Source organism: Phenylobacterium sp. (genome assembly GCF_036821595.1).
Lineage (GTDB): Bacteria > Pseudomonadota > Alphaproteobacteria > Caulobacterales > Caulobacteraceae > Phenylobacterium.
The window spans coordinates 54,097-137,834 of the sequence record NZ_DAISJG010000007.1; the positions used below are offsets into that span (position 1 = coordinate 54,097).

Consider the following 83,738-nt stretch of genomic DNA (forward strand, 5'->3'; position numbering starts at 1 on the left):
TGTGCAGCTCGCGGATGCGGGCGCGGACCTTCTCCCAGAGGTCGGCCCGGGTCTTGACGAGGAGCAACTCCTCGTCGTCGCGGCGGACCTCCCCCTCCCACAGATAGCGGCTGCGGATCGGCATGATCTGCACGCAGGCGGCCAGGCCTTCGGCCAGCAGGGCCTCGGCGATGGCGTCGGCCTCGGTCTCGGAGGCCGTGGTGGTCTGGACCATGATGGCCGCGGCCATCCGTCAGCTCCGGTAGTCGCCGTTGATCTCGACGTAGCGCTTGGTGAGGTCGCAGGTCCACATGGTGGACGAGGCGCGGCCCATGCCGACGTCGACCGTCACCTCCAGTTCCTGGCGCTTCATGTAGGCGCTCATCTTGTCCTCGTCGTACGAGGGCGAGATCAGGCCGTCCTGGGCCGCCCAGTAGGGACCGAACTTCACGCTGACGCTATCGCGGTCGATCGGCTCGTCGGCGCGGCCCACCGCCATGACGATGCGGCCCCAGTTGGCGTCCTCGCCGGCGAAGGCGGTCTTGACCAGGGGGCTCTCGCAGATGGTGCGGGCGATCTTGCGGGCCGAGGCGGCTGTCTCGGCGCCGGTCACCGTCACCTTGATGAACTTGTTGGCCCCCTCCCCGTCGCGGACCAGCTGGTGGGCGAGGTCCATGAGGACCTGCTCCAGCTTGTCGCGGAAGTCGGCCAGGCGCCGGTCGCCGGCGCGGCTGATCTTCGGCGCGCCGGACGCGCCTGTGGCGAACAGCAGCAGGGTGTCGTTGGTGGAACGGTCGCCGTCCACCGTCACCGCATTGAAGGTGGCGCGCGTGTAGAGGTTGACCAGGTTCTGCAGCGCCGTGGGCGTGATGGCCGCGTCGGTGACCACGAAGGCCAGCATGGTGGCCATGTCGGGCGCGATCATCCCGGAGCCCTTGCAGATACCGCCGATCCGCACGGTGACCCCGTCGATCTTGGCCTCGGCGTAGGCGCCCTTGGGGAAGGTGTCGGTGGTCATGATGGCGCGCGCGGCGCCGGCCCAGCCGTCCTCGGCCAGCCGGCCCTCCACCTCCGGCAGGCGGTGGGTGATCTTGCCGTCGTCCAGCAGCACGCCGATGACGCCGGTGGAGGCCACCATGACGTCGCGCTGGCGGCAGTCGAAGCGCTTGGCCACAGCCGAGCAGACCCGGCGCACGGCGTCGGCGCCCGGCCGGCCGGTGAAGGAGTTGGCGCAGCCGGCGTTGACGACCAGGGCGCGGACGCCCTCGCCCCGGGTGGCCTCGAGCTGGCGCTTGCACCAGTCGACGGGCGCGGAGCCGACGCCGTGGCGGGTGAAGACGCCTGCGCAGCTCGCCCCCTCCGGGAAGTGCATGACCAGCAGGTCCTCGCGGTCGTGCTTGTAGAAGCCGGCCCGGCCCGTGGCCATCTGGACACCGGCGATCGGCGGCATCTTCGGGAACGGCACGGCCAGCGGCGAGACCGGCATGGCGGCCTTGCCCGGGGCGGAAGGCGCGGCCGGCGGCGGCGCGGGCGTGGCGAACTGGCTGGCCTGGCGGTCGGCGCGCTTCAGGGCTGCGCTCTTCAGGGCGCTGCGCAGCGGGTCGAATGCGCGCTCCAGCGTCTGGCCCACCACCTCCACCGGCTTGGCGGGCGCCTTCTTCGGGCGGGAGGTCTTCTTCGCGGGCGTCTTGCTCACGGCTGGGCCCCCTTGGCTGGCGGAGTCTTGGTGGTGGGAGTCTTGGTGGTGGGCGTTGGGGTCGTCGGCGCCGGGGCGGCGGGCGCCGTCTTGGGCGCGTCCGCCGGGGGAACGGGCTTCGCCCCGTCGGCCTTCACGAGCATCTCGACCCTGGCGCGGCCCCGGAGCTTCTCCAGCAGATCGCGGATCTGGTCGTAGGTGAGGAAGCGGACGATCTGCGGGCGCGCGGCCTCGAGCGTGATCGGCTGCTCCAGGCGACGATCCTCGACCTTGACGATGGCGAAGCCGCCCTCGACGGCGAACGGCCCAACCACCTGGCCGGCCCGGGCGTCCTTGAGCGCGGCGTCATACGCCTCGGGCATGACGTCGGTGGTGAAATAGCCGAGGTCGCCGCCGTTGAAGCGGGTAGCTGCATCCGTGGAGCGCTCCATGGCAAGCGCCTCGAAGGAGGCGCCGGCGGCCAGCAGCTTCTTCACCTGCTCGGCCTCGGCGGGTGTTGCCACCACGATCTGCCGGGCCCGGATCTCCTCGGAGCGCTTCGCGAGCTTGAGCTGCTCCTGGTAGAGGCCGCGGATCGCGTTCTCGTTGACCGCGTCGGAGACCACGCTCTCCACCAGCATGTCGCCCAGGATGCGCTCGCGGGCGGCGGCCAGGCGGCGCTGGGCCACCGGGTCCTTGTCCAGCTTCCGCTCGAGCGCCTCGGAGGCCAGCAGCTTCTGGTCCACGACCTCGTCGAGCACGCGGCGGAACAGCTCGGAGGATGCGTCCAGCGGCTCGCCCTCGCCGATCAGGCCCTGGGCCACGGCCTCGCGCTTCACGTCCGAGGCCCACACGGTCTTGCCGTCGACGCGGGCTACGGCCTGGTCGCCCCGCTCGGGCGCCTGCTCGCCGCCGCCGTCCTTGCCGCAGGCGCTGAGCGACAGCGCCAGCGCGGCCATCAGGCCGGCGAGAAGGAGAGGACGGAAGGACCTGGCGGCCGCCATACGGATCACCCCGGACATGGGAGCGGGAACACGCGCGTCGGGCGCCGCCCGTCCCTAGCCATTTCCACTGCGGAGTGCAAAGGTTGCCCCGACTGGGCGGGGGCCCCGCGGGCCTTCCGCCGCCAGGGATTATTTCCGGAGGAATATTGAAAATGCGCGAAGCGGTGATCGTCTCCTACGCCCGTACCGGACTTGCGAAGTCCGGCCGAGGCGGTTTCAACATGACCCCGACCGTCTCCATCGCGGCCCACGCCGTGAAGCACGCGGTCGAGAAGGCGGGCATCGAGAGGGACTCGGTCGAGGACGTCTTCCTGGGCAACGTCGCTCATGGCGGCGGCAACCTGGGCCGCCAAGCCTCGCTGCTGGCGGGCCTGCCGATCACCACCTCGGGCGTCACCGTCAACCGCTTCTGCTCTTCGGGCCTGCAGACCATCGCCATGGCCGCCAACTACGTCCGCGAGGACGGGGCGAACGTGGTCGTCGCCGGCGGCGTGGAGTCGATCTCCATGCCAAACCTCGGCCAGTCGAAGGAGAACTTCGATCCCCGCCTGACGGAGATGTACCCCGCGATCTACATGCCGATGATCGACACCGCCGACATCGTGGCCGAGCGCTACAAGGTCAGCCGCGAGGCGCAGGACGAGTATTCGCTCGAGAGCCAGCGGCGCATGGCCGCCGCCCAGCAGGCCAACAAGTTTGCCGACGAGATCGTCCCGATGAAGACCAAGATGAAGACGGTCAACAAGGAGACGAAGGAGGAATCCGTCGTCGACTACACGGTGACGCGCGACGAGTGCAATCGGCCCGACACCACGCTCGAAGGCCTGCAGAAGCTGGAGCCGGTGCGCGGCCCGGGCAAGTACATCACCGCCGGCAACGCCTCCCAGCTCTCCGACGGCGCGGCGGCGGTCGTGGTCATGGAGCGCAAGGAGGCCGAGCGCCGGGGCCTGACGCCGATGGGCGTGTTCAAGGGTTGGGCGGTGGCCGGCTGCGAGCCGGACGAGATGGGCATCGGCCCGGTGTTCGCGATCCCGCGCCTCTTGGAGCGCCACGGCCTCAAGGTCGACGACATCGACCTGTGGGAGCTGAACGAGGCCTTCGCCTCGCAGTGCCTGTACAGCCGCGACAAGCTGGGCATCGACCCGGAGAAGTACAACGTCAACGGCGGCTCCATCGCCATCGGCCACCCGTTCGGCATGACCGGCGCGCGCCTGGCCGGCCACGTCCTGCAGGAAGGCAAGCGCCGCGGGTCGAAGAACGTCGTGGTTTCCATGTGCATCGGCGGCGGCATGGGCGCGGCCGGCCTGTTCGAGGTGTACTGAGCCTCTTTCCCTCCCCTCCATGGGGAGGGTGGACGGCGCGCGAGCGCCGGACGGGTGGGGAGGCGCGGATCCGGCTCCGACGCGGACGCCTGAACGCCGCTTCCCCACCCCGCTGGCCTTCGGCGAGCTGCCCCTCCCCACGGCGGGGGAGGGAAATGACAGCGACCCCATGTCCGGCGGGGGTTCCGTTGACACTCGGGGACCCGGTGCTTAAGTCTCGCGCGCCCTGAAAAGAGCGATTTTTCCCGGCAGGCGATGGGCCACGGCCGCCGCCGACGCCCCACCAACCGGACGCATCCCTTGAGCATCTTCCAACGGTTCTTCGGCTCCTCCAACGACCGCAAGGTCAAGGCGATGGCCGCGCGGGTCAGCAAGATCAACGTGCTGGAGCCGCAGATGCAGGCGCTCAGCGACGAGGCGCTGCGGGCTAAGACCGAGGAGTTCCGGCAGCGGCTGGCCCAGGGCGCCAGCCTCGACGACCTGATGGAGGAGGCCTTCGCCGTCGTCCGCGAGGCCTCCCGCCGGACCATCGGCCTGCGCCACTTCGACGTGCAGCTGGTGGGCGGCATGGTCCTGCACCACGGCGGCATCGCCGAGATGCGGACCGGCGAGGGCAAGACCCTGGTCGCCACGGCTCCGGTCTACCTGAACGCCCTGGCCGGCAAGGGCGTCCACGTCATCACCGTCAACGACTACCTGGCGCAGCGCGACTCCGAGTGGATGGGCCAGATCTACGGGTTCCTAGGCCTGTCGGTCGGCGTGATCGTCCACGGCCTCAGCCAGGGCCAGCGGCAGGCGGCCTACAACAGCGACATCACCTACGGCACGAACAACGAGTTCGGCTTCGACTACCTGCGCGACAACCTGGTCTACGACGCCAGCGAGATGGTCCAGCGCGGCCACAACTTCGCGATCGTCGACGAGGTGGACTCGATCCTGATCGACGAGGCGCGCACCCCGCTGATCATCTCCGGCCCGACCGAGGACCGCTCCGAGTTCTACAAGATCATCGACGCGCTCATCAAACAGCTCATCGAGGACCCGGAGACCTACGACTTCGACGAGAAGCAGCGCCAGGTCATCCTCACCGAGGAGGGCGCCGAGAAGATCGAGGAAATCCTGCAGGCCGCCGGCCACCTCGCCGAAGACACGACGGGGCTCTACGACGCCGCCAACGTCTCGGTGGTGCACCACGTGAACCAGGCGCTGCGCGCCAACGTCCTCTACACCCGCGACAAGGACTACATCGTCCGCGCCGGCGAGGTGATCCTGATCGACGAGTTCACGGGCCGGATGATGCACGGCCGCCGGCTGTCGGAGGGCCTGCACCAGGCCATCGAGGCCAAGGAAGGGGCGGTCATCCAGCCCGAGAACCAGACCCTGGCCTCGGTGACCATCCAGAACTACTTCCGCCTCTATTCGAAGCTGTCGGGCATGACCGGCACGGCGGCGACCGAGGCCCAGGAATTCGGCGACATCTACAAGATGGACGTCATGGAGATCCCCACCAACCGGCCGGTGGCGCGGATCGATGACGACGACGAGGTCTACCGGACCTTCGCCGAGAAGAACGAGGCGATCCTCAAGCAGATCGCCTACTGCTACGCCCACGGCCAGCCGATCCTCGTGGGCACCGTCTCGATCGAGAAGTCCGAGCAGCTTTCGGAGCTCCTGAAGAGCTACGCCTGGGAAGTCCCGGTGAAGAAGCTCCGGCGCGAATACTGGGGGCTGGCCGCCCGGGCTCGCCAAGTCGACGCCGACGCGGCCCAGAAGGCCAAGCAGGAGCTGCTGGCGCTGGGCGACGCGGCCTTCGAGACCACCGTCGCCAAGGGCAAGGGCATCCCGCACAACGTGCTGAACGCCCGCTACCACGAGCAGGAAGCCGGCATCGTCGCCGACGCCGGCGTGCCTGGCGCGGTGACCATCGCCACCAACATGGCCGGCCGCGGCACCGACATCCAGCTCGGCGGCAACGTCGACATGAAGCTCGCCAAGTGGCGGGACGAGCAGCGCGGCCTCGGCATCGAGGTGACGCCCGAGGAGGCCAAGGCCCGCAAGGCCGAGATCGAGGCCGAGATCAAGGACCTCAAGGAAGAGGCCCTGGCCGCGGGCGGCCTCTATGTGCTCGGCACCGAGCGCCACGAGAGCCGGCGGATCGACAACCAGCTGCGCGGCCGGACGGGCCGCCAGGGCGACCCGGGCCGCTCGAAGTTCTTCCTGTCCTGCGAGGACGACCTGCTGCGCATCTTCGCCGGCGAGCGCCTCGACGGGATCATGCGCACCTTCGGCGTCCAGGAAGGCGAGGCGATCACCCACAAGTGGCTGAACAGCGCCATCGCCACCGCCCAGAAGCGCGTCGAGCAGCGCAACTACGAAATCCGCAAGAACCTGCTGAAGTACGACGACGTCGTGAACGACCAGCGCAAGGCCGTGTTCGAGCAGCGCCAGGAGTTCATGGAGGCCGCCGACCTCTCGGAGATCATCGGCGAGTTCCGCCGCGACACCATCTCCGACTTCGTGGAGCGCCACCTGCCGCCCAAGGCCTTCGCCGAGCAGTGGGACGTGGACGGGCTCGACGAGCACGTGCGCAACTACCTCGGCCTCGAGCTGCCGATCCGCGACTGGGCGGCCGAGGAAGGCATCGCCAACGAGGAGATCGAGCAGCGCATCATCCAGGCCGCCGAGGCCCGGGTCGCGGAGCGCGAGGCCCAGGTGGGCGACCACATGCGCACGGTGGAGAAGAGCTTCCTGCTGCAGATGGTCGACCTGCAGTGGCGCGAGCACCTGATGCACCTGGACCACCTGCGCAACGTCATCGGCCTGCGCGGCTACGGCCAGCGCGACCCGCTGAACGAGTACAAGACCGAGGCCTTCTCGCTGTTCGAGAAGCTGCTGGTCGACCTGCGCCAGAACGTGACCCGCTGGCTGATGACGGTGGAGTTCCAGTTCGAGGAGCCGCCGCCGCCGCCCACCGGCCAGATGTTCGAGGTCCACCTCGACCCGCTGACCGGCGAGAACGCGGCCGAGATGGGCGCCCTGCCCGACGGCATCCCGGCCGACCAGCGCGCGGGCCTGCCCGTCAGCGCCCTGCCGGCCGGCTGGGAAGACACCGGCCGAAACTCGCCCTGCCCCTGCGGCTCGGGCAAGAAGTTCAAGCACTGCCACGGCGCGCTCGTCTGACGGGTTCCCGGCATGCAACCCGCTGAAGCATAGGTCGTTTAACCAGCTTCAGCGGGGGGAACCACGAGCATGCCAACCTATCGCGCCTACCAGATCGACGAGCGTCGCCGGATCCTGAGCGCCACCTGGGTCGAGGCGGCCAGCGACGAGCAGGCCAAGGCCAAGGCCGCCGAGGACCTCTGCGAGGAGGACATCCCCGCCGTGGAGCTCTGGCAGGCGACCCGCCTGGTGGACGAGATCACCTGCGAGGACGACGAGGACTGACGGCCGCCGGGGGCGCTACGCCGCCGCCATGGCCTGTGGGTCGCTCGCCCGCGCGGGGACCGGCAGGGCGTAGCCCGCCGCCCTCGCCCGCCCCTCGCCGCGTTCGATCTCCTTCATGAGGTCGCGGACGTAGATGGCGAAGTCGACCTGGATCGTGTGGCGGGCGGCCTTGTAGTAGGGGCCCAGGTGCAGGGCCTCGTCCTCGCGGATCACCCGCTCCATCTCCTCGGGCGGCGGCGGCCGGTAGCGGCCCACGAGGTAGGCGCCGGCGAGCTTGGCCTGCTGCTCGGCGAAGTTGACCAGGGTCGGCAGCGGCTGGGCCAGGCCCATGAAGAACAGGTTCGGCACGCCGGGCTTCATCATCCGCTTGAACAGTGGGAAGCGGTTCTCGGTGTCCGGATTGAGGGCCGGATCGGGGAGGAACGGGAAGCTGATGTTGTAGCCGGTGGCGTAGACGATGACATCCACCGCCTCGACGCTGCCGTCCCCGAAGCGGACGCGGTCGCCCATCAACTCGGCGATGTTCGGCTTGAACTTCACGTCGCCGCAGCCGGCGCGGGTGAGGAATTCGCCCGAGACCGACGGGTGCGCCTCCAGCGGCTCGTGGTCGGGCTTCGGCAGGCCGTAGTCCTCCATCCGGCCGATGGCGCGCTTGATCTTGGCGCGGGCGAGCGCCAGCCCCAGCTTGCGGGGCATCCAGACGGGCATGGAGGCTTTGTCGGCGACCTTCCCGTCCATGTACTTGGGCAGCACCCAGACCCCGCGACGGGCGGCCACCCAGAGGTTCCTGGCGATCGGCCGCTGGGACAGCTCCGAGGCGATGTCCATGGCCGAGTTGCCCATGCCGACCACCACGACGTTCTTGCCGCGCATGTCTACGGGATCGAAGGGATCGCGGTAGGCGTGGGCGTGGAAGTGGGGCCCGTCGAAATGGCCCGGATAGTCCGGGACACGGGCGTCCCAGTGGTGGCCGTTGCAGACGAACAGGACGTCGTAGAGCCGCGTCTCGCCGGTGGAGAGCGTCACCGCCCAGTGCCCGCCGGGCGTCCGTTCGGCGCGGTCCACGCGGGTATTGAAGGTGATCCTCGGGCGCAGGCCGAAGTGGTCCACGTAATCGCGGAAATACTGCAGCAGCTGGGAATGGTGCGGGAAGTCCGGCCAGTCGGCCGGCACGGGATAGTCCTCGAAGGCCAGGCGCCACTTCGAGGTGTCGATGTGCAGGCTCTCGTAGCAGGCCGACAGGCCGTTGGGATTGCGGTAGTACCAGTTGCCGCCGACATCGTCCGACATCTCGAAGCAGTCGAACGGGACGCCGAGGTCCTGCAGCCGCTTGGCCGTGGTGAAGCCGGAGCAACCCGCGCCGACGATGCAGGCCTTCGGCAGGGCGTCCGCCATGCTTGATCCTCCCCAGGAGTCCGTTTTTCCGGCGAGGCTGCGCCCGTGACGCGGCGTCAGCGCAATCTCACCGCCAGAGGATCGGGAAATCCGGCTTCGGCGGGGTGAACCAGCCGATCAGGCGCCGGAGCGCCGCCACGTCGCCCTGGATCCCCTCGGGGGGCGGCGCGCCCTGCGACATGGCCAGGAAGGCGGCGCGCGGCAGGCTCACCGCCAGCTTCGCGTCGGCGCCACGCGGATCGGCCTCCCAGGTCAGCACCTGGTTGCGGACCGAGATGCGGAAGCGCTCCCGGCGGTCCGGGAACGTCAGGTCGAGCAGGAGCTCCTGATCGCCGACCTTCGCCGGATCGAGGCGCACGGCCATCAGGTCGAGCAGCATGGGCGTCGGCGTGGAGCGGATCAGGTCGATCCCGGCGGCCGCGCCGCGGCTGGGCGCGATCCCCCGCCGCAGCTCCTGGGCGCCGGTCAGGTACATGTTCCGCCAGAGCGAGCTCTCGGCCGCCGCGCCCTGCTTCTCGTAGACCGAGGCGAGGACGTCCCGCGCCGGCTGGTCCTTCGGATCGGCCATGACGACGCGGGCGGCGAGCGTCGCGGCCCAGCGGTCGTCGCCCGCGGCGAAGGCCCTGCGGGCCTCGGCGAGCACGCGCTCCGCCCCGCCCATCAGCGCCACCGTGCGGACCGCCTCGTCGGCCGGATCCAAGGGCGCGAGGTTCACCGGATTGGCGTCGTACCAGCCCATGTAGCGCTGGTAGACCGCGCGCGAATTGAAGCTGACCGTGCCGTAGTAGCCGCGGTTGTACCACTCGTCGGCCAGCACGTCGGGCAGGGCGAGGCGGTTGGCGATCTCCGGCCCGGTCAGGCCCTCGTTCATGAGCCGCACGGTCTGGTCGTGGAGGAACTTGTAGGCGTCGCGGTGCCGGCCCATGAACCCGGCGATCTCCGCCTGCCCGAACCTTGGCCAGGCGTGGCTGGTCATCAGCACCTCGGACCGGTCGCCGTAGAGGCGGATCGACTGCGTGAGGTAGTCGGCCCAGGCCTTGGCGTCGCGGACCAGGGCGCCGCGCGGCGTCAGCACATTGTGCATCGTGGCGTTGGCGTTCTCCGCCAGGTCGAGCAGCTTCAGGTCCGGGAAGTAGAGGTTCATCTCCGCCGGCGCCTCGGCGCCGGGCGTGAGCTGGAACTGGATGCGCACGCCGTCGACGGTGAGCTCCTGGCCGGTGCGGACGATGTCGACCGTGGGCGGGACCAGGGTCTGGGTCCCGGCGGCGACCGCCTGGCCGATGCCGGCGCTCACCTGGCCCTCCGGCCCCTTCGGCAGAAGGGCGCCGAACTGGTAGACGGCGCGCCGGCTCATGGCCGCGCCGGCGATGACGTTCTCGCTGACCGCATGCTCCAGAAAGCCGGCGGGGGCGATCACCTGCACGCGGCCGGCGTCCACGTCGGCTTGCCTGACCATGCCGCGCGACCCGCCGAAGTGGTCCACATGGCTGTGGGTGTAGATCAGCGCCACCACCGGCCGGGCGCCCAGCGTCTCGTTGGCGAGGTCGAGCGCGGCCTTCGCGGTCTCGGCCGAGGTCAGCGGATCGATGACGATCCAGCCGGTCTTCCCGGCGACGAAGGTAGCGTTGGCGAGGTCGAAGCCGCGCACCTGCCAGACCCCGTCGACGACCTTGAACAGGCCATGCTTCGACAGGAGCTGGGCCTGGCGCCAGAGGCTCGGGTTCACGCTGGCCGGCGGGGGGGCCTTCAGGAAGTCGTAGGCCGAGAGGTCCCAGGCCACGCCGCCGTCGGCGCGCAGGATCCTCGGGTCGGCCCGCGTGCCGAGGAACCCGCGCTCGGCGAAGGCGAAGTCCTGGCGGTCCCGGAAGTCGGGCGCGGCCTGCGCCGCCCCGGCCAGCAGGCCGAACCCTACCGCGAGCGCGCTCAACGTCCGCATGCCACCCTCCCTGACAGTCGGACGCAGATGGCGCGCGGCGCGGCCGGTTGGCAACGGCGCCGCCAGGGAAACGGCTCCCCGAAATGGGGGCCTAGAAGCTTACCCAGTTGCCGTGGAAGCCGAAGGGCACGCGGCGCGGCATCCGGGCCGTCGCGATCGGGCCCCTGGCGATGTCCTGGGCCTCGAACACCAGGAGGTCCGATCGGTTCTCGGCCGCGCGCCAGACCACGGCGGTGACCCAGCCGTCGCCCTCGGCCGCGTCCGCCGAGCGGGGCGTGAACACCGGTTCCGAGGTCAGGTCGCCGGCGGGGAGATCGTAGACCTGCCGGGCGCCCGTGGCGAGGTCGAGGTGGGCGATGGAGCCCAGCTTGACCGTCTTGGCGTTGGTGGGGTCGGCGGCGTACCAGCCGTGGCGGTGGCGGAGCGTCTCCACGCGGGGATCGATGCGCGGGAACTCGCCGTCGAGGTCGTCCAGCGGCTGCTCGCGGATGGCGTCCGATGGGCCGGCGAGATCGAAGATCCAGCGCACCAGGCGGGCGGCGGACTTCTGGCCCGGCGAACCGTCGGCCCGGGGGAACAGCGGGGCGGCGTCGTAACGCATGACGTCCGCATAGAGGGTGTCGCCCTCCTCCCAGGCGTTCAGCGGGTGGAAGACGTAGCAGGCCTCGGTGTTGAACCAGCGGATCGAGCCGACGTCGCCGTCCCGGCGCATGACGCCCAGATGGCTGCCCTTCTCAGGCTCCCAGGCGAACGGCGGGCGCCCGCTCATCGCCCGCTCCAGGCTCGCGGTGAGCGGCAGGATCGGGAACAGGACGTGGTTCGCCGTGACCATGAAGTCGTGCACCATGCAGGCGAACGGCGCCTGGAAGTCGTCGCGGCGCACCACCTTGCCGGCCGCGTCGGTGACGCCGTAGCTCATGCCCGCCGAAAGCGGCATGTCGCCCACCCCGTAGGCGAACCAGACCATCTCGCCGGACTTGGGGTCGATCTTCGGGTGGGCCGTCACCCGGCCGCGGTAGTCGCGGACGTAGCCCCGGCTCTCCAGGGTGTCGCGGTCCATCTCGAAGGGCTGGTGGCCCTCCTCCAGCGCCATCAAGCGCCCCGCGTGCCAGACGATGTTGGTGTTGGCGACGCCGCCCTCGTTGCCCATGGCCAGGGGGTCGGTGGTCATTGGGTTGCCGAAGGTCCCGAAGAGCGAGCGGCCGTGCTCGTGCTCCAGCTCCCACTTGGGCGTGCGGGCGTAGCGGTTGCGGTAGCTGACCTTGCCGTCGGCCACATAGAAGCCGTGGACCATGCCGTCGCCGCCGAACCAGTGGTGGTTGGGGTCGCGGGGCTCGAACTGCGGATTGGGGCCGATCCGGAACAGGGCGCCGCGCAGTTCGCGCGGGATCTCGCCGGTCACCTCGAGGTCGAAATCGTCCTCGCTGCGCACCGGCGCGAAGTTGCCGACCAGGTACGGATTGATGCGGGCGTCACCATCCACGGCGCTTCCTCCTGCGCTTCTGAAACTTACGTTGTAAATTTATTTCGTAAGGGTTAGCCCTTGGCAAGCTGTATTTTGTCCGCGTTCCAGAGGCGCCATGCCCCGTATCCTGTCCGAAGCCGACGTCGCCGATTTCCGGGAGCGGCTTTGCGGGGCGGCCGAGCGGCTTTTCGCCGAGCGCGGACCCGACGCGGTGACCATGCGCCAGCTGGCGGCGGAGCTGGGCGTCTCGCCGATGACCCCCTACCGCTATTTCCAGGACAAGGACGACATCCTGGCCGCCGTGCGGACCAACGGCTTCGACCGGTTCGCCGAGACCCTGGAGCAGGCCCGCGAGCGGGCCAAGGGCGCACGGGCCAAGGGCGCGGCGGTGGGCGAGGCCTACGTCAGCTTCGCCTTCGAGCACCCGCACACCTACAAGCTGATGTTCGACCTGAACCAGCCGCACGAGCGCGACTACCCCGAACTGGTGCGCGCCGCCCGGCGGGCGCGCGAGACCATGACCGGCTGGGTCGAGGACCTGATCGCCGAGGGGGTGATGGCCGGCGATCCGGAGGAGATCGGCCTGATGTTCTGGTCGGCGGTGCACGGGCCGGTGGTGCTGGAGCTGGCCGGCAAGCTGCCGCCGGGGACGGCGAAGCGGCTGCAGCACACGCTCGCCACCACCCTGCGCAAGGGCCTGCGTCCGGAGACCTGAGGCGAGGCTTGACCGCCCCGGCGGCAGGCCGTCGAAGCTCCCTCCGAAACCGGGAGGGCCGCATGGCCGAGATGAAGCCGTTCAAGGTGCGCTGGGACGAGGCGCAGGTGCAGGCTGTGCTGGACCGGGTGCGCGACTATCCCTGGCCGCCGGCCCCAGAGGTCCCCGACGGCTGGGCCTACGGCTGCGACGGGGCCTATCTGAAGGCGCTCTGCGAGCACTGGAGCGAGCGCTACGACTGGCGTGCGGCCGAGGACGACCTCAACCGGTTCCCGCAGTTCACCGCGCGGGTGGAGGACTTCGACCTCCACTTCCTGCACGTGGCGGGCGAGGCGGAGGGCAAGCGGCCGCTGATCGTCACCCACGGCTGGCCTGGATCGCACTACGAGTTCTGGCAGGCGATCGAGCCCCTGGCCTTCCCCTCGCGCTTCGGCGGGGATCCCGCGGACGCATTCGACCTGGTGATCCCCTCCCTGCCCGGCTTCGGCTTCTCCTCGAAGCCCACGCGACCGGTCGGACAGCGGACGACGGCGCGGCTGTTCAACGCCCTGATGACCGAGGTGCTGGGCTATTCGAGCTACCTCGCCCAGGGCGGCGACTGGGGCGCCATGGTCACCTCGTGGCTCGGCCGCGACCACGGCGCGAGCGCCCGGGCCATCCACCTGAACATGCTGGGCTTCCGGCCGCACGGCGGGCCGCAGACGCCGGAGGAGGTCGCCTGGGCCCAACGTCAGGCCGGGATGATGGACGTGATGGGCGCCTACTTCCGGCTGCAGGTGTCCAAGCCGCAGTCGATCGCCTGGATGGGGGCGGGCAATCCGGTGGGCCAGGCGGCCTGGATCGCCGAGCGCTTCCACGACTGGTCCGACCTGCGGGAGAAGGCGATGGATGAGGCCTATCCGATGGACCGGCTGCTCACCAACATCATGCTCTATGTGATGACCGACAGCTTCACGACCGGCGCCTGGTACTACCGCGGCCTGGTGGAGGAAGGCGGGCTGGCCTTCGAGCCGGGCGAGCGGTGCGAGACGCCGACGGCCTTCGCCAACTTCCCGGGCGAGCCGCTCTACGCCGCTCCGCCGCGCTCGTTCGCCGAGCGGGCGTACAATGTGACGCGCTGGACCGACATGCCGCGCGGCGGCCACTTCGCCGCCATGGAGGAGCCGGAGCTGTTCGTCGGCGAGGTCAGGGCTTGGGGCCGGGAGGTCTGACCGCTAAAGGGCGCTCATGACCGCGCGCTACGACTTCGCGTCCGACAACACCGCTCCCGCCGCCCCGGAAGCCATCGAGGCCCTGGCGGCGGCGAACACGGGGTTCACCTCCGGCTACGGGACCGACCCGGTGAGCGCGCGGGCGGCGGACCTGGTGCGGGAGATGCTGGACGCCGACGCGGAGGTTCGGTTCGTGGCCTCGGGCACGGCGGCCAACGCCATCGCGCTCTCCACGCTGTGCCGGCCGTTCGAGGCGGTCCTGGCCCACGAGCACGCCCACGTCTGCACCGACGAGACCGGCGCGCCCGGCTTCTTCGGCCACGGCCTGGGGCTGGTGGGTCTGCCGGGCTCCTCCGGCCGCATCGATCCCGAGGCGCTGGAAGGGCCGCTGAACGCGCCCGACGTCTCGTACCGGCAACCGGTGGCGGCGCTGTCGCTGACCAACGCCACGGAGTACGGGGCGGTCTATTCCGCCGAGGCGCTGAAGGCCCTAATCGCGCCGGTGAAAGCCCGCGGCTACGGCGTGCACCTGGACGGGGCGCGGCTCGCCAACGCCGCGGCGGCCGGCTTCGACCTCACCCGGATCGCGGGCCTGGGCGTGGACATCCTGGTGATCGGCGGAACCAAGGCCGGCATGCCGCCGACCGAGGCGGTGGCGATCTTCGACCGCGGGCTGGCGCGGCGGTTCGACGCGCGCCTGAAGCAGGCGGGCCAGCTGCCGTCGAAGGGGCGGTTCTACGCCGCGCCGTTCATCGGCATGCTGGGGTCCGGGGCCTTCGTGCGCCACGCGGCCCACGCCAACGCCATGGCCCGGCGGCTGGCGGACCTCATGCCCTTTCCGCTGCGCCACCCCGTGGAGGCCAACGCGGTGTTCGTGGACATGGACGACGAGCGGCTGTCGCGGCTGCACGCCTCGGGCTGGTTCGCATACCGGTTCATCGACGGTTCGGTGCGATTCATGTGTTCGTGGGCGACCACCCCGGAAGCGGTCGATTCGCTGGCCGAAACGCTCCAAGGGCTGGCTTAGCCCGGCGACCGACGGTTTTCGGAAAAAGGGTCAAGTTTGCCTGTACTTGGCGTCATGTGTGGCGCCTATGGCGCACCTTTCCGGAAATATGAAACACCGGTAACCCACCACGTCACATTGTGGCGGCTTTTCGTTGCTCGCGTGTCGGGTGCGTGACAGCTTGCGCGCTCGCCGCCGGGGCGCGCACGGAGCGTTGAACTTGCCTGTTCGTGGCAGGGACGCCGAGGGCCGGCCGGCGGCCGAGCGACGTCGGGGGGAGCCCGGCTCGCCAACCATCCCTCTCAGGCCCGGGGGCCGCAGAATGAAAGTTGTGATGAGAAACATGCTTCGAACCGCCTTGCTCGGTTCCGCAGCGGCGGCCAGCCTTCTGGCCGCGCCGACCTTCGCCCAAGCCCAGGCGTCCGACGTGGCGGTCGACGAAATCGTCGTCACCGGCTCGCGTATCCGCCGTCCGGAACTGACCTCGGTGCAGCCGCTGCAGGTCATCACCACCCAGTCGATGGAAGAGCGCGGCTTCACCAACGTCGCCGACGCCCTGAACGACATGCCGTCCTCCGGCATCCCGGTCAGCCCGATCGGCGACCAGGGCTCCTTCGGCGTCGGCCGGAACTTCCTGAACATCTTCAACCTCGGCACCAACCGGACCCTGACCCTGGTCAACGGCCGCCGCTTCGTGGGCGGCAACCCGGCCTCGATCTTCACCGGCGCCGCCGCCGGCGGCCAGGTCGACCTGAACGTCATCCCGACCGGCCTCGTCGAGCGCATCGAGACCATCCAGGCCGGCGGCTCGGCCGTCTACGGCTCGGACGCCATCGCCGGCGTCGTCAACGTGATCACCCGCAGCGACTTCGAAGGCCTGGAAATCGACGGCCAGTACGGCATCTCGGACGAGAACGACGCCGAGGAATGGCGCGCCCGGATCACCGCCGGCAAGCGCTTCCTCGACGACCGCCTCAGCCTGTCGGGCAGCTACGAGTACAACGAGACCTCGACCCTGGGCTTCGTGGACCGGCAACGGACCGCCGAGCAGCTGACCTTCGCCTCGAACCCGGCCAACACCGGCGGCGCGGACAACATCCCGGGCTCGATCATCATCTACAATCGCCGCATCCCCGAGGTGACCCTGGGCGGCCTGCCCTTCCGGCCGAACGCGTCGGGCTCGGGCATCGCCGGCATCGGCGAGAACCAGATCCTCACCATCGTCGGCCCGAACGGCACCCGCGTCCCGGCCCAGTTCGGCCCCGGCGGCGTGCTGATCCCCTACAACTTCGGCACGCTCTACCAGGCGTCGGTCGCCTCCGGCGGCGACGGCATGAACCTGGCCGAGCTGTCGTCCCTGCAGTCGCCGGTGGAACGCCACGTGGCGACCGCCTTCGGCCGCTACGACGTCACCGACAACATCCGGGTGAACGCCGAGTTCTTCTACTCGAAGTTCAACGCGGTCGAGCCGTACAACCAGCCGATCTACAACGCCCCGCTGTTCGGCGGGAACTCCGCTGCCCTGCGGATGTCGACGGCCAACCCGTTCCTGCCGGCCGCCACCCGCGCGGCGATCCTGGCCCAGCCGGTCGCCACCACCGCCGACCCGGCGAACCCGGGCGAGCGCCTGTTCTTCCTGTCGCGGGCCTCGGTCGACATCGGCAACAACCAGACCTCCGCCGAGGGCGAGACCTTCCGCGGCGTGCTGGCGGTCGACGGCGACCTGAACTTCCTGGACCGCAACTTCAACTGGGGCCTGTCCTACACCCACGGCCAGGCGGACGGTTCCTTCCAGAGCCCGAACGTCATCCAGACGCGCTTCCTCGAAGCGATCGACGTGACGCGTGACGCCAGCGGCGCCGCCATCTGCCGCGACGCCACGGCCCGCGCGAACGGCTGCGCCCCGCTGAACATGTTCGGCTTCGGCTCCCCGAGCCAGGCCGCGCTCGACTACATCGGCGTGCAGTTCGAGTCCGAGTACAAGATCCTGCAGACGGTCTACGAAGGTAACTTCGGCGGCGACCTGTTCCAGCTTCCGGCCGGGATGTGGAGCTTCGCGGCGGGCTTCGAGGCCCGCTACGAGAAGTCAGACTTCAACCCGAACGAGCCGCAGGAACTCGGTGTCGGCCGCTCGGCCGCCATCACCGCCCTGACCGGCAAGTTCGACACCAAGGAGCTCTACGCCGAGACCCTGGTGCCGGTGTTCGGGGGTGACTTCACCTTCCCGGGCCTGCACCGCCTCGAGCTGGAAGGCGCCTACCGGAAGGTCGACCACAGCCAGGCCGGCAAGGACAAGGCGTGGAGCTACGGCGCCCGCTGGTACCCGATCTCCGACCTGATGATCCGCGGCCAGAAGAGCCGGTCGTTCCGGGCCCCGGCGATCACCGAGCTGTTCCTGCCGACGGCGACCAGCTTCATGACCGCCACGGACCCCTGCGACTTCCGCAACATCAACAGCGGTCCGAACCCGGCCACCCGGCGCGCGAACTGCCAGGCGGCGTTCCAGGCCCTCGGCCTGCCGGCCAACTTCAACCTCACCTCGAACGTCCAGGCGGCGACGGTGCAGGGCTCGCAGTCCGGCAACCCGGAACTCGAGAACGAGATCGGCAAGCAGTGGACCGTGGGCTTCGTCTACCAGCCCTCGTTCATCCCCGGCCTGGCGATCAACCTCGACTGGGTGAACATCGAGCTCAACGACGCGATCTCGAACTTCAACCTGACCTCGATCCTGCAGGTCTGCTACGACTCGCCGAACCCGCCGGCTGACGCCTGCGGCCGCTTCGAGCGGGGCAACTCCACCACCGATCCGACCCGCGGCCAGGGCCAGATCATCACCCGCGGCGAGCCGATCGGCACCGGCGCGACCTCCGACGGTCCGCGCACCGGCTACATCAACGCCGGCTACACCAACTTCGAAGGCTTCACCGCCGGGATCGACTATCGCGTCGATCTGGCCGACTGGCTCGGCGGCGCCTTCGGCGGCTGGATGGGCGGTGACCCGGGCTCCCTGGAGTGGAACTTCGACCTCTTCCACGTGGAGCGTCAGGAGACCTCGGTCACCGGCCTGGGCTTCGACCTGAACCGCGACCACGGCGAGATCGGCAACGCCAAGTGGCGCTACAAGCTCGAGACCAACTACGATCGCGGTCCGCTGTCCGTAAACTGGACGGTGAACTGGATCGACGAGTCGCGGTTCAACAACGACTTCACGTTCGAGACCCGCTACCCGCTGAAGGTCGACAGCTACTTCCTGCACGACCTGGGGATCACCTACGACCTCGCCGACATGGCCGAGGGCTGGGGCGTCGGCCTGGATAACCTCCGCGCCCGCCTCGTGGTCCGCAACGTGTTCGACGAGGAGCCGCCGCTGGCCGCCACCAACTCGGCGAACGCCTACGGCACCTACGACTTCATCGGCCGCTACTACGTCGTGGGCCTCACCGCCCGCTTCTAAGACGCGGACCGCCCGGGCCTTCGGGTCCGGGCGGAACCCCGAGAAGAGCAGAAAAGAGAAGAGCCGCCGGGGCGACCCGGCGGCTCTTTTTCGTTGCGGCGATGCGCGCCGGGCTAGGCCGGCTGCAGCGTCCTGGCCGCCAGCATACCGGCGAGCCGGCCCTGGATGATCTCCTCGGCCTCGCTGACGATCCGGTGGATCAGTTCGGCGCAGGTCGGGATGTCGTGGATCAGGCCCTGCACCTGACCGGCCGACCAGATGCCGTAGTCGGGATCGCCGGCCTCGTAGACCACCTTGCCGCGGGCGCCGGCCACCAGGTCCTTCACGTCCTCGAACTTCGCCCCGCCGCGGCGCTCGATGGCGACCACCTCGTCGCTGACGGCGTTCTTCGCGACGCGGGCGGTGTTGTGCATGGTCCGGAAGATCAGGTTGGTCTGCCGCTCGTCGTTGGCGACGATCTGCTCCTTCACCTTCTGGTGGATCGGGCTCTCGACCGTGGCCATGAAGCGGGTGCCCATGTTGATCCCCTCGGCGCCGAGCGCCAGCGCGGCGACGAGGCCGCGCGCGTCGCCGAAGCCGCCCGAGGCGATCATCGGGATCTTCACCTTGTCGGCGGCAGCCGGGATCAGGATCAGGCCGCCGACGTCGTCCTCACCCGGATGTCCGGCGCATTCCAGCCCGTCGATGGAGATGGCGTCGACGCCCATGCGCTCGGCCGACAGGGCGTGGCGGACCGCGGTGCACTTGTGGATCACCTTGATCCCGTGCTCCTTGAAGTGGTCGACATGCTCCTGCGGCTTGTAGCCGGCCGTCTCGACGATCTTCACCCCGCCGTCGATGATCGCCTGCCGGTACTCCGCGTAGGGCGGCGGCGTGATCGCCGGCAGGATGGTCAGGTTCACCCCGAACGGCTTGTCGGTGAGTTTGCGGCAGCGGTCGATCTCGCGCCGCAGGTCGTCGGGGGTCGGCTGGGTGAGGGCCGTGATGAAGCCCAGGCCGCCGGCGTTGGCCACGGCCGCCACCAGCTCGGCGCGGCCGACCCACTGCATGCCGCCCTGGACGATGGGATGCTCGACCCCGAAGGTTTCCGTGAACCGCGTCTTCAGCGCCATGCGGCGTTCCTCCAAACAGCTGTTTGGACGAACTCAACAGCCAGACGCTACGTCAGGCAACCCCGCGCTTACTGAACGCCCGAACGGCCGATGGCGTAGAACCGCTCGGCGCGGCGCTTGCGGAGCTCGTCGGGCGAGAGGCCATCCATGGCCTTCAGCTCCTCGTCGAGGGCGTCGCCCACGGCCTGCATGGCGGCTTCGGGATCGGAATGGGCGCCGCCGGTGGGCTCGGGGATGATCCGGTCGACGATCTTCATGGCCAGCAGATCCTCGGCGGTGATCTTCATCGCCTTGGCCGCGTCGGCCGCGGTGCGCCCCCCGCGCCAGAGGATCGAGTTGGCCCCCTCCGGCGAGATCACCGAGTAGATGGCGTGCTCGAGGATCAGGACCCGGCTCGTGGCGGCGATGGCGATCGCGCCGCCGGACATCCCCTCCCCGGTGATCACGGTGACGTTCGGCGTGCCCAGCGACAGGCACTTCTCGGTGGAGCGGGCGATCGCCTCGGCCACGCCGCGCTCCTCGCTGGAGACGCCCGGATAGGCGCCGGCGGAGTCCACCAGGGTGACGACGGGCAGGCCGAAGCGCTCGGCCAGCTCCATCAGGCGGATCGCCTTGCGGTAGCCGTCGGGGCGGCCCATGCCGAAGTTGTGCTTCACCCGGGTGACGGTGTCGCGGCCCTTCTCGTGGCCCATGATCACCACCGGCCGTCCGCGGAAGCGGCCGAGCCCGCCCACGATGGCCTGGTCGTCGGCGAACCCGCGGTCGCCGCGCAGTTCCTGGAAGTCCTCGATCAGGGCGGCGACATAGTCGGTGAAGTGCGGGCGGTCCGGATGGCGCGCCACCTGGGTCTTCTGCCAGGCGTCGAGGTTGGCGTAGGCCTCGCGGCGCAGCTCCTGGGCGCGGGCGCGCAGGGCCTCGATCTCAGCGTCGAAGGCGCCGGGCCCGGCGCTCTCGGACAGCTTCGACAGCTCCTCGATCTTGGCTTCGAGGTCGGCGATCGGGCGCTCGAACTCGAGGTAATGGGCGACCATTCGAGGGGGCGGCTCCCTGCCGGACCAAAGAGGCGGCGGAAATTAGGCGGGTTCACCCGCGGCCACAAGTACGGCCTCGCCTGAGGCGGATCCCGGCGGACGCCGCACGGGAACCTGGGCCATTGTCGCGCCTTCCAGCAGCTATGAAGACATGGCTCCGGGACAATGGACTGACGATCGCGCTCAGCCTGCTTTTCCTCGGCAGCCTGGCAGGCCACATGGTTACGGGCTTCTTCCACGAGAACGAGGAGCGGCTTCAGCACGGCCTCGTCCTGATCTCCTTCTTCGAGTTCCTGAAGGGCGGGACCTTCCTGTCCACCCTGTTCGAGAACTGGGAGAGCGAGTTCCTGCAGATGTGGACCTACGTCACGCTGACGGCCTACCTGTTCCAGCGCGGCTCCCCCGAGAGCAAGGATCCCGACGCGCCGGCGCCGCAGGACCGCGATCCCAAGCTCGATGAGAGGAACCCGGACGCGCCGGGACCCGTGCGGGCCGGCCGGATCGCGCGCACCCTTTACGCCCACTCCCTGGGCCTGACCCTCCTGGGGCTGTTCCTGGCCTCCTTCGCGCTGCACTGGGTGAACAGCTTCCGCCAGGCCTCGGAAGAGGCGATCGAGCACGCGCAGGCGCCGCCCGAGCTCGCGCCCTACCTGGGCGACGCGGGGTTCTGGTTCGAGTCCTTCCAGAACTGGCAGAGCGAGTTCCTGTCCACGGCGGTGCTGGTGGTCCTGGCCATCTTCCTGCGCGAGCGGGGCTCGCCGGAAAGCAAGCCGGTCGCAGCCCCCCACGGCAAGACGGGCACGGACTAGTTCACGAAGCCGTCAGCGGCCCGGCGCCCCCGGGTGCAACTTCCTGTCGCCGGATGTCGTTTGTTAGCCCGAGGTCGCCAGGCCCATGTCTTCACGGGGGGCTGGAGGCGTACCCGGCGCGCCTTTGACTGATGCGCGGACCCCTGCCCTGACACAGCACCGCGCTCGAGGAGAAGAACGGAGCATGAGACGCATGAACGCCCCCCTGAAGATCGGGATGGCCTCGGCTCTGGTGCTGGCCACGGCTTCGCCCGTCGCCGCCCAGTACTATCGGCCCACCCCCGAATACCAGCGCGCCCAGTCTCAGTACGAGGCGCAACGCTACCAGTACGAGAACAGCCGCGAGGCCTATCGCGAGGCGCGCCAGGACTACAACCAGGCCCGCCGCGACTATGAGCGCCGCCTGGCGTCGTGGGAGCGCGAGCGCGCCCGTTACGACGCCCGTTACGGCTACGGCGCCTACGCCCGCATGTACGCCCGCCCCGTCTGGGACGAGGCCTACTGGGCCAACAACCGCTACGGTTCGTCCGGCTACTACGCCCCCTCGGCGGGCTACTACGGCTCGAACGCCAGCGCGACCACCGTCCAGTGCAACAACAACAACTCGACTGTGACCGCCGGCGTGATCGGCGCCCTGGCCGGCGCGGTGCTGGGCTCCAACGTGGCGGCCCGCAACGCGCGCACCGAGGGCGCGGTGCTCGGCGCCCTGGTGGGCGGCGGGGTCGGCGCGGCCGTGGGCCGGGCCAACGACAAGTACAAGTGCGACAGCCGTGGTCCGTACTTCACCTACAACGAGACCATCCCCTACCGCGAGGCCTCGGGCTATCGCTCGCCGCAGTACAGCACCTACACCCGCCAGCGCTGCCGCCTGGCGCCGGCCCCGGTCGACACGAGCGGCCGGGACTACCGCTACGTCCGGGTCTGCCCGGACGGCGACGGCCGCTACCGGATCACCGGCTAGACCCGCCGCTTGGATCCACTCTGGAAGCCGCCCCTCGGGGCGGCTTCTTTTTTCGGCCTCAGCCCTTCTTCGCCAGGGGGTGCCTGGTCGCCACCACCTCGGCTAGGCGGTCGCCGGCCACGTGGGTGTAGATCTGGGTCGTGGCGATGTCGGCGTGGCCGAGCAGAGTCTGCACCACGCGCAGGTCCGCGCCGCCCTCCAGCAGGTGGGTAGCGAAGGCGTGGCGCAGGACGTGCGGGCTGACCCGCGCCGGGTCGATGCCGGCGTCCGCCGCCGCCTCGTCCAGCAGCTGGGCGAACCGCCGGGGCGTCAGGCGGCCGCCCTTGCCGCGCGAGGGGAAGAGCCAGGGGTTGGCCTTGTCCTTCGGCGGCAGGAAGCTAGGGCGGACCTCCAGATAGGCCTTCACCGCGGCGCGGGCGGTCTCGTTGAGCGGCGCGAGGCGCTCCTTGCCGCCCTTGCCCTTGACGATCAGGTAGGCCGGGTCGCGGGCGAGCGCCGCGAGCGTCAGGCCGGTGAGCTCGGAGATCCGCAGGCCCGAGGCGTAGGCCAGTTCGACCATGCAGCCGAGCCTGAGGCCCTGGCCGCCGTCGCGGGCGGAGGCGGCGGCGATCAGCCGGTCCATCTCCTCCCGGCTCAGCACCTTGGGCAGGCTGCGGCCCTTCTTGGGCGCCTCCACACGGCGGGAGGGATCGTCCGCCCGCCAGGCCTCACCCAGGACGAAACGGTAGAACTGGCGCACCGCGGCGCGGCGGCGCGCGGCGGTGGCGGGCGAGAGACCCCGCGCGCCGATCGCCGCGAAATAGGCCTCCACGTCCTCCGCCGAGGCCGAGGCCAGGTCGCGCCCGCGCCCCGCCAGGAACCCCGCCGCGTCGGCCAGGTCGCGCGCGTAGGCGGACAGGGTGTTCTTCGCCGCGGCTCGCTCCACCGCCATCATCTCCAGGAAGGCCTCGGCCCAGGCGGCCCCCTGGTTCATTTCAGCGCCGCCAGCCCCTCGAGGACGAAGGCCCGGGCGTCGGCTTCGAGGCCCGCCTCGGCCAGGGCGCGGGCGATCCGCGCCCGGTCGGCGGCGCCCGGGCCGCCCGCGCCGGCGTCGGCGGCCGTCCAGAGCGCCAGGAGGGCGGTCTCGCCGGCCAGCTGGCGGCGGGCGGCGTCGTGAAGGGCAAGGCTGCGGCCGGCGGGCGCCTTGCCCTCGGCCAGGGTGAAGGCGGCGAGGCGGGTGCGGTCGGCGGGGCTGAGCTGGGGCTTCAGCGCGGCGACCAGCAGGGCCTGGGACTGCAGGCGCGCGCGGGACTTGGCGTCGGCCTCGCCCGCCGCGGCGACCAGGGCGGTGACGCCGCCGTCCGGGACCGGCTGGCCCGCCGCGATCACGGCGGCCAGCTCCGCGACACCGCCGCCGAGGGCCTCGAGGTCCCAGGCGGGTGCGGCGGGCGCGCCGCCGGCCTGGGCCGCCGCCACCGCCGGCGAGGCCGTGGCCCTGGTCAGGTCGAGTCCGAGGCTGCGGGAGAGGGCGTAGTCGAGCCCATTGCGCAGGGAAGCGGCGCCAGGCGCGCCCGCGCCCAGCCGGGCGGCCATCAGCCGGCCGTAGGCGGCGTCGCGCGCCTGCGCCTGGGCCAGGTCGAAGGTGAGCTGGGCCTGGGCCGTCTGGCCCGCCGCCGCCTGGCAGAAGGCCCGCAGGCGCAGCCAGTAGGTCTCGTCGCGACCGGTGGCGAGGCCGTCGGCCAGGGCGCAGGCGCGGGCGTCGTCGCCAGCCAGCAGCGCGCTCTCGGCCGCGGCCCGGGCGAGCTCGGGGTTGCGCTCCAGTCCCGCGGCGCGCTGCAGGATGGCGGAAGCCGCCTCCACGTCGCCCAGCGCCAGGAGCGCCTGGACGCGGAGGCCGAGCAGGGCCGGGTCGGCCGCTCCGTCGGGACCCGGCGCGCCGGTCGCCAGCACCCGGCGGGCGAGCTGGACGGCGGCGGGCGACAGGGGCTTGGCCGCGACGAGCGGCAGGACCGCGCGGAGGGTCTCCGTCGAGGTTCCCCGCCAGAGCGTAGGCGCCAGCCCGGTGTCCCGGCCGGCCACGGAGAAGGCGTCGGGGGCCGCGAGCGGCGCCACCTCCACCGGCTGGGCGTGGCTGGGCGCGGCGGCGAGGAGGCCGGCGCAGAGCGCCAACGCCAGGGGAATCCGGACCATGGCGCAGAGCATACTGAACCGCCGGAGTTGGCGCGAGGCCGTGCGGTCGTGTAAGCGTGGCGTCCTCCATGGACCGCTTCGACCCGCTGCGCCGCCGCACCATCGCCCTCGTCGGCCTGATGGGCGTGGGAAAATCGAGTGTCGGGCGCCGTCTCGCCAACGCCCTGGACCTGCCGTTCCGCGACACCGACGCCGAGGTCGAGGCCGCCGCCGGCCGGTCGATCTCCGACATCTTCGCCGAGCTGGGCGAGGCCGCCTTCCGCGAGGGCGAGCGGCGGGTGATCGCCCGTCTCCTGGAGCAGCCGCCCATGGTGCTGGCCACCGGCGGGGGCGCGTTCATGAACCCGGACACCCGGGCGCTGATCAAGTCGAAGGCGGTCTCGGTCTGGCTCAAGGCCGACCTGGACGTGCTGGCCCGCCGGGTCGGACGCAAGGACACCCGTCCGCTGCTGGCCGGCAAGGACCCGCTGGATGTGCTGAAGGCCCAGGCGGAGGTCCGCTACCCCGCCTACGCCGAGGCCGACGTCACGGTCGAGACCGGCGACACCGCCCACCACATCACCGTCGATCAGGTGATCCGCGCGCTCAGCGCCTATCTGGAGACCCAGGCCCGATGACCCGGACCGTCGCCGTCGGCCTGGGCGACCGCGCCTACGAGATCGTCATCGGACCCGGCCTGCTGGACGAGGCCGGGCAGCGGATCCTGCCGTTCCTGAAGAATCGCCGCGTGGCGGTCGTCAGCGACGAAAGCGTATGGGGCCTGCACGGGGCGCGGCTCTCCGCGGTTCTCGACCGCTCGGGCATCGACGTCTCGCCTGTGATCGTGCCGCCGGGCGAGCAGACCAAGAGCTTCGAGGGCCTGGCGGACGTCACCGACCGGTTGCTGGCTCTGGAGCTGGACCGTTCGGACCTCGTGGTCGCCTTCGGCGGCGGCGTGGTGGGCGACCTCGCGGGCTTCGCGGCGGCCGTCTACAAACGCGGCATCGACTTCGTGCAGATCCCCACCACCCTGCTGGCCCAGGTGGACTCCTCGGTGGGCGGCAAGACCGCCATCGACACGCCGCGCGGCAAGAACCTGGTGGGGGCCTTCCACCAGCCCAGGCTCGTGCTGGCCGACCTTGATGTGCTCGCCACCCTCCCCGACCGCGAGATGCGGGCCGGCTACGCCGAGGTGATCAAGTACGGCTTCCTCGGCGACTTCGGCTTCTTCGAATGGCTCGAGGCGAACGGCCGCCAGGTCCTGGCGCGCGAGCCGCAGGCCCTGCTGCACGCGGTCGCCCGCTCCGTCGAGATGAAGGCCGAGATCGTCGCCGAGGACGAGACCGAGCGTGGCCGCCGCGCCCTCCTGAACCTCGGCCACACCTTCGGCCACGCGCTGGAATCGGAAACCGGCTACGGCGAGGCCCTGCTGCACGGCGAGGCGGTGGCGGCGGGCATGGCGCTGGCCTTCCGCTTCTCCGCCGCCCAGGGGCTCTGCGACGCCCAGGAAGCCACCCGCGCCCAGGCCGCCATCGCCGCGGCCGGCCTGCCCACCCGGCTGGCCGACATCCAGGGCTATCCGTTCGCCGCCGAGCGGCTGGTGCGCCACATGGCCCAGGACAAGAAGGCCGAGAGCGGCCGGCTGACCTTCATCCTCGCCCGCGGCATCGGCGACGCCCTGGTGGCCAAGGACGTTGACGCCTACGCCGTGCGCGACTTCCTGCTGGCCGAGGGGGCGCAGTCGTGAACGCCGTCGTCGCCAAGCTGATGGCGCTCGCGCCGACCCTGATCCTGCTCCTGTCCGCGTCCGGCCTGATCTCGGCCGCCGAGACCTCGATGACCGCCGCCTCGCGGGCGCGGATGCACCAGCTCGAGCGCGACGGGGACCGGGCGGCGCGCCGGGTCAACCGGCTGATCGCCAACCAGGAAAAGATGATCGGGGCGATCCTGATCTCCAACAATGTCATCAACATCTTCGCCTCGGCCCTGACGACGGCGGTGCTGACCTCGGTCTTCCCGCCGGGCTCGGTGATGGGCCCGCTGGTGGCCACGGTGGTGATGACCGTGCTGGTCGTGGTGTTCGCCGAGATCCTGCCCAAGACCATCGCCATCGCCCGCGCCGACGACGTCGCCCGCTGGCTGTCGGTCCCGACATTCTGGATCGTGCGCCTGTTCGGCCCGCTGGCCGACGGCGCCCAGTGGATCGTGCGCCAGACGCTCAGGCCGTTCGGAATCCGGCTGGACATGGGAATCGACGTGCTGGCGGCGCACGAGGAGATCCGCGGCGCCGTGGAGTACCACCACTCCGAGGGCCTCGTGGAGACCGGCGACCGCTGGATGCTGGGCGGGGTGCTGGACCTGGGCGAGATGGACGTCGGCGAGGTGATGGTCCACCGCAAGGCGATCTCGATGATCGACGCCGACCTGCCCCCGCGGGAAATCCTGGCGGCGGCCCTGGAGGCGGCCCACACGCGCCTGCCGCTCTACCGCGACGAGCCCGAGAACATCGTCGGCGTGCTGCACGCCAAGGACCTGCTGCAGGCGATCGCCGAGGCGGACGGCAAGATCGACGCCCTCGACGTCAAGGCGATCATGCGCCCGGCCTGGTTCATCCCGGAGACCACCTCGCTCAAGGACCAGCTCGCCGCCTTCCTGAAGCGGCAGAGCCACTTCGCCCTGGTGGTGGACGAATACGGGACGCTCGAGGGGCTCATCACGCTCGAGGACATCCTCGAGGAGATCGTCGGCGAGATCGAGGACGAGCATGACGTGGTGGTGCCGGGCGTGCGCCCGGGGCCCGATGGCTCGGTGATCGTCGACGGTTCGGTGACCATCCGCGACCTGAACCGGGCGATGAACTGGAACCTGCCCGACGAGGAGGCGGTGACCGTCGCCGGCCTGCTGATCCACGAGGCCCAGCGAATCCCGGACGTGGGCCAGGTGTTCGCCTTCCACCGTCACGAATTCCGGGTGGTGGAGCGCAAGGGAAACCAGATCACCGTGCTGCAGGTCTCCGCGCCCGAGGTCCTGGCGGACTAATTCGGCTCTCGTGCGTTGAGGACAGGCGGGCCTTGCGGCGCCGCTTGTCGGCGGCTGGATCGGGACGGAAAGTCAGCGTGCGTTCACCTACGACGGCGTCTAAGGATGGACCGAACCCGGTGCTTGAGCGGACTGAATCGGGCAGGCTGAGCGGCGAGGTCGAGCTTGACGACCGGTCCGGACGCCTGCTTTGCCGCTTCGGACCGCCGATGTACGCGTTGGAGCCTACGGAATGACGGATACTGCGAAGCTGGACGGCCTGCGCGTCCTGGTGGTCGAGGACGAGATGATGGTCTCGATGCTCATCGAGGACATGCTCGGCGACCTCGGATGCACGGTCGTGGGCCCGGCCTCGCGGCTCGACGAGGCCATCGAACTGGCCAAGGCGGCTGAGCTCGACTGCGCGGTGCTCGACGTGAACCTGGGCGGCCAGCCGATCTTCCCGCTGGCGGACCTGCTGCGCGAACGGGGCGCCCCGTTCGCCTTCGCCACTGGCTACGGCGACGCCGGCCTGCGCGACATCGACAAGGGCTCGCCCGTCCTGCAGAAGCCCTTCCGCGAGGGCGACCTGGCCCGCGTGCTGGGCGAGCTCCGGGCCGCGGTCGGCTGACGTTCCCGGCTAGAGATAGCCGAAGGCGCGGCCGGCGCCGTCGATCACGACGATGCTGACCGATCCCACCAGGGCGGCCAGCGACAGCAAGAGTTTCATTTTCCCGTCTCCTCGATAGGTCCAAGCTTCACAGCAAGGACGCGGGAGATGGGCTGTGTCCGACGTCACAGTAGTGGCGGATTCCGCATAACAGACCTGCGGAAATGGAAAGGGTGGCTCAGCGGCCCTGCGCGACCAGCCCGGCCAGCAGCTTGTCCGGCGTGATCGGGTAGTCGTGGACCCGCACGCCGCAAGCGTTATGGATGGCGTTGGCCACCGCCGCGCCCGCCCCCGAAATGCCGAGCTCGCCGACCCCCTTGATGCCCATGGGGTTGGCCTTGTCGTCCACCTCGTCGAGCATGATGGCGTCCAACTCGCCGATGTCGGCCTGCACGGGCACGAGGTACTGGGCGAGGTCCTGGTTGATCAGGGAGCCGTAGCGCGGGTCGACGGCGTTGCCCTCGGTGAGCGCCGCCCCGACGCCCCAGATCATGCCGCCGGTGAGCTGGCTGCGGGCCGTCTTCCAGTTCAGGATCCGGCCGGCGGCGAACACCCCCAGCATCCGCCGCACCCGGGTTTCGCCGGTGACGGTGTCGACGCCCACCTCGCAGAAGTGGGCGCCGTAGGTGTGCTGGCTCCAGTTTCGGGCGTCGGCGGCGGGGCGGATCTCGCCCTCGGCGGTGAGGCCCTGCGGCGCCGCACGGGCGATCAGGGTGGCGATCCGCTCCGAGCGGTTGCCGAGGGCGACGACGCCGTCCTCGAAGGTGACCTCCTCGGCCGGGCCGCCGTTGAGGGGGGAGCCGGGGTCGACGGCTGCCAGCTCGGCGATCGCCTTGCGCAGGTTCATGCCGGCGTGGAGCGCCGCGGAGCCGGCCGTGGCCGCGCCAAACTGGCCGCCGGAGCCGGGCGCCGGCGGCAGCTCGGAATCGCCGATCTCCACACGGACGTCCTTCAACGGCACGCCGAGCGTCTCCGCGGCGATCTGGGCCAGCACCGTGTAGGTGCCGGTGCCGATGTCGGTCATGCCCTGGCGCACCGTGATCACGCCCTCGGCGTCCACCGAGAAGCTGCACTTGGCGGGTAGCAGGAAGTTGCCGCGGATCGCCGCGGCCATGCCCATGCCCACCAGCCAGCGGCCGTCGCGCACCCGGCCGGGCGTCGGAATCCGACGGTCCCAGCCGAACATCTGGGCGCCCTCCTTCAGGCAGCGGACAAGCTGGCGGATGGAAAAGGGCTTGCCGGTCTCGGGGTCCACCTCCGGCTCATTCAGGATCCGCAGCGCCACGGGATCGAGACCGAGCTGCTCGGCGAGCTCGTCCATGGCCACTTCCAGGCTCAGCATGCCGACCGCCTCGCCGGGGGCGCGCATCGGGCCGGCGGGCGGCAGGTCGAGGTGGACGAGCCGGTGTCCGGTCAGCCGGTTCGGCGCGGCGTAGAGGCTGCGGGCGAAGTTGGACGCGTGCTCGGTGAAGTGGCCGTGGCGGTCGCAGTGGGTCACGGTCATCAGCGACATGGCGGTCAGCCGGCCCTCGGGCGTGGCGCCGAGGCGCACGCGCTGGACGGTGGCCGGACGGTGCACGGTGCCGTGCATCATGTGCTGTCGGCTGAAGGCGACCTTCACCGGCTTGCCGAGGGCGCGGGCTCCCAGCGCCGCGAGCGTCAGCTCGTCGTAGGTCTGGCCCTTACCCCCGAAGCCGCCGCCGATGTAGCGGGTCATCAGGCGGACGTCGTCGCGGCCGATCTTCAGGGTCTCGGCGAGGCCGTGCTGGGCGGGCTTCACCATCTGGACGGAGGTGTGCACGACGCACTTCTCCCCCTCCCACCAGGCGGTGGTGGCGCAGGGCTCCATCTGGCAGTGGTTCTGCAGCGGCGTTGTCCAGGTGGCGTCCAGCTTCACCGGGGCGGCGTCGAAGGCGGCCTCGAAGTCGCCGACCCGGACGTCCTCCTCGCCCGGCGGGTCGCCGGCCGCGTCGAGGTTGGCGTGGAAGTCCACCGCGGCCGGTTCCTCGTCATAGGTCAGGCGCACCAGGGCCGCGGCGGCGGTGGCGTTCTCCAGGGTGTCGGCCAGCACGAAGGCCACGGGCTGGCCGTAGTAGGCGACGCGGTCGTCCTCCAGCGCCGGCCGCGCGGGCGACGTCGAACGGGGATGGACGCGGGTCCCGCGCGCCCCCTGCTCCGGCGCGTTCCGGTGGGTCCAGACCAGGTGGACGCCCGGCGAGGCCTCGGCCTCGGCGACGTCGACGGCGGTGATCCGACCGCGGGCGATCGTGGCCGGGACCATCACGCCGTAGGCCGGCGGGGCGGGCGGCTCCACCTCGTAGGCGTAGGGCGCCGTGCCGGTGACCTTCAGAGGCCCCTCGTAGCGGTCCACCGCCTTGCCGATCAGGCCCGAGCGGTTCTCGGAGACGGGATTGGGCAGGGCCCAGTCGGCGACCGAACTCATCTGGCCTTCCCCCTCGCCTCGTCGATGGCGGCCGCGCCAAGGCGGGCCGTCAGCGTGACCTTGAAGCCGTTGCGGCCGTTGTCGCTGGCCTGCGCCAACTCCGCGGAGATCGCCTCCTCGGCCGTGGCGCCGCCGGACAGGGCGGCTTCGGCGTCGGCGGCGCGCCAGGGCTTGTGGGCGACCATGCCCAGCGCCACCCGACCGCCGGCCACCGCGACGCTGGCCAGGCCGCCGGCGTAGGAGGCGCGGTCGCGGGCCTTGCGGTAGACCTGCCCGCCCTCCGGCGGCGGCGGGAGGACCACGGCGGTGATCAGCTCGCCGGGCACCAGGTGGGTCTCGATGTGCGGGGTCTCGCCGGGGAGGCGATGCAGCTCGTCGACGATGAACCGCCGGGCGTCTCCGGCCGGCGACAGCGTCTCCACCCGCGCATCGAGGGCGACCATCGCCACGGCCATGTCCGAAGGGTGGGTGGCGATGCAGGCGTGGCTGGCGCCGAGAATCGCTGAGTTGCGGTTCAGGCCCTCCAGGGCGCCGCAGCCGGAGCCGGGCTCGCGTTTGTTGCAGGGCTTGGCGGTGTCGTAGAAGTAGGCGCAGCGGGTGCGCTGCAGGAGGTTGCCGCCGACGCTGGCCTTGTTGCGGAGCTGCGGCGATCCGCCGGCCACGATCGCCTCGGCGAGCACCGGATAGCGGGCGCGGACCCGGGCGTCGGCCGCCACCTGGCTGTTGGTGGCCATGCCGCCGATGCGCAGGCCCCCGTCGGCCGTGTCCTCGATCCGGGCGAGTTCGCCGATCCGGCCCACGTCGACCAGGTGCGCCGGCCGCTCGATCTCCAGCTTCATCAGGTCCAGGAGGTTGGTGCCGCCGGCGATGAAGCGGGCGTTCGGCGTCTCGGCCGCGGCCTTCACAGCCGCCAGCGGATCGGCTGCCCGCTCGTACGTGAAGGGCCTCAAGCGAGCTCCTCCGCGGCGCTGCGGATCGCCTCGACGATCTGCGGATAGGCCGAGCAGCGGCAGATGTTGCCGCTCATCCGCTCGCGGATCTCGTCACCGGTCAGCGAGGGCCTAGCGGCGACGTCGGCCGTGGCCTGGCTGGGCCAGCCGGCCTCGACCTCGGAGAGCATGCCCAGCGCCGAGCAGATCTGGCCGGGCGTGCAGTAGCCGCACTGGAAGGCATCCTCCTCCAGGAAGGCCTTCTGCAGCGGATGCAGCCGGTCGGGCGCGCCGATCCCCTCGATCGTCGTGACCTCGTCGCCGTCGTGCATCACCGCCAGCGACAGGCAGGCGTTGATCCGGACGCCGTTCACCAGGACCGTGCAGGCGCCGCACTGGCCGTGGTCGCAGCCCTTCTTGGAGCCGGTGAGACGCAGGTGTTCGCGAAGGGCGTCGAGGAGGGTGGTTCGCGGGTCGACGTCGAGCGACCGCGCCTCCCCGTTGACGGTGATCGTGGTCCGCAAGCGCGAGGCCCTCCCGGAATGTCGTCGGCCGCCCTCCCTTGCGAACGGGGCGGCTCTTCAAACGTGCGTTTAGTCTAGCGCCTAGGTTTCGCCGGGCGCCAGCGCCTTGACAGTCAGCGCGTGGACCGGGCCGGCGAGTTCCTCGGCGAGCGCCTTGTAGACCATCCGCTGGCGGGCGACCTTGGCCGCGCCGGCGAAGGCCTGGGCCTCGATGGTGACGTTGAAGTGGCTCTCCCCGCCGGGACGCGCGCCGGCATGGCCGTGGTGCCGGGCGGAGTCGTCCTCGATCTCCAGCCGGCTGGGCTGGAACGCGGCCGTAAGCTTGTTGTGGATGGCTTCGAGGATAACGCCCATCGGCTCCGTCTTCAATTCTTGAAGGGGAATATCTTCCCCCCATACTTGGTCCATGCCCGGCGCGTTTCAATACAAGCCCAAGTTCCTCGACATCCGCGTGCGCCCCCCCTCCGGCGAGGAGGACGCGCGGGCCGAGGACGTGAACGCGCTCAAGCCGGGCGAGCGGGCTTGCGACCACCCGGGCTGCCGGCTCGCAGCCACCGCCCGGGCGCCGAAGTCGCGCGACATGCTCAACGAGCACTACTGGTTCTGCCAGCCGCACGCGGCCGAGTACAATCGCAACTGGAACTTCTTCGCGGGCATGAGCGAGGGCGAGGTCCGCCGCCGCCAGCACGAGGAGCTGTTCACCGGCGGGCGGCCCACCTGGGAGATGAAGGCCGGCCGGATGTCGCGCGAGGCGGCGGCCTTCGCGGCCAAGTTCGGCCAGGGCCAGGGCTACCGCGACCCGTTCAACATGTTCGGCGGGACGGTCGGCCCGCGCCCGGCGCCCGAGCCAGAGGACCGCCGGATCGGCAAGATCGAGCGCGGCGCTCTGGCCGACCTCGACCTCGACGTGAACGCCGACGGGGCGAAGATCCGCAGTCGGTACACCGAACTGGTGCGCCGCCTGCACCCGGACGCCAACGGCGGGGACCGGTCGGGCGAGCACAAGCTGCAGCGCGTGATCAAGGCCTACCAGTCCCTGCGCAAGGCGGGGATGGTCTGACGCCTCAGGCCAGCGCCCGCCAGGCGACGTAGGCGGCGGTCGCGACCACCATCAGGGCGAATGCGCGGCGGGCCATGTCCGCGCGCCCCGCCAGGGCCCGGGCCGCCGGGGATCCGACCAGCGCCCCGATCGCGCCGCCCGCCACGAGGGCCGCGAACACCGGCCAGTCGACCAGGCCCGAGGCCGCGTAGCTGGCGCTGGTGGCCGCGCCGAACAGGGTGACCGAGACCAGGGACGAGGCCGCGGCGTGGGCCAGCGTCATGCCCGTGGCCGCCATCAGCCCCGGGACGATCAGGAAGCCGCCGCCAATCCCGAAGAAGCCGGCCGCGAAGCCGGTGGCGAGGCCCACGGGCGCCAGCCGCGTCGTCAGGGAGCGGGTCAGGTGGACCTGCGGGTCGCCCGCGGACTTCCGGGGCAGGAGCATGGAGAGGCCGACGAGCGCCATGGCGAGCGCGAACCAGGCCAGCAGGGCCTCGCCGTCCATCTGCTTGGCGAGGTGCGCGCCGAGCAGCGAACCGGCCAGGCCGGCGGCGCCGAACACCAGTGCGCAGGGCCACTTCACCCGGCCGGCGCGGGCCTGGGTCGCCAGACCCATGGCGGCGTTGACGGCCACGGCGGCCGCCGAGGTGCCGATCGCCACGTGGGGGTCGCGCACGCCCACGAGATAGATCAGCAGCGGAGTGGCCAGCACCGAGCCGCCGCCGCCGAAGACGGTGAGCAGCAGGCCGACCAGCGCTCCGCTCAGCGCGGCGGAACCGAGGGTCCAGGCGAGGTCCATGGCTCAGGCCTTCATGTCTGGAGGACAGAAGATCTCGGCCAGCGTCGCCAGCACCTTGACCGCGGCCGGGTCGGCGACCCGGTACCAGATGGTCTGGCCTTCGCGGCGGGTGGCCACGGCCCCTTCCTCGCGGAGCACCGCGAGGTGCTGCGACAGCGCGGACTGTGAGAGGCCGACCAGGGGCTGGAGCTCGCCCACCGAGCGTTCGCCGTCGGCCAGCTGGCAGAGGATCATCAGCCGCCGCTCGTTGCCGAGAGTGCGCAGCAGGCGGGCGGCCTGGGCGGCGCTGGCTTCGAAGCGAGCGATGTCGAGGGTCGCGAGATCGAGCATGAGGGCTATGTATGAGTTGTTTCTAATTTAGCAAGCTCTTATATACATCGGGACGCCAGAAGGAGGAGCCCCCATGCAACCCCGTGTTCAGGCATTTTTCGACCGCGCCACCTCGACCGCCAGCTACCTGGTCTCGGACCCCGCGACCGGCCAGGCGGCGATCATCGACCCGGTGCTCGACTTCGAGCCCAAGGCCGCGAAGCTCTCCACGGGCTCGGCCGACGCCCTCATGCAGGCGGTCGCCGACCAGGGCCTGACGCTGGCCTATGTGCTGGAGACGCACGCCCACGCCGACCACCTCTCGGCCGCCGACTACATCCGCCGCAAGACCGGCGCGAAGGTGGTCATCGGCGCGCACATCCGCGAAGTGCAGAAGACCTTCATCCCGGTCTTCGAGGCCGACGACGTCGCGGCCGACGGGGCGGTGTTCGACATCCTGCTGAACGAGGGCGACACCCTTCCCCTGGGCGACCTGACGGTGCGCGTGCTGCACACGCCCGGCCATACCCCGGCCTGCGTGACCTATCTGGTCGGCGACGCGGCCTTCGTGGGCGACACCCTGTTCATGCCCGACTACGGGACCGCGCGGGCGGACTTCCCGGGCGGCGACGCGGCGACCCTCTACCGATCGATCCGCAAGATCCTGACCCTGCCGCCGGAGACCCGCGTGTTCGTGGGCCACGACTACCTTCCGGCCGGCCGCGAGGAGTTCCGCTGGGAGACCACGGTGGCCGAGGAACGCGCCCGCAACGTCCACGTCCACGAGGGCGTCAGCGAGGCGGAGTTCGTGGCGATGCGGGAGGCCCGCGACGCCACCCTCGCCGCCCCGACCCTGATCCTGCCGTCCCTACAGGTGAATATCCGCGCCGGCGCCCTGCCACCCGCGACGCCGGACGGCTCCGTCTTCCTCAGGCTGCCGGTGAAGGCGGCCTGAGGACGGTCCGGACCTCCACCTCGCCACCGGGACCGGCGCAGGCCGTTCCCGAGGCTCCGGCGGCCTGCCAGCTATAGAGCCGCCGGGCCCGCCCGCAGCCGGGGCCCACCTGGTCCGCGTGCGCGCCGCCATGGCCCAGCGCCTCGACCGCCCGTACGACGTTCGCCGCCTGCGTCGCGCGCAGCGACCACTCCGCATAGAGGCCAAACCCCGCAAGCCCGATGGCCGCGACAAGCCCGACCGCCAGCGGGGTCCGGACGTCGGGCAGGCGCCCGGTGGCGGCCAGCGGATTGGAGCGGCGCGAGCGGATCACCTGGACGCCCGCGGACCGGCGCGGGCCACGATCCAGTCGCCGACCACCTTGAGCGCCGCGGGCGCGAAGGTCTCCTCGATCCTCGCGTACTCCGTGGGCGAGCCCGTGGCCGCGGTCTGGAAGAGGTGGTTGAGGCCGGGGAACTCCAGGACGGTCACGTCCGGATTGCCCTTCAGCGCCTCGCGGATCGCCGGCAGGTTCTGGCCGGGCAGCACCTGCAGGTCCTTTTCGCCGTTCACCGCCAGGACCGGCTGGCGCACCCGTGACAGCGCGGGGCGCGGGTCGTAGCCGATGATCCACCGGTACCAGGGCGTGGCCATCAGCCCCGCCTGCATGGCCGCCGCCTCGGGCGGCGCGCCGAGTTCCGCCGTCAGCAGGGCGGCGACTTCCCGTTTCACGGTCTGGAAGTCGGACGCGGCCAGCACGGCCGCGTCGGCCCTGGCCAGCACCGCCTGGGCGCGTTCCACCCGCTCCGGCGGCGCGCCGCCGACCCCGTATACGGCCTTCCGCTGGGCGGCCAGCAGTTCGCCCAGGGGTACGCCCGGTCCGGCGAGCATCACCACATAGGCGATGCGCGGATCCTTCCCCGCCACCAGCGGCGCCACGACCCCGCCTTCGCTGTGGCCGACGAGGCCGATCCTGTCCGGAGCGATCTCCGCCCGGCCGCGCAGAAAGGCCACGGCCGCCTCGGCGTCGGCGACGAACTCCGCCGCCGCGGCGGTGGCGAGGTCCCCCGTCGATTTCGCGAAACCGCGGTCGTCGTAGCGGAGCACGGCGACCCCCTGGCGCGTCAGGTGGTCGGCAAGCACCAGGAACGGCTTGTGCCCGGCCAGGGTCTCGTCGCGGTCCTGCGGACCCGAGCCGCTGATCAGCACCGCGGCGGGAAACGGCCCCGGTCCCTGCGGCAGGGTCAGTGTTCCCGCCAGCCGGGCGCCGCCCAGGCTGTCGAAGGCCACCTCCTCCTCACGGTAGGGATAGGGCTTCGCCGGGACCTGAGGGCGGTTGCGGACGGCGGCCGGGACCGGGCCCTTCCGCAGGACCAGCGGCAGGGGCTGGACCTGGGTCCAGGTCCCGGACCAGGCGCCCCGCGCCACGTCCCAGGCGCCCTCGTAGCGGCCCCGCACGCTGGGGACTTTGAACGCGAGCCGGCCGCCCTGCATCCGGACCTCGGCCAGCGGCAGCTTCATCGGGCCCTGGTCCGGACTGGTGAGGTGACCGGTCAGGCCGTCGGGCCCGGTCTCGATGACCACGCCGATGCGCAGCTCGGCGCCCATGGCGCTGAGCACGCCGTGCCATTCGCCGGCGGCCTCCTGGGCCCGCGCCGCCTGGGCCAGCATCAGGACCATGGCCGCCAGGGCGGCGGCGAGGCCCAGAACCCAACGTGTGACGCCTGTGGTCATGACGCTCTCCTTCTAGTCCCTGGCGGACGGCGGCGGCGCGGCGCCTTGCGCGGCGAGGCCGGCCTGGGCCAGGCCCAGGATGCCGCCGGGGTTCATGGCGTCGACCATGGCGGTTGGCAGCAGGATGGTGGCGCCGCCCTCCTTGGTGGTCTCGTAGATGATGTTCATGGCCCGCAGTTGCAGGGCGGCGGGCGAGCGGCCGTAGATCTCGGCGGCCTCGACGAACTTGATCGCCACCTCCTGCTCGGCCTGCCCCAGAGCCACGCGGGCCAGGCGCTCGCGCTCCGCCTGGGCCTGGCGGCTCATGGCGTCCTGCAGGGCGGCGGGTACGCCGATGTCGCGGATCTCCACCGACAGGACGGAAATCCCCCAGTCGGCGGTCTTGCGCCCGATCACCTCGCGCAGCAGTTCGTCGCCCTGCTTCCGTTCGGCCAGCAGGGTGGCCAGCATGGAGGCGCCGACCAGCTCCCGGAGCGAGGTCTCGGCCACCTGGCCGATGGCGCGGCGGTAGTCCTGGATCTCCAGGGCGGCGCGCTCGGTGTCGTGCACCTGCCAGAAGATCACCGCGTCGATGTTGACGGGCACCGTGTCCTTGGAGAGCGCCTGCTGGGCGTTGAACTCCGTGGTCTGGATGCGCTGGTCGATCCAGTAGGCCACCTGGTCCACGACGGGCACGATCAGGAACAGGCCCGGACCCTCGACCTTCCAGAAGCGGCCGAGGCGCAGGACGATGGCCCGCTCCCACTGGCTGGCCATCTGCAGCGCGATGAGGATCAGCACCGCCAGCACGATCAGGACGGCGCCTGCGACCTTCGCCGCCGTCCCGTCCTGCGCGAGGGCGAGGGCGGCGAGGACGAAGGTGAGCGCGGAGAGCACGGCCGCGGGGCCGTTGACCCGGGCCGTCTTCGACGAACCGGCCGAGGCGGCGAGGAGCGCGACGTTCATGGGACTTCCTCCTTGGCGGCGGCGAGCGCCGCGATGCGTTCGATGAGCAGCCCGGGCTCCACCCCAAGGGCGGCGGCCTGAGCGAGGGTCTGCCGGGCGAGATTTTCCGCCGCCTCGTCGCGGGCGCGGCCTTCCAGCGGGGCCGGCGGCTCGGCGACGAAGCTGCCGCGGCCGCGGACCAGGGTGAGCGCGCCGAGGCGCTCCAGTTCGTCGTAGGCGCGGCGCACGGTGTTCAGGTCGACGCGGAGCGCCACCGCCACCTCCCGCATGGTGGGCATCTGGTCGCCGGGCCGGAGGGCGCCCGCGCCCATCGCCCGCAGGAACTGCTCGCGGAGCTGCACATAGATCGGGACGCCGGTGTCCTCGATCCGCAATGTGCCCAGCAGCTGCTCCTGTGTATGCATACACTCATACAATCCGGGCTCAGCTTGGCCGTCAATCGAAATCGGGACCGGCGTTATCCGGGATCAGCCGGCGAGCTTCGCCTCGAGCGCCGCCAGGTCCTCCACGAACCAGACCGAGCGGCCGCGGTTGGACTCGCGCACGAAGTCGCGCAGCGGCCCGCTGCGGGCGACGGCGGCCGAGACGTCGCCGACGAGGGCGACCTGCAGACCGTAGTTGACGAACTTCTGCAGCACCTCGCCGGCGAGGCGGCTCTTCAGGTCGAGAAACGCGGGCGGCAGGCGCCCGACGGGGATGGCGATGACACGGACCCCTCCGCCCAGCGCCTCGCCCACGATATCGGACGCCTCGCGATCGCTGGCGAGCGGAGGCCCCACCTCAGCGCAGACGAGGACCGGCACGCCGCCGAGCTCAAGGATCCTGTCGGTCACGCCGGGTCCTTCCGAACCGCGCCAGCATGGGCGACGCGCAGGGAGTCGGGAAGCCGGAGGCGGCCTCAGGCCGCGGCGCGCTGGGCCTCCGTGGGCGGGCCCACGGTGAAGGCGGCGAGCAGCTGGCCGAGGTCGCCGGTCTGGCTGCGGAGGGCATGGGTGGCGGCGGTGGTCTGCTCGACCATGGCCGCGTTCTGCTGGGTCATCTGGTCCATCTGGTTCACGGCCAGGTTCACCTCGTGCAGGCCCGTGGACTGCTCCTGGGCCGAGGCTGCGATCTCGGTCATCAGGGTGTCGATCTCGGCCACCTGGGTGACGATGGCCTGCAGGGCCTCGCCGGTCTGGCCGACCAGGCCGACCCCCTGCTCCACCTGGGAGCTCGAGGCGGAGATCAGCGCCTTGATCTCCTTGGCGGCGTCGGCGGAGCGCTGGGCGAGCGCCCGGACTTCCGAGGCGACGACCGCGAAGCCGCGGCCGGCGTCGCCGGCCCGGGCCGCTTCGACCCCGGCGTTCAGGGCCAGGAGATTGGTCTGGAACGCGATCTCGTCGATGACGCCGATGATCTGGGTGATCTGGCGCGAGGACTGCTCGATCTCGCCCATGGCTTCCACCGCCTCGCCGACCACCTGGCCCGAGCGCTCGGCCTGGGCCTTGGCGGCGGCCACGACGCCGCTGGCCTGGCGGGCGCCCTCGGCGGTGCGCCGGACGGTGGCGGTGATCTGTTCGAGCGCGGCGGCGGTCTCCTCCAGGCTGGCGGCCTGCTGCTCGGTGCGGCGGGCGAGGTCGTCGGCGGCCGCGCCGATCTCGTCGGCGCCGCCTGCCACGGAGTCGGTGGAGGCCGAGACGGCGGCGATGGCCTGCTCCAGCGCCGCCACGGCGGTGTTGAAATCAGCCTTCAGCCCCTCGAACTCCGGCGGCATCTGGCGCTCCAGGCGCGCGCCTAGGTCGCCGCCGGCCAGGCGGGCGAGCGCGTCGCCGAGGGCGGCCACCACGGCGGCCTGGGCCTGTTCGGTGGTCCGGCGCTCGGCCTCCAGCCGCTCGCGCTCCGCGGCCAGGGTCTCGAGGTAGACGGAGATGGCGAAATCCATGTCGAGCATGGCGGCCTTGAGCAGGGCGCCGACGGCCTCGGCGGCATCGTCGGCGCCGCCCTTGCGGCCCAGCACGCCTTTGGGCCACATCTCGCGGATCACCGCCGCCGTGAGCTTCTCGCAGATCAGGGCGTAGCCGCCGATGTACCAGCGCGGCTCCAGGCCGAGCCGCGCGTGCGCCTGGCCGATGGCCCGGACGTTGCCGACGTAGGCCTCGTCGAACCGGCCGTCGAGGATCCCGGACCAGTGCGCCTGCTGGCGGCTGCTGGCGGCATCGATGTGGGCGTCGTCGCTGAAGAAGGCCCGGGTGTGCGGCGTGGCGCGGACCTTGGCGTAGAAGTCGCCGAGCGCGCGGGGCAGCTCGGCCTGGATCAGGGGCTTGAGGGACCGCAGCGTCTCGCCGGCGGCGGCGTCGAGACCGACGAAATCAAGCCTTTGATTAACCTGATAATCATGAGCCATGACACCAATTCCCCTACGGTGATTGTGGGAATTGAACCCGTCCGCTTTAAGGTGCGATTAATGCCGTCGGGTGACGGCGCGTCAGAACAGGACGAAGGCCTGCCAGCCGGCGAGCGCAACCACCAGCAGGCCCACGATCCAGGTCAGCAGCCGGTGCGGCAGCACCTTGGTCATCCAGCCGGCGATCGGCGCGGCGGCCACGCCGCCGGCGATCAGCCCGGCGAGCGACCAGAGCAGGCCGCGCAGGCCCGCGGTCTCCCAGTGGCCGCTGAGCAGGGCGCCCAGGAAGGCGGCCGAGGTGGCGGCGGCGACGAACAGCTCCGCAGTGTTGGTGGTGCCGATGGCCTTGCGGGGATCCGCGCCAGCGCCAAGCAGGGTCGAGGTGACCACCGGCCCCCAGCCGCCGCCGCCCACCGCGTCGAAGAAGCCGCCGGCCAGGCCCAGCGGGAAGGGCGAGCGCCACGAGAATACCCGCGGCCGGGTTCCCTTCCAGGCGCGCCACAGGATGACCAGGCCCATCAGCCCCAGCCAGGCGACCACGTAGGGCTTGATCGCATCGCCGCTCACCGAAGTCAGGACATAGGCCCCGAAGACGCCGCCCAGGACGCCGCCCAGGGTCAGCAGCCTCAGCAGCCGCCAGTCGATGTTGCGGTAGTAGAGGTGCGAGAGCCCCGAGGCGGCCCCGGTGAAGACCTTGGCCGCGTGCACGCTGGCCGAGGCGTTGGCCGGGCTCACGCCCACGCTGAGCAGGACGGTGGTCGACACCACGCCATAGGCCATGCCCAGCGCGCCATCGACGAGCTGGGCGGCGAAGCCGACGGCGGCGAAGAGCCAGAAATCCGGTGTCACGGCGTGGCGACTAATCGAGCAAGGCCGGTCCGGCCAGCCCAGTTCCTCTAACAGCGACGCTAGAAGAGGCGCCGTCCGGCGCCGAAGAAAAGAGGGGGATGGCGTTACGGCCACGAAAAAAGGGCGGGACCGAAGTCCCGCCCTCCATCGGCCTTAGCTGGGGCCCGGCGCCCGGTCAGGCGGCGAGCTTCCAGTTCGGCTCGAGCACCACGTGCGGGGGGCACGGGGCGACCTCGGTCTGCGGCAGGCCAGCGATCTCGTTGGCGAAGCCGTGGTTCACGTCCCGGTGGTGGGCCTCGTCGGCGCGGACCACCTCGACCACGTCACGCAGGGTGGCGTCGGCCGGCAGGTTCCAGTAGCGGAGGGCGATCTCCGGGGCGGCGACGTTCTCGCTGCGGCCGTCGTCGATCTCGGCGAGGTAGTGGGTGTAGCTGATCACCGCCTCCTCCTCGAAGTAGCCCACCACCCTGTGCGCGGTCTTCGAGGAGACCAGATAGAGGCCGAAGAAGAACAGGTAGAAGACCCACTGGGCGGCCACGACGACGAAGCGCTCGAAGGCCGTCGGCTTGGCCACCTCGATGAAGGTCATCAGGTGCATGCGCTCGTTTTCGGCCTCGTCCATCAGGGTCTTGATCCACCCCTTGTCGTCTTCCATGCGGCGCAGGCACTTCAGGTGATTGAGGGTGGCGCCGACCATTCCGGGCACGGCGGCGACGGTCTCCAGCACCACCGCGCGGTGGCCGTAGCGCTTGGCGAAGAAGGTGTCGGCGCAGAAGCGCAGTGCCTTTACGAAGCCAAAGGCGACACGATCGGAGAGGCCCTTGGGGGCATGGTGGACGGAGAGGTCGACGAGGGGGGCGGTCATCACGCTACTCACTTCTGGTCTGACGGAAATCGCGGAGCCGCGGTTCGTCGCGGCGATGACGGCTAGATAGAGGCCGCCCCGAGCCGGGGATATTCGGGGCGTCTCCTTACGGGTTTCCCCGTAGGCGCCGGCGCGGGTCCGTAGAATCCCCTAGGGGCGGCTCCCGAATTTCCCGCGGGTGGACGACGCGTCATGTCTCCCGTCACAGACACGGGAGCCCGACATGACCGGCCAAGACCTTTTCCTGATCCTCGTGGTGGCGTCCTACGCGGTGTTCGGCGTCGCGCTGTTCGGCGTGTCCACCTGGCAGCGCCTGGGCCGCTAGGCGCTCAGTTGTTCGCGGTCCGGTAGCGGACCGCGAACAGGCGGCAGGCGTCGGGATAGCCCTGCAGGGTGCTGGTGCTGATGGTCCGCCTGAAGCCCATCTCCACCCGCAGTTCGCAGAAGTAGGGCTTATCCTCGGCGACGTAATGGCGGCGCCAGACGTAGGTCCGCTTCCCATCGAGGACGAGGTACTCCGCCCACGGTCCGTAGAGGCCGACCGCCGTGTCCAGTTCCTGGCCGGACAGCGCGCTGCCGCCGCTCACCTCGCCCAGCGTCTGGCAGCCGGCGAGCGCGGCGAACGCAGCGATGCCCAGTGCGCGCAGCATGAAGATACCCCCGCGGCCATATAGCCACGTTCGGCGACGTGCGTCACCCGGGCCGGCGTTCAGACGGGCGTGTCGCCCGCCACCGTGGTGCGGTGCATGACCCTGAGATGGCCGTCGTAGCCGCCTTCGGCCAGGTGCATGGTGCAGCGGTTGTCCCACATCAGCAGCATGGCGGGCCGCCACCTGTGGCGGTAGACGAACTCGTCCTGGACCATGTGGGCGAACAGGAAGCCCAGCACCGCCTGGCTCTCCTTCGGCGTCAGGCCCTCGATCCCCACCGTGTAGACGGGCGACACGAACAGCGACTTCCGGCCCGTCACCGGATGGGTGCGCACCAGCGGGTGGGCGAGCGTCTCGTCGGCTTCCTCCGAGACGATGATCTGCATGGTCCGCTTCTCGGTCTCCCGGGCGAAGACGCCCTTCGTCCCGTAGGCGCGGCCGGCGGAATGGACGGCCCGCAGCGGCGCGAGCATGGCCTGCATGGTCGGCGACAGCGCCTCGCAAGCCCGCGTGCAGTCGCAGAACAGGGTGTCGCCGCCGACCGGCGGGACGACCTCGGACCGCAGCAAGGTGGCGGCGGGCGGCTGCGGCTGGAAGCTCCAGTCCGAGTGCCAGCCGGCGCCGAAGTTGGTGGCCTTCTCGTCCGGCTCGCGGCGCAGCTCCAACACGTTGGGGTGGCCGGGCATGGGCTTGATGAATGGATCCTTGCCGAACGGCCCGATCTGCAAGGTGAAGGCCTCGAGCTGCTCGAGCGTGAGAGGCTGGTCGGGGAAGGCCAGGACGGCGTGCCGCGCCCAGGCGGCCTTCACCTGGTCCAGGATCTCCGGCGGCAGCGGCCGGGAGAGGTCGAGGCCCCTCACCTCCGCGCCGAAGCCGGACGTCTGCGGCGTCACCTCGATGGCGGTGGCTTCGGCGAGCATGGCGGCCTCCCTATCCGGCCTGCCCGGGCGCGCGGGTGAGCGCCTTGAGGTAGGTCTGCATGTCGAAATAGTCCCGCCACACCTTGATCCTCCCGCCCTGCATCTCAAATACCCCGCAGCACGGCAGGTTGACGGCCTTGTCGCCGACCAGGGTGCGGTCGAGCCGTTCGGCGACCACCACGTCGCCCTTAGAGATCAGGGTCAGGACGTCCCATTCGGTGGAGGTCCAGCTCCCGATGAAGCCTGCGATGAAGGCCCGCAGGTTCTCTCGCCCCGCCACCGGCTGCGCGGGCATGTTGTGGTAGACGCCGTCCGGCGTGAAGAACTCCACCAGTTCGTCCGGGTCCAGCCTGGACCAGGCCTGGATGAAGTTCCGGATGACCGTCTCGTTGTCGCCCATGGCCGCGCCCTCCCGTCTGCGTCCCGGCGTCTGGCTGCGCCGGCTTTCGTCCACTCTGCGGTTTGCTTCCGCTCCGGCAAGACTGTAATCGAACCCCGCCATGGCCGCATTCGACAGCACCGAAGACAAGCTCGTCTCCCTGGTCCCGGACCGGACCGTCTCCTCACGCGACACGTTCGGCGTGGACTTCGACATGCAGGTCCCGGCGTTCAGCGAGCGCGACCCGCACGTCCCCGACGTGGACGAGGCCTACAAGTTCGACCCTGAGACGACGCGCGCGATCCTCGCCGGCTTCGCCTTCGACCGCCGCGTCATGGTCCAGGGCTATCACGGCACCGGCAAGTCGACCCACATCGAGCAGGTGGCGGCGCGGCTGAACTGGCCGATGATCCGGGTGAACCTGGACAGCCACATCAGCCGCATCGACCTGGTCGGCAAGGACGCCATCGTCCTGAAAGAAGGCAAGCAGGTCACCGAGTTCCGCGAAGGCATCCTGCCCTGGGCGATCCAGCGGCCGATCGCGCTCGTGTTCGACGAGTACGACGCCGGCCGGCCGGACGTGATGTTCGTGATCCAGCGCGTGCTGGAGGCCTCGGGCAAGCTCACCCTCTTGGACCAGAACCGGGTGATCCGCTCGAACCCCTATTTCCGGCTGTTCTCCACGACCAACACCATCGGCCTGGGCGACACCACCGGCCTCTATCACGGCACCCAGCAGATCAATCAGGCGCAGATGGACCGCTGGTCCATCGTCACCACGCTCAACTACCTCAGCCACGAGGTGGAGGCCGAGATCGTGCTGGCCAAGGCGCCCGGCTACCAAAACCCGGACGGCCGCCGGACCATCAACGCCATGGTCCGCGTCGCCGACATGACCCGCAACGCCTTCATGAACGGGGACATCTCCACGGTCATGAGCCCGCGGACGGTGATCACCTGGGCCCAGAACGCCGAGATCTTCGGCGGCGACATCGCGCTCGCGTTCCGGATGACCTTCCTGAACAAGTGCGACGAGCTGGAGCGCGGCACCGTCGCCGAGTTCTTCCAGCGCGCCTTCGGCCAGGACCTGCCGGAGAGCACGGCGCGGGTGCGGGTGGCTTAAGAGCCGCTCATCCCCGTGTCACCCCGGAAGGTCGCGCCAGCGGCTTGTCGGGACCCATACGCACCGCCCCCCTGACCTGAGTTCATCGGTCCGGCGCTTCTTCGCCGTGGCCGGCTGCCACCTATCGGGGCACTGGACGGCTCCGCTCCGCCGCGCGATCATCAAACCCATTCTTCGAACGATATTGCTGGGGGAAACGATGATCAGGATGACGCTCGCGGCGCTTGCGCTCGCGGCCGGTTTCGGCGCCGGGGCCCCGCAGGCCCAGACGGCCGCGCCGCAGAAGAACGACTACGCCGACAAGGCCAACTGGCTGTGCATCCCGGGCAAGGCGAACGACGCCTGCTCGATCGACCTGACCACCACGGTGGTGAAGGCGGACGGCACGGCCTCGGTCGAACAGTTCAAGGCCGACCCCAAGGCGCCGATCGACTGCTTCTACGTCTATCCGACGGTCTCCACCGACCCGGGCGTGGTCTCCGACATGACCGCCAACGCCGAGGAACTGAACGTGGTGAAGCAGCAGCTCGCCCGCTTCGGCTCCAAGTGCCGGATCTTCGCCCCGCTCTACCGGCAGGTGACGCTGACCGCCCTGCGCGCCGGCATCGCCGGGACGCCCCTGCCCGGCTCCACCGATCCCGCCGTGCGGCAGGTGGGCCTCAACGACGTGGTCGACGCCTGGAACTGGTACCTGGCCAACGAGAACAAGGGCCGCGGCGTGGTGCTGATCGGCCACTCCCAGGGCTCGGGCGTGCTGCAGCGGATGATCCCCCAGGAGATCGAGGGCAAGCCGGTGCAGAAGCAACTGGTCTCGGCCCTGATCCTCGGCTCGAACCTGCCGGTCGAGGCCGGCAAGGACACCGGCGCCTTCAAGACCATCCCCCTGTGCAGGTCGGCCGGTCAAACCGGCTGCGCCATCTCCTACGTCACCTTCCGCGACAACGTCCCGCCGCCGGCTGTCAGCCGGTTCGGCAAGGTCCCCACCGCGGGCATGGAGGCGGCCTGCACCAACCCCGCGGCGCTCGCGGGCGGGAAGGGCGAGCTGAAGGCCTATCACAGCAACGGCATGGCGATCGCCTCGTCCTCGGTGGCGGCTCCCGAGTGGGTGAAGGGCAAGCCGCAGCCGGCGACGCCGTTCGTGGCCACGCCCGGCCTGCTCACCGGCCAGTGCGTCTCCAAGGACGGCTTCAACTATCTGGAGGTGAAGGTGAACGCCGACCCGGCCGACCCGCGCACCGACGACATCTCCGGCGACGTGGTCAACGCCGGCCAAGTGATGAAGGACTGGGGCCTGCACCTGATCGATGTGAACGTCGCCATTGGCAACCTGGTCGACGTCGTGGGCGAGCAGGCCAAGGCCTACCTGGCGAAGGCGAACTAGCGCCGCGCAATGAAAAACGCCCGCTCTCCAGGTGGAGAGCGGGCGCTCTTTCTTTCCGTGGGCCGTGGCCGCTAACGGGTCATCTTTCGTCCGGCCATCAGGCCCATGACGAGGAAGACCAGGAAGCCAACCACGAACAGGAAGAACAGGATCTTGGCGATGCCCGCCGAGGCGCCCGCAATACCCCCGAAGCCGAGGGCGCCGGCGACCAGCGCGACGATCGCAAAGATCAGAGCCCACTTCAGCATGGCGCTCTCCTATGACTGCGAGCCCTTGTTCGGCTCGGGGACGCAAACGCAGGCTTGGCCGGGGCGTTCCGAAAGTGTCGGACTCGTGACGTGAACGGAGCGATCGCGCGGCGGCGCGGATTGGGGCGCGCAACTTCCTTGTTTCGCGCCGCGTCAGCCCTGATCTAAGACGACAGACATGGCGAAGAACCCCGAAAGCCCCCTGGAGCCGTTCAAGCGGGCCCTGGCGCACGCGGCGCGATCGCTCGCCGAGACGCCGGACCTGGAAATCGTCTACTCCGGCGAGGGGCCGCAGCTTTCGGGCAAGCGGGCGGTGCTGCCCCATCCGCCGCGGGACCTGACGCCCGGCGACGCCGCGCGCATCCGCGGCCTGGCCGACCAGATGGCCCTGCGGATCGCCCACCACGACGCGGCCGCGCATGCGAAGACCCGGCCCGCCTCGGCCATGGGCCAGCCGATCTACGACGGCATCGAGCAGGCCCGCATCGAGGCGATCGGCGCCAACGCCATGGGCGGGGTGCGCGAGAACCTGAAGGCGGTGATGGACCAGGCCTGGGCCAAGCGCAGCTTCAACCAGGTGGAGGCCCTGGCCAACCCGCCGATGGCGGAGGTGGTCTCGCTGATGGTCCGCGAGCGGCTGACCGGCGAGAAGCCGCCGCCGATGGCCCAGCCGCTGGTCAACATGTTCCGCGAGGAGGTGGAGGCCAAGGCCGGCGCCGACCTCGACCGCCTGGCCGGGGTGATCGACGACCAGAAGGCCTTCGCCAAGGTGGCCCGCGCCATCCTGCGCGACCTGAAGATGGGGGACGACCTCTCCGACGCGCCCGAGCAGCCCGAGCAGGACGAGGATTCCGAGGAAGGCGAGCCCGAGTCGAGCGAGGACCAGGACGAGGGCGACGGCGAGGGCCAGTCGCCGCAGCAGACGGCCATGGACGAGTCCGAGGCGACCCACCGCGAGAGCGAGGACGCCGACAGCCAGATGATGCAGGCGGAGGAGGATCCCGACGCCGAGGACACCGACGAGCCGCCGGACATGGGCGAGGGCGAGCAGCCGGCCCGGCCCGACCTGAAGGGCGAGCCCAAGGTCCCGACGTACAAGGTGTTCACCACCGCCCACGACGAGATCGTGGCCGCCGAGGAGCTCTGCGACGCCGAGGAGCTGACCCGGCTGCGCGCCTACCTCGACCAGCAGCTCGCCAGCCTGTCGAACGTGGTCTCGCGTCTCGCCAACCGGCTCCAGAGGAAGCTGCTGGCCCAGCAGAACCGCTCGTGGACCTTCGACCTGGAGGAGGGCCTGCTGGACGTGGCGCGCCTCACCCGGGTGATCACCGACCCCACCGCGCCCCTCTCCTTCAAGGAGGAGGACGACACCGAGTTCCGCGACACGGTGGTGACCATCCTGATCGACAATTCCGGCTCCATGCGCGGCCGGCCGATCATGGTGGCGGCGGTCTGCGCCGACATCCTGGCCCGCACGCTCGAGCGCTGCGGCGTGAAGACCGAGATCCTCGGCTTCACCACCCGCGCCTGGAAGGGCGGCCAGTCCAGGGAAGACTGGCTGAAGGCCGGCAAGCCCGCCCAGCCGGGGCGGCTGAACGACCTTCGCCACATCATCTACAAGGCCGCCGACGCTCCGTGGCGCCGCGCCCGGCGCAACCTCGGCCTGATGATGCGCGAGGGGCTGCTGAAGGAGAACATCGACGGCGAGGCCCTGATGTGGGCGCACCAGCGCCTGATCGGCCGGCCCGAGCAGCGGCGCATCCTGATGGTGATCTCCGACGGGGCCCCGGTGGACGACTCGACGCTTTCGGTGAACTCCGGCCACTACCTGGAGCGCCACCTGCGCGAGGTGATCTCCGAGATCGAGGCCAAAAGCCCGGTGCAGTTGATCGCCATCGGCATCGGTCACGACGTGACCCGCTACTACCGGCGCGCCGTGACCATCGTCGACGTGGAGCAGCTGGCCGGCGCGATCACCGACCAGCTCGCCGAGCTGTTCGACGAGGAGCCCAGGCGGGTCACCCGGCGGACCGCGGGCCTGCTGCAGCCGCCGCCGAACACCCAGGGGCCCTCCGGGCCGGCCCGCCGCTCGACCTTCAAGGAAGTCCGGAGAGCCGTGGCGTGAGGCGCCTTGGGGGGCTCGTCCTCGCGCTCCTCCTCGCCGCCTGCGCGCCGGTCGCGCCGCTTCCCGACGCGCCGCTGCCCGGCGGCCCTGGAATCGCCGTCGCGGCGCGGGCGATCCCGCAGGGACCGGCGGACTGGCGGCCCGCGAAGGACGGCTTCACCTGGGCGGGCGGGCTCGAGCTCACCTCCCCGGCCACCTCCCGCCTCCACGGCCTGTCGGACCTGGAGGTCCGCCCCGACGGACGGCTGGTGGCGGTCAGCGACGAGGGCGACCTGCTGACGGCCCGCCTGGTGCTGGACCGGGCCGGGCGGCTGGTCGGGGTCGCCGACGCCGAGCTGAAACCCCTGTCGGCCCTCGACGGGCGGCCCATCGAGAGCAAGCAATGGGGGGACTCGGAGGGGCTGGCCCTGCTGCCGTCCGGCGACATGCTGGTCAGCTTCGAGCTGCGCCACCGGATCTGGCTCTATCCGGCTGCGGGCGGCCCCCCTCGCGAGGTGGCGTCCCCGCAGGCGCCCCTGCCGCCCAACGGCGGGATGGAGGCGCTGTCCGCCGACCCCGACCGGGGGCCCGACGCCTATGTCACCGCCAGCGAGAACGAGGGCGAGACCTGGACCTGCCGGCTGGCTGCGCCGTGCGTCGCCGGCCCGCGGATCGACAAGCCGCCGGAGTTCGGGGTGGTGGCGGTGCGCACCCTGCCCGGCGGCCGCACGGCCTGGCTGCTGCGGGCGTTCAACCCGCTGATCGGCAACCGGATCGAGCTGCGGATCATCGACCGCGGCGGCGCGGTGGTCGGTCGTCACCTGATCCAGCGCCCGGCGACGATCGACAACTTCGAGGGAATGGCCGCCGTGCCCCGACGGGACGGGTCGGTGCGCTTCTATCTCGTCAGCGACGACAATTTCCAGCCGATCCAGCGGACCCTGTTGATCGCCCTCGACTGGCGGCCCTAGGCTGCGCCATGTGGCGCGCCGCCGGCCTTGTCTCCCTCCTCCTCGTGAGCCCCGCGGGCGCAGGCGCGCCGGAGGACGCGCGGGCCCTGGCCGCTGGCCAACGCCTGGTCCACGAACTGCGCACGGCGCCCGAAGGCGTCGTCCTGGACTGCATCTGGCCGGAGTGCGCCGCGCGCATCGCGCGCCTGGTCAGGGCCCCCGCGACCATCGCTGGTCCGGAGGCCTCCTGCGGGTTGGGCGTCAGTTATCGCCTCGAGCCGGGCGAGGCCTGCGCGTCGCTGTTCCTTGAAGCGCCCGAGGATCCGCATCTCGTCTGGCGGCTGACGATGACCGGCGCGGCGAAGCCGCGGCGGGACGGGACCTGGGACTGGGAGATCGACTGGGCCAGCCTCATCGCCCTTCCCAAGGTCAGCTTCTGACAGCGCCAAAGCAAAAGGGCCGCCCCTGAGGGCGGCCCTTTCGGAACGACACTCTGTTGTCGCGGTCAGGCGGCCGGGGCCTGCTCGGCGAGCTTGGCCTTCACCTGGCGCTTGATCTTCAGGGCGCGCGGGGAGAGCTCCTCGTCCTTGGCCTTGACCAGGAAGGCGTCGAGGCCGCCCCGGAAGTCCAGGGTGCGCAGCGCCGCATTGGTGATGCGCAGGCGGAAGGACTGGCCGAGCGCGTCCGACTGCAGGGTCGCGGGCGACAGGGCCGGCAGGAAGCGGCGCTTGGACTTGATGTTCGAGTGGCTCACATTGTGGCCGACCATCGGTCCGACACCCGTGAGTTCGCAACGGCGCGACATGGCGAGGTAACCTTCGCGTGGAAATGGGATCGGCGGACGACCTGTCCGCGCGAGGAGCGGGCGATATAGAGGAAGGCCCCCTTGCGCGTCAACCCGCAGCGACGGCGAAAACGCCCCGCGCAGCGCATGAGGCGGACTCGGAACGGCGAAGCTCGTTGTGGCTCAAAGCGACTCAAATACAATGGGTTGTAGGGAACAAAGGCCGAATCGCCGCGAGTCAGCGATTCGGTCATGATTCGTTTCGCGCGCGTTCCCGCGGTTCCGCCGCGTCGTTAATCCGGACCCCGTCGGCGGAGGATCCGACGATACGGGCTCCGCCGTCAGTCGGCGACGGCGACCTCGGTGAGCGGCTCGTGGCGGGCGACGAGGACCTCGGTGGCGTCGATGCGCCGCCCCTTGTCCATCAGCTCCAGGTGCACGTGGTCGGTCATGCCGCCGGGGTACTTCCCTTGCAGGCTGTAGACCTTGCCGATGGCGCGGCCGACGGCGACCGTGTCCCCCACCGCGACGCTCGGGTTGATGTAGAAGACGCGCGCGGCGTAGCGCAGGGCCGGGTTGGTGATCTCCACGAACCGCAGGTCGTCGTCGCCGGCGTAGGCGAAGCCGATCTTGGTGACGTAGCCGGAGATGGGGGCGACCACGGTCTGGCCGGCGTCGGCGACGAAGTCGACGCCCTCGTGGCGGCGCGAGCCGCCGTCGCGCCGCGCGCCATACTCCCCGTAGCCATAGGCGTCGTGGCCGCGGGTCTCCTGGCCGGTGGGGTTGGCGAAGTCGGGCTGGCCGTCACCGTCGACGTCCGCGCCGTCCCAGACCAGCTGGGTCGCCTGGGCGGCCGGGAAGATGGAGCCGCGCAGGTCGAGGTCCTGGACGGCCTCCGCCGCCGGGCCGCGGGCGGAGGTCAGGCCGACGCCGGGCCCGCCGGGGCTCGCCAGGGCCGCCGTTCCGGCCAGCAGGGCCGTGAACGCGATCGCCTGGGCGAATCGCTCCTTCGCCGACTCAGCGGCGCGCAGACGCATGCGCAGCATGTGGGTTCACCCTTCTCTCGATGTGACGCGAGCCGCGCCGGACATGTCGCCGGCTTCAGGGCTCACGGATGCCTGGTTTTTTTCGTGCGGCGCTTCACGCCGCGGGTCCGTCGAGGGGACGCCCCGGTATTGCCGGGGCATCAGGGCGGAATATGGGCAGCCGCCCGCAAAGCGCGATGCGACATCGGGCCGCCCCGCCGAACGCCGGTTGCCAAGCTTGAGCTCATGCCTTAAATAACTGACTGGTCAGTTATCAGGAGGAATGATGCTGCCCGCCGGCGCGCCCAAGTTCCGTCGCCGCAAGGCCGACCGGCCCGGCGAGATCGTCGGCGCCGCCATGGCGGTGTTCGCGGAGAAGGGCTTCGCGGCGGCCCGGCTGGACGAGATCGCCGCCCGCGCCGGCGTCTCCAAAGGGGCCGTCTACCTCTACTTCGAGACCAAGGAGGACATCTTCCGGGCCGTGGTGGAGCGGGCCATCGTCCCCAACGTGGCCGCGGCCCGGGCCATGCTCGCGGCCCATCCCGGCCCCTTCCCCGACCTCGTGCGCACGCTGGCCGGGCTGGTGGGCGGGCTGATCGACACCACCCCGATCGGCGGAGTGGCCAAGATGGTCATCGGCGAGGCCCGCAACTTCCCGGAGCTCGCCCGCATCTGGCACGACGAGCTGGTGGCCCACATGCTGGGCGCCTTCGCCGCGGCCGTGGAGGCCGCCCAGGCGCGCGGCGAGGTCCGGGCCGGCGACCCGCGCATCTACGCCCTGCAGCTCATCGCCCCGCTCCTGGTCGGCGTCATCTGGCGCGAGACCTTCGTGCCCGTGGGGGCGCCCGGCTTCGACATCCCCGCCCTGCTCGACCAGCACGTGGAGACCTACCTGAGGGGGATCGCCCCATGAACCACCAACGCCTGCTGGTGGCCGTGCTTGCGCTGCTGGCCGTGGCCATCGTCACCGCCCTCCTCCTGCGGCCCCGCTTCACCCGGGCGGAGACGCTCACCGGCTACATCGAGGGCGAGCCGCTCTACTTGGCCGCGCCGGTGGCCGGGACGGTGAAGGCCATGCACGTGGTCCGCGGCCAGGCGGTGAAGGCCGGTCAGCCGCTGTTCGTCGTCGATCCGGCCCAGCCCCGGGCGCTGGCCGAGCAGGCCGCCGCCGACGTGGCCGCCGCCGAGGCGCAGGCGCAGGACGCCCGCAAGGGCCAGCGGCCCGTGGAGCTCGCCATCCTCGAGGCCAACATCGCCGCCGCCGAGGCCGCCGCCCGGGAGGCGAACGCCAGCCTCCGACGGGTGGAGACGCTCGCGCGGCAGGGCATCTACGCCCAGGCCCGGCTCGACGACGCCCGCGCCGCCGCCCAGGCCGCCGACGCCCAGGCGCGGTCGGCGCGGCGTCAGCGTGACGCCGCCGCGCTGGGCGCCCGCGAGGACCAGGTGCGCGCCGCCGACGCCCGCGTGCGGCAGGCGCAGGCCGGGCTTTCCGGCGCCTCGGCGCGGCTGGCCGACGTGGCCCCCGCGGCCCCGGCCGACGCGCGGGTGGAGGAGGTCTTCTTCCAGCAGGGCGAGTGGGCGCCGGCAAACCAGCCGGTCCTCTCCCTCCTGCCCGAGGCGAGGATCAAGGTGCGGTTCTTCGTGCCGCAGAAGAACCTGGCCGCCTACCGGTCCGGCCGCACGGTGCGCTTCGCCTGCGACGGGTGTCCACCGGGTCTGACCGCCACCATCGCCTATGTGAGCCCAAGGCCCGAGTTCACCCCGCCGGTGATCTACAGCCGCGACGCCCGCGATCGGCTGGTCTACCTCGTGGAGGCCCGTCCCTCGGCCCGCCTCAACCCCGGCCAGCCGGTGGACGTGGAGCCGCTCAGGTGACGCTGGCCATCGACGTCCATGGGCTCAACAAGAGCTTTGGCGACAAGCACGTCGTCCAGGACGTCGACATGGCCGTGGCGCAGGGCCGGATCTGCGGCTTCCTGGGGCCCAACGGCTCGGGCAAGACGACGACGCTGCGGATGCTCTGTGGGCTGCTGACGCCGGATTCCGGCTCGGGCACGGCCCTCGGCTTCGACATCATCCGCGAGGCCGACGAGATCAAGCGGCGCACGGGCTACATGACCCAGCGGTTCTCGCTCTACGAGGACCTGACCATCGCCGAGAACCTGCAGTTCACCGCCCGGGTGTACGACCTCGACCGGCGGCGCGAGCGGGTGGACCGGGCGCTGGAGCGGCTGGGCCTGACGGAACGCCGCAACCAGCTCGCCGGCACGCTGTCCGGGGGCTGGAAGCAGCGGCTGGCGCTGGCCACGGCCACCCTGCACGAGCCCCGGCTCCTGCTGCTCGACGAACCCACGGCCGGCGTCGATCCCAAGGCCCGGCGGACCTTCTGGGACGAGATCCATGCGCTGTCGGAAGAGGGCCTGACCGTGCTGGTCTCCACCCACTACATGGACGAGGCCGAGCGCTGCCATGAGATCGCCTACATCTCCTACGGCCGGCTGATCGCCCGGGGCACGGCCGACGAGGTGGTGGCCGGGTCCGGCCTCTCCACCTTCCACGGCGAGGGGCCCGACGTGGGCAAGGCCGCCCGGGAGCTGGCCGGCAAGCCGGGGGTGGAGACGGTCGCCCCGTTCGGGGCCGCCCTCCACGTGAGCGGGGTGGACAGGTCCGCCCTGGAGGCCGCCATCGCGCCGCTGCGCAAGCCGCCCTGGGCGTGGAGCGAGGTGGAGCCCACCCTGGAGGACGTCTTCATCCACCTGATGGGCCAGGCCCAGGACAATTTCCGATGAAGGGGTTCTCCGCCAACCGGGTGCTGGCCGTGATGGCCAAGGAGTTCAAGCAGCTCACCCGCGACCGGCTGACCTACGCCATGATGCTGGCTATCCCGGTGATCCAGCTCCTGCTGTTCGGCTACGCGATCAACGCCCAGCCCCGCCACCTGCCGACCGCCGTCCTGGTGCAGGAGGACAGCGTCTTCGCCCGCTCGATCGTGGGGGCCCTGCAGAACTCCGCCTACTTCGACCTGGTCGCGCAGGCCCGCTCGACGGAGGACCTGGACCGGATGCTGCGGCAGGGCGAGATCACCTTCGCCGTGACCATCCCGGGCGACTTCACCGGGCGCGTGGCGCGCGGGGACGAGGCCCAGATCCTGATCGAGGCCGACGCCACGGACCCCACGGCCACCGGCGGCGCGGTGGCCGCCGCGGCCGCCCTGCCGGCCCAGGCCCTGGCCCACGACCTGAAGGGCGCGCTCGGGTCGCGGGCCCAGGCCAGGCCGCCGTTCGAGGTGGTGGTCCACAACCGCTACAATCCGGAGGCCATCACCTCCTACAACATCGTGCCGGGCCTCCTGGGCGTGATCCTCTCGATGACGCTCGTCATGATGACCGCGCTCAGCGTCACCCGCGAGGCCGAGCGGGGCACCATGGAGAGCCTGCTCGCCACCCCGCTCGAGCCGCTGGAGGTGATGATCGGCAAGCTCGCGCCCTACGTCCTGGTGGGCATGATCCAGACCCTGGTGATCCTGCTGCTCGCCCGCTTCATCTTCGGGGTGCCGATGCAGGGCGCGCCGCCGACGCTGGAGATCGGCATCAGCCTGTTCATCGTGGGCTCGCTGGCGCTGGGCTTCCTGATCTCCACCGTGGCCCGCTCGCAGCTGCAGGCCATGCAGATGAGCGTCTTCTACATCCTGCCCTCGATCCTGCTGTCGGGCTTCATGTTCCCGTTCCGCGGCATGCCGGAGTGGGCCCAGGCGATCGGCCAGGTGATCCCGGTCACCCATTTCCTGCGGGTGGTGCGCGGCGTGCTGTTGAAGGGCCAGGGGCTCGGAGACCTGTGGCCGGAGCTCGCCGCGCTGCTGGCCTTCGTCTGCGTGGTCACCGCCCTTGCCATCGCGCGTTACCGGCGCACGCTGGACTAGAAACGGCGAGGGAGGCCCCGCATGGCCTACGAGCTCTACTACTGGCCCACCATCCAGGGACGCGGCGAGTTCGTGCGGCTCGCGCTGGAGCAGGCCGGCGCGGACTATGTGGACGTCGGCCGGGACGGGCGAAGGGGCATGCGCGCCCTGCTGGAGGGGCTGGAGGACGAGGGCGCGGTCCGCCCGCCGTTCGCGCCGCCGTACCTGAAGGACGGCGAGGTGGTGGTCGGCCAGACGGCGGCGATCCTGCTCTACCTCGGCCCGCGGCTGGACCTGGCGCCCGGCGACGAGGCGGGGCGGCTGTGGACCCACCAGCTCCAGCTCACCCTCGCCGACCTGGTCGCCGAGGCCCACGACACCCACCACCCGGTCAGCGTCGACCTCTACTACGAGGACCAGAAGCCGGAGGCGGCCCGCCGCGCCGAGGCCTTCCGGCGCGAGCGGATCCCGAAGTTCCTGGGCTGGCTGGAGACCGTCCTGGCGCGCAATCCGGCCGGCTCCGGCTGGCTGGTGGGGGACAGGGTCACCTACGCCGACCTCTCCGCCTTCCAGGTGGTGGAGGGACTGCGCTACGCCTTCCCGCGGGCCACGGCGGCGGCGCTGGAGGCGACCCCCGTCCTGGCCGAGCTGGCCGAGCGGGTGCGGGCCCTGCCGCGGATCGCCGCCTACCTGACGAGCGACCGGCGCATCCCCTTCAACGAGGAAGGGATCTTCCGCCGCTATCCCGAGCTCGACGAGCCATCGTGAGTGGACGGGCCGGCCGCGTGCGCTAGTCTCCGTCGTCCCTCGAACGTCCAGGGACGCGCCCGCCCCCATGAACGCCCCCTCCGCTCCGTCCGTCGCCGACGAGCTGCGCCGCCTCCTTCCTCATGCGCATGCGCCCTATTCCGGGGTGCGCGTGGCCTGCGTGGTGGAGGGCGCCGACGGGCGGCTGCACTCCGGGGTCAATGTGGAGAACGCCGCCTATCCGCAGGGCGTCTGCGCCGAGGCCAGCGCCATCTCCGACATGGTGACGAAGGGCGGCAAGGCGATCGCCCGGATCTATGTCGCCTCCAGCCTGCCGGGCCTGATCTGGCCCTGCGGCGGGTGCCGGCAGAAGATCTTCGAGTTCGCGCAGTCCGGCTGCGAGGTGGTGTCCGTGGCCGCCGACGGCTCGACCGACAGCCGCACCATCGAGGAGCTGCTGCCACTGGGGTTCCGCCTAGACCCGCGGGGCTAGCCTTTTGACAGCTCCGGGAACGGAGGACCCGCTCGCGCGTCCTCCTTCACGGCGCAGGTGTTTGCGTAGGAGTTCAAAGGCGTTGCCCGGTCGCGAGGCGTTCCCTGCCCTGCCGTCGCCCCGTCAAAGGCGTCGCTTGTCCGACTCCCCGCCCAACCCCATTTTCACACCATGAGCGACCGTCCCTCTGGCGCGGCCCCGCCGCGGCTGGTCGCGGTGCTTGGCCCGACCAACACCGGCAAGACCCACCTGGCGGTGGAACGCATGCTGGGCCACGCCTCGGGCATGATCGGCCTGCCGCTGCGGCTGCTGGCGCGGGAGATCTACGACCGCATCGTCAAGCTGCGCGGGGCCCGGGCGGTGGCGCTGATCACCGGCGAGGAGAAGATCATCCCGCCGAGGCCGCACTACTTCGTGTGCACGGTCGAGGCGATGCCGCTCTCCCGCGAGGTGGAGTTCCTGGCGGTGGACGAGATCCAGCTCTGCGCCGACCCGGAGCGGGGCCACGTCTTCACCCACCGTCTGCTGCACGCCCGGGGGACCTGCGAGACCATGCTGCTGGGCGCGGCGACCATGGCGCCGCTGGTCCGCCGGCTGCTGCCGCACGCCGAGATCGTCGGCCGCGACCGGTTCTCCAACCTGAGCTACGCGGGCTCCAAGAAGCTGACGCGCCTGCCCAGGCGCTCGGCGGTGGTGGCCTTCTCGGCCGACCAGGTCTACGCCATCGCCGAGCTGATCCGCCGCCAGCGGGGCGGGGCGGCGGTGGTCATGGGCTCGCTGAGCCCGCGGACCCGCAACGCCCAGGTGGGGCTCTACCAGTCCGGCGAGGTGGACTTCCTGGTGGCCACCGACGCCATCGGCATGGGCCTGAACATGGACGTCGACCACGTGGCCTTCGCAGGGCTGCGCAAGTTCGACGGCAAGCGCACCCGCTGGCTTTATCCGCAGGAGATCGGCCAGATCGCCGGCCGCGCGGGGCGCTACATGCGCGACGGGACGTTCGGGGTGACCGGCGAGGCCGAGGAGCTGGATCCCGAGATCGTCGCGGCCGTCGAGCACCACCAGTTCGAGCCGGTGGCGGGCGCGGAGTGGCGCAACCACAGGCTCGACTTCGACAGCCTGCCGGCCCTGATGCGGTCGCTGGCCAGGACGCCGGAACGCGAGGGGCTGAAGCTCTCCGCCGAGGCGCTGGACGAGACCACCCTGCGCCGGCTCGCCGAGGATCCCGATGTCGCCGACCGGGCGCGCGGCCGCGGCACGGTGCTGCGCCTGTGGGACGTCTGCCAGACGCCGGACTTCCGGAAGGTCGCCCTCGACGAGCACGTGGGCCTGGTGAAGGACTTCTTCTTCCAGCTGACCGGCAAGGGCGGACGGATGAGCGACGACTGGATCGCCCGCCAGTACGCCCACCTCGACCGGACGGACGGGGAGATCGACGCCCTGGCCGCCCGGCTGGCCAGCGTCCGGACGCTCGCCTACGTCGCCAACCGGCCCGACTGGCTGAAGGACCCGGCCTCCTGGCAGGGCCAGACCCGCCAGCTCGAGGACCGGCTCTCCGACACCCTGCACGAGAAGCTGATGGCCCGGTTCGTGGACCGGCGGACCAGCGCCCTGATGCGCGGCCTGCGGGTGCGCGAGGACATGCTGGCCGGCGTCGCGGCCGACGGGGCGGTGACGGTCGAGGGCCATTATGTCGGCAAGCTCACCGGCGTGCAGTTCGAGGCCGCGCAGGGCGCGACCCTGCTCGAGGAGAAGGCGCTGCGGGCGGCGGCCACCCATGCCGTGGGCCCCGAGATCGCCCGGCGCTTGGGGCAGCTCGCCGCCGAGCCCGACGAGGCCTTCGCGCTCACCCCCGACGGCGTGCTCCTGTGGCGCGGCGAAGCGGCTGGCGCGATCAGCGGCGGACAGCCGTTCAGCCCGCGCGTGCGGCTCTACGGCGAGCTGGGCCCCGATCCAGCCCGCCAGCGGGCGGCGCGGCGGCTGGAGGCCTTCGCGGCTGGCGAGGCGGCCCGCAGGCTGGGCGCCCTGCGCCGGCTGGAGGCGGCGATCGCCGACGGTAAGATCAAGGGCCTGGCCCGGGGCATCGCCTACCGCCTGGTGGAGAACGGCGGCGTCCTGGACCGCGGCGCGGTGCGCCAGGAGGCCCGGCAGCTCAGCCAGGTGGAGCGGCGTGCGTTGCGCGGCCTCGGCGTAAAGCTGGGCGCGTTCTCGATCTTCATGCCGGCGCTGCTGAAGCCTCAGGCCCGCTCGCTCGCCCAGGCCTATGCGGCGCGCGAGACGCCGGACTGGAAACCCGCCGAAGGACTGGTGCGCCTGCCCCTTCCCGTCCCGCCGGCCCGCACCCTCTCGGCCTATGGGCTGCGCGCGGTGCGCGAGCGGGGCGTGCCCGTCGAGCAGCTGGAGCGGCTGGACGAGCTGCTGCGCGAGGGGCCGAAGCTCGGGGGCGGGGCGGTGCTGACCGACCAGGCCCGCGACGAGCTCGGCTGGAGCGAGGGCGAGGCCAAGGATATCCTGCGCGGCCTGGGCTTCGCGCCGGTCAACAAGCCGAAGGATGGCCAGCCCATCGCCTGGCGCCGCCGCGGCGATCGCCAGTCCGTCGCCGCGGTCGAAACGGCCCGGCCGCATTCACCCTTTGCCGCGCTCGCCGCCCTGAAGGCCCAGCCGGCGCCCCTGCCCCAGGCGACCGAGACCCAGCGACGCCCCCGCCGGCGCCGCAAGCCGCGCGCGGCGCGGAGCGCCACGGGATGAGCGAGGACGCCTGCCGCATCGACGTCTGGCTCTGGCGTACGCGCTTCTTCAAGACGCGATCCCTCTCGGCGAAGTTCGTCGACGAGGGCCGCGTGCGCCTCACCCGCCAGGGCCAGACCGAGGTGCGCCTCGACAAGTCCTCGCGCACCGTCAAGCCCGGGGACCGGCTGGTGTTCGCCGTGGGCGGCCGCCTCATCGCCGTGCAGGTGGAGGCCCTGGGCGAGCGCCGCGGCCCACCGGCCGAGGCCCGCACGCTCTACTCCTCGCTGGACGCGGCGGAGAGTTCCTAATACGTTCCGGTGCGGAGGGGCGCATGACCGATCCCGTTCAGCCGGTGAACCGTACAGAGAAGCCCCAGAGCTGGCTGGCTGGGCGCGCCAATCGGAGAGAGTACTGGATCTCTGTTGGCGTCCTCCTGGCGGTCGTCGTCGCTGCGGGAATGCTCGGGCTGGAGTACGGCGGCGGGATCATCGCTGGCCTGCTGATGGTGTTCTGGATCCGGCGGTTTCACGATCTCGGCCGGACGGGCTGGTGGGCCCCGGCGATCCTGTTCTGGCAGGCCGTGGCCAGCGCCCTGGCGTTCGGACTGGGCGGAGCGACAGCGCTTGCCGTCGTGTCCCTGGCGGTCATCCTCGTTCCGCTGGTCTGGATAGGGGCCCTCCCCGGTCAGCCGTTCGAGAACCGCTTTGGTCCTCCGCCCGGGCGCGCCGATGTAGCGCAGACGTTCAGCTAGGCGCCCCTATCCGCGCTTCCAGAAATCCTGAGCGTGGGATGGGTCCCCGCGGCATTGACTTTGCGCCGCCGGGCTCCGAAAACCCGCCCGCCTTCACCATCGGCCCGGAGTTCTCTGTTCCGCCATGACCTACATCGTGATGGATCCCTGCATCAAATGTAAGTTCATGGACTGTGTGGAGGTCTGTCCGGTCGACTGCTTCTACGAGGGCGAGAACTTCCTGGCGATCAATCCGGACGAGTGCATCGACTGCGGCGTCTGCGAGCCCGAGTGCCCGGTCGACGCCATCAAGCCGGACACCGAGGACGATCCCGACGGCAAGTGGTTGCGGATCAACTCCGAGTATTCGCGGATCTGGCCCAACATCACGGTGAAGGGCACGCCGCCCGCGGACGCCGAGGAATGGGAGCGGGTGACCGGCAAGCTGGAGAAGCACTTCTCCGAAAAACCGGGCCGCGGTTCCTGAAGCTGGGCCGGTCCTGACCGGACCTACGGCTGCGCCGCCGGCGCAAGCCTTTCATTCGGCTTGTTTTTGTGTTATCGTCATCAAAGACGTGGCGAAGAGGCTTTGCCCCTGCTCGTCTTCCTGAAGAACAGCCGTCCCGGCGGACATCCCGGGAAGAGGCGAAGGGTGTCTTAAGAGGTCTACTTTTCCGTCCAGCCGATGAAGCCGCCGCCGTCACTGCGCGGAGCGTGGCCTTTTCGCTTGGTCGGATGCCGCCACGTCAAGGCGTCGACAGGGTCGAACAGGTTTTCGAAGAGGGTTCGCGATGAGCAAGAACGGTCATGATTTCTCGGTTGGCGATCACGTCGTCTACCCGGCCCATGGCGTGGGTCAGGTGCAGGGGATCGAAACCCAGGAAGTCGCCGGTCTGAAGCTTGAGGTCTACGTCATCACCTTCGACCATGAGAAGATGACGCTCCGCGTTCCCACCGCCAAGGCGAAAACCGCGGGCCTGCGCCCGCTGGCCGAGACCAATGTGGTCTCCCAGGCCCTGACGACCCTGAAGGGCCGCGCCCGGGTGAAGCGGACCATGTGGTCGCGCCGCGCGCAGGAGTACGAGGCCAAGATCAATTCCGGCGACCTGATCTCGATCGCCGAGGTGGTGCGCGACCTGCACCGCGCCGAGAACCAGCCGGAGCAGTCCTACTCCGAGCGCCAGCTCTACGAGAGCGCGCTGGACCGCATGGCCCGCGAGGTCGCCGCCATCGAGCGCATCGACCGCGAGGCGGCCATCGGCATCCTCAACAAGTCGCTGGTCAAGGCGGTCGCCGCCTAAGGCCGCCGACAGACCAGACCCGAGACGCCCGCCGGAAACGGCGGGCGTTTTCGTATTCCCCTAGTCGGCTTCTGCGCCGGCGAGGACCGGCGCGGCGGTCTCGCCGGGCCCGCGGGCCAGTTCCTCGCGCAGCACCTCGCGGTCGAGGTCGCCCTCCCAGCGGGCGATGACCAGGGTGGCGACGCCGTTGCCCACCAGGTTGGTCAGGGCCCGGCACTCGCTCATGAACCGGTCCACGCCCACCAGCAGGGCGAGCGCGGCGATCGGCAGGTCGGGGATCACCGCCAGGGTGGCGGCCAGAGTGATGAAGCCTGCCCCGGTGACCCCGCTGGCGCCCTTGGACGTGAGCATGGCCACGCCCAGCAGGGTCAGCTCCTGGGTCAGCGACAGCGGCGTGTTCGTGGCCTGCGCCAGGAACAGGGTCGCCAGGGTCATGTAGATGTTGGTGCCGTCGAGATTGAAGCTGTAGCCGGTGGGGATCACCAGGCCGACGGTGCCCTTCCCGGCCCCCAGCCGCTGGAGCTTCAGCATCATCTGCGGCAGCACGGACTCCGACGAGGAGGTGCCCAGCACGATCAGCAGCTCCTCGCGGATGTAGCGGATGAACTTCAGGATCGAGAAGCCGGCCAGCGCCGCGATGCCGCCCAGCACCACCAGCACGAAGATCAGGCTGGTCGCATAGAAGGTGGCGATCAGGGCGCCGAGGTTGACCAGCGCGTCCAGGCCGTAGCGGCCGATGGTGAAGGCCATGGCACCGAAGGCGCCGATGGGGGCCAGCCGCACCACCACCCCGATGATGCCGAAGAACACCTTGGAGATGTCCTCCAGGACATTGGCGACGCGGTCGCCGAACTCGCCCATCCGGTTGCAGGCGAAGCCGGTGAGGATGGCGATGACCAGCACCTGCAGCAGGTCGCCGCTGGCGAAGGCGCCCACGAAGGCGTCCGGGATCAGGTGCAGCAGGTAGTCGACGAGCCCCTCGCCCTCCGCCGCCTTCTTCGCGTAGCCGGCGGCCACGCTCGGGTCGAGGGTCGCGGGATCGACGTTGAAGCCGCGGCCGGGCTGCAGGGCGCGGCCCACGACCAGGCCCACCACCAGGGCGAAGGTGGAGACCACCTCGAAATAGATCAGGGTCCGGGCGCCCAGCCGGCCGAAGGCCTTCATGTCGCCCATGCGGGTGATCCCGGCCGCCACGGTGCAGAAGATCACCGGCGCCACGGCCATCTTGATCAGCTTGATGAAGGCGTCGCCCAGCGGCTTCAGCGAAGCCCCGAAGGTGGGCCACAGCGCGCCCACGGCCATGCCGAGGACGACAGCGATCAGCACCTGGACGTAGAGCACGCGCAGGTGACGCAGGAATCCCAAACCGCCGCTCCCCCTTCTCGGCGTTTGCACGCCTGCCCGCTTAGGCTATCACGCGCCTCGCGTGGCCCGGTAGCTCAGCCGGATAGAGCAGGGCTTTCCTAAAGCCAAGGTCGGGGGTTCGAGTCCCTCCCGGGCCGCCACGCTCCTATGCGCCGGGGTGCAGCCCCGGCGCCTCCTGCCCGGTGCGGGCGACATACTCCGTATAGCCGCCGCCGTACTGGTGGACGCCTTCGGGCGTCAGCTCCAGCACGCGGTTCGACAGGGCCGCCAGGAAATGGCGGTCGTGGCTGACGAACAGCATGGTGCCCTCGAAGTCCGCCAGGGCCTGGACCAGCATCTCCTTGGTGGCCATGTCGAGGTGGTTGGTCGGCTCGTCGAGCACCAGCAGGTTCGGCGGATCGAACAGCATCCTGGCCATCACCAGGCGCGCCTTCTCGCCGCCGGACAGGACGCGGCACGGCTTTTCGACGTCGTCGCCGGAGAAGCCGAAGCAGCCGGCCAGCGTCCGTAGCGCGCCCTGACCGGCGTGGGGGAAAGCGCTGTCGAGGGTTTCGAAGATCGTCTCCTCGCCGTCGAGCAGATCCATGGAGTGCTGGGCGAAATAGCCCATCCGGACGCTGGCCCCGATGTTGACCACGCCACGGTCGGGGGCGGTGGCGCCGGCCACGAGCTTCAGCAGGGTCGACTTGCCGGCGCCGTTGGCGCCCAGCACGCACCAGCGTTCCTTGCGGCGCACGAGGAAGTCGAGGCCGTCATAGATCGGCTGGTCTCCATACCCCTTGTGGACGTTGCGCAGGCTGATCACGTCTTCGCCCGAACGCGGCGGGCTGCGGAACTCGAACTGGACCGTCTGGCGGCGGCGCGGCGCCTCGACCCGCTCGATCTTGTCGAGCTTCTTCACCCGGCTCTGGACCTGGGCGGCGTGGCTGGCGCGCGCCTTGAACTTCTCGATGAACTTGATCTCCTTGGCCAGCATGGCCTGCTGGCGCTCGTACTGCGCCTGGCGCTGCTGCTCGCTGAGCGCGCGCTGCTGATCGTAGAAGTCGAGGTCGCCGGAGTAGGTGATCAGCGAGCCGGCGTCGATCTCCACCACCTTGCCGATGATCCGGTTCATGAAGGCGCGGTCGTGCGAGGTCATCAGCAGCGCGCCGTCGTAGGTCTTGAGGAAGGCCTCCAGCCAGATCAGGCTTTCCAGGTCGAGGTGGTTGCTGGGCTCGTCCAGCAGCATGCCGTCGGGCCGCATGAGCAGGATGCGGGCCAGCGCCACGCGCATCTTCCAGCCGCCGGACAGGAGGCCGACGTCGCCGTCCATCCGCTCCTGGCTGAAGCTCAGGCCCGCCAGCACCTCGCGGGCGCGGGCTTCCAGCGCATAGCCGTCCAGCTCCTGGAAACGCTCCTGCACCTCGCCATAGCATTCGATGATGGCGTCCAGCTCGTCCGCCCGAGCCGGATCGACCATGGCCGCTTCGAGCTCGGCCATCTCCGCGGCCAGCGCGCTGACGGGGCCGACGCCGTCCATTACCGCGGCGACGGCGCTCTGGCCCGACATCTCGCCGACGTCCTGGCTGAAGTAGCCGATGGTCATGCCGGGATCGATCACGGCCAGTCCGTCGTCGGGCTGCTCCTGCCCCGTGATCATGCGGAACAGCGTTGTCTTGCCGGCGCCGTTCGGGCCGACGAGCCCGACCTTCTCGCCCTTCTGGACGCCCATCGAGGCCTCGATGAACAGGATCTGGTGGCCGTTCTGCTTGGAGATGTTGTCGAGGCGGATCATCGGGCGGTCTGCTAGCCCGCGGCCGGCGAGAACACCAGCCTCGGCCCACGGGCGTCTTGTCCCACCATGGGCCCGAACGCCGGCCGACGCCGTCCGCACCCTCACATTGCGGTTTGACCGCCTCGGTCGTCGTCCACCGGCAGGGGCTGGTTCGTCGTAGCCTGAGCGCCCGCTCAGCGCTGGGTCACGGCCACGTCGGTCGAGAGGCCGGCGCTGGCCAGCTCGCGCTCGGCCTGGGTGAAGCCGTAGGCCGGGACGATATCGCCTGAGCGGTCGGCGATCTCGGCCCAGTGGGCGACCACCTGCTCGCCGGCGTCGGAGCCTGCGCCCACGTAGCGGCCGTGGCTCAGGGTGACGTGGGCGGTGGCGAAGTGGCCGGCGCCGGCGCACAGGATCGCGCGGGTCGGCGCGTCGTCGCCCACCAGGGCCAGCAGGCCCGGGCTGACCAGCGACGGGCCGAGGCGCGCCAGGCTCTCCTCGGAGAGAACGCCGTGGGTCATCTGGGTGGCCGCGGTGGGCGCCAGGCAGTTCACCCGCACCCCGTACTTGGCGCCTTCGATGGCCAGCGTCTGCATCAGGCCCACCAGCGCCATCTTGGCCGCGCCGTAGTTCGCCTGGCCGAAGTTGCCGTAGAGGCCGGACGACGAGGTGGTCATGACGATGCGGCCGTAGCCCTGCTGGCGCATGATCTCCCACACCGCCTTGGAGCAGACCGCCGCGCCCATCAGGTGGACGTCGACCACCAGGCGGAAGTCGTCGAGGCTCATCTTGGCGAAGGTCCTGTCGCGCAGGATGCCGGCGTTGTTGACCAGGATGTCCACCCGGCCCCAGGCCTCCATCACCCGCTCGACCATGACGTCGACAGCCGCCTCGTCGGTCACCGAGGCGGCGATGGCGATGGCCTCGCCGCCGGCCGCCACGATCTCCAGCGCCACCCGATCGGCGGCCTCCTGGGCGAGGTCGTTGACCACCACCCGCGCGCCCCGAGCGGCGAGGTAGAGCGCGTGCGCGCGGCCGAGACCGCCCCCGGCCCCCGTGACGATTGCGACTCGACCTTCCAGCGACATTGCGCGCCTCCCCCTCGTCCTTATGGCGAAGGTATATTCACTAACTCGCGAGTGAATATCAATGGGAGGGCGCCGTCAGATGTCGCGGGCCTTCTTTCGGCCGTCGCAGATCTCGAGGAAGCCGGCGGCCATGAACCGGGCCATGCGCTGCTTGATGGCCACGAAGTCCTCCGACTTGCACACCCCGCCCGACAGCTTGTCGATCCGGCCCGTGCGGGCCAGCGTCACCATCAGGGCGCCCGTGACGAAGTGGTAGCCCCAGAAGATGTCCTCTTCCGCGCAGTCCGGCAGCGCCTTCTTCAAAAGCCCGATCAGCCGAAGCACCACAGGATCGAAGTGCTCGTCCATCAGCTCGGCGCCCCACTCCGGCGTGTTGGACACCAGCGCACCCAGCGCCCCGTAGTTCTTCCAGCCCGGCCCGCCCTGGATGTAGAGGTCGAGGTCGGTGTCCAGGAAGGCGTGCAGCGCCCCCTCCACCGTCGGCTTGCCCCCCGTCGCCGCGTCGTACTCGTCCAGCGCCTTCATCCGCCGCTCGCTGGTCACCACCGCACGCCTCGCGAACACCGCGTCGAACAGCGTCTTCTTGTCCGCGAAATAATAGTTCAGCAGCGTGTGGTGCACCCCAACCCGCTGCGCCACGTCCTTCAGCGTCACCCCATACAGCCCGTGCTTCGAGAACAGCTCCTCCGCCGCATCGAGGATCTGCTCCATCGAATAGGCGCGCTGCTCCGCCTTCTTCCGACTACGACGGGGGTTCACACTCTCAGGCACGCGGCGCCTCCGTCAGGCAGGCGTTGATCCCCGCCCGGAAGGCCGCCGCGACCGGCCGGACCAGTTCGCCGGAGGTGCAGCCCAAGTCGTCGGCCCGGGTGTGGAAGTAGCGGTGCACGCCGTACTGGCCGATCGCGGTGGCGTAGCCCGCCTTCAGCACATTGGTCATCTCGCCCCCGGCGGTGGCGGCGGTCGCCTCCAGGACGGCCTCCAGGCCCGTGACGCCCGCGAACGCCGGCCGCACGCGGTCAATGACGTCGCGCGTGGCGGTCAGCACCCGCTGAGGGTCGGCGCTGGGCAGGGGCCGCAGCCGGCCGAACTCGTGCCAGTCGCGCGCGGCCGTGCTCGCGCCCACGTGGACCCAGAGGGCCGTCGCCTCGGGCCGCGGCGCCGCGTGCTCGAGATAGTGCTCGCCGCCCAGGTACTCGAACTCGTGGCCGCTCGTGCAGACGAGCTCCACGTTCACGCCGGGATCCGCTCCGGCCAGCCAGCGGGCCAGCGACAGCCAGACGGCGAGGCCCGAACCGCGCTCGGCCGCGCAGCCGAACCAGCCGGACCGCGGCGTGGAGATGACGAGCGTCTTCGGCGCCTGCCGGTCCAGGCGCGCGATGAGGTTCCAGGCCGGTCGGCGCCCGACGTCGGCGTCGACCGTCAGGGTGGCGGGACGCCCCTCCGCCGCCGCGGCGAGGAAGGGGGCGGCGTCCTTGGGCGCGAGGATCGCCACCGGTCGGGCCGGCCCCGGGCGGTGCGGGCTCACATTGAGCGCGATGGCCTCGCCGGTGGGGCCGGTCGTGACGAGGACGGCAGCCGCGGCGCCGCGGCGGAGCGCCTCCTCCAGCGGCTGGGCGGCCATCGGATCCACCAGGGTGACCCAGCGCTTGTGCGGCAGGGTCACAAGGGCGATCGCGCCGGAGAGGTCGCCGCCGGCGGCGGCGAGCCGCAGGGGGCCGGAGACCCCGGCGGCCCCCGTTACCGGCCCCAGGACGTGGGCGATGAGGTCGGCGCGGGAGTCGTCCGCGGCCAGCGTCACCCGCCGTGGATCGAGGAACGGCACCTCGAAGGCCTGTCGCCGGCAGGCGTAGCCGGCGCCGCGCAGCTCGTCCTCCAGCCAGGCGCCGCTGGCCTCGTCGCCCGGACCGCCCGACGCCTTGCCGCCGAAGCCGGCGAAGCGTTCCAGCACCGCCTGCAGCCAGGCGGCGTCTTCGCCGGGCTGCGCGGCCGCGCGCGCCGCGGGGGCCGCGGCGGCGAGCCCCAGCGCGCCGGAGGCGGCGACGAGGGTCCGCCGCGAGGGATGGGAGGGCTCCGGAGGTCTTTGCATCTTCAAGGTCGCCGTCAGCGTCGCCGGCCGATATTCATTCGCCGGCGAGTTAAGGTTCGCACGCCCGCCGCGCCGCGGGCGAGGGATTTCCTGGAGGCGCAACGCAGATGGAACAGACCCGCAGGACCGCCCTGACGTTCGCCCTGCTGCCGTTCGCGCCCCGCCCGGCCTCGGCGGCCCCCTCGCCCGCCCTGCAGGAGGTGCTGGACTATGCTCGCGGCCAGCTGACCACCGGCTTCCTGGTGGTCCGCGACCGTCAGGTGCTGGCCCGGGCCAACTGGCCCCTGCCCGCCGACGCCGCCCGGTTCCGCGCGGCCTTCGCCCCCGGGACGACCGCCGCCGGCGAGCCGCTGGAGGACGTCGCCTCGCTGCAGAAGAGTATCGTGGCGGTGCTCTGCGCCATCGCCGCCGACAAGGGGCTGCTGGACGCGGCGCGGCCGGTCTCCGCCTACCTCGGCGCGGGCTGGTCGAAGGCCACGGCCGCGCAGGAGACGCGGATCCGGGTGGCGGACGTGCTCACCATGACCTCCGGCCTCGACGAGGCCTTCGGCTACGAGGCTCCACCCGGCGAGGTCTTCTTCTACAACACCCCGGTCTATGCGGTGACCAAGCGCCTGCTGGAAGCGGCGGCGCGCCGCCCCCTGGAGGCCCTGACCCGCGAGTGGCTGACCGCTCCCGCCGGCATGGTCGAGACCGCCTGGCGCCCCCGCCCCGCGGTCTTCGGCGACGTCGGCAACCCCACGGGCCTGGTGACGACGCCGGGCGACCTCGCGCGGCTTGGCCAGTTCGTGCTCGACGGCGGGCGCGCGGCCGACGGGAGCCGGATCGTCTCGGAGGCGCGCCTCGCCGAACTGTTCCGCCGGACGCCGGCCAACCCCGCCTACGGCCGGCTGTGGTGGCTCAACGGCGGAGACCACACCGTCCGCGCGCCGGCCAGGCGGGTGGCAGGACCGCTGATCCCCTCCGCACCGGCCGACCTGGTGGCGGCGCTGGGGGCGCTGGACCGCAAGCTCTACGTGGTCCCGTCCCGCCGCCTGTTGGTCGTGCGCCTCGGGCAGGCCGCGCCGGACCGGGACTTCGACGAGACCCTTTGGCGCAAGCTGACGGCGGCGCTCGACTGACAGCGGAAAAAAGACAGGCGGCCGAAGCCGCCTGCGAGGTCCCGGGAAGGAACTAGAAGGTCTTGCGGACGCCCACCTCGATGGTCCGTCCGAGCGGGTTGCCCGTCCACGGGTCATAGCCGAACTCCTCCTGCGCGGGCGGCGGGTCGCGATCGAGGATGTTCGCCACCGTCGCGGTGAGGGCCAGGTCGTCGCCGAGCGCGATCCGGTAGGTGAAGTCCACCGTGACCCACGCCTCGCCCGTCTCGCCGTACTGGACGCCCGCGCGCTCGTCCTCGACCGCCGAGACGTAGTTCACCCCGAGACGGAAGTTCTGGTCGCCCATGCGGTAGTTGGCGCCGAGGTTGGCGCGCCACTTCGGCGCGGCCTGGGCGAAGGTGGCGAAGTTCAGCATCCCCAGGCGGTCGTCGCCGGTGGAGACGACCACGCCGTCCAGCGAGGTGGGGCCGGTCTTCAGCTCGGTGATCCGGGTGGCCGCCAGGTCCAGCGAAAGGTCCCCCGGCCCCACGGGCAGGCCGTAGTCGGCCTGGATGTCGAAGCCGTTGGTCGTCTGGCCCGGACCGTTGCCGTAGCGGGTGGAGATCGAGGAGAAGGCGCCGACCGCGCTCATGCCCACCGTGCAGGGGCTGTTGAAGGTGACCCGCCGCAGGAGGGGCTGGACGGACGGGTCGCAGGTGGTGGTCCGGCCGCCGGCGCCGTTGAAGACGAGGTTCGCGATCTGGTTCGGATCGGCGATCTGGCCGATCTGGTCCTTCGTCCGGATGTCGTAGTAGTCGACGATCAGGCGGAAGCTGTGGTCGTCGGCGAAGCCGCGGCTCTGCCAGATGGCGCCCACGTTCCAGGATTTCGCCGTCTCGGGTTTCAGGTCCTCGTCGGTGATGAACTGCGCGCCCAGCCAGTTGCTGCCGGCGATGGTGTAGTTCCGCGCCGCGATGGTCACCTGTCCGGGAATGACCCCGATCGGCGGCGCCTGGTAGTTGGTGCCGTAGGAGCCGCGCAGGGTCAGCGGGCCGAACACGTTCCACTTGCCGGCCGCCTTGTAGACGGTGGCGCCCAGCCCGCCCGAGAACTCCTCGTGGCGCACCGCGGCCTGGAGGTTCACGTTCTCCAGGATCGGGATCTGCAGTTCGCCGAAGAAGGAATACTGCTGGCGGTCCGCATAGTCCGGCGGGTTCGTGGCGAAGAGCACGTAGGGGCCCGGGTTGTCGGGCGTGCAGCCCCGGAAGTTGGGGTCCGTGGTCGGCAGCGGATTGGCTTCCAGGTTGGGCGAGCCGGGGCCGTTGGCGCTGGTCGTGCCGCGCGGCCATTCGCACAGGATCGAGCCGTTGTAGATCGGGTCGTTGATGTTCTCGCGGCTCTCGAAGGTGCGCACCTGGGCGCCTGCGGCCCAGCCGACGTCGCCGCCGGGCAGGCGGATGCCGAAGCGTCCGTCGAACACCAGGTCGGCCGTGAGGCTGTGGCTGACCGTCTCCGTGGCGCGGGGGTTGAACATCCAGCGCGTCAGCTCGAGCGAATTCTCGGCGCCCGCCACATAGTTGGGGTTCGCCAGTCCCCGCACCGGCTGGTCCTTGAAGGCGGTGGAGAACGGGTTCCACCACTGGCAGCCGTTCTGGCCGGCCGCCGCCGGGTTCTGGGTGCCGAACCGGGCGGGGTCGAGGTCCGGCGCGTTGCAGGCTGGCCCGCCGAAGCCGTTCAGCGCCTGCTGGACGCGGTAGCCGATGGTGTCCGGGTGGGTGTTGTACGAGATCGACTGGTTGTAGGTCATGGCGAAGTCGTAGCCGACGCCCTTGCCCGGGCCGGCCCAGTCGCCGAACTCGCCCTTCAGCCCCGCCGAGACCCGCCAGACCTGGTTATCGACCTTGTCCGGCACGCCGAAGCCGCTGTCGCTGAGGGCGTGGTTGCCGCCATGTCCCAGCAGCCGGTAGGTGACCGGTGTGAAGCCCTGCGCGCCGGCGATCCCGTTAGCAGCCGCGAAGGCGGCGGCATGGGGGTTGGTGATCGGCACGTAGAACTGGAAGACCGAGCCCGTGGCCATGGCGGGGCCGCGGACCATCGGCTGGGCCGGCGAGGCCATCACCTCGGGCACCGTCACCTGGGCGTACGACACGTCGAAGTGGAACCGCATGTCGTCGGTGAGGTCGGCGTTGAGTTGGGCGTAGGCCCGGTAGGTGTCTGTGTTCTCGACCAGGTTGTAGTAGGGGATGTAGTTGTAGGCGCAGGTGAAATTGTTGTCGTAGCGACCGCCCACGGCGGCGCAGCTCGCCTGGGTGAAGTCTGAGACGATGCCGCCCACCGGCAGGCCGAACTCGCCGTTCGCGGTGGCGCTCGGCACGGCCGGCAGCGCGCCGCGCGGCTGCCATCCGGCCAGGTTGGTGAGCGTCGACCAGGGCGCGGGGTTGTAGCCGGGGCGGGTGGGATCCAGCGAATCGCGGGTGAAGCCGCGCTCCAGGGCGTGCAGGCGCGAGCGGTGCTCGTACTCCAGCGACCACAGGAAATTCACCCGGTCCTCGCCGATGCCGGCCAGCACGCCGAGCGAATAGTCGCCCTTGGACCCGTCGATGTACTTGTACTGGGCCTGGGTCTCGAGGCCCACGAACCGGTCGCGGGTGATGAAGTTCACCACCCCGCCGGTGGCGTCGGCGCCGTAGGTCACCGCCCCGCCGTCCTTCAGGATCTCGGTCCGGGCGATGGCGATCGAGGGGATGTTCGAGGTGTTCGGATCCATCCGCCGGCCGTTCAGCAGGATCAGCGTCTTGTCGGACCCGAGGCCGCGCAGGTTGTACTGCACCGAGCCGGTGAGCGCGGGCCCGCCGAAGTAATAGGACTCGCCCGTCGTCGGGCCTGAGATGGTCAGGCTCTTGGCGAACTCCAGGGCCGTCGGAGACCCCCGAGCCTCCAGCTCCTCCTGGGTGAACACCTCCACCGGCAGCGCCGCGTCCTCGGGCGTGCCGCGGATAAGTGAGCCGGTGACCACCACCTCCTCGACCTGGCCGGCGGCCTCCTGGCCGAGGGCCGGCGATGCGCTGGCCGCGAGGCAGACGATGATCGCAGCGGCCGACGCGCTGTTGAACGCGGACTTCATCATTCCCTCCCCGTGAGCTTGATGCTCACTCTTGTGTGAGTGAATGTTTATTCAGACACCGCGGTTCGTCAAACGCAGATTCACACGCAGGTGAATGTTTTTTGCGCCGCCGACGGACGGCGGCGTCACGCCTGCAGGATCGGGAGTATGGAGGCGGGCGGGCTCAGCCCGCGCGGGCCTTTTTTCGGCCGTCGCAGATCTCGAGGAAGCCGGCGGCCATGAACCGGGCCATGCGCTGCTTGATGGCCACGAAGTCCTCCGACTTGCACACCCCGCCCGACAGCTTGTCGATCCGGCCCGTGCGGGCCAGCGTCACCATCAGGGCGCCCGTGACGAAGTGGTAGCCCCAGAAGATGTCCTCTTCCGCGCAGTCCGGCAGCGCCTTCTTCAAAAGCCCGATCAGCCGAAGCACCACAGGATCGAAGTGCTCGTCCATCAGCTCGGCGCCCCACTCCGGCGTGTTGGACACCAGCGCACCCAGCGCCCCGTAGTTCTTCCAGCCCGGCCCGCCCTGGATGTAGAGGTCGAGGTCGGTGTCCAGGAAGGCGTGCAGCGCCCCCTCCACCGTCGGCTTGCCCCCCGTCGCCGCGTCGTACTCGTCCAGCGCCTTCATCCGCCGCTCGCTGGTCACCACCGCACGCCTCGCGAACACCGCGTCGAACAGCGTCTTCTTGTCCGCGAAATAATAGTTCAGCAGCGTGTGGTGCACCCCAACCCGCTGCGCCACGTCCTTCAGCGTCACCCCATACAGCCCGTGCTTCGAGAACAGCTCCTCCGCCGCATCGAGGATCTGCTCCATCGAATAGGCGCGCTGCTCCGCCTTCTTCCGACTGCGACGGGGGTTCACACTCTCAGGCACGCGCACTCTTTCGGTCCAGGCCCGGCGGGCGTCAAGCCGAGGGACCGGCCGCCTCCCCGCCATACTCGGCGCGCAGCCGCAGCTTGTCGATCTTGCCGGTGGAAGCCAGCGGCATCTGGTCGAGGCGGACCACCTCGTCGGGCACCCACCACGGGGCCACCCTTGTCCGCAGCGGAGCCAGCAGCGCCTCGTCACTCAGCGCCTCTCGGTCGCGCAGCTCGACCAGCAGGACGGGACGCTCGCCCCACTTGGGGTCGGAGCGGCCGATGACGGCGGCGAGCGAGACCTCCGGCAGGGCGCTGACCACCGCCTCGATCTCGGCGGGATTGATCCACTCGCCGCCGGACTTGATCAGATCCTTGGCCCGGCCGGTGATGCTGAGGTTGCCGTCCTCGTCGATCCGCGCGAGGTCGCCGGTGTCGAACCAGCCGTCGGCGTCGGTGGCCGGTTCGGTCTCCCCGAAGTAGCGCTCGACCACCGCCGCGCCGCGGACCCGCAGGCGCCCCTCGACGCCGCGCTGCTCCGGCAGCGGCCGGCCGTCGGCGTCGGTGATCAGCAGGTCGACGCCCACGGCGGGGCGGCCCGACTGGCTGGCCACGCGTTCGGGATCGGTGGCCGGCGTGACCGTGCCGGAGGGCGAGAGCTCGGTCATGCCCCAGGTCGTCTGCACGACGACGCCCAGGCGGCGCTCGAGCCGCTCCATCAGGGCCGGCGGCATGGGGGCCCCGCCCACCATGATGCGTTTCAGGGACGGCAGCTCGCCGCCCTTGGCCTCGACATGCTCCACCAGCCCCAGCCAGACCGTGGGCACGCCGACCGCGACCGTCACGCCCTCGGACCGGATCAGCCGGGCGAGGCTTTCCCCGTCGGCCTGGCGGCCGGGCAGCACCAGCTTCGCCCCCACCGCCGGCGCGGCGAACGGCAGGCCCCAGGCGCTGGCATGGAACATCGGGACCACGGTCAGCACCGCGTCGGCGCCGGAGATTGCCATCCCGTCGGCCTGCAGGGCGCGCAGCGTGTGCAGGAAGCTTGCCCGGTGGGTGTAGGTGACGCCCTTCGGCGGGCCGGTGGTGCCGGAGGTGAAGCAGAGTCCGGAGGGCGCGTTCTCGTCGAAGCCGCCCCAGGGCAGGCGCGACTCGGCGCCCGCGACCAGCGGCTCCAGCGCCGATATGGCCGGACCGCCCGCGACGTCCGCGGCCTCGCCGTCGATCACCAGGATCTGGTCGACCAGGGGCGCGCTGGCGGCGATCTCGCGCGCCAGGCTCACGAGGTCGGCGCCGGCGATCAGGATGCGCGCGCCGGAACGCTCCACCATCCAGGCGAGCTGGGCGGCGGTGAGCCGGGGGTTCAGCGTATGGCACACCGCCCCCATGCCCATGATGGCGTACCAGGCCTCCACATGCGCCTGGGTGTTCCACGCGAGGGTGGCCACCCGGTCGCCGCCGCGCACGCCGAGCTCGTGGAGGACGGCCGACACGCGCCGGCTGCGATCCTGAAGGTCCGCATAGCCGATCCGGTCCGCGCGGCCGCCGTCGCGGGCGGTCACCACCTCGGCGCGGGGATGCCATTTGGCGGCGTGCTCCAGGAACTTGTCGAGCGTCAGCGCGAAGGGCTGCATGGCTCCGTCGATCATCGGCGCTCCGGACTCTCAGGCGGCAGCGGCGGCGAGACGACGCCGACGTTCCAGTTCCAGGGCGTGTCGCCCTGGGCGCGGCGGCGCTGCACCACCGCCTCGTTCAGTTCGTACATGCCCGGCATCAGGCCTCGCCCGGCGCGGGGCGCCTCCTCGAAGGCCATGTAGGCGTGCTCGGCGCCGTAGGGGGCCCAGGCGGGCTGTCCAGGCGCACCCGGCGTCCCGGTCTTCACGAAGGCGGCCCAGTAGCCCTGGATCGCCTCGCCCATCTTCGTCTCGGCGCTGGACGCCGGCGGCTTCGGCCAGCCGGCGGGGGTCCGGTCGGCCGTGCCGAAGACATAGGGGATCTCGGCGGCGTGGAAGGCGTGCAGGGCCTTGTCGTCCGCGGCCGGATAGCCGTGGTCGAACAGGTAGAGGAAGGCCGGCTTGCCGAGGGCGGTCTGCTTCGCCGCCAGGCGCTCGGCGGTCCAGCCGTACAGGGCGTCGCGCGTCGTGGCGATCACGCTCTCGCCCAGGTCGCTGGCCGGATACAGCCGCAGGAATTCGTCGGCGAGGTCACCGTAGCGGGCGCGAATCTCCCGCTCGTAGGCTCCCGCGCTCGCCGGCGTGGGCGGGGCCAGCCGCCGCAGCGAGCGGATCTCGCCCTCGTTGAAGCCGGCGAGCACCGGCACGGGCGCCTGCTCGCCACGGTCGAAGGTCTCGACGAGCTGGCGGGGCAGGACCTTGCCGTCCACCGCCCCGAACGCGGCGAACCCGGCCTTGGGCGCCTTGTCGGCCAGCTCTAGCGCGCTCATCGCGCGCAGGGCGGCGAGGTCGGCGGCGCCGAGCTGCGCGGACAGCCGCACCCCGGCCGCCTCCGCGGGCTCCATGCCGAACCGCTTCGCCTTCAGCTCCGGCGTCGAGATCATGTAGGCGCTCTGCAAGATCGCCTTCGAGAAGAGGCCGCGCGCCAGGGGCGAGGCCATCAGGTACATGACGCTAAGGGCCCCCGCGGACTCGCCAGCGACGGTGACCTCGGCGGGGTTTCCCCCGAAGGCCGCGATGTTGCGCTTCACCCAGGTCAGGGCGGCGATCTGGTCGAGGAGGCCGTAGTTGCCGGAGACCCCGTCGGGACTCTCGGCGCTGAGCTCCGGATGGGCGAGATAGCCGAGCACGCCCAGACGGTAGTTGATGGACACCACCACGACGCCACGGCGGGCCAGCGCCGCGCCGTCGTACATGCTTTCGCGGCTGGAGCCGGTGGTGAGCGAACCGCCGTGGATCCAAACCATCACCGGCGCGCCACGGGCGTCCTTCGGCGCCCAGACGTTCAGCGTCAGGCAGTCCTCGCTGAGCTGCGGCAGCTCGCTGGCGTAGATGCCGCCGGGGGGCATTCGCGGCTGCAGGCAGGCGGGGCCGAAGTCCGTCGCCTCGCGCACGCCCGCCCAGGGTGCGAGCGGCGCCGGGGGCCGCCAGCGACGCTGGCCGGTGGGCGGCGCGGCGTAGGGGATTCCCTTGAAGACGTTCAGGCCCGGGGTCGTCTCGCCCTTCACCGCCCCGGCAGGCGCCTGGACCACCGGCGCCGGCCGGGCGGCGGCCGAGCCCGCGCCGAGGATCAGCGCGAGGAGGAGGGCCGGTCCGGCCCTCATGCCCTCGCCTCTTCCCGGCTCAGCACCCGCGCGAGCGCTATGAACAGCCCCACCGCCACGGCGTACATCGGGGTCAGGGCATAGAAGGCGACCTGGAGTGAGTTCTCCGGATAGCTGCCCCTCACCGCGTCGCTGACCATGCCGACGAAGGTGGGCCCCACGCCCATGCCGACCAGGTTCATCACCAGCAGCAACAGGGCGCCGGAGAGCACGCGCTGCTCGGGGGCCACCTCCTCCTGAACAAGCGCCACGGCCGAGGAGAGGTAGAAGTAGTTGAGGAAGGTCGGCCCCAGCAGGAAGACCAGCGCCAGCGGCCAGGTCGGCGCCCAGACAAAGGCCAGGAAGGGCAGGACAGCCAGCGCCAGCGAGGCGGCGGGGACCGCGGCGTAGGCCACCCGGGAGCGGCGGGTGAACCGGTCGATCACGCGGCCGGAGACGAAGATCCCCCCGCCCATGCCGACCGCGACGACCAGGGCATACCACAGGGAGACGTCCTGCAGGGTCATGCCCTTTTCGCGCATCAGGAACAGGGTCGTGAAATTGCCCGCGCCGTAGGTGATGATCTGGGTCGCCGCGCTGGCCAGGGCGACGAGCAGCAGCGACGGCGTCGAGAAGAACATGCGCACGGTGGGCCAGAACGCGGCCGGGCCCGGCTGGACCTTGGGCGCCAGGCCGGCGGCGCGATCCAGGCCGCCGCGCTCAGGCTCGCGCACGCGCGCCAGCACGACCAGGGCGGTGACGATCCCCACCGAGCCCAGGAGGATGAAGGCCGCGCGCCAGCTGTAGGCCGCCGCGATCGCCGCCCCGAAGGCGACGCCCAGCGCCTGGCCGATCGGCGGGCCGAGGTTGAACAGGCCGAGCGCGGTGCCACGCTGGCCGGGCGGGAAGTAGTCGGTGATGATGGCGTAGGACGGCGGCACGCCCCCCGCCTCGCCCACGCCCACGGTCATCCGCGCCAGCACCAGCTGCGGATAGTTGGCCGAGAGGCCGCAGGCGACGGTGGCGGCGCTCCAGAGGCCGCAGGCGAAGGCGAGCACCCGCACCCGGTTCGTCCGGTCGGCCAGCCAGCCGACCGGGATCGAGATCAGGCAGTAGAAGAGCGCGAAGTAGAGCCCGCTGATCAGGCCGAGCTGGCCATCGGTGACGCCCAGGTCGTCCTGGATCGGCTTGGCGAGGATCGACAGGAGCTGCCGGTCCAGGAAGTTCAGCACATAGACGAAGCAGAGGATCGCGAGCGTCGGCCATGCGCCCTTGAGGGGGCGCACGCCGCGGTCGGCCTGGAGGGAGTCCACGGCGGCGCCCATCCCCTAGAAGTCGTAGCCGGCGCGGACGCCGATGGTGCGAGGACGCTGCTCGGCGTATCGGCTGGCGATGAACGCTTCGGGGTGGACGTAGGTGATCTTGCGGCTGTCGAAGAGGTTTTCGACGTAGGCGCCGACCGTCCACTTGTCGAAGGCCACCGCGAAGGTCGCGTTCACGTTGGTGTAGGCCTCGGTGTAGTCGTAGGTCGGCTGGAGGACGCCGGGCCGCCCTGGGATGTAAGGGAACAGGCCCGGGTACTTGCCCACGCGCTGGACCACCGCCGAGAGGTTGGCGCGGGCTTCCGGCGTCAGGTCGAAGCCGTAGTTGACGAAGGCGGCCCCCTGGAACCTGGGCGAGGCCAGCCGCACCCCTTCGCCCGCGCCCGAGATGGCCGCCTCGTTGGGGGTGAGCTTGCTGACCTCGGCCTCGTTGAAGGCGCCGTTGGCGCCGATCGTCAGCCCGTCCATCGGCAGGGCGACGATCTCGAACTCGAGTCCGCGGCTGAACGCCTGGCCGATGTTGGTGGCGAACTGCACCGAGTCCGACACGCGGTTGGCCTGCACCTGGATGTTCTTCCAGTCGATCCAGTAGGCCGCGAGGTTGGTGGTCAGGCGGCCGCCCAGCCAGGTCCCCTTCAGGCCGATCTCGTAGTTGGTGAGGTCGTCGGAGTCGGCGCCCGGCGGGATGACGATGTCGGTGGGGTTCACGACGCTGGGCCGGCCGGCGAAGGCGTTCACCACCGGGGTGCGGAAGCCCGTCGCGACCGTGGCGTAGGTGGTGATCGCCGAGACCGGCTTGTACGAGACGCTGATCTTGTACGAGGGGCCCGTCTCCTTGGCCTTCACGCCCGTGGCCGGGGCGACCTGGGTGACGATCAGAGGGCCGGGGTAGGCGGGGTTGAGCGCGGCGGCCAGGTAGTTGCTGGTGTAGCCGCCCTCCACGTAGGACTGCGCCTCGAAGCCGCCGTAGCGCAGGCCGCCCGTCACCCACAGGTTGTCGCTGAACCGGTAGGTCAGGTTGCCGAAGCCCGCGAGTTCCTGCGAGTTCGTGTGGTTCTGCTGGCGCTGGTAGTACTCGTCCGACAGGCCGGTGAAGCGGCGGAAGGCGAGATAGTCGGCCCGCGAGCGGTAGTTGTAGTCCACGTCCCAGCGACGATCGAGGAAGAAGCCGCCGACCACCCAGTCCCACTTGCCGCCCGGATCGGACGCCAGCCGCACCTCCTCCACGAAGGTGTCCTGGTAGGCGTCGGCGTCGAGGCCGAAGGCGATGCCGAGCGGGTTGCCGAGGAGGTTCCCGAAGGTGCCCCCCAGATCGACGTAGAACTTCTGATCGAACTCCGACCAGGTCGTCGAGCTCGTGAGCTGGGCGCCGTTGAATTGGTGCTCGATCGTGGCGTTGTAGCTGGTCAGCCACCCCTGGAAGAGGTCGGGACGGTCCGAGTAGCGCCTGTCGTGGACGCGCTCGCCGCCTACGAAGCGTGAGATGGTGGAGGAGTCCCGCGGTTTGCTGACCTCGCGCGAGGCGAGCAGCTTGACCGACGTCCGGTCTGTCGGCTCCCACAGCAGGCTGACCCGGCCGCCCCAGGCGTCGAGGTCGTTGGAATTCTTCCGCGCCGCCAGGCCGAGGTTGTCGATGTAGCCTTCTTCCTTGCGGACGAAGCCCACGGCGCGGATCGCCAGCTTGTCCTGCACGAGCGGGACGTTGACCATGGCGTTGTAGCGCTGACGCAGGGAGTCAGCGCCGGTCATGCCGAAGTCCACCAGGGCCGAGGCGTCGAAGCCCGAGGCGTCCGGCTTTTTCGTCAGGATCCGCAGCGCGCCCGAGAGCGAGCCGGAGCCGAACAGCGTGCCCTGCGGCCCACGCAGGAATTCGACCCGCTCCACATCGAACAGGTTCGGGTCGAGCACCGTCGTGTTGCCGATGGTCGAGATCGGCAGTTCGTCGATGTAGACAGCCACCGTGCTCTGCAGGTTGGCGCCGTAGCCGTTGGTGGCGATGCCGCGGGCCGTGAAGTTGTTGAAGTTGGCGCTGGGCCGGTTCAGCACCACGCCAGGGGTCTCCACCGCCAGACCCTCGTAGCCCACGATGCCCTTGGCGGTGAGCTGCTCCTGCGAATAGGCGGTGACGCTGAGGGGCACGTCCTGGAGGCGCTCGCTGCGGCGGGTGGCGGTGACGATCACCTCGCCCACGGCGGTCGCCTCGGGGGCCTCCTGGGACGCGGCGGTCTGGCCCAGCGCGGGCGACGCGGCGGCGATCAGGCTCATGGCGCAGGCCGAGCCGAGTAGAAGCGCCTTCATAGCTTTCCCTTCCCCTGTCAGCCGGTCGTTGACGCCGGTCTGTGTCGCGGAAGATGCGTCGCGCGGAGCGCCGCTGTCAACACTCACTCTCACGCGCGTGAATATCTGCGGCCGGTGAAATGGCGCGGCGGCGGAGGGGGCGCGAAAGGGGCTAGTAGAGTAGGAACTCCCGCCGCTCGGCCGCCCAGGCGGTCTCGTCGGGGACGGTCAGGGCGTCGAGATCTGCCGGCCCAGCGGCGGGATCGTCGACCCATTCGCGGAGAGCCGGGCCGCCGTTGATCACGTCGATGGCCAGCTTGCCGATCTCGTACTCGTAGGGGAAGTCCCGCCAGAGGTCGTAGCCGGGCTGCAGCCGGCGGATCGCCTTGAAGCCCAGCGCCTGCAGACGCCAGGGCCGGAAGGCCTCGTGCCCGTAGCCGGGACCCTCGGTGTGAATCTGCACGCCGCTGCAGAGCCTGCCCACATGCTTGTGGAAGGTGGGCTCGAACCAGCAGTCGCGGAGCTGGCAGCCCTGCAGCCACTGCGGGGCCAGCGCCTGCATTTCTGCGATCACCGCGCGGGCGTCGATGTCCGGCGCGCCGAACAACTCCAGCGGCCGGGTCGTGCCGCGGCCCTCCGACAGCGTGGTCCCCTCCAGCATCACCGTGCCGGCGTAGGCCCGGGCCATCCAGAGGTTCGGGGCGTTGGGGCTGGGGTTCACCCAGGCCCGCTCCCCGAGCGGCCAGCCGTGGCCGGGCGCGGCCTCGGGCGCCCAGCCCTCCATGGCGATGACCCGGTACTCCACGTCCAGGCCGAAGCGGCGGATGAACCAGTGGCCGAGCTCGCCCAGCGTCAGGCCGTGGCGCATGGGCATCGGCCCGGCGCCCACGAAGCTCTCCCAGCCCGGCCGCAGGGTCAGGCCCTCCACCGGCCGGCCGGCGGGGTTCGGGCGGTCCAGCACCCAGACCGCCTTGCCGTGCTTCGCCGCCGCCTCGAGCACATAGAGAAGGGTGGTGATGAAGGTGTAGATGCGGCAGCCCAGGTCCTGCAGGTCGACCAGCAGGACGTCGAACGTCTCCATGGAGGCGTCGGTGGGCCGCCGCACCTCGCCGTAGAGGCTGAACACCGGCACGCCGTGGACCGGATCGGCGAAGTCCGGGCTCTCCACCATGTTGTCCTGCTTGTCGCCGCGCAGGCCGTGCTGCGGGCCGAAGGCGGCGGTGAGCTTCAGGTCCGGACAGGCGGCGAGCGCGTCCAGCGAGTGGACGAGATCGGCCGTGACCGAGGCCGGGTGGGCCAGCAGGGCAAGCCGGCGGCCGGCGAGCGGGGCGCGCAGCTCCGGCTCGGCGAGGAGACGATCGATGCCGAATTTCATGCCCGCCCCGTTGCGGGAATTTCCAGCGCAAAGCAATCGGCGTGGTGGAAGTCCGGCCGCCCCGGCGGATGGGCGAGCGCCCAGTGGGAGACGCCCGCCTTCGCGGCGACCACCGCCGAGAGCCCGATCCGCCAGGAACCGCCGAGGGCGAGGCCCGCCAGGCCGGTGAGGTCGAGCGTCACGGCGAGCGCGAAGACACCCCGGTCGCCGGCGACCTCCAACACCGGCGGAGGCATCCCCTCGGCCGGCCGCATCCCGGCGCGATAGCCGTCGAAGGCGTAGGCGGCCCAGCGGGTGGACGGCGCGAAGTTGAACTCCCAGTAGGCCTCGCCGCCGACGGGGCGCAGGAAGAGTTCGAAGCAGGTGCTGCGCCAGAGCTCGTCGGCCCGCTCGGCCGGCGCGGGCGGCGGCAGGGTCACCGCGGCCATGTCGCCGTCGGCGCGGTAGGCGAGCCGCAGCAGGCCCGGCGCGTCCCGATCCACGGTCACCGCGATGGAGGTCACCGGCGAGGACGGAGAGTCGGGGTGGGGCCGCAGCAGGCGTCGCATCAGGCCATGGTAGCCGCCGCGCGGCGCGGCGCCACTGTCGCGACCCGCGGCCAAGGCGTTAAAAGGGCCGGAAGGGGGACGGCGCCTTTGGACGCACTGCTGCTGAACCTGGCCGTCGCGCTGGGCCTGGGCCTGCTGATCGGAGCCGAGCGCGAGCGGCGCAACCGCGAGCGGGCGACGCCGTCGGCCGCCGGCATCCGCACCTTCACGGTCGCGGCCCTGGCCGGGGCGGCGAGCCTGCTGGCCGGCGGCCCCGTGCTGCTGGGGATCACGGCGGCGGCGGTGAGCGCCTTCGCGGCCCTCAGTTACTGGCGCACCCGTGGCGACGCGGACCCGGGCCTGACCACCGAGATCGCTCTGGTCCTGACCGTGCTGCTGGGCGCGCTCTGCGTTCAGCAGCCGGCGCTGGCGGCCGCACTGGGCGTCATGGTGGCCATACTGCTCGCCGCCCGCAGCCCCCTGCACCGGTTCGTCGGCGTGGTGCTCACCGAGAAGGAACTGCGCGGCGCCTTGATCCTGGCGGCCGCCACCCTCGTCGTCCTGCCGATGCTGCCGGATCACCCGGTCGGCCCGTTCGGGGCGGTCAATCCGCGGTCGGCCTGGATGGTGGTGATCCTGGTGCTGGCGATCGGCGCGGCCGGCCACGTGGCGGTGCGCGCGCTCGGGGCCCGCTTCGGCCTGCCCGCCGCAGGCCTTGCGTCGGGCTTCGTCTCGAGCGCGGCGACGATCGGGGCGATGGGCGCGCGGGCGGCGAAGACCCCGGCCCTGATGGGCCCCGCCGCGGCGGGCGCCGTGCTCTCGACGGTCGCCACCGTGCTGCAGATGGCCGCCGTGGTCGGCGCCACCGACCCGGCGACCCTGTGGGCGCTGGCCCCAGCCCTGGTCTGCGCGGGGCTCGCCGCCGTGGGCTACGGCGCGGTCTTCACCCTGCGCGCCCTGCGTCGGCCGGCCGACGACGGGGCCGACGCGGGCGAGGCGTTCAGCCTCACCACAGCCCTGGTGTTCGGGGCGACCCTGGCGGTGGTGCTGGTCGGCTCGGCGGCGCTCAGGGCCTGGTTCGGCGAGGCCGGCGCCCTGGCCGCGGCCGCGCTCGCGGGCCTCGTGGACACCCACGCGGCGGCGATCTCGATGGCCAATCTGGCGGCGCAGGGGGAGATGGCGCCGCGCGCCGCGGTGATCCCGATCCTGGCGGCCTTCACCACCAACACGGCGACCAAGGTGGCGTTCGCGTTCGCCGCCGGCGGCCGGGCTTTCGCGGCGAGGGTCGTGCCGGGCCTGATCCTGGTGGCCGCGGCGGCCTGGGCGGGCGGTCTTCTGGCGCTGGGCGCCTAGCTTCAGGCGTCGTGGCCGCGCGCGGTGTGCGCCACGTGGAACGAGCCGGAGTGGCTGAGCACGATCCAGTCGCCGCAATGGGCGACGACCGGCCCCTCAGGCGTCCGCACCTGCACGGCGGCGCCTTCGGCCACGGCGCGGGCCTCGTCGCCGAGCCAGCTCCACAGCATCCGCCAGCTCTTCGAATCGTGCGGCGGCGGCACGCGCAGCGCGGCGCCGTGATCGAACGGGGGATGAAGCTGAACGACTCGCATGGGTCCTGACGCTGGCCGAACGGGGAACGGCCAGTTCCGCGCTGCTTCGGTCACCAGAACCTTAATCGGCAAAGTTAAAACGGCGGGTCCTCGGTCCGCGCCGTCAGCTGCTCGATCCGCTGGTCGTAGAGCCTAGCCACCGCGTCCTTGCTGTGGGCGGCCATGTTGCGGGCGGTGCGCCACTCGGCCTGCTCGCGATCGAGCGCCTGGCGATCCGCGCCGGCCGCCACCGCCTTGTCGTAGGCCTCCCGCATCCGGACGTCGGCGGCGCGCAGGTCGGGGTTCAGGCAGAGCGCGCGCTCGGCCGGCGTCGGCTCGGCGAGACAGCGGCTGAGGGCCGGGCCGCCGATCGGGGCCAGCGCCTTGCGGGCGGGCCGCGCCTTGGGCGACGGGGCCGAGGCCTTCTGGACATTCGGGCGGCCGGGAGGGGCCGTTCGGGCGACGGCGCGCTCCGTGCGGGCG

78 protein-coding genes and 1 tRNA gene (1 of these 79 running past the window's edge) are annotated in these 83,738 nt (G+C 70.9%); 34 read left to right on the forward strand and 45 right to left on the reverse strand.

Features of this window, described 5'->3' with window-relative positions:
* The 3 genes in view from cutA to V7Z97_RS05855 are tightly spaced (at most 3 nt apart) and all read right to left on the reverse strand, a layout consistent with a single transcriptional unit that may run on beyond the window.
* Positions 1 to 229, reverse strand: partial view of a divalent-cation tolerance protein CutA gene (cutA, locus tag V7Z97_RS05845; protein WP_334162045.1) — the 5' portion only. Its footprint begins 89 nt before the window's first position; the window shows 229 of its 318 coding nt (coding positions 1–229); its start codon is at positions 227 to 229; the stop codon falls past the left edge of the window.
* A gap of 3 nt (positions 230 to 232) precedes the next feature.
* Positions 233 to 1,675: a bifunctional glutamate N-acetyltransferase/amino-acid acetyltransferase ArgJ gene (gene argJ, locus V7Z97_RS05850; protein ID WP_442958014.1), complete on the reverse strand. Its 1,443-nt coding sequence runs from the start codon at positions 1,673 to 1,675 to the stop codon at positions 233 to 235.
* Complete coding sequence (locus V7Z97_RS05855; protein WP_442958015.1) at positions 1,672 to 2,613, reverse strand: peptidylprolyl isomerase; 942 nt, start codon at positions 2,611 to 2,613, stop codon at positions 1,672 to 1,674. The genes argJ and V7Z97_RS05855 overlap by 4 nt, the downstream gene beginning before the upstream one ends.
* A gap of 197 nt (positions 2,614 to 2,810) precedes the next feature.
* On the opposite strand from V7Z97_RS05855, the gene V7Z97_RS05860 reads away from it, so the two are divergent.
* The 3 genes from V7Z97_RS05860 to V7Z97_RS05870 all read left to right on the forward strand — a co-directional run bounded on the left by V7Z97_RS05860 (position 2,811) and on the right by V7Z97_RS05870 (position 7,424).
* Positions 2,811 to 3,980, forward strand: a complete 1,170-nt coding sequence (locus V7Z97_RS05860) for an acetyl-CoA C-acyltransferase (protein WP_334162048.1) — start codon at positions 2,811 to 2,813, stop codon at positions 3,978 to 3,980.
* Between the two features lie 354 nt (positions 3,981 to 4,334).
* Positions 4,335 to 7,160 carry a preprotein translocase subunit SecA gene (gene secA / locus V7Z97_RS05865; RefSeq protein WP_442958016.1) on the forward strand — a complete coding sequence of 942 codons (2,826 nt, stop codon included), beginning with the start codon at positions 4,335 to 4,337 and terminating at the stop codon, positions 7,158 to 7,160.
* A 69-nt stretch (positions 7,161 to 7,229) separates the two neighbouring features.
* On the forward strand, positions 7,230 to 7,424 hold the full coding sequence (locus V7Z97_RS05870; protein ID WP_334162051.1) for a hypothetical protein: 195 nt from the start codon (positions 7,230 to 7,232) through the stop codon (positions 7,422 to 7,424).
* 15 nt (positions 7,425 to 7,439) lie between these two features.
* On the opposite strand, the gene V7Z97_RS05875 is transcribed toward V7Z97_RS05870, so the two are convergent.
* From V7Z97_RS05875 to V7Z97_RS05885, 3 genes are all read right to left on the reverse strand, one after another.
* Positions 7,440 to 8,819, reverse strand: coding sequence for a flavin-containing monooxygenase (locus V7Z97_RS05875; protein WP_334162053.1), 1,380 nt, complete (start codon positions 8,817 to 8,819; stop codon positions 7,440 to 7,442).
* A 67-nt stretch (positions 8,820 to 8,886) separates the two neighbouring features.
* Positions 8,887 to 10,755, reverse strand: coding sequence for an alkyl/aryl-sulfatase (locus V7Z97_RS05880; RefSeq protein WP_334162055.1), 1,869 nt, complete (start codon positions 10,753 to 10,755; stop codon positions 8,887 to 8,889).
* Between the two features lie 91 nt (positions 10,756 to 10,846).
* Complete coding sequence (locus V7Z97_RS05885) at positions 10,847 to 12,238, reverse strand: carotenoid oxygenase family protein (RefSeq protein ID WP_334162056.1); 1,392 nt, start codon at positions 12,236 to 12,238, stop codon at positions 10,847 to 10,849.
* 97 nt (positions 12,239 to 12,335) lie between these two features.
* Here V7Z97_RS05885 and V7Z97_RS05890 point away from each other — a divergent pair, with 97 nt between their 5' ends.
* The 4 genes from V7Z97_RS05890 to V7Z97_RS05905 all read left to right on the forward strand — a co-directional run bounded on the left by V7Z97_RS05890 (position 12,336) and on the right by V7Z97_RS05905 (position 18,606).
* Complete coding sequence (locus V7Z97_RS05890) at positions 12,336 to 12,935, forward strand: TetR/AcrR family transcriptional regulator (RefSeq protein ID WP_334162057.1); 600 nt, start codon at positions 12,336 to 12,338, stop codon at positions 12,933 to 12,935.
* Positions 12,936 to 12,997: 62 nt separating this feature from the next.
* A complete protein-coding gene (locus tag V7Z97_RS05895; RefSeq protein WP_334162059.1) occupies positions 12,998 to 14,146 on the forward strand; it encodes an epoxide hydrolase family protein in 1,149 nt (382 codons plus the stop codon).
* Between the two features lie 16 nt (positions 14,147 to 14,162).
* A complete protein-coding gene (locus V7Z97_RS05900) occupies positions 14,163 to 15,173 on the forward strand; it encodes a threonine aldolase family protein (RefSeq protein ID WP_334162060.1) in 1,011 nt (336 codons plus the stop codon).
* A gap of 322 nt (positions 15,174 to 15,495) precedes the next feature.
* On the forward strand, positions 15,496 to 18,606 hold the full coding sequence (locus V7Z97_RS05905; protein WP_334162061.1) for a TonB-dependent receptor domain-containing protein: 3,111 nt from the start codon (positions 15,496 to 15,498) through the stop codon (positions 18,604 to 18,606).
* A gap of 113 nt (positions 18,607 to 18,719) precedes the next feature.
* Here the strand turns inward: V7Z97_RS05905 and V7Z97_RS05910 are convergent, their stop codons facing one another.
* Together V7Z97_RS05910 and V7Z97_RS05915 are read right to left on the reverse strand one after the other, a co-directional pair.
* Positions 18,720 to 19,718, reverse strand: coding sequence for an NAD(P)H-dependent flavin oxidoreductase (locus V7Z97_RS05910; protein WP_334162063.1), 999 nt, complete (start codon positions 19,716 to 19,718; stop codon positions 18,720 to 18,722).
* 68 nt (positions 19,719 to 19,786) lie between these two features.
* Positions 19,787 to 20,749 (reverse strand): acetyl-CoA carboxylase carboxyltransferase subunit alpha, encoded by a 963-nt coding sequence (locus tag V7Z97_RS05915; RefSeq protein ID WP_334162064.1) that lies wholly within the window; start codon positions 20,747 to 20,749, stop codon positions 19,787 to 19,789.
* A gap of 143 nt (positions 20,750 to 20,892) precedes the next feature.
* On the opposite strand from V7Z97_RS05915, the gene V7Z97_RS05920 reads away from it, so the two are divergent.
* Together V7Z97_RS05920 and V7Z97_RS05925 are read left to right on the forward strand one after the other, a co-directional pair.
* Positions 20,893 to 21,558, forward strand: coding sequence for a DUF6766 family protein (locus tag V7Z97_RS05920; protein WP_334162066.1), 666 nt, complete (start codon positions 20,893 to 20,895; stop codon positions 21,556 to 21,558).
* A gap of 184 nt (positions 21,559 to 21,742) precedes the next feature.
* Complete coding sequence (locus tag V7Z97_RS05925; RefSeq protein ID WP_334162067.1) at positions 21,743 to 22,519, forward strand: glycine zipper domain-containing protein; 777 nt, start codon at positions 21,743 to 21,745, stop codon at positions 22,517 to 22,519.
* Between the two features lie 58 nt (positions 22,520 to 22,577).
* Here the strand turns inward: V7Z97_RS05925 and V7Z97_RS05930 are convergent, their stop codons facing one another.
* A complete protein-coding gene (locus V7Z97_RS05930) occupies positions 22,578 to 23,492 on the reverse strand; it encodes a site-specific tyrosine recombinase XerD (RefSeq protein ID WP_334162069.1) in 915 nt (304 codons plus the stop codon).
* Positions 23,489 to 24,688: a hypothetical protein gene (locus tag V7Z97_RS05935; RefSeq protein ID WP_334162070.1), complete on the reverse strand. Its 1,200-nt coding sequence runs from the start codon at positions 24,686 to 24,688 to the stop codon at positions 23,489 to 23,491. The genes V7Z97_RS05930 and V7Z97_RS05935 overlap by 4 nt, the downstream gene beginning before the upstream one ends.
* Positions 24,689 to 24,756: 68 nt before the next feature.
* Here V7Z97_RS05935 and V7Z97_RS05940 point away from each other — a divergent pair, with 68 nt between their 5' ends.
* The 4 genes from V7Z97_RS05940 (at position 24,757) to V7Z97_RS05955 (ending at position 28,316) form a co-directional block, all read left to right on the forward strand.
* Positions 24,757 to 25,305, forward strand: coding sequence for a shikimate kinase (locus V7Z97_RS05940; protein ID WP_334162071.1), 549 nt, complete (start codon positions 24,757 to 24,759; stop codon positions 25,303 to 25,305).
* Positions 25,302 to 26,414: a 3-dehydroquinate synthase gene (gene aroB / locus V7Z97_RS05945; RefSeq protein ID WP_334162072.1), complete on the forward strand. Its 1,113-nt coding sequence runs from the start codon at positions 25,302 to 25,304 to the stop codon at positions 26,412 to 26,414. Before V7Z97_RS05940 ends, aroB begins: the two co-directional genes overlap by 4 nt.
* Before the next feature lie 20 nt (positions 26,415 to 26,434).
* Positions 26,435 to 27,706 carry an HlyC/CorC family transporter gene (locus V7Z97_RS05950; RefSeq protein WP_334162159.1) on the forward strand — a complete coding sequence of 424 codons (1,272 nt, stop codon included), beginning with the start codon at positions 26,435 to 26,437 and terminating at the stop codon, positions 27,704 to 27,706.
* A gap of 232 nt (positions 27,707 to 27,938) precedes the next feature.
* On the forward strand, positions 27,939 to 28,316 hold the full coding sequence (locus V7Z97_RS05955) for a response regulator (protein WP_334162073.1): 378 nt from the start codon (positions 27,939 to 27,941) through the stop codon (positions 28,314 to 28,316).
* Positions 28,317 to 28,533: 217 nt separating this feature from the next.
* Here the strand turns inward: V7Z97_RS05955 and V7Z97_RS05960 are convergent, their stop codons facing one another.
* From V7Z97_RS05960 to V7Z97_RS05975, 4 genes are all read right to left on the reverse strand, one after another.
* A complete protein-coding gene (locus V7Z97_RS05960) occupies positions 28,534 to 30,798 on the reverse strand; it encodes a xanthine dehydrogenase family protein molybdopterin-binding subunit (protein ID WP_334162074.1) in 2,265 nt (754 codons plus the stop codon).
* Positions 30,795 to 31,748 (reverse strand): FAD binding domain-containing protein, encoded by a 954-nt coding sequence (locus V7Z97_RS05965; RefSeq protein WP_334162075.1) that lies wholly within the window; start codon positions 31,746 to 31,748, stop codon positions 30,795 to 30,797. Before V7Z97_RS05965 ends, V7Z97_RS05960 begins: the two co-directional genes overlap by 4 nt.
* The gene (locus V7Z97_RS05970) at positions 31,745 to 32,251 is read right to left on the reverse strand and encodes a 2Fe-2S iron-sulfur cluster-binding protein (RefSeq protein WP_334162076.1); all 507 of its coding nucleotides are present in this window, start codon (positions 32,249 to 32,251) and stop codon (positions 31,745 to 31,747) included. The genes V7Z97_RS05965 and V7Z97_RS05970 overlap by 4 nt, the downstream gene beginning before the upstream one ends.
* Positions 32,252 to 32,332: 81 nt before the next feature.
* Positions 32,333 to 32,605, reverse strand: a complete 273-nt coding sequence (locus tag V7Z97_RS05975) for a BolA family protein (protein WP_334162078.1) — start codon at positions 32,603 to 32,605, stop codon at positions 32,333 to 32,335.
* A gap of 52 nt (positions 32,606 to 32,657) precedes the next feature.
* Between V7Z97_RS05975 and V7Z97_RS05980 the strand changes: the two genes are divergently transcribed.
* A complete protein-coding gene (locus tag V7Z97_RS05980) occupies positions 32,658 to 33,311 on the forward strand; it encodes a J domain-containing protein (protein ID WP_334162079.1) in 654 nt (217 codons plus the stop codon).
* A 4-nt stretch (positions 33,312 to 33,315) separates the two neighbouring features.
* Here V7Z97_RS05980 and V7Z97_RS05985 read toward each other — a convergent pair whose 3' ends face one another.
* Both V7Z97_RS05985 and V7Z97_RS05990 read right to left on the reverse strand, forming a co-directional pair.
* Complete coding sequence (locus V7Z97_RS05985) at positions 33,316 to 34,089, reverse strand: sulfite exporter TauE/SafE family protein (RefSeq protein ID WP_334162081.1); 774 nt, start codon at positions 34,087 to 34,089, stop codon at positions 33,316 to 33,318.
* A gap of 3 nt (positions 34,090 to 34,092) precedes the next feature.
* On the reverse strand, positions 34,093 to 34,419 hold the full coding sequence (locus tag V7Z97_RS05990) for an ArsR/SmtB family transcription factor (protein WP_334162083.1): 327 nt from the start codon (positions 34,417 to 34,419) through the stop codon (positions 34,093 to 34,095).
* A 73-nt stretch (positions 34,420 to 34,492) separates the two neighbouring features.
* On the opposite strand from V7Z97_RS05990, the gene V7Z97_RS05995 reads away from it, so the two are divergent.
* On the forward strand, positions 34,493 to 35,353 hold the full coding sequence (locus V7Z97_RS05995) for an MBL fold metallo-hydrolase (RefSeq protein WP_334162085.1): 861 nt from the start codon (positions 34,493 to 34,495) through the stop codon (positions 35,351 to 35,353).
* On the opposite strand, the gene V7Z97_RS06000 is transcribed toward V7Z97_RS05995, so the two are convergent.
* From V7Z97_RS06000 to V7Z97_RS06050, 11 genes are all read right to left on the reverse strand, one after another.
* Positions 35,328 to 35,666, reverse strand: a complete 339-nt coding sequence (locus V7Z97_RS06000) for a hypothetical protein (protein ID WP_334162086.1) — start codon at positions 35,664 to 35,666, stop codon at positions 35,328 to 35,330. The two genes, V7Z97_RS05995 and V7Z97_RS06000, sit on opposite strands and share 26 nt — an antisense overlap.
* Complete coding sequence (locus tag V7Z97_RS06005) at positions 35,663 to 37,066, reverse strand: alpha/beta hydrolase family protein (protein ID WP_334162087.1); 1,404 nt, start codon at positions 37,064 to 37,066, stop codon at positions 35,663 to 35,665. The genes V7Z97_RS06000 and V7Z97_RS06005 overlap by 4 nt, the downstream gene beginning before the upstream one ends.
* Before the next feature lie 12 nt (positions 37,067 to 37,078).
* Positions 37,079 to 38,011: a slipin family protein gene (locus tag V7Z97_RS06010; protein ID WP_334162088.1), complete on the reverse strand. Its 933-nt coding sequence runs from the start codon at positions 38,009 to 38,011 to the stop codon at positions 37,079 to 37,081.
* Positions 38,008 to 38,415 (reverse strand): GntR family transcriptional regulator, encoded by a 408-nt coding sequence (locus V7Z97_RS06015; RefSeq protein ID WP_334162089.1) that lies wholly within the window; start codon positions 38,413 to 38,415, stop codon positions 38,008 to 38,010. The genes V7Z97_RS06010 and V7Z97_RS06015 overlap by 4 nt, the downstream gene beginning before the upstream one ends.
* A gap of 63 nt (positions 38,416 to 38,478) precedes the next feature.
* Positions 38,479 to 38,844, reverse strand: a complete 366-nt coding sequence (locus V7Z97_RS06020) for a DUF4180 domain-containing protein (protein ID WP_334162090.1) — start codon at positions 38,842 to 38,844, stop codon at positions 38,479 to 38,481.
* Between the two features lie 65 nt (positions 38,845 to 38,909).
* Complete coding sequence (locus V7Z97_RS06025) at positions 38,910 to 40,394, reverse strand: methyl-accepting chemotaxis protein (protein ID WP_334162091.1); 1,485 nt, start codon at positions 40,392 to 40,394, stop codon at positions 38,910 to 38,912.
* Between the two features lie 81 nt (positions 40,395 to 40,475).
* The gene (locus V7Z97_RS06030) at positions 40,476 to 41,243 is read right to left on the reverse strand and encodes a sulfite exporter TauE/SafE family protein (RefSeq protein WP_334162092.1); all 768 of its coding nucleotides are present in this window, start codon (positions 41,241 to 41,243) and stop codon (positions 40,476 to 40,478) included.
* 175 nt (positions 41,244 to 41,418) lie between these two features.
* Positions 41,419 to 42,108 carry an alternative oxidase gene (locus V7Z97_RS06035; protein ID WP_334162093.1) on the reverse strand — a complete coding sequence of 230 codons (690 nt, stop codon included), beginning with the start codon at positions 42,106 to 42,108 and terminating at the stop codon, positions 41,419 to 41,421.
* A gap of 329 nt (positions 42,109 to 42,437) precedes the next feature.
* Complete coding sequence (locus V7Z97_RS06040; protein ID WP_334162095.1) at positions 42,438 to 42,758, reverse strand: hypothetical protein; 321 nt, start codon at positions 42,756 to 42,758, stop codon at positions 42,438 to 42,440.
* Positions 42,759 to 42,817: 59 nt separating this feature from the next.
* Positions 42,818 to 43,678: a TauD/TfdA dioxygenase family protein gene (locus tag V7Z97_RS06045; protein WP_334162096.1), complete on the reverse strand. Its 861-nt coding sequence runs from the start codon at positions 43,676 to 43,678 to the stop codon at positions 42,818 to 42,820.
* 10 nt (positions 43,679 to 43,688) lie between these two features.
* The gene (locus V7Z97_RS06050; RefSeq protein ID WP_334162097.1) at positions 43,689 to 44,078 is read right to left on the reverse strand and encodes a limonene-1,2-epoxide hydrolase family protein; all 390 of its coding nucleotides are present in this window, start codon (positions 44,076 to 44,078) and stop codon (positions 43,689 to 43,691) included.
* Positions 44,079 to 44,178: 100 nt separating this feature from the next.
* On the opposite strand from V7Z97_RS06050, the gene cobS reads away from it, so the two are divergent.
* Together cobS and V7Z97_RS06060 are read left to right on the forward strand one after the other, a co-directional pair.
* Positions 44,179 to 45,180: a cobaltochelatase subunit CobS gene (gene cobS, locus V7Z97_RS06055; RefSeq protein ID WP_334162099.1), complete on the forward strand. Its 1,002-nt coding sequence runs from the start codon at positions 44,179 to 44,181 to the stop codon at positions 45,178 to 45,180.
* A 199-nt stretch (positions 45,181 to 45,379) separates the two neighbouring features.
* The gene (locus tag V7Z97_RS06060) at positions 45,380 to 46,561 is read left to right on the forward strand and encodes a DUF3089 domain-containing protein (protein ID WP_334162101.1); all 1,182 of its coding nucleotides are present in this window, start codon (positions 45,380 to 45,382) and stop codon (positions 46,559 to 46,561) included.
* A gap of 71 nt (positions 46,562 to 46,632) precedes the next feature.
* On the opposite strand, the gene V7Z97_RS06065 is transcribed toward V7Z97_RS06060, so the two are convergent.
* Positions 46,633 to 46,809, reverse strand: a complete 177-nt coding sequence (locus V7Z97_RS06065; RefSeq protein ID WP_325460295.1) for a DUF1328 domain-containing protein — start codon at positions 46,807 to 46,809, stop codon at positions 46,633 to 46,635.
* Positions 46,810 to 46,987: 178 nt separating this feature from the next.
* Between V7Z97_RS06065 and cobT the strand changes: the two genes are divergently transcribed.
* The 3 genes from cobT to V7Z97_RS06080 are packed head-to-tail and all read left to right on the forward strand — an operon-like array spanning position 46,988 to position 50,303.
* Positions 46,988 to 48,934 (forward strand): cobaltochelatase subunit CobT, encoded by a 1,947-nt coding sequence (cobT, locus tag V7Z97_RS06070; protein ID WP_334162103.1) that lies wholly within the window; start codon positions 46,988 to 46,990, stop codon positions 48,932 to 48,934.
* On the forward strand, positions 48,931 to 49,884 hold the full coding sequence (locus V7Z97_RS06075; RefSeq protein WP_334162104.1) for an esterase-like activity of phytase family protein: 954 nt from the start codon (positions 48,931 to 48,933) through the stop codon (positions 49,882 to 49,884). Before cobT ends, V7Z97_RS06075 begins: the two co-directional genes overlap by 4 nt.
* An 8-nt stretch (positions 49,885 to 49,892) precedes the next feature.
* Positions 49,893 to 50,303 (forward strand): hypothetical protein, encoded by a 411-nt coding sequence (locus V7Z97_RS06080; RefSeq protein ID WP_334162106.1) that lies wholly within the window; start codon positions 49,893 to 49,895, stop codon positions 50,301 to 50,303.
* A 65-nt stretch (positions 50,304 to 50,368) separates the two neighbouring features.
* On the opposite strand, the gene rpmB is transcribed toward V7Z97_RS06080, so the two are convergent.
* Together rpmB and V7Z97_RS06090 are read right to left on the reverse strand one after the other, a co-directional pair.
* The gene (rpmB, locus tag V7Z97_RS06085) at positions 50,369 to 50,668 is read right to left on the reverse strand and encodes a 50S ribosomal protein L28 (protein WP_334162107.1); all 300 of its coding nucleotides are present in this window, start codon (positions 50,666 to 50,668) and stop codon (positions 50,369 to 50,371) included.
* A gap of 320 nt (positions 50,669 to 50,988) precedes the next feature.
* The gene (locus V7Z97_RS06090; RefSeq protein WP_334162109.1) at positions 50,989 to 51,693 is read right to left on the reverse strand and encodes a M23 family metallopeptidase; all 705 of its coding nucleotides are present in this window, start codon (positions 51,691 to 51,693) and stop codon (positions 50,989 to 50,991) included.
* Positions 51,694 to 51,955: 262 nt separating this feature from the next.
* On the opposite strand from V7Z97_RS06090, the gene V7Z97_RS06095 reads away from it, so the two are divergent.
* From V7Z97_RS06095 to V7Z97_RS06145, 11 genes are all read left to right on the forward strand, one after another.
* Entirely contained in the window at positions 51,956 to 52,585 is a 630-nt protein-coding gene (locus V7Z97_RS06095) for a TetR/AcrR family transcriptional regulator (protein WP_334162111.1), read from the forward strand.
* Positions 52,582 to 53,547: an HlyD family secretion protein gene (locus V7Z97_RS06100; protein ID WP_334162112.1), complete on the forward strand. Its 966-nt coding sequence runs from the start codon at positions 52,582 to 52,584 to the stop codon at positions 53,545 to 53,547. Before V7Z97_RS06095 ends, V7Z97_RS06100 begins: the two co-directional genes overlap by 4 nt.
* Positions 53,544 to 54,461, forward strand: a complete 918-nt coding sequence (locus tag V7Z97_RS06105) for an ABC transporter ATP-binding protein (protein WP_334162114.1) — start codon at positions 53,544 to 53,546, stop codon at positions 54,459 to 54,461. Before V7Z97_RS06100 ends, V7Z97_RS06105 begins: the two co-directional genes overlap by 4 nt.
* Positions 54,458 to 55,591 (forward strand): ABC transporter permease, encoded by a 1,134-nt coding sequence (locus V7Z97_RS06110; RefSeq protein ID WP_334162116.1) that lies wholly within the window; start codon positions 54,458 to 54,460, stop codon positions 55,589 to 55,591. Before V7Z97_RS06105 ends, V7Z97_RS06110 begins: the two co-directional genes overlap by 4 nt.
* Positions 55,592 to 55,612: 21 nt before the next feature.
* On the forward strand, positions 55,613 to 56,338 hold the full coding sequence (locus V7Z97_RS06115; RefSeq protein ID WP_334162118.1) for a glutathione S-transferase: 726 nt from the start codon (positions 55,613 to 55,615) through the stop codon (positions 56,336 to 56,338).
* Between the two features lie 67 nt (positions 56,339 to 56,405).
* Complete coding sequence (gene cdd / locus V7Z97_RS06120; RefSeq protein ID WP_334162119.1) at positions 56,406 to 56,810, forward strand: cytidine deaminase; 405 nt, start codon at positions 56,406 to 56,408, stop codon at positions 56,808 to 56,810.
* Between the two features lie 171 nt (positions 56,811 to 56,981).
* Positions 56,982 to 59,558, forward strand: coding sequence for a helicase-related protein (locus V7Z97_RS06125; RefSeq protein ID WP_334162120.1), 2,577 nt, complete (start codon positions 56,982 to 56,984; stop codon positions 59,556 to 59,558).
* Entirely contained in the window at positions 59,555 to 59,848 is a 294-nt protein-coding gene (locus V7Z97_RS06130) for an RNA-binding S4 domain-containing protein (RefSeq protein WP_334162122.1), read from the forward strand. Before V7Z97_RS06125 ends, V7Z97_RS06130 begins: the two co-directional genes overlap by 4 nt.
* 23 nt (positions 59,849 to 59,871) lie before the next feature.
* The gene (locus tag V7Z97_RS06135) at positions 59,872 to 60,291 is read left to right on the forward strand and encodes a DUF805 domain-containing protein (RefSeq protein WP_334162124.1); all 420 of its coding nucleotides are present in this window, start codon (positions 59,872 to 59,874) and stop codon (positions 60,289 to 60,291) included.
* Between the two features lie 124 nt (positions 60,292 to 60,415).
* Positions 60,416 to 60,757, forward strand: coding sequence for a ferredoxin FdxA (fdxA, locus tag V7Z97_RS06140; RefSeq protein ID WP_334162126.1), 342 nt, complete (start codon positions 60,416 to 60,418; stop codon positions 60,755 to 60,757).
* Positions 60,758 to 61,061: 304 nt separating this feature from the next.
* The gene (locus tag V7Z97_RS06145; protein WP_334162128.1) at positions 61,062 to 61,571 is read left to right on the forward strand and encodes a CarD family transcriptional regulator; all 510 of its coding nucleotides are present in this window, start codon (positions 61,062 to 61,064) and stop codon (positions 61,569 to 61,571) included.
* A gap of 60 nt (positions 61,572 to 61,631) precedes the next feature.
* Here V7Z97_RS06145 and V7Z97_RS06150 read toward each other — a convergent pair whose 3' ends face one another.
* Complete coding sequence (locus V7Z97_RS06150; protein WP_334162160.1) at positions 61,632 to 62,918, reverse strand: dicarboxylate/amino acid:cation symporter; 1,287 nt, start codon at positions 62,916 to 62,918, stop codon at positions 61,632 to 61,634.
* 81 nt (positions 62,919 to 62,999) lie between these two features.
* On the opposite strand from V7Z97_RS06150, the gene V7Z97_RS06155 reads away from it, so the two are divergent.
* Positions 63,000 to 63,076, forward strand: a tRNA-Arg gene (locus tag V7Z97_RS06155).
* Between the two features lie 5 nt (positions 63,077 to 63,081).
* Here V7Z97_RS06155 and V7Z97_RS06160 read toward each other — a convergent pair.
* From V7Z97_RS06160 to V7Z97_RS06175, 4 genes are all read right to left on the reverse strand, one after another.
* On the reverse strand, positions 63,082 to 64,710 hold the full coding sequence (locus V7Z97_RS06160) for an ABC-F family ATP-binding cassette domain-containing protein (protein WP_334162129.1): 1,629 nt from the start codon (positions 64,708 to 64,710) through the stop codon (positions 63,082 to 63,084).
* A 173-nt stretch (positions 64,711 to 64,883) separates the two neighbouring features.
* Positions 64,884 to 65,777, reverse strand: a complete 894-nt coding sequence (locus tag V7Z97_RS06165) for an SDR family NAD(P)-dependent oxidoreductase (RefSeq protein ID WP_334162130.1) — start codon at positions 65,775 to 65,777, stop codon at positions 64,884 to 64,886.
* A 75-nt stretch (positions 65,778 to 65,852) separates the two neighbouring features.
* On the reverse strand, positions 65,853 to 66,488 hold the full coding sequence (locus V7Z97_RS06170; RefSeq protein ID WP_442958017.1) for a TetR/AcrR family transcriptional regulator: 636 nt from the start codon (positions 66,486 to 66,488) through the stop codon (positions 65,853 to 65,855).
* Between the two features lie 52 nt (positions 66,489 to 66,540).
* Positions 66,541 to 67,866, reverse strand: a complete 1,326-nt coding sequence (locus V7Z97_RS06175) for a hypothetical protein (RefSeq protein WP_334162134.1) — start codon at positions 67,864 to 67,866, stop codon at positions 66,541 to 66,543.
* A 107-nt stretch (positions 67,867 to 67,973) separates the two neighbouring features.
* Here V7Z97_RS06175 and V7Z97_RS06180 point away from each other — a divergent pair, with 107 nt between their 5' ends.
* On the forward strand, positions 67,974 to 68,987 hold the full coding sequence (locus V7Z97_RS06180; RefSeq protein ID WP_334162136.1) for a serine hydrolase domain-containing protein: 1,014 nt from the start codon (positions 67,974 to 67,976) through the stop codon (positions 68,985 to 68,987).
* Between the two features lie 52 nt (positions 68,988 to 69,039).
* Here the strand turns inward: V7Z97_RS06180 and V7Z97_RS06185 are convergent, their stop codons facing one another.
* From V7Z97_RS06185 to V7Z97_RS06220, 8 genes are all read right to left on the reverse strand, one after another.
* Positions 69,040 to 72,069: a TonB-dependent receptor domain-containing protein gene (locus tag V7Z97_RS06185; protein WP_334162138.1), complete on the reverse strand. Its 3,030-nt coding sequence runs from the start codon at positions 72,067 to 72,069 to the stop codon at positions 69,040 to 69,042.
* A gap of 163 nt (positions 72,070 to 72,232) precedes the next feature.
* Positions 72,233 to 72,868 (reverse strand): TetR/AcrR family transcriptional regulator, encoded by a 636-nt coding sequence (locus tag V7Z97_RS06190; RefSeq protein ID WP_442958018.1) that lies wholly within the window; start codon positions 72,866 to 72,868, stop codon positions 72,233 to 72,235.
* A 91-nt stretch (positions 72,869 to 72,959) separates the two neighbouring features.
* Positions 72,960 to 74,561: a long-chain-fatty-acid--CoA ligase gene (locus V7Z97_RS06195; protein ID WP_334162140.1), complete on the reverse strand. Its 1,602-nt coding sequence runs from the start codon at positions 74,559 to 74,561 to the stop codon at positions 72,960 to 72,962.
* A complete protein-coding gene (locus V7Z97_RS06200; protein WP_334162142.1) occupies positions 74,558 to 76,189 on the reverse strand; it encodes a carboxylesterase/lipase family protein in 1,632 nt (543 codons plus the stop codon). Before V7Z97_RS06200 ends, V7Z97_RS06195 begins: the two co-directional genes overlap by 4 nt.
* On the reverse strand, positions 76,186 to 77,481 hold the full coding sequence (locus tag V7Z97_RS06205; protein ID WP_334162143.1) for a spinster family MFS transporter: 1,296 nt from the start codon (positions 77,479 to 77,481) through the stop codon (positions 76,186 to 76,188). The genes V7Z97_RS06200 and V7Z97_RS06205 overlap by 4 nt, the downstream gene beginning before the upstream one ends.
* Positions 77,482 to 77,496: 15 nt before the next feature.
* Positions 77,497 to 79,788, reverse strand: a complete 2,292-nt coding sequence (locus tag V7Z97_RS06210; protein ID WP_334162144.1) for a TonB-dependent receptor — start codon at positions 79,786 to 79,788, stop codon at positions 77,497 to 77,499.
* Between the two features lie 151 nt (positions 79,789 to 79,939).
* Positions 79,940 to 81,142 carry an exo-beta-N-acetylmuramidase NamZ family protein gene (locus V7Z97_RS06215; protein ID WP_334162146.1) on the reverse strand — a complete coding sequence of 401 codons (1,203 nt, stop codon included), beginning with the start codon at positions 81,140 to 81,142 and terminating at the stop codon, positions 79,940 to 79,942.
* Entirely contained in the window at positions 81,139 to 81,690 is a 552-nt protein-coding gene (locus V7Z97_RS06220; protein WP_334162147.1) for a DOMON-like domain-containing protein, read from the reverse strand. The genes V7Z97_RS06215 and V7Z97_RS06220 overlap by 4 nt, the downstream gene beginning before the upstream one ends.
* Before the next feature lie 87 nt (positions 81,691 to 81,777).
* Here V7Z97_RS06220 and V7Z97_RS06225 point away from each other — a divergent pair, with 87 nt between their 5' ends.
* A complete protein-coding gene (locus V7Z97_RS06225) occupies positions 81,778 to 83,022 on the forward strand; it encodes an MgtC/SapB family protein (RefSeq protein ID WP_334162149.1) in 1,245 nt (414 codons plus the stop codon).
* A 2-nt stretch (positions 83,023 to 83,024) separates the two neighbouring features.
* Here V7Z97_RS06225 and V7Z97_RS06230 read toward each other — a convergent pair whose 3' ends face one another.
* Positions 83,025 to 83,276: a hypothetical protein gene (locus tag V7Z97_RS06230; protein ID WP_334162151.1), complete on the reverse strand. Its 252-nt coding sequence runs from the start codon at positions 83,274 to 83,276 to the stop codon at positions 83,025 to 83,027.
* A gap of 74 nt (positions 83,277 to 83,350) precedes the next feature.
* Positions 83,351 to 83,738, reverse strand: a 388-nt coding sequence (locus V7Z97_RS06235; protein ID WP_334162153.1) for a lysozyme inhibitor LprI family protein, incomplete at its 5' end; no start/stop codon positions are given.

Excerpts from the sequence above, each read along its gene's own strand:
- V7Z97_RS05855 (WP_442958015.1), bottom strand. The coding sequence starts at position 2,613 with ATGGCCGCGCTGGCGCTGTCGCTCAGCGCCTGCGGCAAGGACGGCGGC.
- V7Z97_RS05860 (WP_334162048.1), top strand. The coding sequence starts at position 2,811 with ATGCGCGAAGCGGTGATCGTCTCCTACGCCCGTACCGGACTTGCGAAG.
- secA (WP_442958016.1), top strand. The coding sequence starts at position 4,335 with ATGGCCGCGCGGGTCAGCAAGATCAACGTGCTGGAGCCGCAGATGCAG.
- V7Z97_RS05870 (WP_334162051.1), top strand. The coding sequence starts at position 7,230 with ATGCCAACCTATCGCGCCTACCAGATCGACGAGCGTCGCCGGATCCTG.
- V7Z97_RS05875 (WP_334162053.1), bottom strand. The coding sequence starts at position 8,819 with ATGGCGGACGCCCTGCCGAAGGCCTGCATCGTCGGCGCGGGTTGCTCC.
- V7Z97_RS05880 (WP_334162055.1), bottom strand. The coding sequence starts at position 10,755 with ATGCGGACGTTGAGCGCGCTCGCGGTAGGGTTCGGCCTGCTGGCCGGG.
- V7Z97_RS05890 (WP_334162057.1), top strand. The coding sequence starts at position 12,336 with ATGCCCCGTATCCTGTCCGAAGCCGACGTCGCCGATTTCCGGGAGCGG.
- V7Z97_RS05895 (WP_334162059.1), top strand. The coding sequence starts at position 12,998 with ATGGCCGAGATGAAGCCGTTCAAGGTGCGCTGGGACGAGGCGCAGGTG.
- V7Z97_RS05900 (WP_334162060.1), top strand. The coding sequence starts at position 14,163 with ATGACCGCGCGCTACGACTTCGCGTCCGACAACACCGCTCCCGCCGCC.
- V7Z97_RS05905 (WP_334162061.1), top strand. The coding sequence starts at position 15,496 with ATGCTTCGAACCGCCTTGCTCGGTTCCGCAGCGGCGGCCAGCCTTCTG.
- V7Z97_RS05910 (WP_334162063.1), bottom strand. The coding sequence starts at position 19,718 with ATGGCGCTGAAGACGCGGTTCACGGAAACCTTCGGGGTCGAGCATCCC.
- V7Z97_RS05915 (WP_334162064.1), bottom strand. The coding sequence starts at position 20,749 with ATGGTCGCCCATTACCTCGAGTTCGAGCGCCCGATCGCCGACCTCGAA.
- V7Z97_RS05920 (WP_334162066.1), top strand. The coding sequence starts at position 20,893 with ATGAAGACATGGCTCCGGGACAATGGACTGACGATCGCGCTCAGCCTG.
- V7Z97_RS05925 (WP_334162067.1), top strand. The coding sequence starts at position 21,743 with ATGAGACGCATGAACGCCCCCCTGAAGATCGGGATGGCCTCGGCTCTG.
- V7Z97_RS05930 (WP_334162069.1), bottom strand. The coding sequence starts at position 23,492 with ATGAACCAGGGGGCCGCCTGGGCCGAGGCCTTCCTGGAGATGATGGCG.
- V7Z97_RS05935 (WP_334162070.1), bottom strand. The coding sequence starts at position 24,688 with ATGGTCCGGATTCCCCTGGCGTTGGCGCTCTGCGCCGGCCTCCTCGCC.
- V7Z97_RS05940 (WP_334162071.1), top strand. The coding sequence starts at position 24,757 with ATGGACCGCTTCGACCCGCTGCGCCGCCGCACCATCGCCCTCGTCGGC.
- aroB (WP_334162072.1), top strand. The coding sequence starts at position 25,302 with ATGACCCGGACCGTCGCCGTCGGCCTGGGCGACCGCGCCTACGAGATC.
- V7Z97_RS05950 (WP_334162159.1), top strand. The coding sequence starts at position 26,435 with ATGGCGCTCGCGCCGACCCTGATCCTGCTCCTGTCCGCGTCCGGCCTG.
- V7Z97_RS05955 (WP_334162073.1), top strand. The coding sequence starts at position 27,939 with ATGACGGATACTGCGAAGCTGGACGGCCTGCGCGTCCTGGTGGTCGAG.
- V7Z97_RS05960 (WP_334162074.1), bottom strand. The coding sequence starts at position 30,798 with ATGAGTTCGGTCGCCGACTGGGCCCTGCCCAATCCCGTCTCCGAGAAC.
- V7Z97_RS05975 (WP_334162078.1), bottom strand. The coding sequence starts at position 32,605 with ATGGGCGTTATCCTCGAAGCCATCCACAACAAGCTTACGGCCGCGTTC.
- V7Z97_RS05980 (WP_334162079.1), top strand. The coding sequence starts at position 32,658 with ATGCCCGGCGCGTTTCAATACAAGCCCAAGTTCCTCGACATCCGCGTG.
- V7Z97_RS05985 (WP_334162081.1), bottom strand. The coding sequence starts at position 34,089 with ATGGACCTCGCCTGGACCCTCGGTTCCGCCGCGCTGAGCGGAGCGCTG.
- V7Z97_RS05990 (WP_334162083.1), bottom strand. The coding sequence starts at position 34,419 with ATGCTCGATCTCGCGACCCTCGACATCGCTCGCTTCGAAGCCAGCGCC.
- V7Z97_RS05995 (WP_334162085.1), top strand. The coding sequence starts at position 34,493 with ATGCAACCCCGTGTTCAGGCATTTTTCGACCGCGCCACCTCGACCGCC.
- V7Z97_RS06005 (WP_334162087.1), bottom strand. The coding sequence starts at position 37,066 with ATGACCACAGGCGTCACACGTTGGGTTCTGGGCCTCGCCGCCGCCCTG.
- V7Z97_RS06010 (WP_334162088.1), bottom strand. The coding sequence starts at position 38,011 with ATGAACGTCGCGCTCCTCGCCGCCTCGGCCGGTTCGTCGAAGACGGCC.
- V7Z97_RS06015 (WP_334162089.1), bottom strand. The coding sequence starts at position 38,415 with ATGCATACACAGGAGCAGCTGCTGGGCACATTGCGGATCGAGGACACC.
- V7Z97_RS06025 (WP_334162091.1), bottom strand. The coding sequence starts at position 40,394 with ATGGCTCATGATTATCAGGTTAATCAAAGGCTTGATTTCGTCGGTCTC.
- V7Z97_RS06035 (WP_334162093.1), bottom strand. The coding sequence starts at position 42,108 with ATGACCGCCCCCCTCGTCGACCTCTCCGTCCACCATGCCCCCAAGGGC.
- V7Z97_RS06040 (WP_334162095.1), bottom strand. The coding sequence starts at position 42,758 with ATGCTGCGCGCACTGGGCATCGCTGCGTTCGCCGCGCTCGCCGGCTGC.
- V7Z97_RS06045 (WP_334162096.1), bottom strand. The coding sequence starts at position 43,678 with ATGCTCGCCGAAGCCACCGCCATCGAGGTGACGCCGCAGACGTCCGGC.
- V7Z97_RS06050 (WP_334162097.1), bottom strand. The coding sequence starts at position 44,078 with ATGGGCGACAACGAGACGGTCATCCGGAACTTCATCCAGGCCTGGTCC.
- cobS (WP_334162099.1), top strand. The coding sequence starts at position 44,179 with ATGGCCGCATTCGACAGCACCGAAGACAAGCTCGTCTCCCTGGTCCCG.
- V7Z97_RS06060 (WP_334162101.1), top strand. The coding sequence starts at position 45,380 with ATGATCAGGATGACGCTCGCGGCGCTTGCGCTCGCGGCCGGTTTCGGC.
- V7Z97_RS06065 (WP_325460295.1), bottom strand. The coding sequence starts at position 46,809 with ATGCTGAAGTGGGCTCTGATCTTTGCGATCGTCGCGCTGGTCGCCGGC.
- cobT (WP_334162103.1), top strand. The coding sequence starts at position 46,988 with ATGGCGAAGAACCCCGAAAGCCCCCTGGAGCCGTTCAAGCGGGCCCTG.
- V7Z97_RS06080 (WP_334162106.1), top strand. The coding sequence starts at position 49,893 with ATGTGGCGCGCCGCCGGCCTTGTCTCCCTCCTCCTCGTGAGCCCCGCG.
- rpmB (WP_334162107.1), bottom strand. The coding sequence starts at position 50,668 with ATGTCGCGCCGTTGCGAACTCACGGGTGTCGGACCGATGGTCGGCCAC.
- V7Z97_RS06090 (WP_334162109.1), bottom strand. The coding sequence starts at position 51,693 with ATGCTGCGCATGCGTCTGCGCGCCGCTGAGTCGGCGAAGGAGCGATTC.
- V7Z97_RS06095 (WP_334162111.1), top strand. The coding sequence starts at position 51,956 with ATGATGCTGCCCGCCGGCGCGCCCAAGTTCCGTCGCCGCAAGGCCGAC.
- V7Z97_RS06100 (WP_334162112.1), top strand. The coding sequence starts at position 52,582 with ATGAACCACCAACGCCTGCTGGTGGCCGTGCTTGCGCTGCTGGCCGTG.
- V7Z97_RS06110 (WP_334162116.1), top strand. The coding sequence starts at position 54,458 with ATGAAGGGGTTCTCCGCCAACCGGGTGCTGGCCGTGATGGCCAAGGAG.
- V7Z97_RS06115 (WP_334162118.1), top strand. The coding sequence starts at position 55,613 with ATGGCCTACGAGCTCTACTACTGGCCCACCATCCAGGGACGCGGCGAG.
- cdd (WP_334162119.1), top strand. The coding sequence starts at position 56,406 with ATGAACGCCCCCTCCGCTCCGTCCGTCGCCGACGAGCTGCGCCGCCTC.
- V7Z97_RS06125 (WP_334162120.1), top strand. The coding sequence starts at position 56,982 with ATGAGCGACCGTCCCTCTGGCGCGGCCCCGCCGCGGCTGGTCGCGGTG.
- V7Z97_RS06130 (WP_334162122.1), top strand. The coding sequence starts at position 59,555 with ATGAGCGAGGACGCCTGCCGCATCGACGTCTGGCTCTGGCGTACGCGC.
- V7Z97_RS06135 (WP_334162124.1), top strand. The coding sequence starts at position 59,872 with ATGACCGATCCCGTTCAGCCGGTGAACCGTACAGAGAAGCCCCAGAGC.
- fdxA (WP_334162126.1), top strand. The coding sequence starts at position 60,416 with ATGACCTACATCGTGATGGATCCCTGCATCAAATGTAAGTTCATGGAC.
- V7Z97_RS06145 (WP_334162128.1), top strand. The coding sequence starts at position 61,062 with ATGAGCAAGAACGGTCATGATTTCTCGGTTGGCGATCACGTCGTCTAC.
- V7Z97_RS06160 (WP_334162129.1), bottom strand. The coding sequence starts at position 64,710 with ATGATCCGCCTCGACAACATCTCCAAGCAGAACGGCCACCAGATCCTG.
- V7Z97_RS06165 (WP_334162130.1), bottom strand. The coding sequence starts at position 65,777 with ATGTCGCTGGAAGGTCGAGTCGCAATCGTCACGGGGGCCGGGGGCGGT.
- V7Z97_RS06170 (WP_442958017.1), bottom strand. The coding sequence starts at position 66,488 with ATGGAGCAGATCCTCGATGCGGCGGAGGAGCTGTTCTCGAAGCACGGG.
- V7Z97_RS06175 (WP_334162134.1), bottom strand. The coding sequence starts at position 67,866 with ATGCAAAGACCTCCGGAGCCCTCCCATCCCTCGCGGCGGACCCTCGTC.
- V7Z97_RS06180 (WP_334162136.1), top strand. The coding sequence starts at position 67,974 with ATGGAACAGACCCGCAGGACCGCCCTGACGTTCGCCCTGCTGCCGTTC.
- V7Z97_RS06185 (WP_334162138.1), bottom strand. The coding sequence starts at position 72,069 with ATGAAGTCCGCGTTCAACAGCGCGTCGGCCGCTGCGATCATCGTCTGC.
- V7Z97_RS06190 (WP_442958018.1), bottom strand. The coding sequence starts at position 72,868 with ATGGAGCAGATCCTCGATGCGGCGGAGGAGCTGTTCTCGAAGCACGGG.
- V7Z97_RS06195 (WP_334162140.1), bottom strand. The coding sequence starts at position 74,561 with ATGATCGACGGAGCCATGCAGCCCTTCGCGCTGACGCTCGACAAGTTC.
- V7Z97_RS06200 (WP_334162142.1), bottom strand. The coding sequence starts at position 76,189 with ATGAGGGCCGGACCGGCCCTCCTCCTCGCGCTGATCCTCGGCGCGGGC.
- V7Z97_RS06210 (WP_334162144.1), bottom strand. The coding sequence starts at position 79,788 with ATGAAGGCGCTTCTACTCGGCTCGGCCTGCGCCATGAGCCTGATCGCC.
- V7Z97_RS06215 (WP_334162146.1), bottom strand. The coding sequence starts at position 81,142 with ATGAAATTCGGCATCGATCGTCTCCTCGCCGAGCCGGAGCTGCGCGCC.
- V7Z97_RS06220 (WP_334162147.1), bottom strand. The coding sequence starts at position 81,690 with ATGCGACGCCTGCTGCGGCCCCACCCCGACTCTCCGTCCTCGCCGGTG.
- V7Z97_RS06230 (WP_334162151.1), bottom strand. The coding sequence starts at position 83,276 with ATGCGAGTCGTTCAGCTTCATCCCCCGTTCGATCACGGCGCCGCGCTG.